Annotated in this window: 89 protein-coding genes, 3 tRNA genes and 1 pseudogene (2 of these 93 only partly in view); 48 read left to right on the forward strand and 45 right to left on the reverse strand. The window is 36.6% G+C overall.

The window, feature by feature from the left end:
* Together carB and rpmH are read right to left on the reverse strand one after the other, a co-directional pair.
* On the reverse strand, positions 1-2,034 hold the 5' portion of the coding sequence (gene carB, locus OLM58_RS03175) for a carbamoyl-phosphate synthase large subunit (protein ID WP_264531176.1). Its footprint begins 822 nt before the window's first position; only the first 2,034 of its 2,856 coding nucleotides appear in the window; it begins with the start codon at positions 2,032-2,034; the stop codon falls past the left edge of the window.
* A gap of 148 nt (positions 2,035-2,182) precedes the next feature.
* Positions 2,183-2,344, reverse strand: a complete 162-nt coding sequence (gene rpmH, locus OLM58_RS03180) for a 50S ribosomal protein L34 (RefSeq protein ID WP_008464848.1) — start codon at positions 2,342-2,344, stop codon at positions 2,183-2,185.
* A 165-nt stretch (positions 2,345-2,509) separates the two neighbouring features.
* Between rpmH and OLM58_RS03185 the strand changes: the two genes are divergently transcribed.
* Positions 2,510-3,025, forward strand: a complete 516-nt coding sequence (locus OLM58_RS03185; RefSeq protein ID WP_202701444.1) for a DUF2892 domain-containing protein — start codon at positions 2,510-2,512, stop codon at positions 3,023-3,025.
* A gap of 202 nt (positions 3,026-3,227) precedes the next feature.
* On the opposite strand, the gene OLM58_RS03190 is transcribed toward OLM58_RS03185, so the two are convergent.
* On the reverse strand, positions 3,228-3,887 hold the full coding sequence (locus OLM58_RS03190) for an alpha/beta hydrolase (RefSeq protein WP_017498816.1): 660 nt from the start codon (positions 3,885-3,887) through the stop codon (positions 3,228-3,230).
* Positions 3,888-4,204: 317 nt separating this feature from the next.
* Here OLM58_RS03190 and OLM58_RS03195 point away from each other — a divergent pair, with 317 nt between their 5' ends.
* Positions 4,205-4,489, forward strand: coding sequence for an N-acetyltransferase (locus tag OLM58_RS03195; RefSeq protein ID WP_413614494.1), 285 nt, complete (start codon positions 4,205-4,207; stop codon positions 4,487-4,489).
* On the opposite strand, the gene OLM58_RS03200 is transcribed toward OLM58_RS03195, so the two are convergent.
* The 3 genes from OLM58_RS03200 to OLM58_RS03210 form a co-directional block, all read right to left on the reverse strand.
* Positions 4,486-5,916: an anion permease gene (locus OLM58_RS03200; RefSeq protein ID WP_264531177.1), complete on the reverse strand. Its 1,431-nt coding sequence runs from the start codon at positions 5,914-5,916 to the stop codon at positions 4,486-4,488. The two genes, OLM58_RS03195 and OLM58_RS03200, sit on opposite strands and share 4 nt — an antisense overlap.
* A 21-nt stretch (positions 5,917-5,937) precedes the next feature.
* Positions 5,938-7,017, reverse strand: a complete 1,080-nt coding sequence (locus tag OLM58_RS03205; RefSeq protein ID WP_264531178.1) for an OprO/OprP family phosphate-selective porin — start codon at positions 7,015-7,017, stop codon at positions 5,938-5,940.
* 98 nt (positions 7,018-7,115) lie between these two features.
* Positions 7,116-8,264: a hypothetical protein gene (locus tag OLM58_RS03210; RefSeq protein ID WP_264531179.1), complete on the reverse strand. Its 1,149-nt coding sequence runs from the start codon at positions 8,262-8,264 to the stop codon at positions 7,116-7,118.
* A gap of 267 nt (positions 8,265-8,531) precedes the next feature.
* Here OLM58_RS03210 and OLM58_RS03215 point away from each other — a divergent pair, with 267 nt between their 5' ends.
* The 3 genes from OLM58_RS03215 to OLM58_RS03225 are packed head-to-tail and all read left to right on the forward strand — an operon-like array spanning position 8,532 to position 12,040.
* Positions 8,532-9,914: a TolC family protein gene (locus OLM58_RS03215; protein ID WP_264531180.1), complete on the forward strand. Its 1,383-nt coding sequence runs from the start codon at positions 8,532-8,534 to the stop codon at positions 9,912-9,914.
* A gap of 12 nt (positions 9,915-9,926) precedes the next feature.
* Positions 9,927-10,880: an HlyD family secretion protein gene (locus OLM58_RS03220; RefSeq protein ID WP_264531181.1), complete on the forward strand. Its 954-nt coding sequence runs from the start codon at positions 9,927-9,929 to the stop codon at positions 10,878-10,880.
* Positions 10,881-10,882: 2 nt separating this feature from the next.
* Positions 10,883-12,040, forward strand: a complete 1,158-nt coding sequence (locus OLM58_RS03225) for an ABC transporter permease (protein ID WP_264531182.1) — start codon at positions 10,883-10,885, stop codon at positions 12,038-12,040.
* A 75-nt stretch (positions 12,041-12,115) separates the two neighbouring features.
* Here OLM58_RS03225 and OLM58_RS03230 read toward each other — a convergent pair whose 3' ends face one another.
* The 3 genes from OLM58_RS03230 to OLM58_RS03240 form a co-directional block, all read right to left on the reverse strand.
* On the reverse strand, positions 12,116-13,750 hold the full coding sequence (locus OLM58_RS03230; RefSeq protein ID WP_264531183.1) for an ABC-F family ATP-binding cassette domain-containing protein: 1,635 nt from the start codon (positions 13,748-13,750) through the stop codon (positions 12,116-12,118).
* 238 nt (positions 13,751-13,988) lie between these two features.
* Positions 13,989-15,164: a GlmU family protein gene (locus tag OLM58_RS03235; protein ID WP_264531184.1), complete on the reverse strand. Its 1,176-nt coding sequence runs from the start codon at positions 15,162-15,164 to the stop codon at positions 13,989-13,991.
* A 295-nt stretch (positions 15,165-15,459) separates the two neighbouring features.
* On the reverse strand, positions 15,460-15,714 hold the full coding sequence (locus tag OLM58_RS03240) for a type B 50S ribosomal protein L31 (protein ID WP_008464817.1): 255 nt from the start codon (positions 15,712-15,714) through the stop codon (positions 15,460-15,462).
* Positions 15,715-15,976: 262 nt separating this feature from the next.
* Here OLM58_RS03240 and OLM58_RS03245 point away from each other — a divergent pair, with 262 nt between their 5' ends.
* From OLM58_RS03245 to OLM58_RS03270, 6 genes are all read left to right on the forward strand, one after another.
* Positions 15,977-16,507 (forward strand): DUF4199 domain-containing protein, encoded by a 531-nt coding sequence (locus OLM58_RS03245; protein ID WP_202701459.1) that lies wholly within the window; start codon positions 15,977-15,979, stop codon positions 16,505-16,507.
* A gap of 9 nt (positions 16,508-16,516) precedes the next feature.
* Positions 16,517-17,473, forward strand: coding sequence for a glycosyltransferase family 2 protein (locus tag OLM58_RS03250; protein WP_070907617.1), 957 nt, complete (start codon positions 16,517-16,519; stop codon positions 17,471-17,473).
* A gap of 129 nt (positions 17,474-17,602) precedes the next feature.
* The gene (locus tag OLM58_RS03255; protein ID WP_264532417.1) at positions 17,603-19,330 is read left to right on the forward strand and encodes a phospho-sugar mutase; all 1,728 of its coding nucleotides are present in this window, start codon (positions 17,603-17,605) and stop codon (positions 19,328-19,330) included.
* Positions 19,331-19,334: 4 nt separating this feature from the next.
* On the forward strand, positions 19,335-20,375 hold the full coding sequence (locus OLM58_RS03260) for a PDDEXK nuclease domain-containing protein (RefSeq protein WP_264531185.1): 1,041 nt from the start codon (positions 19,335-19,337) through the stop codon (positions 20,373-20,375).
* On the forward strand, positions 20,372-22,201 hold the full coding sequence (locus OLM58_RS03265; RefSeq protein ID WP_264531186.1) for an ABC transporter ATP-binding protein: 1,830 nt from the start codon (positions 20,372-20,374) through the stop codon (positions 22,199-22,201). The genes OLM58_RS03260 and OLM58_RS03265 overlap by 4 nt, the downstream gene beginning before the upstream one ends.
* Before the next feature lie 132 nt (positions 22,202-22,333).
* Positions 22,334-23,035: a hypothetical protein gene (locus OLM58_RS03270; RefSeq protein ID WP_264531187.1), complete on the forward strand. Its 702-nt coding sequence runs from the start codon at positions 22,334-22,336 to the stop codon at positions 23,033-23,035.
* Positions 23,036-23,230: 195 nt separating this feature from the next.
* On the opposite strand, the gene OLM58_RS03275 is transcribed toward OLM58_RS03270, so the two are convergent.
* The 4 genes from OLM58_RS03275 to OLM58_RS03290 are packed head-to-tail and all read right to left on the reverse strand — an operon-like array spanning position 23,231 to position 28,791.
* Positions 23,231-23,953 carry a hypothetical protein gene (locus OLM58_RS03275; protein WP_264531188.1) on the reverse strand — a complete coding sequence of 241 codons (723 nt, stop codon included), beginning with the start codon at positions 23,951-23,953 and terminating at the stop codon, positions 23,231-23,233.
* Positions 23,954-23,999: 46 nt separating this feature from the next.
* Positions 24,000-24,629, reverse strand: coding sequence for a hypothetical protein (locus OLM58_RS03280; protein WP_264531189.1), 630 nt, complete (start codon positions 24,627-24,629; stop codon positions 24,000-24,002).
* Positions 24,626-27,043 (reverse strand): TonB-dependent receptor plug domain-containing protein, encoded by a 2,418-nt coding sequence (locus OLM58_RS03285; protein ID WP_264532418.1) that lies wholly within the window; start codon positions 27,041-27,043, stop codon positions 24,626-24,628. The genes OLM58_RS03280 and OLM58_RS03285 overlap by 4 nt, the downstream gene beginning before the upstream one ends.
* 53 nt (positions 27,044-27,096) lie before the next feature.
* Positions 27,097-28,791 (reverse strand): M23 family metallopeptidase, encoded by a 1,695-nt coding sequence (locus tag OLM58_RS03290; RefSeq protein ID WP_264531190.1) that lies wholly within the window; start codon positions 28,789-28,791, stop codon positions 27,097-27,099.
* A gap of 179 nt (positions 28,792-28,970) precedes the next feature.
* Between OLM58_RS03290 and OLM58_RS03295 the strand changes: the two genes are divergently transcribed.
* The 3 genes from OLM58_RS03295 (at position 28,971) to rny (ending at position 31,337) form a co-directional block, all read left to right on the forward strand.
* Positions 28,971-29,261 (forward strand): Mis12-Mtw1 protein family, encoded by a 291-nt coding sequence (locus OLM58_RS03295; protein ID WP_017498113.1) that lies wholly within the window; start codon positions 28,971-28,973, stop codon positions 29,259-29,261.
* A 10-nt stretch (positions 29,262-29,271) separates the two neighbouring features.
* Complete coding sequence (locus tag OLM58_RS03300) at positions 29,272-29,565, forward strand: cell division protein ZapA (protein ID WP_264531191.1); 294 nt, start codon at positions 29,272-29,274, stop codon at positions 29,563-29,565.
* 209 nt (positions 29,566-29,774) lie between these two features.
* Positions 29,775-31,337: a ribonuclease Y gene (gene rny / locus OLM58_RS03305; protein ID WP_017498111.1), complete on the forward strand. Its 1,563-nt coding sequence runs from the start codon at positions 29,775-29,777 to the stop codon at positions 31,335-31,337.
* Between the two features lie 262 nt (positions 31,338-31,599).
* Here rny and OLM58_RS03310 read toward each other — a convergent pair whose 3' ends face one another.
* The 3 genes from OLM58_RS03310 to OLM58_RS03320 all read right to left on the reverse strand — a co-directional run bounded on the left by OLM58_RS03310 (position 31,600) and on the right by OLM58_RS03320 (position 34,831).
* Positions 31,600-33,120 (reverse strand): PAS domain-containing protein, encoded by a 1,521-nt coding sequence (locus tag OLM58_RS03310; protein WP_264531192.1) that lies wholly within the window; start codon positions 33,118-33,120, stop codon positions 31,600-31,602.
* A 153-nt stretch (positions 33,121-33,273) separates the two neighbouring features.
* Entirely contained in the window at positions 33,274-34,170 is an 897-nt protein-coding gene (gene xerD, locus OLM58_RS03315; protein WP_264531193.1) for a site-specific tyrosine recombinase XerD, read from the reverse strand.
* 79 nt (positions 34,171-34,249) lie between these two features.
* Positions 34,250-34,831, reverse strand: a complete 582-nt coding sequence (locus tag OLM58_RS03320; protein WP_264531194.1) for a porin family protein — start codon at positions 34,829-34,831, stop codon at positions 34,250-34,252.
* 404 nt (positions 34,832-35,235) lie between these two features.
* Between OLM58_RS03320 and OLM58_RS03325 the strand changes: the two genes are divergently transcribed.
* The 3 genes from OLM58_RS03325 to OLM58_RS03335 all read left to right on the forward strand — a co-directional run bounded on the left by OLM58_RS03325 (position 35,236) and on the right by OLM58_RS03335 (position 39,165).
* Positions 35,236-35,802 carry a porin family protein gene (locus tag OLM58_RS03325; protein ID WP_264531195.1) on the forward strand — a complete coding sequence of 189 codons (567 nt, stop codon included), beginning with the start codon at positions 35,236-35,238 and terminating at the stop codon, positions 35,800-35,802.
* A gap of 213 nt (positions 35,803-36,015) precedes the next feature.
* On the forward strand, positions 36,016-36,429 hold the full coding sequence (aroQ, locus tag OLM58_RS03330; protein ID WP_202701518.1) for a type II 3-dehydroquinate dehydratase: 414 nt from the start codon (positions 36,016-36,018) through the stop codon (positions 36,427-36,429).
* A gap of 246 nt (positions 36,430-36,675) precedes the next feature.
* A complete protein-coding gene (locus OLM58_RS03335; protein WP_264531196.1) occupies positions 36,676-39,165 on the forward strand; it encodes a DUF5686 and carboxypeptidase regulatory-like domain-containing protein in 2,490 nt (829 codons plus the stop codon).
* A gap of 211 nt (positions 39,166-39,376) precedes the next feature.
* On the opposite strand, the gene OLM58_RS03340 is transcribed toward OLM58_RS03335, so the two are convergent.
* From OLM58_RS03340 to OLM58_RS03355, 4 genes are all read right to left on the reverse strand, one after another.
* On the reverse strand, positions 39,377-40,252 hold the full coding sequence (locus tag OLM58_RS03340; protein ID WP_264531197.1) for a cation diffusion facilitator family transporter: 876 nt from the start codon (positions 40,250-40,252) through the stop codon (positions 39,377-39,379).
* Positions 40,253-40,401: 149 nt separating this feature from the next.
* Positions 40,402-41,715 carry a UDP-N-acetylglucosamine 1-carboxyvinyltransferase gene (gene murA / locus OLM58_RS03345; protein WP_017498103.1) on the reverse strand — a complete coding sequence of 438 codons (1,314 nt, stop codon included), beginning with the start codon at positions 41,713-41,715 and terminating at the stop codon, positions 40,402-40,404.
* Positions 41,716-41,796: 81 nt separating this feature from the next.
* A complete protein-coding gene (locus OLM58_RS03350; RefSeq protein WP_264531198.1) occupies positions 41,797-42,519 on the reverse strand; it encodes a DUF4290 domain-containing protein in 723 nt (240 codons plus the stop codon).
* A 3-nt stretch (positions 42,520-42,522) separates the two neighbouring features.
* Positions 42,523-42,819 carry a DUF493 family protein gene (locus tag OLM58_RS03355; protein WP_017498101.1) on the reverse strand — a complete coding sequence of 99 codons (297 nt, stop codon included), beginning with the start codon at positions 42,817-42,819 and terminating at the stop codon, positions 42,523-42,525.
* A gap of 288 nt (positions 42,820-43,107) precedes the next feature.
* On the opposite strand from OLM58_RS03355, the gene OLM58_RS03360 reads away from it, so the two are divergent.
* The 6 genes from OLM58_RS03360 to OLM58_RS03385 all read left to right on the forward strand — a co-directional run bounded on the left by OLM58_RS03360 (position 43,108) and on the right by OLM58_RS03385 (position 48,953).
* A complete protein-coding gene (locus OLM58_RS03360; protein WP_264531199.1) occupies positions 43,108-44,019 on the forward strand; it encodes a carboxylesterase family protein in 912 nt (303 codons plus the stop codon).
* A gap of 351 nt (positions 44,020-44,370) precedes the next feature.
* Positions 44,371-44,904 (forward strand): ATP-binding protein, encoded by a 534-nt coding sequence (locus OLM58_RS03365; protein WP_264531200.1) that lies wholly within the window; start codon positions 44,371-44,373, stop codon positions 44,902-44,904.
* Between the two features lie 65 nt (positions 44,905-44,969).
* The gene (locus OLM58_RS03370; RefSeq protein WP_264531201.1) at positions 44,970-46,865 is read left to right on the forward strand and encodes an ATP-dependent DNA helicase RecQ; all 1,896 of its coding nucleotides are present in this window, start codon (positions 44,970-44,972) and stop codon (positions 46,863-46,865) included.
* Complete coding sequence (fmt, locus tag OLM58_RS03375; RefSeq protein ID WP_264531202.1) at positions 46,865-47,812, forward strand: methionyl-tRNA formyltransferase; 948 nt, start codon at positions 46,865-46,867, stop codon at positions 47,810-47,812. The genes OLM58_RS03370 and fmt overlap by 1 nt, the downstream gene beginning before the upstream one ends.
* A 179-nt stretch (positions 47,813-47,991) precedes the next feature.
* Entirely contained in the window at positions 47,992-48,264 is a 273-nt protein-coding gene (locus OLM58_RS03380; RefSeq protein ID WP_017498096.1) for an HU family DNA-binding protein, read from the forward strand.
* 128 nt (positions 48,265-48,392) lie between these two features.
* Positions 48,393-48,953, forward strand: a complete 561-nt coding sequence (locus OLM58_RS03385) for a YqgE/AlgH family protein (protein ID WP_026110149.1) — start codon at positions 48,393-48,395, stop codon at positions 48,951-48,953.
* On the opposite strand, the gene OLM58_RS03390 is transcribed toward OLM58_RS03385, so the two are convergent.
* Together OLM58_RS03390 and OLM58_RS03395 are read right to left on the reverse strand one after the other, a co-directional pair.
* On the reverse strand, positions 48,950-49,789 hold the full coding sequence (locus tag OLM58_RS03390) for an aminotransferase class IV (RefSeq protein ID WP_264531203.1): 840 nt from the start codon (positions 49,787-49,789) through the stop codon (positions 48,950-48,952). The genes OLM58_RS03385 and OLM58_RS03390 overlap by 4 nt on opposite strands.
* A gap of 54 nt (positions 49,790-49,843) precedes the next feature.
* On the reverse strand, positions 49,844-50,236 hold the full coding sequence (locus OLM58_RS03395) for an START-like domain-containing protein (RefSeq protein ID WP_017498093.1): 393 nt from the start codon (positions 50,234-50,236) through the stop codon (positions 49,844-49,846).
* Between the two features lie 155 nt (positions 50,237-50,391).
* Between OLM58_RS03395 and OLM58_RS03400 the strand changes: the two genes are divergently transcribed.
* From OLM58_RS03400 to OLM58_RS03425, 6 genes are all read left to right on the forward strand, one after another.
* Positions 50,392-50,465, forward strand: a tRNA-Met gene (locus OLM58_RS03400).
* A gap of 225 nt (positions 50,466-50,690) precedes the next feature.
* Entirely contained in the window at positions 50,691-50,948 is a 258-nt protein-coding gene (locus tag OLM58_RS03405) for a hypothetical protein (protein ID WP_017498092.1), read from the forward strand.
* 450 nt (positions 50,949-51,398) lie between these two features.
* Positions 51,399-51,797, forward strand: coding sequence for a hypothetical protein (locus OLM58_RS03410; RefSeq protein ID WP_264531204.1), 399 nt, complete (start codon positions 51,399-51,401; stop codon positions 51,795-51,797).
* 177 nt (positions 51,798-51,974) lie between these two features.
* Positions 51,975-52,538 carry a DUF6642 family protein gene (locus OLM58_RS03415; protein ID WP_264532419.1) on the forward strand — a complete coding sequence of 188 codons (564 nt, stop codon included), beginning with the start codon at positions 51,975-51,977 and terminating at the stop codon, positions 52,536-52,538.
* A gap of 3 nt (positions 52,539-52,541) precedes the next feature.
* Positions 52,542-53,462 (forward strand): helix-turn-helix domain-containing protein, encoded by a 921-nt coding sequence (locus OLM58_RS03420; protein WP_264531205.1) that lies wholly within the window; start codon positions 52,542-52,544, stop codon positions 53,460-53,462.
* A 70-nt stretch (positions 53,463-53,532) separates the two neighbouring features.
* Positions 53,533-53,733: a hypothetical protein gene (locus tag OLM58_RS03425; RefSeq protein ID WP_264531206.1), complete on the forward strand. Its 201-nt coding sequence runs from the start codon at positions 53,533-53,535 to the stop codon at positions 53,731-53,733.
* Positions 53,734-53,878: 145 nt separating this feature from the next.
* Here OLM58_RS03425 and OLM58_RS03430 read toward each other — a convergent pair whose 3' ends face one another.
* From OLM58_RS03430 to OLM58_RS03445, 4 genes are all read right to left on the reverse strand, one after another.
* Positions 53,879-55,432 (reverse strand): fibronectin type III domain-containing protein, encoded by a 1,554-nt coding sequence (locus OLM58_RS03430; RefSeq protein ID WP_264531207.1) that lies wholly within the window; start codon positions 55,430-55,432, stop codon positions 53,879-53,881.
* Positions 55,433-55,466: 34 nt separating this feature from the next.
* A complete protein-coding gene (locus tag OLM58_RS03435) occupies positions 55,467-57,263 on the reverse strand; it encodes a RagB/SusD family nutrient uptake outer membrane protein (RefSeq protein ID WP_264531208.1) in 1,797 nt (598 codons plus the stop codon).
* 18 nt (positions 57,264-57,281) lie between these two features.
* Entirely contained in the window at positions 57,282-60,512 is a 3,231-nt protein-coding gene (locus OLM58_RS03440) for a SusC/RagA family TonB-linked outer membrane protein (RefSeq protein ID WP_264531209.1), read from the reverse strand.
* 730 nt (positions 60,513-61,242) lie between these two features.
* Positions 61,243-62,409: an MFS transporter gene (locus tag OLM58_RS03445; protein WP_264531210.1), complete on the reverse strand. Its 1,167-nt coding sequence runs from the start codon at positions 62,407-62,409 to the stop codon at positions 61,243-61,245.
* A gap of 102 nt (positions 62,410-62,511) precedes the next feature.
* Between OLM58_RS03445 and OLM58_RS03450 the strand changes: the two genes are divergently transcribed.
* The 6 genes from OLM58_RS03450 (at position 62,512) to OLM58_RS03475 (ending at position 68,141) form a co-directional block, all read left to right on the forward strand.
* A complete protein-coding gene (locus OLM58_RS03450; RefSeq protein WP_264531211.1) occupies positions 62,512-63,345 on the forward strand; it encodes an AraC family transcriptional regulator in 834 nt (277 codons plus the stop codon).
* A 68-nt stretch (positions 63,346-63,413) separates the two neighbouring features.
* Positions 63,414-63,800 (forward strand): hypothetical protein, encoded by a 387-nt coding sequence (locus OLM58_RS03455; RefSeq protein WP_264531212.1) that lies wholly within the window; start codon positions 63,414-63,416, stop codon positions 63,798-63,800.
* A gap of 164 nt (positions 63,801-63,964) precedes the next feature.
* The gene (locus tag OLM58_RS03460) at positions 63,965-64,495 is read left to right on the forward strand and encodes a DUF3347 domain-containing protein (RefSeq protein WP_264531213.1); all 531 of its coding nucleotides are present in this window, start codon (positions 63,965-63,967) and stop codon (positions 64,493-64,495) included.
* A gap of 44 nt (positions 64,496-64,539) precedes the next feature.
* Complete coding sequence (locus OLM58_RS03465) at positions 64,540-65,049, forward strand: helix-turn-helix domain-containing protein (protein ID WP_264531214.1); 510 nt, start codon at positions 64,540-64,542, stop codon at positions 65,047-65,049.
* A gap of 462 nt (positions 65,050-65,511) precedes the next feature.
* On the forward strand, positions 65,512-67,749 hold the full coding sequence (locus OLM58_RS03470; protein WP_264531215.1) for a multicopper oxidase family protein: 2,238 nt from the start codon (positions 65,512-65,514) through the stop codon (positions 67,747-67,749).
* 197 nt (positions 67,750-67,946) lie between these two features.
* Entirely contained in the window at positions 67,947-68,141 is a 195-nt protein-coding gene (locus OLM58_RS03475; protein ID WP_070907754.1) for a hypothetical protein, read from the forward strand.
* A gap of 327 nt (positions 68,142-68,468) precedes the next feature.
* Here OLM58_RS03475 and OLM58_RS03480 read toward each other — a convergent pair whose 3' ends face one another.
* Positions 68,469-68,921 carry a DUF4442 domain-containing protein gene (locus tag OLM58_RS03480; protein WP_264531216.1) on the reverse strand — a complete coding sequence of 151 codons (453 nt, stop codon included), beginning with the start codon at positions 68,919-68,921 and terminating at the stop codon, positions 68,469-68,471.
* Positions 68,922-69,152: 231 nt separating this feature from the next.
* Here OLM58_RS03480 and OLM58_RS03485 point away from each other — a divergent pair, with 231 nt between their 5' ends.
* The 5 genes from OLM58_RS03485 to OLM58_RS03505 all read left to right on the forward strand — a co-directional run bounded on the left by OLM58_RS03485 (position 69,153) and on the right by OLM58_RS03505 (position 73,575).
* Positions 69,153-69,632: a DUF4870 domain-containing protein gene (locus OLM58_RS03485; protein WP_264531217.1), complete on the forward strand. Its 480-nt coding sequence runs from the start codon at positions 69,153-69,155 to the stop codon at positions 69,630-69,632.
* A 181-nt stretch (positions 69,633-69,813) separates the two neighbouring features.
* Positions 69,814-70,146: a PadR family transcriptional regulator gene (locus tag OLM58_RS03490; protein ID WP_017498072.1), complete on the forward strand. Its 333-nt coding sequence runs from the start codon at positions 69,814-69,816 to the stop codon at positions 70,144-70,146.
* A gap of 3 nt (positions 70,147-70,149) precedes the next feature.
* Positions 70,150-71,883, forward strand: coding sequence for a PspC domain-containing protein (locus tag OLM58_RS03495; RefSeq protein WP_264531218.1), 1,734 nt, complete (start codon positions 70,150-70,152; stop codon positions 71,881-71,883).
* Between the two features lie 3 nt (positions 71,884-71,886).
* Positions 71,887-72,621: a head GIN domain-containing protein gene (locus tag OLM58_RS03500; RefSeq protein ID WP_264531219.1), complete on the forward strand. Its 735-nt coding sequence runs from the start codon at positions 71,887-71,889 to the stop codon at positions 72,619-72,621.
* 84 nt (positions 72,622-72,705) lie between these two features.
* Positions 72,706-73,575 (forward strand): DUF2807 domain-containing protein, encoded by an 870-nt coding sequence (locus tag OLM58_RS03505; RefSeq protein ID WP_264531220.1) that lies wholly within the window; start codon positions 72,706-72,708, stop codon positions 73,573-73,575.
* Positions 73,576-74,753: 1,178 nt separating this feature from the next.
* Here OLM58_RS03505 and trxB read toward each other — a convergent pair.
* Positions 74,754-75,701: a thioredoxin-disulfide reductase gene (gene trxB / locus OLM58_RS03510; RefSeq protein ID WP_017494826.1), complete on the reverse strand. Its 948-nt coding sequence runs from the start codon at positions 75,699-75,701 to the stop codon at positions 74,754-74,756.
* Positions 75,702-76,027: 326 nt separating this feature from the next.
* Between trxB and OLM58_RS03515 the strand changes: the two genes are divergently transcribed.
* On the forward strand, positions 76,028-77,917 hold the full coding sequence (locus OLM58_RS03515) for an alpha/beta hydrolase-fold protein (RefSeq protein ID WP_264531221.1): 1,890 nt from the start codon (positions 76,028-76,030) through the stop codon (positions 77,915-77,917).
* A 67-nt stretch (positions 77,918-77,984) separates the two neighbouring features.
* Here the strand turns inward: OLM58_RS03515 and OLM58_RS03520 are convergent, their stop codons facing one another.
* The 7 genes from OLM58_RS03520 to OLM58_RS03550 form a co-directional block, all read right to left on the reverse strand.
* Positions 77,985-78,926 (reverse strand): pentapeptide repeat-containing protein, encoded by a 942-nt coding sequence (locus OLM58_RS03520; protein ID WP_264531222.1) that lies wholly within the window; start codon positions 78,924-78,926, stop codon positions 77,985-77,987.
* Positions 78,927-79,337: 411 nt separating this feature from the next.
* Positions 79,338-80,933 carry a cadherin-like beta sandwich domain-containing protein gene (locus tag OLM58_RS03525; protein WP_264531223.1) on the reverse strand — a complete coding sequence of 532 codons (1,596 nt, stop codon included), beginning with the start codon at positions 80,931-80,933 and terminating at the stop codon, positions 79,338-79,340.
* Between the two features lie 724 nt (positions 80,934-81,657).
* Complete coding sequence (locus tag OLM58_RS03530) at positions 81,658-84,018, reverse strand: cadherin-like beta sandwich domain-containing protein (RefSeq protein ID WP_264531224.1); 2,361 nt, start codon at positions 84,016-84,018, stop codon at positions 81,658-81,660.
* A 639-nt stretch (positions 84,019-84,657) separates the two neighbouring features.
* Positions 84,658-85,695, reverse strand: coding sequence for a cadherin-like beta sandwich domain-containing protein (locus tag OLM58_RS03535; RefSeq protein WP_264531225.1), 1,038 nt, complete (start codon positions 85,693-85,695; stop codon positions 84,658-84,660).
* Positions 85,696-86,333: 638 nt separating this feature from the next.
* Positions 86,334-88,040, reverse strand: a complete 1,707-nt coding sequence (locus OLM58_RS03540; RefSeq protein WP_264531226.1) for a cadherin-like beta sandwich domain-containing protein — start codon at positions 88,038-88,040, stop codon at positions 86,334-86,336.
* Positions 88,041-89,156: 1,116 nt separating this feature from the next.
* A tRNA-Thr gene (locus OLM58_RS03545) sits at positions 89,157-89,228 on the reverse strand.
* Between the two features lie 273 nt (positions 89,229-89,501).
* Positions 89,502-89,576: transfer RNA gene (locus OLM58_RS03550), tRNA-Pro, on the reverse strand.
* A gap of 333 nt (positions 89,577-89,909) precedes the next feature.
* On the opposite strand from OLM58_RS03550, the gene OLM58_RS03555 reads away from it, so the two are divergent.
* The 6 genes and pseudogenes from OLM58_RS03555 (at position 89,910) to OLM58_RS03580 (ending at position 95,214) form a co-directional block, all read left to right on the forward strand.
* The gene (locus OLM58_RS03555) at positions 89,910-90,677 is read left to right on the forward strand and encodes a ParA family protein (protein ID WP_070907761.1); all 768 of its coding nucleotides are present in this window, start codon (positions 89,910-89,912) and stop codon (positions 90,675-90,677) included.
* A 5-nt stretch (positions 90,678-90,682) separates the two neighbouring features.
* Positions 90,683-91,585, forward strand: a complete 903-nt coding sequence (locus OLM58_RS03560; protein ID WP_070907762.1) for a ParB/RepB/Spo0J family partition protein — start codon at positions 90,683-90,685, stop codon at positions 91,583-91,585.
* Positions 91,585-92,145, forward strand: coding sequence for a DUF5683 domain-containing protein (locus tag OLM58_RS03565; RefSeq protein WP_051041425.1), 561 nt, complete (start codon positions 91,585-91,587; stop codon positions 92,143-92,145). Before OLM58_RS03560 ends, OLM58_RS03565 begins: the two co-directional genes overlap by 1 nt.
* A 39-nt stretch (positions 92,146-92,184) precedes the next feature.
* Complete coding sequence (gene dapB, locus OLM58_RS03570; RefSeq protein WP_017494832.1) at positions 92,185-92,886, forward strand: 4-hydroxy-tetrahydrodipicolinate reductase; 702 nt, start codon at positions 92,185-92,187, stop codon at positions 92,884-92,886.
* 67 nt (positions 92,887-92,953) lie between these two features.
* A pseudogene (gene lepB, locus OLM58_RS03575) lies at positions 92,954-94,506 on the forward strand (signal peptidase I).
* Positions 94,507-94,596: 90 nt separating this feature from the next.
* Positions 94,597-95,214: a WbqC family protein gene (locus OLM58_RS03580; RefSeq protein ID WP_264531227.1), complete on the forward strand. Its 618-nt coding sequence runs from the start codon at positions 94,597-94,599 to the stop codon at positions 95,212-95,214.
* A gap of 154 nt (positions 95,215-95,368) precedes the next feature.
* Here OLM58_RS03580 and OLM58_RS03585 read toward each other — a convergent pair whose 3' ends face one another.
* Positions 95,369-96,679 (reverse strand): S28 family serine protease, encoded by a 1,311-nt coding sequence (locus OLM58_RS03585; RefSeq protein WP_264531228.1) that lies wholly within the window; start codon positions 96,677-96,679, stop codon positions 95,369-95,371.
* A 179-nt stretch (positions 96,680-96,858) separates the two neighbouring features.
* Between OLM58_RS03585 and OLM58_RS03590 the strand changes: the two genes are divergently transcribed.
* The gene (locus tag OLM58_RS03590; RefSeq protein ID WP_264531229.1) at positions 96,859-98,079 is read left to right on the forward strand and encodes a M24 family metallopeptidase; all 1,221 of its coding nucleotides are present in this window, start codon (positions 96,859-96,861) and stop codon (positions 98,077-98,079) included.
* Positions 98,080-98,155: 76 nt separating this feature from the next.
* Here OLM58_RS03590 and OLM58_RS03595 read toward each other — a convergent pair whose 3' ends face one another.
* From OLM58_RS03595 to OLM58_RS03635, 9 genes are all read right to left on the reverse strand, one after another.
* The gene (locus OLM58_RS03595; protein ID WP_264531230.1) at positions 98,156-102,004 is read right to left on the reverse strand and encodes a M43 family zinc metalloprotease; all 3,849 of its coding nucleotides are present in this window, start codon (positions 102,002-102,004) and stop codon (positions 98,156-98,158) included.
* A 491-nt stretch (positions 102,005-102,495) separates the two neighbouring features.
* A complete protein-coding gene (locus OLM58_RS03600; protein WP_264531231.1) occupies positions 102,496-103,953 on the reverse strand; it encodes a SusD/RagB family nutrient-binding outer membrane lipoprotein in 1,458 nt (485 codons plus the stop codon).
* 11 nt (positions 103,954-103,964) lie between these two features.
* Entirely contained in the window at positions 103,965-107,171 is a 3,207-nt protein-coding gene (locus tag OLM58_RS03605) for a SusC/RagA family TonB-linked outer membrane protein (RefSeq protein WP_264531232.1), read from the reverse strand.
* Between the two features lie 262 nt (positions 107,172-107,433).
* Positions 107,434-109,596 (reverse strand): S9 family peptidase, encoded by a 2,163-nt coding sequence (locus OLM58_RS03610; protein WP_264531233.1) that lies wholly within the window; start codon positions 109,594-109,596, stop codon positions 107,434-107,436.
* 3 nt (positions 109,597-109,599) lie between these two features.
* On the reverse strand, positions 109,600-110,895 hold the full coding sequence (locus OLM58_RS03615) for an aminopeptidase P family protein (RefSeq protein WP_264531234.1): 1,296 nt from the start codon (positions 110,893-110,895) through the stop codon (positions 109,600-109,602).
* A 4-nt stretch (positions 110,896-110,899) separates the two neighbouring features.
* Complete coding sequence (locus OLM58_RS03620; protein WP_264531235.1) at positions 110,900-112,135, reverse strand: NAD(P)/FAD-dependent oxidoreductase; 1,236 nt, start codon at positions 112,133-112,135, stop codon at positions 110,900-110,902.
* A gap of 72 nt (positions 112,136-112,207) precedes the next feature.
* Positions 112,208-113,218: a 4-hydroxyproline epimerase gene (locus OLM58_RS03625; RefSeq protein WP_264531236.1), complete on the reverse strand. Its 1,011-nt coding sequence runs from the start codon at positions 113,216-113,218 to the stop codon at positions 112,208-112,210.
* Positions 113,219-114,805: an aldehyde dehydrogenase (NADP(+)) gene (locus OLM58_RS03630; RefSeq protein ID WP_264531237.1), complete on the reverse strand. Its 1,587-nt coding sequence runs from the start codon at positions 114,803-114,805 to the stop codon at positions 113,219-113,221. It lies immediately after the preceding gene.
* A gap of 233 nt (positions 114,806-115,038) precedes the next feature.
* Positions 115,039-115,343, reverse strand: the 3' portion of a protein-coding gene (locus OLM58_RS03635) for a dihydrodipicolinate synthase family protein (RefSeq protein ID WP_264531238.1). The gene runs 610 nt beyond the window's last position; 305 of the gene's 915 nt are visible here — the last part of the coding sequence; its start codon lies off the right edge, out of view; it ends in the stop codon at positions 115,039-115,041.

A 115,343-nucleotide genomic window follows, 5' to 3' on the forward strand; every position in this document is an offset into this window, starting at 1 on the left:
AAGTGCATCAAAACTGGTTCCGATGATTTTTACACCGTATTTAGATAATTTTTCTGCCAGTTTCAAAGCGGTCTGCCCGCCTAACTGTACGATAACACCTTCCGGTTTCTCATGCTGAATGATGTCGTAAATATGTTCCCAGAAAACCGGTTCAAAGTATAGTTTATCCGCCGTATCAAAATCAGTCGAAACCGTTTCAGGATTACAGTTGATCATGATGGTTTCGTAGCCACACTCTTTGGCTGCTAAAACTCCGTGTACACAAGAATAATCAAACTCAATTCCCTGTCCAATTCTGTTTGGTCCTGAACCTAAAACGATGATTTTCTTTTTCTCTGTTACAATACTTTCGTTATCTACATAACGCTCCCCGTTTGCTTTTTCAATTTCTGCCTCAAAAGTCGAGTAGTAATATGGTGTTTTAGCTTTAAACTCAGCCGCACAGGTATCTACCAGTTTAAACACACGGTTGATATTTTTGTCCATACGTAAAGTATGCACTTCACTTTCCAGACAATTCATCATGTGTGCAATTTGTCTGTCGGCGAAACCTTTTTGTTTGGCTTCCAATAAAAGCTCTTTTGGAAGAGTCGCTATTTTATAATTTGAAATTTCTTTCTCTAAAGTATAAAGTTCCTCGTATTGTTTCAGGAACCACATATCGATTTTTGTGATTTCATGAATACGGCTCAACGGAATTCCCATTGCGATGGCATCATAAATTACGAAAACACGATCCCAACTTGCAAAAGTCAGTTTTTCGATAATCTGCTCGTAGTTTTTATATCCTTTTCCGTCAGCTCCTAAACCGTTTCTTTTAATTTCTAAAGATTGGGTGGCTTTGTGTAATGCTTCCTGGAACGAACGTCCGATTCCCATTACCTCTCCAACAGATTTCATTTGAAGTCCTAAAGTTCTGTCGGCACCTTCAAATTTATCAAAGTTCCAACGTGGTATTTTTACGATTACATAATCTAAAGTTGGTTCAAAAAGAGCCGAAGTTGATTTTGTAATTTGATTTTGCAATTCGTCTAAGTTGTATCCTAAAGCCAGTTTAGAAGCGATTTTAGCAATCGGGTACCCTGTTGCTTTTGATGCTAAAGCCGATGAACGGGACACACGAGGGTTGATCTCGATCGCTACGATATCTTCTTTTTCATCTGGTGAAACTGCAAACTGTACGTTACAGCCTCCTGCAAAATTTCCGATACTACGCATCATCAGGATTGCATAGTCACGTAATTTTTGGAATGTTGTATCCGATAATGTCATCGCCGGCGCAACTGTAATCGAATCTCCGGTATGGATTCCCATTGGGTCCATATTTTCGATTGAACAGATGATCACAACATTATCATTTTTATCTCTTAAAAGCTCTAACTCGTACTCTTTCCATCCCATTAAAGCTTTATCAATTAAAACTTCATGTATTGGAGAAGCCTCAAGACCTCTGGTTAAAAGTTCATCAAAATCTTCTTTTTTATAAACTACCGCAGCTCCGGTTCCTCCAAGGGTAAAAGAAGGACGAATTACTAACGGAAAACCAAACTCCTGTGCAATTTCTTTACCTTCTAAATAAGAAGTAGCTGTTTTTGCAGGTGCAGTTGGTACATTTATTCTTTCTAAAAGCTGTTTGAACTGCTCTCTGTCTTCTGTAATATTAATTGCGTTGACATCAACTCCAATTAATCTCACTCCGAAATCCTGCCAAATTCCTTTTTCTTCAGCTTCCAAACACAAGTTCAGTGCAGTTTGTCCTCCCATTGTAGGCAAAACGGCATCAATTTGCGGATGTTCTTTCAGAATTTCAATAATCGATTTTGTAGTTAATGGTTTCAAGTAAATATGATCGGCCATACTTGGATCGGTCATAATTGTTGCTGGATTCGAGTTTATCAAGATAACTTCAATCCCTTCTTCACGAATAGAACGTGCAGATTGAGAACCTGCATAGTCAAATTCGCAAGCTTGACCAATAACAATAGGTCCTGACCCTATTATTAAAACTGATTTTATTGATGTGTCTTTAGGCATTTTATTTGTATTGTGTAGTTATTATAAAAGTACTTTAAAAAACATTCGTAGTGTATTCTAAACTAGAACGTTGCAGATTTTTTTACCGACAAGGTATAAAAAAAGGCGATACTAAAAAAGTAACGCCTTATTTATGTTTATAGAAACATTATTTCTTGTGTCTAGGTTCGCTAGAAACAGTTAATTTATGTCTTCCTTTTGCTCTTCTACGCGCCAGAACTTTTCTTCCATTCGCTGAAGCCATTCTGTCCATAAATCCGTGCTTATTTCTTCTTTTTCTTTTCGATGGTTGAAATGTTCTTTTGCTCATTGTTTTGTATCTTTAAAATGGTATCTAATATCTTTTTCTGTTTTTGAATATCATTATTCCAAAACCGAGTGCAAATATACAAAGACTTTTTTTTCTGGCAAGTAGTTTTATAAAAATATTTTTAATTCCTTTTGCTATCTTTGCAATCACAAATTTACAATAATTATGTTTCACAAAAATATTAAACTTATTTTAGCCGGACTTCTTGTAGTCGCTGGTATTTGGCAATTTACAGAGAGTAATATCGGGAATGGTATTTTCCTTATATTATTAACTGCAATTCCTATATTTCTTTACTTCAAAAACGAATTTATCCTTTTAGCCTTCCTTAAATTAAGAAAACAAGACTTTGAAGGAGCTAAAAAATGGCTTGCTTATATCAAAAACCCTGAAGCTGCCTTAGTAAGAAAACAACAAGGATACTTCAATTACCTGCACGGTATCATGTTATCTCAAACCAATATCAATCTGGCTGAGAAACATTTCAAAAAAGCAATCGAGCTTGGATTATCAATGGATATGGATCTTGCAGTTGCAAAATTAAACCTTGCCGGAGTTGCAATGTCACGCAGAAGAAAGCTTGAAGCGACTAATCTATTAAACGAAGCTAAAAAATTAGACAAACAAGGAATGCTAAAAGAGCAAATCTCGATGATGAAAGAGCAAATGAAAAAAATCTAATTTTTCAATTACAATATTTTAAATCCCAAATTCCACAAGAGTTTGGGATTTTTTATTTAGATCTTCTTTCTAATATAAAGATTAACGTTGAATTTGTCATTTCGCTCAATATTGTCATCCCGAGGAATGAGGGATAACAATATTACTCGTAAAAACCTAAAAACTTGAAACTTGAAACTTGAAACTTAAAAAAACTGAAACTTTAGTTTTCCAAGATGATCGAAGGCAGATTTTCATTCAGCCATTTGTATTTATTAAGAATCATAATATGTGTTCCTCCCTTGACTACAATGCAGCTATTAATATACTTTATAGGAAAAACATCATCCTGATCTCCGTGAATATGAATCACTTTAGGATCGATTTCACTTCTGTTCCATAAAATAATCGATTCGACCGCCCATTGCAAATAATTGAGATCCCGTACTGCGAGAAACTTTTCATACAACTTAATACGTTTGTTTACTTTTTCTCCAAAAGAATATTTCGCCAGATTTTCGATATTCAAAATTAACTTCATCGGAATAAGCTTATACGCTTTTGTTGTTTTTCCGATTTTCATTCGCCTTGGAAATTCTTTATTACTTCTTACACTCGAAATAATAATTACTTTTCGGGCATTAATATGTTTTGCTATTTCCTGAACCAAAACACCTCCAAAAGAAACCCCTACCAGGACCGGATTCTCATGTTTAATATTTTTAGAAATTCGAAGAGCATAATCTGATAAAGATTCTTTTGGCTGCGGAATCTCCCATTCCAGCAAACACATTTCAAAAACAGACTCGTCTAAACTGATTCTCTCAAAAATAGCGGGACTAGCCGCAAGACCGGGCATAAAATATACAGGAATTTTACTCATTTGACTGCAAGAGAATTTAAGGTTACCGCTTTTTTTAAGCTAAAATTACTTTTTTTAGCAATATCCAATGCAAATCTTACACCATAAATTACTCCCCGAACGAAACAAAAGCAGTAAACATGCACAATTCAGAACTATTCTAAGGAATAAAAAAATAATTTCATATTGAAAATCAAATGATTAACTTTGCAATCCTGTTAACTTATATTGAAACATTTTTTCCAGAATGTTCTTTATAAAATTACCAAATGTTCTTTTCTATTATTTTTTTTAATTCAATCCCCCAAAACATGACAAATATGGAACACATTGAAACTATGGAAATCAAAGACAATACTTTTGCAAGACAATTTGAAACCATAGTCCCTGAAGGCTTACTTTCTGTGGAGTATTCTTTTCAGGAAAAGAAAATTTTCTTAACCAAAATCAACTCCCCTGAAGGCTTTGATAATCCAGCTACAATTGACACTTTACTAAAAGGCATCATGGAAGTGGTTAGCGAAAAGAAATTCAGAATAATGCCTATCCATCCAAAAATTGTATTGTTTATTAAAAAGAATCCGGAATACAAAGAATTACTTCCTCCGGGAATCCGTATTTAGAAATCCCCAATTAACCGGAGCCACAATCCTCCTATTACCATATAAATAAAGAGCATAACCAGACCGGTTATCAAGCCTTTGACCCACCAGCTTTTCAGATCGACATAACCGCTTCCGAAGAAAACTGGTGCCGGCCCATGTCCGTAATGGGTTAAAGTTCCGTAAATAGAACCTACAAATCCCAACATAAAAGCCAATAGCAAGCCCGGAATTCCAAGTGAAATTCCAACACCCAATAATGCAGCATACATAGCAGCCACGTGAGCTGTTGCACTTGCAAAAAGGTAATGACTAAAAAAGTATACCAATACAATAATAGGAAATGCCATTTGCCAGCTCAAACCTCCTATTTCAGCTTTTACCACGTCGCTAAACCAGCCAATAAATCCAAGTTCATTGAGGGAGCTCGCCATCATAACTAAAACCGAGAACCACACTATGGTGTCCCAGGCTCCTTTTTCGGCTTTTACATCATCCCAGGTTAATACCGAAGTCAATAATAAAATAACCAAACCGATAAAAGCAGTAGTTGTCGCATCAATAGAAAACAGATCGCCAGTCATCCAAAGAAACAACAGAATAAAAAAGGTTAAGAGCATCATCCATTCGTTACGCGTGATCGCCCCCATTTCTTTTAGTTTCTGAGCTGCTATTTGCGGAGCATCTCCTGTTTTTTTCAATTCAGGCGGATAAATCTTGTACAATACCAAAGGAATTACGAAAAAAGCTACCAGACCCGGAACTATCGCAGCTGTCGCCCATGAAATCCAGCTAATTTTAATTCCAAGATTCAACGCAAACTTCTGGCACATTGGGTTACTTGCCGTTCCTGTTAAAAACATTGATGATGCGATCAGATTTGCATTGTAACTGCTCAGGGTAAGATACGATCCTAATTTTCGGTGTGTTTCGGGCTGATCCGGCATCGAACCAAAACTCATCGACATTGATTTCATAATAGGATAAATGATCCCACCTCCTCTTGCCGTATTACTTGGCACCGCAGGGGCCAAAACTAAATCGGCAAGTCCAAGACCATAAGCCAATCCAAGTGAACTTTTCCCAAATATCCTGATAAACAAAAAAGCAATTCTGTTCCCCAAACCTGTTTTGATAAATCCTCTCGCAATAAAAAACGAAATTCCGATAAGCCAAATTACCTTATCACCAAAGCCTTTCAAAGCCAAAGTGATCGATTTTCCCGCATCTCCGGGAGCCAGCACCTGTGTAAAAGCGGTTAATGCGATCGCAATCATACACATAGTACCCATAGGAGCTGCTTTTAAAATGATTCCAAGAATGGTTGCCACAAAAATGGCAAACAAATGCCAGGCTTCTGCAACAACACCATCCGGTGCCGGAATAAACCAAATTGCAAGTCCAGCGGCAAGTGTAATCAGCGTTTGAGGTATTTGTACTTCTTTCATAAAAAAGGAAATTAAATTGTGTTATAGTCGGAGTTGTAACTGAAGCAAAAACAAGTTGTCATTATAAAATGAGGTGTCGGGAATATTTTTGTCAAAACGATCAATTTCAAATCCCAATTCTATTCGTCCCGTATAAGCTTTCCCAAACTCAAGACTCAACATAGGCGTATACGTCTGACGTACATTTGAATTGACTTTGTAATTATTGTCAAATGATTCAAAACGACAAGACAGTTCCAGTGAAGTTAATTTTTTATAATCGACCAAATATCGCAAATTGGGTAAGAAGTAAATTCCCCGCATTTGATAATCGTCAACATTTGACGTTCTGGCATCTGCAGGTAATGAAAAATACAAATTATGATTGGTCCCCTGCTTGTATTCAATCTGCAAATCAAAAGTCAGCCTGTCGGTAAGCTTAAAATCACTGGTAATATCAATCCCTAAAGCGAAAACTTTCTGATTGGATCTTTTCCCGATTCCGCCATTTAGACCCAGATTGATCTTGTGTTCTTTAGACAGACCAAAACCCCATCTGGTCGTGTACAATTTTCCGTTATCGTTATCCATTTCCTGATTTTTCCCATTACCATTTAAAACAGAAACGGCATAGTTAACAGGAATCTTTCCAATATCGAAAGCTCCCGTTGCCGAAGCTCCAATTTGAAAACTTGTCCATCCGTTTTTACCAAATTCATAGTACTGATTGGAAAAATCAAATGACTTTATAATATCAACAGGCACCAGCTCTTCTATACCAAAAGCAGGACGGAACTGCCCTCCTGTCAAGGCTAAATATTTACTAAAAGTATATTTTCCGTAAGCATTTTCAAGAACTTTAGATTTGGGATCAGATTTAAAATCGGCAAGATTTACCAGAATTACGACTTCTGTGGCTTCGCTTAATTTGGTATTGAGTCCAACACGCATTCTTTTAATATCAAAGGAGCTTTGTGTTACTTGACCTGTAGAATGATGAGCTCCCAAAACATCAACATTTTTACCGGTACTTTCCAAATAACGCGCTTGAAAAAGCCCTTTTAACTGAAATTGTGGGTATTTAACATCACTTTCCTTATCAGCGGCTGTTTGCGCATTCATAAAAAATGACATTATAAAGAAAAAAATAATTTTTAGTAGTAGAGTTTTATTCATAAATGCTGTAAATCAGAAATTAGTCTAATATTTATAATTTAACCTTACCTTCTATTGGCACCAGAACCACGATTGGAATTTGGTGGCGCTGCTATACTTCTATTACCTGCCGGTCGGGTCGCAGGACGTGTTACCGGCCGGGTCGTTGATCTTGTAGTTGGATTTGTAGGCCGATTCACTGGCTGAGATGGTCTCGTCACTGGTCGGGTTGATGGATTTGTTGGGGTCACCGGCCGCGTTGTTGGTCTCGTCGTTGAGGGATTTGTCGGACGTGTTACCGGTCTTGTTGACGGATTGACGGGACGGGTGGTAACGGGTCTCGTTGGTCTTGTATTGGTAACCGGAGCAGGTCTCTTATAATCCCTTCCGTTGTAAGTTGTATTGTAACGGCCGCTGCTTCTATAATCTCGAACCACAGCCGATGAATTTCTTCTGGTTGTATAATTATTATAATAGCGCTGGTTTCTTATATTGACAGTTCTTCTATAATAAGGATTTCCATAGTAATGCCTATGATATCCCCAATAATCATGATAATAAACCGGGCGCCACGGACGCCAATAAGGAGGATAATATCCCCAATACCATGGAGATCGGTACACTACATATACTGGAGAAAACAAATACAATACTACCGGCCACACGTTTATGTTTGTTGTCACATAACCCGGATTACCGGCTGTTGTATTATAATTATTGACTGTGTTATTATTTACAATTACAGGAGCATCTCCTTTATATCCGGGATTAGGTGTTCCGGCTGTAGTGTCTGAAGGTTCTACAATATAATTTTTGCCGTACAAATCCTTATCTCCTATGATCTGAACATGTACATTATTCTTTTTATCTTTATCTACCTCAATAACAGCAACGTCCTGCTTCTCTGTGCTGTTTACTGCTACCTGAAGTACAATCACATGTGTATTCCCTTTCTTTTGACTTTCGATTTCGATATAATCAATCTCGCCGTCATTATTCAAGTCCAGATTATTTACCTTACTATCCTGTTCATTTAAGACTTTTTCAAATTCTTCTAAAGTTTTTGATTTCTGAAAAACATCCAAAACAGCGTACAAATTAAGATTATCTCCAGGCAAACCCAGAGCAACCGGTTCGTTATCATTTTGTGAAAACAACGGAAAACTAAATAAATGAGTTACCAAAACTGTCAAAAACAAAAGACCTCTTTTCATGTTAAAAATAAGTTAATTTGAAAACACATTTACTAAGATATGAAAAAACATACAAACTTCGACACAACATAGTAACTTTCTGTTAACCAAACATAAAATACTAAAAAAATTTTAATCACTGTTCACTTTTTAATTCCTTCAACCTTGATAATGTAAGACTTATATTCTTAACTTTGTAATAATCGCTCTCTCGATTCCTCCCCATTTCTTGTACTATCTTACAAAACCTGTTTCATGATTTGTCCAATAACAGAAATAAAAAATGTAATGAAAAAACACTTACTCCCTTTTCTTGTTTTTCTTTCTTTCCACTCTGTACAAAGTCAGATTGCAGTTTCTTCAACTCTGGAAGAAGCCATTCAGAAGGCTATTGAAAAAAGTACTTCTTTAAAAAATAAAGATTTAGATATTGAAAAATTAAATCTTCAGGAGAAAGGCGTCTGGAACAAATACATTCCAACTGTTGAAGCCAGTGCCTTATATTCTTATTTTGATAACAAACTTACAGTCGATCTTCCTACGGCTACCATTCCGATTGTAAACTATCCTTTGTTTGACGGAAAAACCGCTTTTAAAAACTACGGCAACATTTTTACAGGAAGTGTCATGGCTAAAACGGTACTATTCAGCGGCATGCAAATCCCAAACGGAGCGAAAGCCATCAAAGAGAAAACGAAAGGAACGGTATTTTTAAAAGAAACCGAAAAAGATGCCATCACAAAAGAGGTCATCAACACCTTTGACCAACTGGAACTACTAAAAGTAATAGACAAACTTATTAAAGAAAGCGAAAACCGACTGGATACGGAAACCAAACGTGTTACAAAAGCAATTGAACAAGGACTTGCCATTCCGTATGACAGGGATAAGATCAAACTAGCAGCACTGGAACTTTCCTCCAAAAAGATTGAACTGGATGGAAAACGAAAATTAATTTATAAAAAAATTCAATATTTAACCGGTTATTCAATTAGCGAGATAGATCATGTTCAGTATACCTTAACACCTTATCTGATTACTGACGAGAAATTAAGCACACAAAACAAGCAGGAAATAAAAGCTTTAGAATCTTTCAAATCGGCTTATGAATATTTATTAAAGAAGGAAAAAGGAACTTACTTACCCACGCTCGGAGCTTTTGGAGGTGTATCCTATTCAAGTTTATTCAACGCCAATGCTACGACCCCCATCGTTACAGGAATCAATCAGGCCTTATATTTAGGTCTTAATGAACTGACCATAAGTCAGAACTGGATTGTGGGAGCAGCTATGAAATGGGAAGTCTTTTCCGGCTTTGAAAGAAAGCACAAAGTACATGAAGCGAAGATTAATATTGAACAGGTACAAAATCAAATTGATGATACGAAAGAAAAACTTGAGCTTCTTCTTGAAAAAAATCTTGTTGATTATACGGTTCTGACTCAAAAAATAGACATCACTCAGCAACAGGAAAAAGTTGCCAGTAATAATTTGAACCTGGCTATAAAACAATACAAAGAAGGTCTCATCAACATATCGGAACGACTTGAAGCAGAAAACGATTCTTATAAAGCGGCAGTAAATAAAACCACCACTTTAATTGAACAGAGACTTGCCGCTATTGAAACCATAATTGCCACTGGCGATCTGTCGAAAAAACTATCCAAATAAAAGTTTTGTTTTATGAAAAAAGCAATCATTAGCACCGCAATCATTTTTCTTTTCACAGCCTGTCAAAAGACAGAAAAAGGAAATTTAATTCAGGGAAAAATCGAAAAAGAACAAATTGCCGTTGTGAGTAAAATTCCGGGCAAGATTTTAAAAATATGGGTCAAAGAAGGCGATTTGGTTCAAAAAGGAGACACGCTCGCTGTTCTGGATATTCCTGAAGTAGACGCTAAAAAAAGTCAGGCCGAGGGAGCTGTTGTCTCCGCAAAGGCACAATACAAAATGGCTGTAAAAGGAGCCACCGAAAACCAGATCAAGCAATTGGAAGCTAAAAAAACGGGACTGAAAGAACAATACGAATTTGCACAAAAATCAATCAGACGACTGACCAACATGCTTAAAGATTCTCTCATATCTCAGCAAACTTACGATGAAACTTTCGCCAAATATCAAGGCGCACAAGCACAATACAACGCTGTTATTGCAGAATTAGACGACGCTAAAAAAGGAGCCCGAATCGAACAGCAAACTATGGCACTTGGACAACAGGATCGTGCGCTTGGAGCGTTGCAAGAAGTAGAAACCGCCAACAAGGAACGCTACATCATTGCTCCTCAAAATATGAGTATCGAAACCATCACCCTAAATCTTGGCGAACTGGCCCTACCCGGTTATACTTTATTTAATGGTTATATCGACAACAGTATCTATTTTCGCTTTACGATTCCTGAAAATCAATTGGGCGAATTTAAAAAAGGACAGGAAATTACCGTTCATGTTCCCTATAAAAAAGAAAACATTAAGGGAAGAATCTCAACGATAAAACAACTGGGAGCCTACGGAAATATTGCTACGGCCTATCCTGATTATGAAATGCAGGAAAGCTTGTTTGAAATAAAAATAACACCTGTTAATATAGAGCAAACCAAGGATCTGATTACGAAAACAACTGTCACCTTATCTCATTAACTATGCAAAATTTCTTTTCATTGCTTAAACGGGAATTTCAATTGTTCTGGAAAAACAAAGTCCTGAGAATCCTTTTTATCGGTGCACCTATTTTATACGGTGTTTTATTAGGCTACGTTTACGGAAAAGGCAAAGTTACCGACTTACCCATTCTTGTAGTCGATCAGGACCGTTCTGAGCTAAGCTCAAAAGCCATTCAGATGTTTGAGGACAACGAAGTACTATCCGTCTCATCTATTTTATACGACCAGAACAATCTTTCTAAACTTGCCATACAAAAAGATGCCACTTGTGTGGTTATCATTCCGAAAGATTTTGAGAAAATGACTCTCACCAAAAAATATCCTGAAATTACGACTATCGTTAACACCTCTAATGTACTCACTGCTAACTATGCCTCAACAGCCATACAAATTTGTCTGGGCACTTTAAAGGCCGGCGTTCAAATCGAAACCTTAAGAAAACAAGGAGTTCCGGAAAACTTGCTTGCCTCACAATACGAACCCTTCAAAACTACGTTTATCAAAAAGTACAACCGAAGTACTAATTATATGTATTTTCTTTGGCCAGGGGTTTTGGCGACTGTTCTTCAACAGGTTTTACTATTAGGACTGGCGCTTTCATTTGCATCAGAATTTGAAAACGGAACTTTTAAAGACCTCGTAAAAAAATGCCCTTCTCTTCTGAAAATGCTGGCAGTAAAAATAATCCCCTATCTGATCATGAGCTTTGGAATCTGGATCATTTACTGGCTCTTCACGTTGTGGTTCCGACTGCCATTTTACGAAAACTTAGCGCCTCTTACTTTTATTGCCGGTTTTTTTGTACTGGCGGCTTCTTTCATCGGAATTCTGGTCAGCATCGTAGTTCCGAATCAGTTAAAAGCAACCGAGATTTTAATGGTAATAGCCACACCAAGCTTTATCCTAAGCGGTTTTACCTGGCCCTTAAGTCAGATGCCACAGACTGTACAAGCCATTGCCAATGTAATTCCACTCACCCATTTTTTAAAAGCTTTCAGAATATTAATTATAGAGAACGGTACATTTTCACAAACCACAGCCTCTATCCGCAACATGATCATCATTGGACTCGTGTGTGCCATAGCCGCCTACATTGCCTTATACTTTAAAAAGAAAGAAGCACTTAAAGAAATTTAATTCCTTTACTACGAGACATAAAAAAAGCACAGAAATTTAATCTCTGTGCTTTTGTATCTTAAGAGTAAACGAAAATTACTTTTCGATTTCTCGCATAGAATCCATTTTCTTATGTGCCAGGAATCCTGCAACATCTTCAAAGTGTTCTTTTACACGTTTGTTTCCAAATTCAAACACTTTAGTCGCTAAGCCATCTAAGAAATCACGGTCGTGAGAAACCAAAATTAAAGTTCCGTCGAAATCACGTAAGGCATCTTTAATAATATCTTTGGTTTTCATGTCCAGGTGATTCGAAGGCTCATCCAGAATCAATAAGTTTACAGGCTCTAACAATAGTTTTATCATTGCCAAACGAGTTTTTTCTCCTCCTGAAAGCACTTTTACCTTTTTGGTAATATCATCTCCTTGGAACATAAACGCTCCCAGAATATTTTTAATCTGAGTACGAATATCTCCTACTGCAATAGCATCAATCGTTTCAAAAATTGTAGCATTCTCATCTAGTAATGATGCTTGGTTTTGTGCAAAATATCCAATTTGTGCATTATGTCCAATCTCAACACTTCCGGAATCAACGCCAATTTCTTTCATGATCGCTTTGATCATGGTCGATTTTCCTTCTCCATTTTTCCCCACAAAAGCTACTTTCTGACCGCGTTCGATTACAACATTAGCATCTCTAAACACCACATGGTCTCCGTAAGCCTTAGACATTTCTTTTACAATAACAGGGTATTGCCCGGAACGTGCCGCTGGCGGGAATTTCAAACGCAATGCAGAAGTATCTACTTCATCAACCTGAACAATTTCAAGCTTCTCCAGCATTTTTACACGAGACTGAACGGCGTCAGTTTTTGAGAATGTTCCTTTAAAACGATCAATAAAAGCTCTGTTATCAGCAATCATTTTTTGCTGCTCATCGTATGCTTTTTGTTGGTGTATACGACGGTCTTTTCTCAATTCTAAATAATGAGAATATTTTGCTTTGTAATCGTAAATCCTTCCCATGGTTACCTCAATAGTACGATTCGTAATATTATCTACGAATGCTCTATCGTGCGAAATCACAACTACTGCTTTTGCCGAATTAACCAAAAACTCTTCCAACCATTGAATACTTTCAATATCCATGTGATTGGTTGGCTCATCCAATAAAATCAAATCCGGTTTTTGAAGAAGAATTTTAGCCAATTCGATACGCATTCTCCATCCTCCTGAAAATTCAGAAGTCTGACGAGTAAAATCTTCGCGCTCAAAACCTAAACCTGTTAATATTTTTTCAACTTCGGCTTCGTAGTTTACTTCTTCGATCGCATAGTATTTCTCACTTAAATCTGAAACTCTCTCGATTAGTTTCATGTAAGCATCACTTTCATAATCGGTACGAACCGTTAATTGCTCGTTGATTTCATCGATTTCAGCTTTCATTTTAAAAATTTCTCCAAAAGCCTTAGAAGCTTCTTCCATTACAGTCGAACCATCTTTTGTTAACAAATGCTGAGGCAAATAAGCCACAACGGCATCTTTCGGAGTTGAAACACTTCCGGTAGAAGGCTTACTTTGACCGGCAATTATTTTTAAAAGTGTCGATTTTCCCGCACCATTTTTACCCATAAGGGCAATTTTATCATTTTCATTGATAGCAAAAGAAACATCGCTAAATAATGTAGTTCCACCAAACTGAACCGAAATATCGTTAACTGTAATCATTATCTTCTGTGAATTTATTTAATCGGTTAATCGTTTATTTGATAACCCATTTTTTTCGTGGTGCAAAGATAGATTAATTAGATAATTAGGCAATGTGATAATTAGAAAATGAGATAATTAGTCAATTAGATAATTTTTGAAATGCAAATTTTATCTTTAAAAAACGAGAGCCGTTATTTGCTTACGCAAATAACGGCTCTTCAAATTATCTCATTATCTGATTGCCTAATTATCTAATTTAATCTTTCCTCCATTTTTTAGTTTCTTCAAAAATGTGTTCTAAGATTGCAGCTTCTGTTTCGTCAAATTCAATATTTCGACGCCCCATAACTAATTTCGCTGTTTCAAAAGCTTTTTTGGTCACATAAGTTGTAAAACCGGCTGCCCCACCCCAAGAAAAACTTGGAACAAAATTGCGTGGAAAACCGCTTCCGAAGATATTAGCACTTACTCCAACTACTGTTCCGGTGTTGAACATGGTATTGATTCCACATTTACTGTGATCTCCCATCATTAAACCACAAAACTGAAGTCCGGTTTTAGCAAACCCTTCGGTTTCGTAGCTCCATAGTTTCACTTCTTCGTAATTGTTCTTCAGGTTCGAATTGTTGCTGTCGGCACCAATATTACACCATTCACCTAAAACAGAATCCCCTAAAAACCCATCATGGCCTTTGTTTGAATTTGCAAAAAGCACTGAGTTCTTAACTTCTCCGCCAATTCTCGATCCCGGACCTACTGTTGTAGCTCCGTAAACTTTGGCGTTTAGTTTCACCTGTGCATTCTCGCATAAAGCAAAAGGTCCGCGAATTACAGTCCCTTCCATAATCTCTGCATTCTTACCTATATATATTGGCCCATTAGAAGCATTCAGTGTTACGAACTCTAATTTTGCACCTTCTTCCAGAAATATATTTTCAGGAGCAATAACATTTACACTTTTTGGGATCGGCTGCGATTTTCTGTCTTCGGTCAAATACTGAAAATCTTCACGGATCGCGGCATCATTTTTAGAAAAAATATCCCAGGTATGTTCTACGGTCAGACAAGCGTCATTGTATGGAATGATTTCATAGGAATCAAAATCAACTTCTTCCTGATTTTCATTCGTAAAAAAAGCAATTACATCATCCCCTTTAAAAATAGCCTGATTAGCCTTTAAATCTGAAACCATCTCCGCAAGTGTATCATTTGGTAAATACGCTGCATTGATCATTACATTCTCTTCCATTTCTACCATCGGAAATTTTTGCGATAAATAATCTTCGGTAATGGTAGTTATAGTCGAACCTAGACGTGCTTCCCATTTCTGGCGAATCGTCATAATTCCAATTAATATGTCAGCAACAGGTCTTGTAAAAGTAAAAGGTAATAATGCATTCCGGACGGGACCGTCAAAAAGAATGTAATTCATAAATAATTAAATTTGATACTTGTTAAAATCTTGATTTGGTTATCGGGATCAAAGTTACAATTATTTTATTTGTGTCATTTGTACTGTAACAGATATAGTACATTTTTTTTTAACCGCTAAGTGCGCTAAAATTTTACGCAAAGTTCGCCAAGTTTTTTTTGCAGGTATGCCTTTTTAAAGGGATAAAGCTCGCAAAGCTTTGTAAACAGAGGCTTTATATAAAACCTTGTACTTGTTTCTATTAAATAAAAAAAGCCTCCCGAATGGAAGGCTTTTGTATAATTTTAAACCGCTATTATTTTTTAGCGTGTTTTGCATATTTAGTTTTGAATTTATCAATACGTCCTGCAGTATCGATAAGTTTAGATTTACCAGTATAAAATGGGTGAGATGTTCTAGAAATCTCCATTTTTACAACTGGATACTCAACTCCGTCAACTTCAATTGTTTCTTTTGTATCTGCAGTAGATTTAGTGATAAAAACTTCGTCATTTGACATGTCTTTAAATGCAACTAATCTGTAATTTTCTGGGTGAATTCCTTTTTTCATCTTTTTATTTTATTTATTGTTTAGAGCATTTTTATTTTGAAGCTTTTCCATGGTTAGAAAAAGGTGTAAACAACACTACTCTTTTTTTGTTTAAAACTTTTAATTATTTTTAAGTGCGCAAATTTACAACTTTTTTCGAATTAACAAATCTTTTAATCAATATTTTTAACGAGTCGGCGATTTGCATTAAAATTTTTAATATCTATCTGGTGTGTACTCGTAATTACTATATTTGTGGATTAATTTTAAAACATATAGAAATATGATCAATGAAGTTATTAAAAAGAATGGAATTACTTACGGTGTAATGATTGGAATTGCATCTGCATTATTTACTGCTACGATATACGCGATTGATCTGAATCTGTTCACAGCCTGGTGGATGGGCATCATAGGTATTGTAATCAGTCTGACAATCAGCATCGTTTTACTTTCTAAAACTAAGAAAGAATTAAAAGGAGTTTTCCCTTTCAAAGATGCTTTTACCACTTACTTTATAGCTGCTGTAATTGGAGTTCTAATTTCTACTTTATTTAATATTGTTTTATTTAACGTTATTGATCCGGGCGCAAAAGATACTTTAAACGAAATCATGATCAAATATACTGCTAACATGATGCAGAAATTTGGAGCTCCTGCTTCATCAATTAATGAAGCCATTAGCAAAATGAAAGAAAGCAGCCCTTACTCGACTTTTGAATTATTAAAGGGATCTGTTTTTGCAATTGTTATCAGTGCCATTTTTGGATTAATTTTCGCCGCATTTTTTAAAAGCAAAACTACACAAGAATAAAAAAAATAAATGAATTTATCTATACTTATACCGCTTCTTAATGAGGAGGAATCACTAAAAGAACTCTATTCGTGGATTATTAAAGTGATGCAATCTAACAATTACTCTTATGAAATCATTTTTGTGGATGATGGAAGTACAGATGATTCTTGGAATATCATTGAAAGTTTCTCTAACGAAAATCCGAATGTAAAAGGGATTCGTTTTATGAAAAACTTTGGAAAATCGCAGGCTCTGCATGCTGGTTTTGCCAAAGCACAAGGAGATGTTATCATCACTATGGATGCGGATTTACAAGATAGCCCGGACGAAATTCCTGGTTTATATGAAATGATCACAGTTCAGAAATTTGATTTGGTTTCAGGATGGAAAAAGAAACGTTACGATTCTGTAGTAGCAAAAAATCTTCCTTCAAAACTATTTAACTGGGCCGCCAGAAAAACTTCAGGTGTCGAGTTAAACGATTTCAACTGCGGATTGAAAGCTTATAAAAATGCCGTAGTTAAAAACGTTGAAGTTTCGGGCGAAATGCACCGTTACATTCCGGTTTTGGCTAAGAATGCCGGTTTTAATAAAATCGGAGAAAAAGTGGTTATTCATCAGGCCCGTAAATATGGTGAAACTAAATTTGGAATGGAACGTTTTATAAACGGTTTTCTTGATTTAATTACTATTTGGTTCTTATCCCGATTCGGAAAAAGACCTATGCACTTGTTTGGTGCTATTGGATCGTTGATGTTTATCATCGGATTTTTACTGGCTGGTTATATCGGAATTTCAAAATTATACCATATGTATAACGGAATGAAATACAGCCTAATCACCAATAATCCATGGTTTTTCATTGCTTTGACTACCATGATACTGGGAACTCAATTGTTCCTGGCAGGTTTTCTGGGTGAAATTATCCTGAGAACCAAAAACAACGAAGCTCGTTACAAAGTAGCCCGTGAGGTTAATTTTTAACGTAAACCCCTAGCCCCGATAGTAGTGGAAATCCTTTTTCTTTTTCCTTTAAAAAGAAAAAGATTGAAACGGATAGCGGGAATAAGCTCTATAAAAAACTTATTATTTTAATATAAAAAGACACGAATGATGAATATAGCACCGAATATTCTAAATGCAGTAAACGAATGGCTAACCCCTACATTTGACAGCGAAACGCAAGCTGCTGTTAAAGAATTAATGACCACCTCACCAAAGGAACTAGAGGAAAGTTTTTATAAAAATCTGGAATTTGGAACTGGCGGAATGCGTGGTGTGATGGGTGTTGGAAGCAACCGTATTAACAAATACACCCTTGGGAAAAACACTCAGGGTTTATCTGATTATTTACATATTGCGTTCCCAAACCAACCTTTAAAAGTAGTCATTGCGTATGATTGCCGTCACAACAGTAATAGCCTGGCAAAGGTTGTTGCAGATGTTTTTTCGGCAAACGGAATTCACGTGTATTTATTTTCAGATTTGCGACCAACTCCGGAATTATCCTTTGCTCTTAAATATTTAGGCTGCCAATGCGGAATTGTATTAACTGCTTCTCACAATCCACCGGAATATAATGGTTATAAAGTGTACTGGGAAGATGGCGGACAAATTGTTCCTCCACAGGATACTGCAATTATCGACACGATCGAGAATTTAGGTTATGATAAAATTAAATTTAAAGCTAACGAAAGCCTGATCGAGTATATCGATATCGAACTCGACAAAGCTTTTGTAAAATCGTCTATCGAAAACGCAAGCTTCAATACTCCTGCTAAAGCAAAAGACAACCTACATATTGTTTTTACTTCTTTGCACGGAACTTCTATAAAATCTATTCCTGATACTTTATCGCAGGCAGGTTATAAAAATGTACATATCGTACCGGAGCAAGCCATTCCTGATGGGAATTTCCCAACGGTAAAATCTCCAAATCCTGAAGAACCTGAAGCTTTAACTATGGCTCTGGCTTTGGCTGATAAAACGAATTCAGATATAGTAATTGGAACGGATCCTGATTGCGATCGTCTTGGTGTTGCTGTTAGAAACAACGAAGGCAAACTGATTTTACTGAACGGAAATCAGACCATGGTTATGATGACCGCTTTCTTATTGAAACAATGGAAAAAAGCAGGTAAAATTAACGGAAAACAATTCATTGGATCTACCATTGTTTCGACTCCGATGATGATGGAATTAGCCACCAATTATGGTGTTGAATGCAAAGTAGGACTGACAGGTTTTAAATGGATTGCCAAAATGATTAAAGATTTCCCTCAACTTCAATTTATTGGAGGCGGTGAAGAAAGCTTTGGTTTCATGGTTGGAGATGCCGTAAGAGACAAAGATGCCGTTGCCGCAACCTTATTAATCTGCGAAGTTGCCGCTCAGGCAAAAGCAGCAGGAAGCAGTGTTTACAAAGAGCTTCTTCAGCTTTATGTTGAAAACGGTTTTTATAAAGAACATTTGATTTCTTTAACCAAAAAAGGGATGCAGGGTCTGGAAGAAATCAATCAAATGATGATCAGTTTGCGCAACAATCCGTTAAAAGAAATCAGCGGGCAACGTGTGATCATGATGGAAGATTACCAGACATCAATTGCTTTGAATTTATTGACCGGGGAAGAATCGGTAATGGATATTCCAAAATCAAATGTACTGATTTATTATACTGAAGACGGTTCTAAAATTTGCGCCAGACCAAGCGGAACTGAGCCTAAAATTAAATTCTACATTAGTGTTAATGCACAGTTGGATACTGTTGAGGATTTTGATGCGGCAGAAAGCTACCTGGACGAAAAGATACAAAGCATTATTGCAGGTATGCAATTGAAATAAAACAATGAGTGACAAGCCTGACACAAATGACAAACCTGAACTATTAGATTCAATCATTGGACTAATAGATCAGACACGTCATTTTGTTGCCAAAACGGTTAATCAGGAATTAACGCTCTTATACTGGAAGATTGGAAAAACAATCAATGAAGAGATTTTAAAAAATGATCGGGCTGATTATGGAAAAAAAATAATCCCCTCATTAAGCGAAGCTTTAACCAAAAGATATGGAATAGGTTTTAATAAAAGAAATCTACAAAGCTTTATCAAACTAAACTCTGAAATACAAGACTTTGAAATTTTGCACACACTGTGTGCAAAATTGACTTGGTCACATATCAGATCATTAATCTACATTGAAAATGATATAAAACGTGAATTCTACATCCAAATGAGTATTCACGAAAGATGGAGTGTTCGAACTTTACAAGAACGCATGGACAGCATGCTTTTTGAAAGAACAGCTATCAGCAAAAAACCAGAAGAAACAATCATTAATGATTTAGCTTTACTGAAAAACGAAAAACAAATTAGTCCGGACTTAACTTTTCGCGATCCGTATTTCTTAGATTTTTTAGGATTACATGATACTTATTCCGAAAAAGACTTAGAAAGTTCCATCTTAGCTCAATTACAAAACTTCATCACAGAGATGGGCAGTGAATTCGCTTTTCTAGCCCGCCAAAAAAGAATTACTATTGATGATGAAGATTTTTATATTGATTTACTTTTTTACCATAGGGGATTAAAATCTCTGGTCGCTATCGATCTAAAACTAGGAAAATTTAAAGCCGGCTACAAAGGTCAAATGGAATTGTATTTACGCTGGTTAGAGAAAAACGAACAAAAAGAAGGAGAAAACAAACCAATTGGATTAATTTTATGCAGTGAAAAATCACCTGAACAAATCAATTATCTAATGCTGGACAATGACGAACAAATCAAAGTCTCAGCCTATTTAACCCAATTACCTGAAAAAAAATTATTATTAGAAAAGCTAGAAAAAGCAATTGCCATAGCAGAAAATAACATCAAAAATAAATGAGTAATTTCAAAAAAATAGTTCCTTTTATATACCCGTATAAAAGATATGCATTCTTAAATATCTTTTTTAATATTTTGTATGCACTTTTTAGCACCCTTTCTTTCATGGCATTAATTCCGATGCTTCAGGTTTTGTTTGACAAAACGAAGAAGAATCATGTCATGCCAACTTACGAAGGGATTGCGCACATAAAAGAATTCGGAGAAAACTATCTGAGCTATTACATTACAAAAAATACAGATCCTAATAATCCCGGATTTATACTTTCGGTAATGGTCGCATTAATTATTTCGATATTCTTATTGAAAAATTTAGCCGATTATCTTGCTATGTTTTTCATTAATTTTTTACGAAATGGTGTATTGCGAGACATGCGAAATGCATTGTATAAAAAAACACTGGAACTGCCTTTGGCTTTTTATTCTGAAAAAAGAAAAGGAGATGTCATTTCCAGAATCTCTGCTGATGTAAATGAAGTTCAGACTTCCTTTTTAGCCATTTTAGAGCTTATCGTAAAAGAACCTTTAACGATCATTTTCACGATCGGTGCCATGCTAATTATCAGTGCCAAACTTACTCTGTTTGTATTTGTTTTTATTCCTGTTTCGGGATATATTATCTCCTTAATCGGAAAACAATTAAAAAAACAATCGGGCAAAGCTCAACAGGAACAAGGCAGCTTTTTATCGACTATTGAAGAAACGATTGGCGGTTTAAAAGTGGTAAAAGGATACAATGCTGAGAACTATTTTAATACTATCTTTCAAAATTCAACGGAACGTTTTTTCAAACTGTCCAACAGTATAGGGAATCGCCAAAACTTAGCATCGCCAGCCAGTGAGTTTATGGGAATTACTGTAATTGCGATATTACTTTGGTATGGAGGTCAAATGGTTCTGATTGAAAAAACACTCGACGGCCCATCTTTTATTGCCTATATGGGATTAGCTTATAACATTCTAACGCCTGCAAAAGCAATCTCTAAAGCTTCTTACGGAGTAAAAAGAGGAAACGCCGCTGCAGAACGTGTTCTTGAAATTTTAGAACAGGAAAATACTATTACCTCTAAAGACAAAGCTGTTGAAAAAACATCGTTCGACAGTAACATCAGCGTTCAGAATATCAACTTCAAATACGAAGACGAAACGGTTCTGAAAGACTTTTCTCTTGACATCAAAAAAGGACAAACCGTTGCACTTGTTGGACAATCCGGTAGTGGAAAAAGTACGATTGCTAATTTGTTAACCCGTTTTTACGATGTAAACGACGGAACAATTTCAATTGACGGCATCAATATTAAAGACATGAATCTTCAGTCACTTCGTAGTTTGATGGGACTGGTAACTCAGGACAGTATTTTATTCAATGATACCATCAAAGCCAATATCGCCTTAGGAAAACTAGACGCTACAGACGATGAAATTATCGAGGCATTAAAAATTGCAAATGCCTTTGAATTTGTAAAAGAACTTCCTTTAGGCATTTACACCAACATTGGCGACAGTGGAAACAAACTTTCAGGAGGGCAAAAACAACGATTATCAATTGCCAGAGCGGTCTTGAAAAACCCGCCAATTATGATTTTGGATGAAGCAACATCGGCATTGGATACTGAAAGCGAGAAATTTGTTCAGGTGGCTTTAGAGAACATGATGCAAAACAGAACTTCAATTGTAATTGCTCACCGACTTTCAACCATTCAGAAAGCAGATGTTATTGTTGTCATGCAAAAAGGAAAAATCGTAGAACAAGGAACACATGACGAACTGATTGCGCATAACGGAACCTATAACAAACTGGTGACCATGCAGTCTTTCGAGTCCTAAACATAAGCAGACAGGCTTAGCCACAAATTATACAGATTACCACAGATTATTTTTCTCTCAACGAATTAAAATCTTATATTTATCTGTATAATTTGTGGCTTTTTTATTTCGAATAATCTTAAATCAGTAAAAATGTACCTTAATAATTCAAACATAAAACTTCCGGATGATCCGGATACAATTGTCTGGAAGTACTTAGACTTATCTAAATTCCTTGATTTATTAATGTCCAAAAAACTATTCATGTCCCGTTCTGACAAATTTGAGGATCAGTACGAGGGCACTTTTAGCGAGCCAACCTTTGAAGAGATTAAAAAACTGGCCATAGACAATCCGGATTTCTTAAACTACTACAAAACCCATCGCGAACAGGTAGCCATAAGCAGCTGGCACATCAACGAATACGAATCGTTTGCTATGTGGCAGATTTTTACCAAAAACAATGAGGGGCTAGCTATTCAGTCTACCATAGGAAGACTGCAGAATGCTGTAAAACCGGAAAACAATTTCGATCAATACATTGGCGAGGTAAACTATATCGACTACAAAAAAGAGTACATACCGTTTGATGATCTATTCTTCCCCTTTTTATTTAAGCGTAAAAGCTTTCAGTACGAAAGAGAAGTTCGAATTCTTACCGATACTTCAAAAAGTGACATTAAACTAAACGATGGCTTAAAAATCAATGTTGATCTCAAACAACTGATCGAAAAGATCTACATTCATCCAAAATCTGAAAACTGGTACAAAAAACTGGTTATCGATTTAACAGAACGTCTGGGATTTGATCTCGAAATCGAGAAATCGGATCTGGAAAGTGATATTTTGATATAGTTTTTTTTTTAAGGTGCTGAGATGCTAAGATCCTGAGGTGCTGAGTTTTCTCACCACAGATTGCACAGATTAAAAGGATTTTATGCATCATCTAAAAGAAAAAAGCCTTTTAAAAATTAAGTAAATTAATTTTTAAAAGGCTTTTTTCTGGTTCCAAAATCTTAGAACCTCAGAACCTTAGCATCTTAGAACCTTCTAAATAGGCTTATAACTCTTCACTTCCCATTTTTTAGAAGCCAGGTCAATATAATTGTAATGTAAAACATCATTTTTATCAAATTGTCCATTTTGGTTGGTATCTTCAATCGTTCTGAAATACAAACGATTTCTTGATTCGATTAAATTCCAGTCTACCAATTCCTGAAAGTCTTCTGAAATTTTCGTAAAACGCTCACCGCTGATATTACTTAAATACAACGTCTTAATATCACTGGTATCAATTTTACCATCTTTATTGGTATCTGAGTCGGCCAGAGTATAAACCATAATCTGATTCTGTGTTTTATCGGCAACCGTTTTTAAATAAGTAGCCGTCAAAATCAGGGCCGGTTTATCTGTCAGAGGACGTATGGAATCTGAATCAACTTTCTGAAACTTCAGGTTTTGCAAATAACCCGTGATTTCAAATTCTCCTAAATTAGAGATTGTAAAACTTACATCATTTACACTCGAAGAGCCATAACGGGCTTTTGTTCCTTTTTCAAAAACACGCAAGTCTCCAACCGGGTGAATCAAATAACTTGTTCCTTCCATTTGAATAGGCAAATCGGCTATTTCAATCTGTGTAGAATCTGTTTTTGCAACAGTATTCGTTTTACTGGCGGTATCGTAAATTACTTTAGGTTTCTTCACTTCATCTTTACAACTTGTAAGTGTTCCGATGATTGCCAGAGCTATATAGGTTAAGATCTTTTTCATGTATGCTAATTCTATTAGGATATCAAATATAGTATTTTTGATTGTATTATCTATTTTTATTGAATTTTACTAGTGTAAAGATATTGAGAAATACAATCCCAAAATAGCCAAGAAAAAGAAACCAATATCTTTTAAACAATGCTAAAACATATTGAGCCTGTCTTTCTTTTTCTTTATCTAAAAAGTATTCTTTATTTGTCTCCCCATAATAACAACTATACATATGGATACTATTTCTTTTCGGTTTTGGTTTAGCACTCGCTAATACATATATATCATCTCCATACGGAGCCCAGGTTGGAACCTTCTCTACCAATAAAATATCAATAACATCTACAAAAGTATTATAATCTGTTTTTGAACCAAAATGAATTTTCGCTCCATTCACAGTATCATATTTCTTAACTAAATCTCGAACAAAATACCTTAGTTCCTGCAATTTTAGTTCTTGCGTTTTGTCATCATTAAAAATAAAATCTTTGTATTTTCTTAAGTCTTTAATTTTATATTTTTCAAATTCTTCTTTATCCGGAACTAAAGAAATATCCAACACCCCATAAACCTTAAAAGCATCAACTTTATAAAAATGATAAAAACAAAACAAAGGGATTAAGATTAAAGAAATCATTCCCGGAACGTAAAAAATCTTCTTTCGTTTTTCACGTTTTGCAATCATAATCTCGCATTCAACTTCACATTAAAAACCCTCGAGGTCATATAATTTGGAATTGCATACTGATTTTTAGAATACACATCACGGACCCAGGTATTGGTAATCGCATTTTGATTATTGAAAAGATTGAAAATTTCAACTCCAACAGACAATTCTTTAAAGTTCTTCAACCATTTAGCCTTAGCAACTTTCGTGTTTCCATCTACAAAAACTTTCGCAAAACCAACATCAGCTCTACGATAATCATTCAATCTTCTTTGGTACAGATATGGATCTGAATAAGCCGGTGCTCCTCCGGGTAAACCGGTATTATAAACCAGATTCAAATACAACTTTACACTTGGAATACTTGGCATATAATCCTGAAACAGCATCGCAAATTTCAAACGCTGGTCTGTGGGCCTCGCGATATAACCTTTGTTTTCATAATTCTCTTCGGTTTTTAAATATCCAAAGCTAATCCATGATTCTGTTCCGGGTACAAACTCTCCATTCAGTCTAAAATCAACTCCTTGTGCATAGGCTTTTGCATTATTATTGGCAACATATCGAATTCTGACATTATCAATAGAATACACATTTACATCTGAAAGCGATTTATAATAAAGTTCTGTAACCCATTTAAAAGGACGATTCCACATTTTAAAATTATAATCGTTCCCCAAAACGATATGAACGGATTCCTGCGCTTTCACATTTGGATTTACCACACCATTTAAATCCCTAAGTTCTCTATAAAAAGGGGGCTGATGGTACAATCCTCCGGAAAGTCGGAAGAGCATGTCCATATCCCAATCCGGTTTTAAAGCAAATTGGGCACGCGGACTGAAAACGGTTTGAGTCTTACCTTCAACAGCACCTCCTGAAACATTCCAACTCTGAAAACGAGCTCCGAGATTATACCAAACCTGACTGGATCCTATTTCCGATTTTTTATTCCATTGCGCATATCCCGAAAATCGGTTTATGGTATTAAAATTTGTCGCCCGCACCTCCTGATACGGTAATAACGGCCCGGTATAAGACTCATAAGGCTGATTGTTCTTCGGTAAAAAAGCGATTGGTGGATTAATCGAGAATCCGGCCGAATCAATCATCTCCCACTCTACAATTCGATCCCTAATTGATTCACGCGTATATTTCAAACCAAATTCCAGCTGACTGTCATTTTTCCATTCTTTAAAACCTTTGATTTCTACATTGGCGATTAAAGCATCTAAGTCATTTCGGGCATGACTCAATTGCGAACCTATTCCACGAGTGAAATCAACATTTGAGGTGTCTTCATTTTCGACACTACCCAAACGATATTGTGCGAGAATATCAAAATGCTCCTGTTCTATGGTATGAAAAAGCGAACCAATTAGTTTCAAAGTAAAAGTGGGCGAAACTTTGTATGTCGTTTTTAAGGCGCCGAAATAGGTATTGTACTGATCCCTTTCCCTGCCTTCATAATACACGGCAAGTGCCATCGGTTGATCTATGGTCCCAAATTTTGTCTCACGGGTTAAAGGCTGATACAAGTATTTATTTTGAGAGATATTCCCTAAAAAGCTCATTTGCCATTTTGCAGAAATATCATAATTAACATTGGTCTGAATATCTGCAAAAGTTGGGGTATAATTTGTTTGCGTGTCCTGGCTATTCACCAACAAGCTATTATTTCTATAACGAACTCCGGTTACAGCCGACCATTTTTTATTTTTAGAAACAGCATCGGCCGATATACTCCCTCCAAGCAAACTGGCTTCAAGCGAAGCGCCAAACTGCGTTGGTTTTCTGTAAGTGATATCTAAAACAGAGGATAATTTATCTCCAAATTTTGCCTGAAATCCTCCTGCCGAAAAGTCAACATTCTGCACTAAATCGGTATTGGTAAAACTCAATCCTTCCTGTTGTCCGGAACGAATTAAAAATGGGCGATAGACTTCGATCTCGTTCACATAAACCAGATTTTCATCGTAATTTCCACCCCGAACAGCATATTGCGTACTCAGTTCATTATTGGAATTTACACCCGGCAGTGTTTTCAAAATATTCTCGATTCCGGCATTGGCTCCCGGTATTTTCTTAATAGTAGCAACATCGACATTTGCGATACCCTGAATCCTCTTCTTACTTTTAGAAGAAACAAAAACTTCTCCCATTTGTTCTTCGGAACTACTCATTAAGGGATTAAAAACGAAAATCTCATTTGAGGCTAAATGTACAGTCAGACTCATCATTTTTAAAGAAACGTGAGTAAAAATCAACGAAATCTTTTTACCTGACGGCACTACGATTTCATAAAAACCATTTGAATCAGATTGAGAAACATTTCCGGAAGAGCTGATATTTACTCCAGTCACAGGACGTTTCTGCTCATCCAGAATAACACCTTTTACATGAGCCTTCTGAGCATATGAGATACTGGTCATGCATAAAAAAAGAAAAACGGCTATTAACTTAATTTGATTCAAGTGCTTGGGTTTTATTTTTGTTGGCTTCTAAAAAAATGAGTCTCAAAGATAGCAGAATTTCCTACATTATCAATCACTTCAATTTTTAAATCATTTGCTCCTTCAGCAAGAAGAGTATCATCAAAAGTATGCGTTATTTTTCTTGATTTACTTTCATATTCAAACAAAATCCAGTTTCCATTAAGATAACCGTTGTACGATTTGATTCCGGAAGAAGCATCATTAATGGTAAATTCTATCTTTTTAACTCCGGTTATCCACTTGTCCTGAATTGGTTTTACAATTTTAATGGTGGGTGCAATAGTATCCAGAACTAATCCAAATTGCCCTAATATTTTTGATTTGGCAGTAAAAACATCTCCTTTTCTCACTGTTCCGTTATAGCTGGCATTGTTTCCGCTAAATCTTCCAATAAAAAGTTTATCCTTCAAGGTTTCCGGAAACGAACTGTCTTTAATCGTAATGGTAAAATTGGAGTGCACCGGAACGGTATCGTCGTGGATATAAATACGATTATTTTTGACATCAAAGTTTAAATTAAAATCATCATAAAAAGTTCCTGCCGGAAAAAACACAGACATATTGTCTTTTTCAAAATTCGAATCTTTATTGACTTTAATAAAGTATTTTGAAGTTATTGGCTCCTCTTTTACAACTGGCGTTGCCGTGTCGTATTCAACCGGAACAGTAACAGCGCTTAAATTCCCAAAATAATCCGAAACCTCAATTCTGTAAGTGGATGCTAAATTAGGTTCGGCCGAAACAATTCCACGCAAGGAATCGGTCTTAATAATACTCAACGCATAAGGTGTTTTCATAAAGAGTTTCTGAACCCGCTGACCCGATTTTTTATATTTACCATAATCGATAAAAGCGTTTATATATCGCATCTCATCGAAGGAATAGGTATTGAATTGATAATTGTAATTTTGATTTCCGTTCAGAAAAGTAGAAACATTAAAAACACCATTTTTATTAAACGAAACATCATCATAATCTACTGCAGAAATTCCGAAACCAATTCTACCATTAGCTTTTACTTTACTAGCCAGATAAGTCCCGTCTTTTTGCAAGGCGACATTCAGCAACAAAGGCTGTTTGGACTGATTTACCGTCGCATTATCCATAGGATAAACATACACACTCGAAATACTAGGCTTTTTAGTATCTTTTAGATTTTTATCGAAACCAAAAAATATCGGATTAATTACAAATTCTGTTTTAGTATCCCGAATTTCAAAATGAAGATGAGGTCCTTCTGATGAACCTGTATTTCCGGAAAGTCCAATCAGATCACCTCTTGTAACCGGTAGTTCGTTAGGTTTTGGAAACATTTCAATTTCATAGGCCTTTTCCTTATAATGTGTTTTGGTTACATAATCTAAAATTGGTCCCACCGGAGTTTGCAAATGTCCGTACACCGAAGTGTATCCGTTTGGATGTGTAATGTAGATGCATTTACCGTTGCCAAAAGTCGAAATTTTAATTCTCGACACATATCCGTCAGCAATGGCGTAGACCTTTAATCCTTCTCTCTGATTCGTTTTCAAATCAAACCCCGCATGGAAATGATTTGGCCGCAACTCCCCGAAATTACCGGAAAGCTGCATCGGGATATCCAGCGGCGGACGAAAATAATCTTTTGGATATTGCGTCTGCGCAAAAATAAATGGACTAAAAAGCAGGGCAAGTAACGAAAATCTCATAAGTAACATTTTTGCTAAGATAAAAAATTAAGAAGCGAAAACCGAGTATAACGCCACAAAAATACAATCGATTGAATTTCATCCGTTTGTTTATTTTTAATGTAAAAAAATCGATAAAAAATTGCATTAATAAAAAGGAATATTAACTTTGTAGGATTAAGTAATGAATAGGATTTATAATGAGTGTAATTGCCGAAATAATTGATACTCTTGAATATAAAGTCGAAAAGCTTTTTGAGAAATCAAAAGGCTTGGAGCATAATAATCAGGCTTTACAATTAGAATTAGCCAAAGCTGCGCAAATTATCCAGAAACAATCTGAAGAAATTGAAGCTTTGAAAAAGCAACATGAAACACTTAAGATCGCCAATTCGTTACTCGGCAGTGACAACAACAAGAGAGAGACAAAGCTTAAAATAAATTCATTAATTCGCGAAATTGACTACTGTATAGCACAGTTATCCGATTAACAAAGACGACATGGACGGAAAGCTTAAAATTAAAATATCAGTTGCAGACAGGGTTTACCCTTTAACGGTTGAACCTGTTCAGGAAGAAGGACTTAGAAGTGCTTCTAAAAAAATTGATGCTATGATCAAGCAATTCGAAGAAAGTTACGCGGTTCGTGACAAACAGGATGTTCTGGCGATGTGTGCCCTGCAATTTGCATCGCAAGTCGAACAAAAACAAATTGACAATGCGATCGATGGTGAAGAAACTATCGAAAGAATTAAAAGATTAAATGCGCTATTAGATCAATATCTCGAAAATTAAACGTTCTTTTACAACAACTAAGATACTGCCTACATTAGTTCACAATTGGTAAACTCAACACTAACAATTTAGAATGAGCAAATCGTCGCTACTATAGTATGCCATGCTTCGGCTTGGAAACTTGAACAGTGAGTTAGCTCAAAACTTGTCTTTACGAGTTTATTCAAGCAATTAATGTAGGCTTTTTTTATATATAAATTTTAATAAACATGGACATAATAACGATCATTATTTCAGGTGTTATAGGGATTGCTGCAGGTTTTGCAATTGCTAAAATCATCGAAAAAAGCAATATTTCTAACCTCATCAAAAACGCCAAAAAAGAAGCCGCTTCCATTCTAAAAGATGCTAATTTAGAAGCCGAAAATATTAAGAAAGATAAAATCCTTCAGGCAAAAGAACGTTTTATCGAACTAAAATCAGAGCACGAACAAGTTATTCTGGCAAGAGATAAAAAAGTTGCAGAGGTAGAAAAAAGAGTACGTGATAAAGAATCGCAAGTTTCTAATGAACTTTCGAAAGCAAAAAAAGTAAACGACGAGTTTGAATCTAAAACTCAGGAATACAACAACAAAATTGAAGTTTTAGACAAAAAACAAACTGAAGTTGACAAGCTACACAAAAGTCAATTGCAACAGCTTGAAGTAATCTCAGGACTTTCTGCTGAAGAAGCAAAAGAGCAATTAGTAGAAGGTTTAAAAGCCGAAGCTAAAAGCAAAGCGATGTCTCACATTCAGGACACTATCGAAGAGGCAAAACTTACTGCTCAGCAAGAAGCGAAGAAAATTATCATTAATACAATCCAGAGAGTTGGAACTGAGGAAGCAGTTGAAAATTGCGTTTCAGTATTCAACATTGAATCTGACGATGTAAAAGGTAGAATCATTGGACGTGAGGGGCGTAACATTAGAGCTCTTGAAGCTGCAACGGGAGTTGAGATCATTGTTGACGACACACCTGAGGCGATCATCCTTTCTTGTTTCGATCCTGTTCGTAGAGAAATTGCCCGTTTATCTTTGCATAAACTGGTAACAGACGGACGTATTCACCCTGCACGAATTGAAGAAGTAGTTGCTAAAACAGCGAAACAAATTGACGACGAAATTATCGAGGTTGGTAAACGTACTGTTATCGACTTAGGAATTCACGGTTTACATCCCGAATTGATTAAAGTTGTAGGTAGAATGAAATACCGTTCTTCTTACGGTCAAAACTTATTACAGCACTCGAGAGAAGTTTCTAAACTTTGTGGTATCATGGCTGCCGAATTAGGCTTAAACGTAAAATTAGCCAAAAGAGCTGGTTTACTTCACGATATTGGTAAAGTTCCGGATACTGAAAGTGATTTACCTCACGCCTTACTAGGTATGCAGTGGGCAGAGAAATATGGTGAAAAAGAAGAAGTTTGCAACGCTATTGGAGCTCACCACGACGAGATCGAAATGAAATCATTACTTTCTCCGATTGTTCAGGTATGTGATGCTATTTCAGGTGCACGACCAGGAGCGAGACGTCAGGTTTTAGATTCATACATTCAGCGTTTGAAAGACCTTGAAGAAGTCGCTTACGGATTTAGCGGTGTGAAAAATGCATACGCAATCCAGGCCGGTAGAGAACTTCGTGTCATTGTAGAAAGCGAAAAAGTTTCTGATGACAATGCTGCAAATTTATCTTTCGAGATTTCACAAAAAATCCAAACTGAAATGACTTATCCGGGTCAGGTAAAAGTTACCGTAATTAGAGAAACCAGAGCGGTTAATATTGCAAAGTAATCTCTACATATTATTCATAAAAATAAAGGCGATCTAAAACAAGATAGCCTTTATTTTTTATAACACTACGGTCTGGTAATTTACACTTAGCTCATCAGTCTTCGACTTCGCTCAGACCGACACTCACATCTTCGCTCAGACTCACATTTTTGACTTCACTCAGGACGACAAGGGTGATAAACCGTCCTAAATATTGGTACTAACATTATCAATAAAACTACAGCCATGACTACTGTCACTGCGACTGAGACTGCAACACCCCCTAAATATCGTTAAAAATAATTTTAAAGCTCGTTCCTACTCCCACTGTACTTTCTACTGAAATACTTCCTTTCATTGCCTCGATTTGATTTCTGGTAATATAGAGTCCGATTCCCCTTGCCTCCTGATTTTTGTGAAAAGTTTTATACATCCCAAATAACAAATCACCGTACACCGCCAAATCGATTCCCAAACCATTATCCGTGATTTTTAATGACTTGTAACCGTCCGGTTCGATTGAAAAATCAAAAACAATAACAGGATCTCTGTCCGGATGGGCATACTTTATAGCATTTGTTGTAAAATTCAGCAAAACACTTTCCAGATAAGCCGGGTTAAAATTAATTGTCAAATACTTTGGAACATTATTTACAATGGTAACTTTCTTATTCTTGTCGTACCCTTTAATCGTTGAAATCGTTTTCTCAATATATTCTGAAAGCTTTAATGGAGACACAGCAATATTGATATTACTTTGTGTCTTTACAATCTGGGTTAAATTGGCAATCGTATCATTCAGATCATTAGAAACAGTTCGCAAATGTTCTAACATTTCGTTTACAGTTTGTTTATCAACATCCGCATCAATAAAATCCAGGATCGACTTTATATTTCCAGCCTGCGTATTCAGATTATGAGAAACGATATGAGAAAAGTTCACCAATCGGCTATTTTGATCACTGTACAATTTCATCGTTTTAATCAGCTCCAACTCCTTCTCTTTTTGCAAAGAAACATCAGTATGTGTCCCGATCACGCGCAATGGTTTTCCATTTTCATCCCTTTCAATAACCTTTCCACGATCCAGAATCCACTTATAATTACCGCTTGAAGTCATAACGCGATGGTAATTTTCGTAATATGGGATCTTATTATCAAAATGCTCCTGTATATCCGAATAATACTTTGGAAGATCTTCGGGATGCACAATCTTATCCCAACGTTCCGGGTCATCGAAAATATCAGCGGAATCCAATTCCAAAATCTTTAACGACAATGACGAATAGAAAACCCTGTTGGTTACCATATCCCAATCCCAAATTCCGGCAGTAGAAGCCTCAAGAGCAAATTGAAAACGCTCTTCAGAAATACGTAGTTTTTCTTCCTTATCTTTCAATTCCGTAATATCCGAAACATGTCCAAAAAAGCTAACACGCCCGTCGGCGGACTGCTCTGTTTTAGCAGAAACCTTGAACCATCGCATCCCTTTTTTAGGTAAAATAGCTCTAAATTCGACATTCCAGGGCTTTGCTTCTTTACGTGCTTTGACTAAAGACTGAAAAAACAGATCACGATCCTGAGGAAAAATCCGATCGTAAATTACCAATTTAATGTCATTGGTAAACTCTTTTACACTAAGTTCAAAAATATCGTCAGCTGATTTACTGACCAGAGGGAAAGTATACCTGTTTTCGCTGTCAACAACAAACTGAAACAGCAGGTCCGGCATTTCGGCAAGCAATTTTTTATAAAAATTATTTACCTCTAAGCAATTCTCATTTCCATATAAATCAAAAACCATATATCACTTATTTATGTAGATTGAAATATTAAAAACAATGATCCCAATAGTAAAAAACAAAAGCTGAAACTGGCTCTTTTATTTCCTAATTACCACAAAATATTATACAATATATTACTTTTTTGATTTAAAAACGACTTCCGGCTTCAAAAATTACTTCCGTGGATGAAAAGATAACATTACCTCTTTCAAAAAACTCCTGTCTAAATGCACATAAATTTCGGTCGTAGTAATCGATTCGTGCCCTAACATCAACTGAATTGATCTTAAGTCGGCACCATTTTCAAGTAAATGAGTTGCAAAAGAATGCCTTAAGGTATGCGGACTAATACTTTTATGGAGGTTAATTTTTACAGCGAGATCCTTTATAATGGTAAAAATCATGGCGCGTGTAAGCTGATTGCCTCTCCTGTTCAAAAATAAAGTATCTTCACAACCTTTTTTTATTTTAAGATTCACCCGAATCTCCTTCTGATAAATCTGAATGTATTTCTGAGCAAATTTACCCACCGGAACAAAACGTTCTTTATTTCCTTTTCCGGTAATTTTAACAAACCCTTCTTCAAAAAACAAATCTGAAATTTTTAAAGAAACCAATTCCGAAACCCTAAGACCGCAGCCGTACAAAGTTTCCAACATTGCGCGATTCCGTTCCCCTTCATTGGTACTCAGATCAATTGCCGCAATAAGAGAATCTATTTCATCTAAAGACAGCGTATCAGGCAATTTTCGCCCTGTTTTAGGAGTCTCGATCAGTTCCATCGGATTGTCGTTTCTGTAATCTTCAAAAATCAGATAATTAAAAAAACTTTTCAAGCCCGAAATAATTCTCGCCTGTGACCGTGGATTGACTTCTTTAGCTACCGCATAAATAAACTGCTGAACCGTTTCATCATCAATCTTTATGGGAGAGATCTCTATACTGTTTGTCTCCAGAAAAAGGCACAGACGCTCGATGTCAAAACCATAGTTTTCGATTGTATTTTTAGACAAACCTCTCTCTATGCGCAAATACGACTGATAATCTTTTATATAACGGTTCCAATTCATAGCTACAAAGTAAAACATTTTCAGGCATAAAAAAACCTTCCGGATTAGGGAAGGTTACAAAATTTATTGTTGGATAAAATTAGAATTTATACGCTAAAGATAACGCAAGGTTACTGTTTTTAGCACTGTCATAATAATCATCTGAATTATCAATATCTTTATCAGAAAGTGGAGATAAACCAATTGTGTAACGAAGACCTACTGAAAGGTTATCCGTAAAACTGTATCCGGCTCCAAGATTGAACCCTAGATCTGCTGATCTTGTAAAATCTTTAATGTTTCTACCATCATTTTTCGCTGACAACAAAATCCCCAACTGCGGACCAGCTTCAACACTAAATTTTTTGTCAACGATATAATATTTCGCCAATACAGGAATATTTAAATAGTTTAATTTAATATCACTATCATTCCCAAGAGGCAAGTCTACTTTAGTTCCCTGAGTAGAAAACAAAAGCTCAGGCTGAATAAAGAATCTCTGAACCACATGAATTTCTGCAAAACCTCCAACGTGAAAACCTACAAGAGATTTAACATGATCCACATCTCCTCCAACTACTGTTGAAATATTAAGACCTCCTTTTACTCCGAATCTGGTCTTTTGTGCATTAGCAAAACCAAATACCATTACTGCCATAGCAGCCAAAATTATTCTTTTCATTACAATTTGTTTTTTGAGTTATTCATGCCAAATATAAAGATAACCTTATTAAAAAAGAACTTGTATGCTAATTAATAAATTGGTAAATACCGTTTTATATCATTCTCAACAGATCTTTCTTCTTTATTATAGCCCAATATCAAATCTCGAATATCAAAATAAACTTACGAAATAAAAAAGTTTTAAAATATAATTTGAACTATAAATCTTACTAAATAAAAAGTACATCCCAAAAAACCGATCACAAATAAACTTCTTAAATAGAGCCAATTACAGGCCTAAAATCAATAAAAATGGGAAATTTAGTAATTATTTAAACCAAAATATAAAACAATAAATTCCTAATTCTGTAGTTTTGACTAATAAATAACATTTAAAAAAAATCAAATTTTAAAAACACTTTTATGAAAAAGATAATCTTAGCAGCTGTATTGTTTATCGCAACTTCAGCTACAATTCAGGCACAATTAGTACAATTTGGAGTTAAAGCAGGGGTTAACTTTGCAAGCCAACCAGGAGACGCGTCATTACAAGGTGTAGCTTTTGACAAAGATGGTATCACAAGTTATCATGTTGGTGTAGTTGCAGAAGTTAAATTGTTAGAAAAATTCTCAATTCAACCTGAGCTTTTATATTCTACTCAAGGTGCAACGTATAAATTTAAAGATGCTCAACAAGACTTTAAAAACGAGTTAGCATATCTATCTGTTCCTGTAATGGCTAAAATTTATATGACAAAATCATTAAGCTTAGAAGTTGGTCCTCAAGCTTCCTTTTTAGTAAGTCAAAAAAATGATGTAAGATTTAATGATGCTAATACATTTGACTTTGCTCTTAATGCAGGTTTAGGATTAAAAATTACCAAAAGTATTTTTGTACAAGGTCGTTATAGTTTAGGTTTAACTGATGTTTCATCAAGTGCAGATGTTAGAAACTCTGTAGTTCAGCTATCAGCCGGATTCTTGTTCTAAAAAATATATCACATACTTTTACAAAAACCGTTCTATTAATTGGAACGGTTTTTTTATTTTTACAACTGTTCAATGGCGATGGCAAAAATCAATGACAATGGCAATGTCAAAATTCAATGACACTATCAATTGTTTTACATTTTACATTTCACATATTACATTTCACATATTACATTTTACAAATTACATTTCACATATCACACCTTACTATCCATGAAAATCTGCATTATCAACGGACCCAATTTGAATCTTTTAGGAAAAAGAGAACCGGAAGTTTACGGAAGTCAAACTTTTGAAGATTATTTTGCAACGTTGCAGGATAAATTCCCAAACATTGAACTTTCCTATTACCAAAGCAATATTGAAGGCGAATTGATTGGGAAAATTCAGGAATGCGGTTTTACTTTTGACGGAATTATTCTGAATGCAGGAGCTTACACTCATACTTCAATAGGATTAGGCGATGCCATGAAAGCGGTTACAACTCCCGTGATCGAAGTACACATTTCTAACACTTACGCTCGTGAAAGTTTCAGACATCAGTCGTATTTATCCGGAAATGCCAAAGGTGTCATTCTTGGTTTCGGGCTAAAAAGCTACGAACTGGCCATTCAGTCTTTTCTGTGAGGCATAAAACTTCAGATGTGAAATGTCAAATGTAAACTGCAGGATGAGAGCTGCAGGCAACAGGTTAATTTTTACCGATTACTATTTTTTGATTCTTAAATCGTAACCAAATGCAGTGTTCCAGGATTTACAACTTAAACAAATAAAACACTTCAGATCATATCTTACATTTAGCATCTTACATTTAACAAATAATTAATAGCCTCATTTTTAACTTATTCTATTTTTGTGAGAGATACTATTCTCATGAAAAACTATACTTTACTTGCCTTTTTATTCTTTTCAATTTCAAATTTCGCCCAAATTAAGGGAACTGTAACTGATGAAAAAGGGACTCCTTTACCCTTTGTATCCATCTTTGAAGAAAACACCTATAGCGGAACAACTTCTAACGAACAGGGAAAATTTCAGCTTACCGTAAAAGAGCCCGGCAAAAACAAAATCGTTTTTCAATATCTGGGGTATAAAACTCAAAAAATAACCATTTCTGCTAATGCAAAAACGACACTGCCGGATGTAAAAATGGCTGAGGAAAGTTTTGCTTTAAACGAGGTAGTAATTGACCCCAAAAATAATCCTGCCAACGCCATTATTAAAAGTGCTATAGCAGCAAAAAAAGACAACTCCGACAAAATTGCGCGATATACTGCCGATTTTTACTCCAAAGGAATGTTTAAGGTCAAAGATTTACCTAAGAAGATTCTGGGACAAAAAGTAGATCTGGGTGACGATATGGCGTCGAATCTGGATTCTACCGGAACTGGTATTTTATATTTATCCGAAACCATCTCTAAAGTTAGTTTTGAAAAACCCAACAAACTAAAAGAACACATTATTGCTTCGAAAATCTCGGGAAACAATAGAGGATACAGTTATAATACCGCTACACGGTCCACTTATGATTTTTACGAAAATACTGTTGGCTTTGACACCAAACTCATTTCGCCTATTGCCAATAATGCCTTCAGCTATTACAAATACAAACTCGAAGCTTCTTTTTACGATGACAACAAACAGCAGATCTACAAAATCAAAGTAATCCCAAAACGCGATAAAGAGCCTGTTTTTGAAGGTTATATTTACATTGTCGATGACAGCTTTGCCATTTATGCCATCGATTTGGACATCAAAGGTTACCGCATGAAAAACGAATTCACGGAGGTAATGAATCTAAAACAAAATTTCACCTACAACACACAAAATAAAATCTGGATTAAAAATGCGCAAACCTTAAATTTTACAGCCGGTCTTTTTGGGATTAAATTTTCCGGAAAATTCGCTTACGTATATTCCAACTACGAATTTCCAGCTTCATTTGACAAGAAAACGTTTGGAAACGAAATTGTCGCTTTTGAACTTAACGCCAACAAAAAAGACGATGCTTTCTGGAACAGCATTCGCCCAATACCACTAACCATTGAAGAAAGTACCGATTATACTAAAAAAGACAGTCTGCTGGTCATTCGAAAATCTCAAAAATACACCGACTCTATTGACGCCAAAAACAACAAGTTCAAAGCTCTGGACGTCTTAATGGGTTACGATTATAAAAACACCTTCAAAAGACATTCTTTCCACTATAAAGGATTACTGAATCTGACTTCCTTAAATTTTAATACCGTTCAGGGTTTTAATTTAGATTCCGGTTTCTCTTTTAAGAAATGGAGTGAAGACGAAAGCAAAACGACTTCAACCAGTACCACCTTTAATTATGGTTTTTCAGACGAGCGCTTGCGGGTTATTGGAGAATTCAGTCATAAATTCAATACTATAAATTATGCTACGATCAATGCATCAGGAGGGACTAAAGTAGCACAATTCAATAGTGCCGAACCCATAACCAAGTTGGTCAATTCAATAAGTTCTTTATTTTTTAAAGACAATTACATGAAACTGTATAATTTAGAATTTGCACAGATCAACTATTCACAAAACGTGCTGAATGGTGTTAGCCTCAATGCAAAATTGGGTTATGAGCAACGAAAACCACTTTTTAACACCACCGATTATTCTTTCTTTAAAAAAGAGGACTTCTACTCTTCCAATAATACATTAGCTCCAAACGACTTTACGATGCCGGAATTTGACCAGCACCATTTGTTTAAAGCGGCTTTAAGTGCCCGAATTAACTTTGGAAACAAATACATTTCAAGACCGGATGGAAGATATAATTTTAAAGACGACAAATTCCCAACACTTTTCTTAAATGTTGAAAAAGCCTTTGCAGCCAGCGAAAAAAAATATGAATTTGAAAAAATAGGAGCTACTGTACTCTACGATTTATCATTGGGCAATAAAGGTGTTTTAGGGATGAGTTTCAAGGCTGCTAAATTCTTTAATGCGGATAACATTTCGTTCATCGATTATAAACATTTTAACGGAAATCAAACCCATATTGGTACAAGCGATCGCTACCTGAATGTTTTCAACCTGATGCCTTATTATACCAACAGTACCAATGACAGCTATTTTGAAATGCATCTGGAGCACAACGACAAAGGTTTTATCATGAATAAAATCCCACTTTTGAATCTTTTAAAATCAACGATGAACATTGGCTTTCATTCACTGGCCGTACCGGACAGAAAACCATACACCGAGTTTACAGCTGGTTTAGATAATTTAGGATTTGGGAAGTTCAAAATCTTCAGGATAGACTATGTACATTCTTATCAGGGAGGAATCCAACAAAATGGTGTAGTTTTCGGATTGAAAATCCTGAACGCACTAGACTAGGTATAAAGTTGCAAAGGTACAGAGAGGCAAAGATTTTGTGTAACTTTCTCAAAGATTGAAATAAAAAAATCCGTTTAATCTTTAATCAAGAGTAAACGGATTTTTTTTAATATGTATCAGTTCGAATGAAGTCAGGAACTTCGCAAAGCATATCCCTTTGCTCCTCTGAACCTTTGTAACTTTGAACCTTTGTAACTTTAAACCTTTTTCCTCAATGATAATCATCCGGTTCAATGTGAATCAACACGTTGCCCAATTGTGGAATTTTTTCTTTTAAAGTATCCTGTAGTTTGTGTGATAGCTCATGTCCTTCTTTCACCGAAATTTTAGCAGAAACTATGGCGTGAAGGTCTACGTGATATCTCATTCCCGCTTTACGGATAAAACACTTTTCGGTACCCAGAATACCCGGAACCGTTAAAGCCTTTACACGGATTTCTTCTACTAAATCATCGTTCAGATTTTCGTCCATAATTTCACCTAAGGCCGGTCTGAAAATTTTATAACTGTTGTATAAGATAAAAAAAGCAGCAAAAAGTGCCGCCCAATCATCTGCTGATTCATACCCCTGCCCCATAATCAACGCAATCGAAATTCCGGTAAATGCAGCTACCGAAGTGATCGCGTCACTGCGATGGTGCCAGGCATCTGCCGCCAATGATGAGCTGTTGGTTTGTTTGCTTCGTTTCATTACCAGACGAAACGAATATTCCTTCCATATAATAATAGCGCCCAAAACATAAAGTGTCCAGGATTTTGGTAAATCATGCGGAGTCTGGATATTAGCAATACTCTCATATCCGATAATCGTCGCTGAAGTAATCAGAAAACCAACCACCAAAAACGTAATTAAAGGCTCTGCGCGGCCATGACCATAAGGATGGTTCTCGTCTGCCGGTTTATTCGAATACTTAATTCCGAACAAAACCAAAAATGACGAAAATATATCGGTTGTCGATTCGATTGCATCGGCAATCAGGGCATAAGAATTGCCAAAAAAACCTGCCAGCCCTTTTAAGATGGCTAGGCAGGTGTTTCCTATAATACTGAAATAAGTAGCTTTTACAGCTTTTTGTTCATCTGTCATTTAGACTATTTTTTTCGCCACGAATTACACTAATTTCACTAATTTCAGAATTTAAAAATTAAATATCACAAATTTTATTTTAAGAAATTTGTGTAATAAAACACGATCTTAATATTTGTGTAATTCGTGAAATTCGTGGCTAACTTTTTTTACGCTCTCACGATTTTTGCTCCAATTGCTCTTAAACGCTCATCGATACGCTCGTAACCACGGTCAATCTGCTCGATATTTTGGATTGTACTTGTTCCTTTTGCTGAAAGAGCGGCAATCAATAATGAGATTCCTGCACGAATATCAGGAGATGACATGGTTGTTGCTTTCAATTGAGACTCAAAATTATGTCCCATAACCACCGCTCTGTGCGGGTCGCATAACATAATTTTTGCTCCCATATCGATTAATTTATCTACGAAAAACAAACGGCTTTCAAACATTTTCTGATGAATTAAAACATCGCCTTTAGCTTGTGTTGCTACAACCAAAACAATACTCAATAAATCAGGAGTAAATCCTGGCCATGGCGCATCAGCAATAGTTAAAATAGAACCATCAATATCCGTTTTTACTTCGTATCCATCTTTATGAGCAGGAATGTAAATATCGTCATTGCGTTTTTCAATAGTAATTCCCAATTTTCTAAATGTATTTGGAATCAAACCTAAATTTTCCCAGCTTACATTTTTGATCGTAATTTCGCTTTTTGTCATTGCCGCAAGACCAATCCATGAACCAATTTCGATCATATCCGGAAGAATTCTGTGCTCACATCCACCAAGGCTTTCAACACCTTCAATAGTCAATAAGTTTGAACCTACTCCGGTAATTTTAGCTCCCATAGAGTTTAACATTTTACACAACTGCTGTAAGTAAGGCTCACACGCAGCATTGTAAACAGTTGTTGTTCCTTTTGCCAAAACAGCAGCCATGACGATGTTTGCTGTTCCGGTTACTGATGCCTCATCAAGCAGCATATCTGTTCCGGTAAGACCTTCTTCAGGAGATTCTACTCCATAAAAATGATCTTCTCTGTTGTATCTGAATTTTGCTCCAAGATTAATGAAACCTTCGAAGTGTGTATCTAATCTACGACGTCCAATTTTATCTCCTCCAGGTTTTGGAATATATCCTTTACCAAAACGTGCCAAAAGCGGCCCAACAATCATAATAGAACCACGAAGAGCTCCACCTTCTTTTTTGAAAGCTTCAGTTTCCAAATAACCTACATTAACCTCATCTGCCTGAAACGTAATCGAACCCGGCTCATTTCGTTGGATTTTTACACCTAAATTACCCAATAAAGTAATTAATTTATTGATGTCAATAATATCGGGAATATTATTAATTCTCACTTTATCCCCCGTTAAAAGCACGGCGCATAAAATTTGTAACGCTTCATTTTTTGCTCCTTGCGGAGTGATTTCTCCTTTTAAAGGTGTTCCTCCTTCGATTTTAAAAATTCCCATATTTCTTTTTTAGGTTCTAAGGTTCTGAGATTCTCAGGTTCTAAGCTAATATCTTAGCTCCTTAGCATCTTAGCTACTTTTTTACTTCTGATTATTATTTTTCTGAAAAGGTTTTGGTTTTCCCGAACCTTTATTGTTTTTATTACTTTGGATTTTTGGCTGTCCTGCCGGTGTAATCTTATTGGACATACGCTTATTGGTACGCAATAAATCGGTTGTATTTAAAAGTTCCTCCGAACTTTGAAGCAAATTGATTTTACCTCCCGACAACTCATACAGATGCTCAAAAATCACATCGTCTTTAACGGTATCTTTGTTCCAGCTTAAATACGACTTTTTCATGTGATTGGCAATCACCATTACCAAAGCATTTTTCATCTCGCCATCTTCCCATTTATTGGCAACATCGATCATATACTTGATATTGTTTCCATAAAATCTGTATTTTGGAAAATTCTGCGGATACTGCAAAGCATCTGGTTTTAATTGCAAAACATCGCGAGACGGAATTGGGTATGGTGAATCAACATTCAATTTGAAATCAGACATAATAAAAAGCTGATCCCATAATTTATGCTGAAAATCCGGCACATCCCGCAAATGCGGATTCAAACTTCCCATTACCTGAATAATGTATTTAGCAGCTTTGTTGCGTGTTTCGGCATCTTCAATTGCAGTAGCCTGATCGATCAGTTTTTGCAAATGACGACCATACTCCGGAATGATTAACCGTTGTCTTTCAGAATTGTATTCTAAATTAAAAACAACATCATTCGCACTTTCTTTTTTATATTTTTCGTTCATAAGTTATAATGAAACTATACCTTCTATGGTAGAAACTTCTTTGTATTTGCTAATCACCTGGTCAGCACTATGCATGGTAACATCAACCGAAACGCTGGTAAATTTACCGGTTTTAGATTTTGTGGTTTTGATAACCGCTCCCATACTGTCAAAAGCTTTTTCAACTCGCTCAACATTATCATCTACTGAAGGTACTATGAATTTATACAAGTATTCTGCTGGCCAGGTATTTGAATTGTCTAACTCAACTTTTAATCTTTCGTAAAATTCAGCGGTGTTTTTTTCTTTATCGTTCTCCATTCGTAATTAAAAATAAACGCAAATATACGGTTTTGATTTCAGACTTTCGATTTTAGATTTTAGATTTTTCAGAAGGAAATAATGATTGTTTTTTTACCACAAATTCCACTAATTATCACTAAATAAAATAACTGATAAAAACTTTAGTTTTTGCACCATTTTAAAACAAGTCAATACCTAAAAAAATTAGCAAAAATTAGTGGAATTCGTGGCAAACTTTTATATTTGAAAAACTTCACGCCTTTGCTCCCGATAGCTATCAGGATTACGGGATTGAACCACACCACAATGAAAAAAATTATCATCTTACTTTTTACTACTCTCACTTTTCACAACATTCACGCACAGGAAATTAAAACTTTAACCTATTTCCAAAACGACACACTCAAACTGGATTTAGATTTATACCTGCCCAAGAAAAAAGCCAATGAAAAAACGCCATTAATCTTATTTGCATTTGGAGGAGGCTTTTCAGGTGGAGAACGAACCAGTGAAAAAGATTTTGGGCTTTTTATGGCGAAAAACGGCTACGCGGTTGCCAGCATCTCCTACAGCCTATACATGAAAGGAAAAGATTTTGGCTGTAAAGGCGCTTTAACCGAAAAGATAAAAGCAATTCAAATTGGCGTTAGTGATATGTGGCAAGCCACCTCATTTTTAATTAAAAATGCAGCCCAATACAATCTCGACACATCAAAATTCTTTATTTCCGGAATCAGTGCAGGTGCCGAAATTGGTTTTCACGCTTCGTTCTGGGATTACAAACTGATGAATTTGTACCCAAACAATTTATCTCCTGATTTCAAATATGCCGGTTTCATTGGAGGTTCGGGTGCTATTATGGACATTAATCTAATTACCAAAGAAAAAGCCATTCCAATGCTGCTAGCACACGGAAACAATGACGAAACGGTTCCTTACAATGTAGGCTCGCATCGCTCCTGCTTAACAAATGCTTCTGGTTGGTTGATTTTATTTGGATCTTATGCCGTGTACAGTCAAATGAAAGACTTACATAAAAATATAGAATTGATTACTTTTTGCGGAGGCGGGCACGAATTTTCGGGATATTTATTTCATGAAGGACAGCAATATATCCTGGATTTTGTAAATAACGTTTTGAAAGGCAAAAAATTCGAATCGCATCTAATCGTCCCTTCCCAAAAGAAAAGCCACGGGAATTATTTATTTTGCGAATAATCATTTCGCCCCAATGGGGTTCCATAAATATTTCGTCCCGATGGGACTTATCGATATTTTCTAAAGCATATTTGCTTTTCAAACAATTTCTGAAATCTAAATATATACTAAAACGGAGCGGTATATCACTGCTAAAAATCATTTCACCCCGGTAGGGCTCTCTTTCTGCAACCTCTTATTTTATATAAATATATCGCACCCCCGGAGCTTCTTAATATTCAAAAAACAAAAGATTTTTAGTAAACAGCTGAACCTTATATTTATTTTAAATTGCGAAATCGTTCGTTTAAGGCAAAATAATCTTTTTAAATACCAATAAGTTTAGGTAAATTTGCGCTTTATTTTTAGAAAGTGCAAAAACAAATTATAGTTCTCATTGGAGGCCCGGGAACGGGAAAATCTACTCTCATCAACGAATTGGTAGCTCGTGGCTACTGCTGTTACCCAGAAATTTCAAGACAAGTTACACTCGAAGCGCAACAAAGAGGCATCGAACAATTATTTTTAGAACAACCTTTATTGTTCAGCGAAATGTTATTGAATGGCCGAATTAAACAATTTGAAAATGCGATTGAAGAACCTCACAATGTAATTTTTATCGACCGCGGAATTCCCGATGTTGTAGCTTACATGGATTACATTAATGATGATTATCCCGAGAGTTTTGTAAAAGCCTGTGAGGATTATAAATATTCAAAAACTTTCATTTTACCGCCATGGGAAGAAATTTACGAAAGCGACACTGAGCGTTACGAAAATTTTGAGCAGGCCGAAAAAATCCAAAAACATCTTGTTGATACCTATAAAAAATATGGCTACGACTTAATTGAAGTACCTAAAGATACGGTTGAAAACAGAATTCTTTATATCTTAGATAAAATTTAGGCAGGTGTTTAAAGTTGCAAAACTAGAAACTGATTTCTAAATTTTTTAACTTTAAAACACGACCAATGCCACAAGCGCAGGAAATTCTTTCAAAATACTGGAAACACGACAGTTTCAGACCGTTGCAAAAGGAGATTATTGACTCTGTTTTGGACGGTCAGGATACCTTTGCCCTACTACCAACAGGAGGAGGAAAATCGATTTGTTTTCAGGTTCCAAGTATGATGCTGGAAGGCATTTGCTTAGTCATTTCACCTTTGGTTGCTCTTATGAAAGATCAGGTTGCCAACCTGCAGAAACGCAACATAAAAGCGATTGCACTAACAGGAGGTATTCATACCGAAGAAATCATAGACCTTCTTGACAATTGCCAATACGGCAATTACAAATTTTTATATCTTTCTCCTGAAAGACTGCAATCAGACTGGATACTGGAACGCATTAAAAACCTTCCGATTAATTTAATTGCAATCGACGAAGCGCATTGTGTTTCGCAATGGGGACACGATTTTCGCCCTGCTTATCTGAAAATTTCAGAACTTAAAAAATATTTCCCAAAGATTCCGTTTTTAGCTTTAACTGCAACAGCAACACCCAGAGTGATTGAAGACATTAAAACAGAATTGGGATTAAAAGACCCCGTACTTTTTCAGCAATCTTTTGAAAGAAAAAATATTGCCTACATGGTTTTTGAAGTCGAAGACAAGTTGTATCGCACCGAACAAATCTTAAAGAAAAACCCGCAGCCTTCTATTATATATGTACGGAATCGAAAATCGTGCATCAACCTCTCCACTCAATTACAATCATTGGGATTTACTTCAACCTATTACCATGGCGGACTTTCGGTTAAAGAAAAAGACAAAAACATGCAGCTTTGGATGTCGGAACAAGCTCAGGTTATTGTAGCGACTAATGCGTTTGGGATGGGAATCGACAAAGACAATGTGAAAACAGTCATTCATACACAACTACCGGAAAACTTAGAAAACTATTATCAGGAATCCGGAAGAGCGGGACGAAATGGAGAAAAAGCTTTCTCGGTATTGCTTTTTAACAATTCAGATGCCACTCAGACTGAACAGCAGTTTTTAAACATTCTGCCCGATAAAAAGTTTCTGAAAGCGATGTATATAAAACTCTGTAACTATTTTCAAATTGCGTACGGAGAAGGTTTAGACGAATCCTTTTCTTTTAAACTAAATAACTTTTGTAACAAATACAATTTTCCCACTTTAAAAACATATAATGCATTGCAGTTTTTAAACCAGCAGGGAATCATTACTTTGTCGCAGGAGTTCTCAGAAAAAATTACGTTACAATTTATAATCGAATCCAAAGAGGTGATTCGATACATGAGTCTCAACCCAAACGACGAGGAAATTATATTAGCAATTCTAAGAACTTACCCCGGAGTTTATGATATTAAAACTCCTTTTAATCTTTCGCTGATTGCAAAAAAATCACACCACACAGAAGAACAGGTTTTAGCTCTATTAGAAAAATTAAAAGAGAAAGAAATTATCGAATACAAAGCCAAAAACAACGATTCAACTGTATTATTCAATGAAGTGCGCGAAGACGAATTAACCATAAATCGCGTTTCTAAATATCTGGAAAAACAGAATGAACTCAAAAAAGAACAACTTTCTTCCGTCCTCTATTATATAAAAGAAACCAAAACCTGTAAAAACAGATTGATTCTGGATTATTTTGGAGAAGAAACCAACGAAAATTGTGGCGTTTGTTCCTATTGCATTACGCTAAAGGGAAAAATAACTGAAGCCGATTCGATTGCAGATAAAATTCTGTATTTGTTAAAATCAACCGCTTTGACTTCCAGAGAAATTCAGTCTCAAATTAAACTGGATGCCAATGATATTATTTTGGTACTTCAGCAATTATTAGAAAACAATCATATCACCATACTGGCGAACAATAAATACACTTTAAAATCATAATGGAAAAATTGAGAATTATTTTCATGGGGACTCCCGAATTTGCTGTCGGCATTTTGGACACCATTCTTAAAAACAACTACGATGTCGTTGGCGTAATTACCGCAGCAGACAAACCTGCAGGTCGCGGACAAAAAATAAAATACTCTGCAGTAAAAGAATATGCACTGGCAAACAACCTTACGTTACTTCAGCCAACAAACTTAAAAGACGAGAGTTTTTTAGCTGAGCTAAAAGCTCTCAATGCGAATTTACAAATTGTAGTTGCCTTCAGAATGCTTCCAAAAGTAGTCTGGGAAATGCCTGAATTTGGAACATTTAACCTTCACGCTTCCTTATTACCAAATTACCGTGGTGCCGCACCAATTAACTGGGCCATTATTAACGGAGAAACCAAAACCGGAGTCACCACCTTCTTTATAGATGACAAAATAGATACCGGAGCAATGATCCTGAATTCGGAAATTGCAATTGAGCCGGAAGAAAATGCCGGACACTTACACGACCGACTTATGGTATTAGGAAGCGAAACTGTTATTGATACTTTAAAAGTTATTGAAAGCAGAAATGTAAAAACTACCATTCAGGAAGACACCGCCGAAATAAAAACCGCTTACAAATTAAACAAAGAAAACTGCAAAATTGACTGGACCAAATCCGGTGCAGAAATCAACAATCTCATTCACGGTTTAAGTCCGTATCCGGCATCCTGGTGCTTCTTAAAAGACAAAGAAGAAGAACAAACCATCAAAATATACGAGGCAAAACTACTTTCAGAAACACATACTCACGAAGCCGGAAGTCTGATTTGCAGTAAAAAAGAAATCAAAGTTGCAGTTAAAAATGGATACATTCAAATTTTAAGTTTACAGTTGCCCGGAAAAAAAAGAATGCAGGTGGCAGAATTACTAAATGGAATAACTTTTTCTGAAAGCGCCAAAGTCTATTAAGGTCAATAAAACAGGGGTTTCTACCTGATTTTGACCAACTAACGCTCTGCTTTATGAACAAAAAAAGCAAGTTATTAACAATTTTTGCTAAAATTAAAGAAAACACTTGCAAGGAACGGATTTCCTACTAAATTTGTGTATTAACAATTTTTTTTAACCAACAATTAATAACTAATATTATGAACAAATCAGAATTAATCGATGCTATCGCTGCTGATGCAGGAATCACAAAAGCTGCGGCAAAATTAGCTTTAGAGTCATTTTTAGGGAACGTAGGAGCTACTCTAAAGAAAGGTGGGAGAGTTTCATTAGTAGGTTTTGGATCATGGTCTGTATCTGCTAGAGCTGCAAGAGACGGTAGAAACCCGCAAACAGGAAAAACTATTCAAATCGCTGCGAAAAATGTTGTAAAATTCAAAGCTGGTGCTGAATTAGAAGGTGCGGTGAACTAAGTAAGAAAGTTCTCCAAACTAATAATATAATCAAAACCCTTCTTATGAAGGGTTTTTTTTTGCGCTTCAACGATTTTATTTGGGATTTTAGAAATTTTATGATTAAATTTAATAAAAATTGTAGCCGTATGATTTCAGAAAAATTAAAAAAAGGACACCTGCTTATTGCCGAGCCTTCTATAATTGGAGATTTATCATTTAATAGATCGGTAATTTTATTAGCAGACCATAACAAAGAAGGATCAATAGGATTTATCATTAATAAACCTTTAAAGTACACTATTAATGACCTGATTCCTGAGATTGAAGCCTCTTTCAAGATATATAACGGAGGTCCTGTTGAACAGGACAACCTTTATTTTATTCACAATATTCCAGAGTTAATCCCGAATAGTGTTGAGATTTCTAATGGAATTTATTGGGGAGGTGATTTTGAATCGACCAAAGACTTAATAAACAACGGATCTATCAGTAAAAATAACATTCGTTTTTTCTTAGGGTATACCGGTTGGGATGAAAATCAGCTTGAGAATGAAATGCAGGGAAACTCCTGGATCATTGCCGATAATAGTTATAAAAACAAAATTATCGGAAAATCAACCACCCATTTCTGGAAAGAGCAAATCATTGAACTTGGAGGCGACTATCTTATTTGGTCAAATGCACCTGAAAATCCATATCTGAATTAATTTTCAGAAATGGATTCATTCAGCTTTTGTAATAACAGGTGAGCTAAATTACTTGTAAAGTCCTTTTTTCGATATTTCGTGATCGGCTGAATCCCCATGATCACATTAGTCAGAAATAATTCATCTGCTTTTTGAAGATCAAATGGTGAAATTATTTCTTCTATTACTTCTATGCCCTCTACTTTTTTAGCCAAAGCTAAAATCTGCTTGCGCATCACACCGTTAAGACAGCCTTCAGAAATTGGCGGAGTTATAAGTTTTTTACCCACAACCATAAATAAATTCCCCTGTAATACCTCAACTACATTTTTAGTATCGTTAAGTAAAATACAATTGGCCAAACCATTTTCATGAGCAAAAATACTTCCGGTAACGTTTATCATCTTATTAGTAGTTTTGATAGACGATAACAATTGCTTAGTCACATAAAAATCCTTATACAAATCCACTTCGTATTCAGCTGAATTTAAAGCATATAAAACATCTTCAAGTGCTGTTGCGTGAATTAAATAGGAAACCTCATTTGTTTTAGGCAAATAAAGCCCCCCCTCTTTTCTAAAAACAGTAATTCTGGCTCTGGCAGATGCCGAAATTCCTTTTTGCTGAACCAGACTTAAAATCTGCTCTTCAAAATATTCCATGGTAAAATTCATTGGAATTTCCATTCGAACCACACGCATGGAAGCCATTAATCTGAAATAATGATCTTCCAGGAACAAGATTTTATTATTGATAATTTTTACTGTTTCAAAAACACCATCTCCGTATAAAAATGTGCGGTTTTGAGTTAATATATTATCTTCTTCTGCTACTATATTTCCGTTAAAATTAATCATAAAAAAACCCTGAATTTTGTTCAGGGCAAATATAAGGTATAAAATAGAATTTTACTAAACAGATCCGATAAGATGTTTCAGATCTGAGATCTGATTCTCCCACAGTTGTTTAGCTTCTCCTACTTCTTCTTTATCAGCAAAATCTACTACCATTAACGATACGTCTTTGGTAAGTTCATCAACCAGAATGTGCAATTCAAAAAAATACTCGGTGTCTTTACTGCTTTCATCCACCCATTTGAATTTGACTTTTTCACCTGTTTTTTTGGAAGCCAAACGCGCTTTTTCCTGTGAGTCGTTCCATATAAAAGTAAAAAATTCTCCTCTTGAATTTACATTATCAGCAAACCATTCTGATAATCCTGACGGAGTTGATATATATTGATACAATAGTTGCGGCGAAGAATTGATCGGAAACTCGATTTCGTAACGTATTTTTGGATCCATGTGCTACTTTTAATTTTTTTGGAAATATAAGAATATATGTCCAAAAACAACACATTTTTAAAAATATTTTTTTTTCTTCATTTTATGCTTGCAAGCTTTAATATTATTTCTATCTTTGCACCCGCAATGAGGAACACGGTTCTACTTGCAGTCTTGGCGAGGTAGCTCAGTTGGTTAGAGCGCAGGATTCATAACCCTGAGGTCACGGGTTCAACTCCCGTCCTCGCTACAAAAAATAAACCCCTAATCATCAATTGATTAGGGGTTTTTATTTAAATTTACACCCTCTCTAACCAGCTAATTAGAATGAGGAAATTAAAAAAAAGCAACTGAAATTCGAACAATGTAAACAATACGACAGCGGACTTCAGACTTTGTACTTCTTCTTTTTTTATAAGAAAAGTATGCGGGCAGGTCAGAATAGTATTTTATAAGCTAAATCATTTATAAAAACATGGATATAGTTAAATTTAAAATCACGTCAAAAACGATAAAAGTAGAAGTACGTAATTCGAATAACTACGTTTTTAATTTCAACACGGCTTTAGAGATTGAAAAAGAAGACAGAGAGGTTTTATTAAGACTGTACAATGCGTTGGATCTTCTTTTTAAAAAAGAAACTCATCCTGAGATTAAAAACTATATTTCACCTAATCAAACTAACATTTTGGATCAGATTTCTGCTGCTGATAATCTGGAGCAGGAAAAATAAACCATCGTTAGTTTATCATTGAAAATTTATTTTCTAAAAAGAGAAAATCTCCACACCATGAGATTTTCTCTTTTTTTTGTTTTTTTGTTAGATTCTAAACAATTTTAGAACATCCAAATTCTAAGCTCCAGCTTTTGTTCTTCAAAAAACAACTTCTCCAAAACCTTAATCTGAGTCTCACAATGTCTTTTACGATACCAAAATCAAAAACTTACTTCAAAATCAAAACTAAAATCAGGTATTTCTACTTAGTGAATTAATCCATTAAAAAACGATTTTTGTTCCAAATTACGTGAAACCGTAAGTTATTCTCTGAAAACTGATATAACTTAGCGTATTAAAAAGAATAAAATCACAAAAAGAAAACTATAATACTTAACCATAAAATAAAAACCAAAAAAACGAACCATGGAAAAACTTTGGTGTTGGCGTTGCAAAACAGAAGTTCCTATGTTACATCCAGAAGAATATCAAATTGCAACTAAACTCTATCGTAATGGCTTTGAACATGGAAAATGTAATATGACCAGAACAGAGCGATTCAGTGAACTTCTTAATTACTATAAGCAACTAACCGGATTTAAAGAAACCAATCCCAATGCTATTATGCATCATCGAATTGATCTTTACGGTCCGCCTTGCGAATGTTGTTCTAAACCTTACCGAACTCCTCAGGCAAAATTTTGTGCAGCCTGCGGACACAAAAGAACAGCGACAGTTACTAACAGTAATCACACCTTTACAGAAGAGGAACAAAAATGGTGGCAAAAACTACTGGAATCAAACACCTTTAGTCAGCCAGTGCTTGCTGTTAGTGCTTTAATTGCAAAACTGGATTTAAATTTATAAAAATCAAAAAAACGAAATCAATCCTGGAATCCATTTTTAGTTGTACTAAAAGTGGATTTTCTGCTTTCAGGAGTATACCGCTGTTTTTTTAATGTAAAAAATGCGTTAAAATAGCTTTCGGACAACAATTCTTCGACAATTAAAAATACTTTTGTGAGAACGAAAACACACATTGGTATGGATTCCGAAAAATTCATCTTCTGCCTCGAAGGTGTTCCTGACATCGAAAACAATTTTGTCACCCTGGTAGTAAAAAACCTGGAAGAAATTGCTATTGATCAGGGTATCGCCAGTATTTACAAAACTTGCGATACCATTGAAGGCTTAGAAGAAAGCCTGAATGTTTTACTTTATGAAGATCACAATTTTAAAGATTACGAAATTATTTATTTGGTAATGCCAGGCGAACCCAACAACATCTGCCTGCATGATTACTATTATAGTCTGGAAGAAATCGCAGAACTTTTTGAAGGAAAAATGAAAGGAAAAATTATTCATTTTGCCAATTTAAAAGTACTTGATTTAAACGACGAAGAAGCACAGTACTTTTTGGACATTACCGGTGCGCGGGCGATTTCGGGTTACGGCTCTACTTATAATAAGATAGCCAGCTGCAGTACCATCGACAAAGCTTTTTTTAGCCTGTATCAGGAAAATGACAACATTACAGAAGTGGTGGAAGAACTTTATCAGAAACATTATGCTCTTTGCAAATTACTTGATTTTAGACTGTATTATTAAATTATGAAAAGCAATGCCAACGGAGAGATAAAAACCTATGGCGCGAAAGTATTTCGTGAAAAATTTCTGGGACAGGAAAATCCAATGCATTTATTGTTTAAATCCAGCTCTGACCATTTTTTTTGTCTGGAAATGGAAGAAATGATGCAGCTTCGTTACGCTGTTCCTCCTTCAAAACACAGTTGTCACACCATACTTTTTGTAACTTCGGGAGTTCACGTTGCAAAGGTTGGTTTCGAAGAATATCAAACCAATCCAAATGAAATGCTTGTTGTTCCGGCCGGGCAAATTTTCTCTATTGAGCATATTAACACGAAACATATTGGTTTTATTTGCCAGTTTCATCCGGATGTTTTGATCGGTAAATACGGCAACAGTGAAATGCTAAATGATTTCGACTTTCTTAAAATTGGAGGAAATCCAAAAATTATAATCTCTCCGGACAACTTCCATTTTATAGTGAATCTCTTTAAGCGTTTACAGGCTGCTTATCTTGAAACTGAAATCGATAATGCTGATATCGTTCAGTCTTATTTAATGGCTTTGTTCTTTGAGATGAATAAAAATGCTCCCAAAACATCTAAAAGCAATACAGCCGCAGCTGTTATTTTTGCTAAGTTCAAAAAACTCATTTACGCTAATATCAGGACGCATCATCAGGTAAATTATTATGCCTCTTTACTTAATGTTACCCCCAATCATTTAAACAAATCGGTCAAATCGGCAACCGGCAAGTCTGCGGTCAAATGGATTGATGAGACCATTTTAACAGAAGCTAAATACCTATTGTATCAAACTACCTTTTCTGTAAGTGAAATCGCCATGCAGGTAGGACACGAGGATCATTCTTACTTTAGCCGTTTCTTTAAAAAACACGAAGGAATCACTCCTATTCAATATCGAAAATTGATTGATAAATCCTAATTATTGCTTCCTGCATCCTATAAACTTGAAAAACGTTTATTGAAATTTGTTCCGTTAAAAAAAGCAAATTATGATTTACGTTTTCAAAACATCCGTTGACACACCATCAAAGCTGGAATTCGCAAGTACATTACTTGACGAACTGATACCAAATGCGATATGGAATTTTGACCTTGAGGACTGTGATAACATCTTAAGAATTGACAGTGAGGCTGAAATAAATGAAAACATTCTCAAGAATGAGATTTTCGATTGTGTCGAATTGGAATAAATTCAAAAAAAGCATAGTGCACAACACTTGCCTGTTTGTTAGAAAAGCTTGATTTGAACGGTAAGCCATTTTCTCCTCTATACCAAAAAACAGGGATGCAAAACCAATTGCATCCCTGTTTCTTTTTAAACCACTTATAAACTAATTACTGTCTCCACTGTGGATCTCCAACTTTTTTATCAATTAAAACTTGATTTTTAAGAGTAAAATCTCCTGTCGCACTATTCGTAAACTGAGGATCCAACGTTCCGTAAGTTCCCGAAGCATCATATTTTACGGCGGCAACACCAGCTGTATGCAATGCAGTCGAATTAAAATAGTTATTATTCAAGAAAGTAGGTGCTGTCGTTAAGGTCTGATTGGTATACATCGCTAATGGTGTTTCAAAAAGCGTGTTGCGAATTGTTGAACCATTACTGGCAAAACGTACGTACAGAATTCTATTAGAAGCTGTCATCGCTTTATTTGAAATGGTACAGGCATCTACCAATACTGTAGTTGTTAAGCCCGTCCCGGTAATGCCTGGTGCGTTATCGATACGGATAAAATCGCGGCCAGTAGCACAATTGTTAAAAGTACTGTTTTTAAGGGTTAAGGATGCCAAGTGCGAGGTTCTAAAATCGATACAATCACCTTGTACCGTTAATATGTTAGTAACGACACTATTTTCAACCGTTACCGAAGCAATTTTAGTAACACCTGTAAGAGTTTGTGTTATAAACGATTTCACAAAATCATGAACCTTACAACCACTAATTAAAAGCGCGCCATAAGCAGTACTTACTTCATTGTATTTAACAGCATCGCTTTGAGTTTTGTCTCCGTTAATATCCAAATCAATTAAACTAACGGATTTAGCTCCTGCGTTTAGTGTAAACTTATTATGAAGCAAAGGTTTATTATCGCTTCTTAGACCTCTAATTGTAATCGATTTATTCAAAATAATTTCACCAACAAAAACATTGTATTCTCCCGGCATCAATACCAATACTGCATCAGGATCTGCCGCTGCAATTTTTGCATTCAAATCATCCGTAGGTTTAACTAAAGTAGCTGTTCCAATGTCAATTCCTGTTGTAAAAGTAACCACTCCTCTCTTTTTGGTTCCGTTAAATAAAGTGGCAGTATAGGCTGTTTCTCCTGTAAATCCCGTAACTATCGCTGCACCGGCCGTTTTTTCGGCTGCAGTGATCGTGTGCGTAATTCCACCCGGGCCCGCAGTAATTTGGGTAACAGAACTGTTAGGTGTCCATCTTAACGTCACTTGTTTCGCTTCGATATCGGCAGGCTGCACAGGGAAGAAGATTTGCTCCGTTAATGTTGCCGCAGTTGTTACAGACCATTTCGAATCGGCAAGTCCTGAAGCACTAACTGCTTTTACTCTTATCGAGTAAACCGTTTCTCCTTCTAACGCTACTTTTACCGGAAGTTCTTTTTCGGTAACATTAACTGTTTTGAAAATTGTTTTGAAATCCGGATCATCAGCACTGAATTCTACCGTATAATGATCAACATCCTCATTTGTAGTCCAGTTTAATTCCACCGTGGTTTGATTTCTTACTACTGCTTTCAGTTCTATTGGAGAAAATACTCTATTGGCTCCTATATCTTCCAGTACTGCTTCATTGTAACTTTCGCAACCGGCAATTACCAATAAAAATATAGCCAGCAATCCTTTAAATATATATTTTGCGTTCATAATTCTAAAACTATAGTTTATTTGTTAATTGTTTTTAGTTTCCAAAAACCCAGTCATTGGCTAACTGTCCATTACTTCCATCAATAAACGTTTGCCAGATTGGCCAAAATTGTCTTTTATCAGGATTAACTCCGGCTTTGTACAATGTACTTATTTTGTTATCTTCCAGCTTATCCCAGCTTTTTGAGGTATAATCAGTACCCTGTGCCTGCGTTTCTCCACGGTTTAAACCATAAATCTCAAGTGTCGTATTATCTGCTTTGTATTTGTAATAAAGTGTTGAAGGCACATTGGCATATTCATCGCTGCGTGCTTTTAAACGAGTCATTTTTACCTTTGCTTCATCTAATTTTACTTTTAACAAGTTCCAGCGAATCAGCGCAAACTTACGTTCCATTTCTCCGGTAAACTCATATTTATTCTCCTCGACAATACCGTTCAGCATGGCTTGCTTACTTGTCAGACCATCTACATAAGCGTCTACTTTTACTGCTTGGTTTTGCGAGGCAAACGCTCTGCGGCGGATTTCTTTTAAGTAGACTGCGGCAGATCCCGGGCCTTCTAATTCATTTGCCGTTTCAGCAGCCATTAAAAGTACCTCAGCATAACGCATATAAATTTTATTTACCCCATCGTCATTTGGTGCCGAAACGATACGATTCATCCATTCGAAACGATATTTACCAAAATACCAGGTTTGTAAATCTGTAAGTTCCTGTTTGGACTTACCGTTTACCGCAGCTCCCCATTTGTAAGGTACACAGGTAACCTCTCTGCGGCTATCGGCCTGATCGTAGTCATAAAAAACAAATGGCAACGGTCCGTTTACACCGCCTTTATTAGTTCCCATCTGCTGAAACTGATCTGAAGCATCATGACGCACAGCAAAAGTAAACAGGACTCTGCCTCGTGTGGCTGCAAAAGGGATTTCCCAAAGCGATTCTCCTCCGGCTGTTATATTTTCCTGATTGTATTTTCTCCATAAACCTTCAAAAGTCGGTTCTAAATGTGCCGAACCACTGGCAATTACAGAACGGCATTCGTCTAATGCCAGTTTGTACATCGTACCTACTGAAAGCGCAGGATCTGTACTTCTTCTCACTCCGTCCGGATATTGCTGAAAGCCACTGGCCATCAAAGCCAAACGGGCTCTTAATCCTTTTGCAAAAGCCTTGTTGATACGCTCTGTGCTTGTTGTAGCGGCAGTTTCATTAGGCCATGCTACTAACGTTGAAGCTTCGCCTAAATCGGCAATTAACTGTTTGTAAATTTCGTCACGACTTGTTTTAGACACGTAGATTGTCGACGTAGAAACGGGCTCAAAACGGGCTGGAACATCGCCCCAGTTTCTGATCAGATCGGCATAATAAATGGCTCTTAAAGTCAGTGCTTCTCCTAACAACTGCCCCATCTCTGTATTCGGTAATGGATTGCCGTACTTACGCAGACCTCTGATGCACAAATTAGCACGTTCAATTCCTTCATACATCATGGCCCAGGCATTTTTTGGCGAATTCATCTCTGTATTATCCGATTTCGCATCATACACTACCAGATCCGATTTGACATTATCACTTGAAGAAGTCAGAAGCCATTCTGTATCTGTATTTAGTCCTTGGTAAGTCAAAAGTCTTCCTCTGTAAGATTGCTCCTCTCCAAATGAAACTTTTATTCCATCGACAGCACCCTGAGCTAATCCGGCAGTAGAAAAAATAAGTTGTTCGTCTAAGGTTGACTGTGCCGGTGTATCAAAATATTCCTCCCCGAAATCCTGACAAGAAGTCAACAAACCTGAGATTATCAATCCTGCTATTATTACTTTATATTTCATTTTGTGATACGTTTTAAATTAGAAATTAAGGTTTAAACCAAAAACCAACTGCCTGCTGCGCGGATAAGCCGAATAATCTACTCCAGGTGTTAGCGGAGTTTTTCTTCTTGTTGATACTTCAGGATCCGGACCGGAGTAATTTGTAATTACAAACACATTCGTTGCTGTAAAATAGAATCTCAATTTACTTACTCCCAGCTTAGACGTTAAGGCTTGCGGTGTACTGTATCCTAAAGTCAACGTATTCAGTCTGAAGAACGAACCATCTTCCACTGCCCAGTCTGTAAACATGAATTTTTGCATGTAAGGAGACCACATGGTAGTATTGGCATTTAGCGCTTCCAAAGCAGCAGGATCTGTTACCAGTTGTCCCGAAGCAGGATCTAAATTTGTCCATCTTTTGCCATCTGCCATCTCGGTGCTTAAATTCTTGTATTGCCCGTTTCGGTTTGCTGTTGAAAACTCAGCTTTATTGGCATTGTAAATATCATTACCAACACTCCAGTTGAAAGCAGCAGAAAGATCAAAACCGTAAGCATTTGCATTAATAACCAAACCTCCGGTATGTTTAGGATTAGAATTTCCTATTACTTTTTGATCCGATGCTGTCACTTTATTATCAGCAGAACCATCTGTATTTTTCAGCTTCATCATCCCAGGCTGTAAAGCACCTACTACACTGCTTGCATCAACAACCCCGGCTTTTAAGGTGTACTTTCCTCCTGCATAATCAAAATCCGAAACTTCATAGCGTCCGTCGCTTTGATACCCGTACATTAATCCCATTGGAGAACCTACATTTACCACATAATCATTCCCAACATCAGTTGACGCCCAATTGGTATTTGTACCAAAATTATCCATTACCCCAAGGGAGTTGATTCGGTTTTTGTTCATTCCAACGTTCACAGAAAAGCTCAAACCAAAATTTTTCTTTTCGATGGCTATAAAATTCAGGGTTGCTTCAAAACCGGTATTTTGTGTTTCACCCATATTTCTAAACTGGGTTTTGTAACCTGTACCTCCTACTGGAAATTCGATCAGTAAGTCCTTCGTTACATTTTTATACACATCAAAAGTTCCGTTCAGACGATTTTTGAAAAACCCGAAATCAAGACCAATATTTTGCGTTACGGTAGTTTCCCACTTCAATTCCGGATTTGCCAAAACACTCGATGGCGACCAATAGCTATCGAAACCGTTTATGAACCCGTTTGTACTGGACAAATAACTCTGAACGGTTTGCCCAACAGGAATGTTATTGTTACCCGCCTCACCATAACTAAGTCTTAGCTTTAGAAGATTTATCCAGGAAGCATTTTTCAGGAAATTCTCTTCAGAAATTTTCCATGCTGCCGCTGCTGCCGGGAAATACCCCCAACGGTTGTTTCCTAAAAACCTGCTGGAACCATCGGCACGAAAAGAAGCTGTTAACAAATAGCGATCTTTGAAATCATAATTTAAACGTCCGAAAAAGGACAGCAATTTATCATCCGCACTGTAAAAATTGTCTACTGAAAAAGGCGTTCCCTGTGTCGTTAATTTCTTGGCCTGATCTAAATCAAAAAAATCCGGATAATTTAAAATCGTGGTGGTTACGGTGTTTGAGGTTGTCGTAATCATCTCTTCTCCTAAAAGTGCCGTCAAATGATGATTGTCTCCCAGAATATTTTTAAAATCATAGTTTAAAGTATTGGCATTTCTGAAACGTACGTCTTTACGATCGCTCATGACCATACCCGGTTTTCCTGCACCTATCTTGGCTGTACTTGAAAAATAAGTCGAAGACCCGTAAAAACGATAATCAGCATAGTTGGAATTGTCCAATCCTAAATCACTTTGAAATTTTAAATCTTTGGCGAGCTTCCATCCAAAACTTCCCAATAAATTATAATTTTTTCGGAACTGCTGACGGTCATTGTCTGTTATTGCTAAAAATGGATTTACCAGATAACTGTTCACAGACTGATCATCATTATCAGTAGTTAATCCCGGCATTGGAATTGGTGCGTAACCCACACTATGACGCAAACGGCTGTCCAATGATGAAGCCTGATTCTGATCGTTTGCACCACCACCATTTATATCAGTATCAGAGTAACGCACTGTAAATCCAAGGTCAATTTTTTCGCTTGCTTTATTTTTCAAAGCCAATGAGAGGTTATTTCTTTTAAAATTCGAACCTGCCATAATTGCTTTTTCATCGTAATACGCATAGTTGAAGTTGTAACTAAACTTTTCATTCCCTCCACGAATTCCTAAATCACGGCTGTTTACTTCACCACGACGGCCGTAAATCTGCTTTTGCCAATCCGTTCCTTTTAGACCGTTATACAAATCACGATCCTGCCAGCTGCCAAAATACTTGGTATAGGAGCTTGGATTGCTCAAAATCGTTTTATCCGTCTGATCCAATAAAGCGTATTCGTATTGCCATTTTACAAAATCATCAACCGGAAGAACCTCGATTTCTTTGGCCATGGTTTTCATTCCGTAAAACATATTATAGCTCACAGCTATTTTTCCGTCTTTACCGGTTTTAGTTGTAATAATAATAACCCCGTTTGCTCCTCTTGATCCATAGATTGCGGTAGAAGAAGCATCTTTCAGCACAGTCATCGATTCAACATTAGAAGCCGCAATATCATTCATGCTGTTTACCGGAAAACCATCCACAATAATTAATGGGGAAGCATCCTGTGTTAAAGACCCGCCTCCACGTACTCTGATTTTAATATCGGCATCCGGTGAACCTTCGCTTGAAGTAACCTGAACTCCGGCAATTCTGCCCGTTAAAGCTTCGGCGATATTAGAAACCGGAACTTTCTTCAGGTCATTTCCTGAAATGGAAGAAACTGCTCCTGTCAGATCCGATTTTTTAACGGTACCGTAACCTACCACAACCACTTCATTTAAAGCATTTGAATCTTCGATTAAAACAACATCAACTTTCGTTTTTCCGACAGCATTGACTTCTTTGGTTTTAAAACCTATAAACGAATAGGTTACAACTGCTTTAGGATTCGTCAATTTTAATTTGTAACGTCCGTCAAAATCTGAGGAAGTTCCGTTTTTTGTTCCTTTCTCTAATATATTAACACCCGGCAACGTGAGTCCTGCAGCATCTTTAACGGTTCCTTCAAGTGTAATACTTTGCGCATGCATTTGATTGCCGGCCAGTAAACACAATAAGAAAACAACTGCAAAGCAACAATTTGCTCCTTTGTTAAATAAATCTTTAAAATTCATGGTTGATGGTTTAAGTGATTAATTGTTTGTTCTAAATGGTTATTTCGTTTTTATCAGGCTCCCTCTTTTTAAACTGATTATCAAAGCCTCACTTCTAAGACAACAGTTTCTTTTTTGAGTTGTTTTGACCTTGCAAATAAGGTCATTTTTTTATCCTTTAAAAAATTTGTAATCGATTACACAAACATAAATCTTTTTTTGACATAAAAAACTAAAAGTCATAAAAAATTCCCAAAATAAATAACATACCCAAAATAAAACCGCCTTTTTATATCACAAATGCAATTTAAGTTCGAGATAAATAGTAAATATATTTTTATTTTTTTAGCAGATTGCTGTGGTTTTACAAAAAAAATAATCGATTACAAGAAAACTCATTGCGATATTATTAAGTTTTTTTTTCAGCATTTTCAATTTCACTTTTTTTCAAAAAAATCACAAAAAACAGTATTCCTGTCACAAAAAATATCGCTTTCGAAGTCACACCACCGCTGCAAAGACACCATATTCTTACTAAAAAGAAACGCATCATACCACAACGCTGCTTAGGAGGAATCAGAAAACAATAAAAGGCAAAAAAAAGAGTCTTTGAACCCGATAAGTTCAAAGACTCTTTTACAATATAATTTGCAAACCTAAACGTTAGTTAACTTTTTACTGCTTACTTTTCTTTCACATGACACAAATTTGCGCAGTAGCAAATAGGTTCTCAAAAATTACAACAGCATCATCACGCTTTTTGCAACTGCAAATTCCCTTTGTGTTTCTGCATTAAAGCAAAAGTAATTACCATTCCGCTTAACGCCATAACCAAACCGATTAAATTTGGTGAAGCATAACTGTACCCTGCAGACAATGGCAAACCTCCCAAAAAGGCTCCCAACGCATTTCCGATATTAAAACTTCCCTGCAGCGCTGCCGAAGCAATCATTTCGGCATCTTTCGCAGTTTTAATCATTAACATCTGAATTGGAGCAATCACTGAAAAAGAAACAGCCCCCGTTAAAAAAGTCAGAAATAAAGATACATATTGATTGAAGGAGAAAAAGTACACCATAATTAAATCAATCGCCATAACAAAAAGCAGTGCCAGTACAGTATGAGCTGGAGAATATTTATCAGCCAGTTTACCTCCGGCAAAATTGCCCACCAGCATTCCTAAACCAGCTAAAATCAAAATATAGGACACATCCTCAGGCGCAAACTTCGAAACATTTGTCATTAGAGGTGCGATATAACTAATCCATGCAAAAAGACCTCCGAATCCAATTGCTGTAATTCCAATAATGAGCCAGGCTTCTGTTTTCTTAAAAAACAATAACTGGGTTTTCATATTGACAGTTCCGCTCTTTTCCAAATTTGGCATCCATAACGAAATAAATAAAAACGTTAGCAAACCTACAGCGGCAATTAAAACAAAAGTATAACGCCAGATAAAGTTATGTCCTATATAAGTACCAATAGGCACGCCTATTAAATTCGCCAGAGTTAAACCCGAAAACATAATAGCGATAGCCTGAGCCTCTTTACCCTTATCGGCCAAACGGCTCGCAACTACAGCACCAACTCCAAAAAAGGCTCCGTGCGGTAATCCCGAAAGAAATCTTGAAGCGAATAGAAAATTATAGTCAGGTGCAATAATCGAAAGAGCATTAAATACTGTCAGCATCAAAGCCAAAATTAAAAGCATTTTTTTGGGTGCAAAATTTCTTCCCAGAATAACTAATAAAGGCGCACCAATGACAACACCAAGTGCGTAAGCAGAGATTAAATATCCGGCAACCGGAATCGAAACTTTCATATCTGAAGCAATATCAGGCAGCAAACCCATCATGACAAATTCGGTAATTCCGATAGTCAAACCTCCTAATGAGAGTGCAATAAGACTTTTTTTCATTTGTTTGTAATAGAAAGGAATAGAATTTCTATGCTGCAAATTTAACACCGTTAAGCAGAAAATAAATTGTACATTTACGACATAAACTTGTAAATTTAAGTTATGCCTAAATTCAATCAGTTTGAAAAGCTTGTCATTCATGAGTTCGAAGATGACATATTTCCACATGTTCCGCACACTCATACGTATTATGAGATTATTTATATCAAAAAAGGCAACGGAATTCATCATCTTAACCACAACTTGTTGCCTTATAAATCTGGTGATCTCTTTGTGATTTCTCCGGAAGATGAGCATTATTTCGATATTAAAAAAAGAACGCGTTTTGTTTACATCAAGTTTACTGACAACTATTTTGATTCAAACAGGAATCTTTTTTGCGATGATTTACTGCTGAACACTCCGGAGGATTTTATGCGGAACAAGTTGCTGAAGGAAACCATTTTAAAACTAGACGATCCTTGTAAAACCATTTTAAAAAATACGATCGAAAACATTACCGCCTACAATTGTAAGACGGATGTCTCGAGCTCGCCAATTGTTTTTTATCAGATTCTTTCCATTTTTGGGTTGATTAAAGAAACCATCCGCTGCATGAATCTGCAACTGAAATCGACTCCTATTGACAACGAACAAATCGCAACCTATATTCATCAAAACATTTACAACCCCAAATTGGTTCAGATTAAAGTTATTGCTGATCATTTTAATATTGCCCAAACTTATTTCAGTGCTTACTTTAAAAGAACTTTTGCCATAAGCTATCGCGAGTACATTCACAATCTGCGAACCACTTTAATCGAAAAACGAATTCACAACAATCAGCTGCCCATTAAACAAATTGCTCATGAATTTGGTTTTACCGATGAAAGCCACCTTTCCAATTACTTTAAAAAAAGGAAAAACATGAAACCTACCGATTATAAAAAACTGTGAGTATTGAATTTCAAAAAACTCAAGAGTAAAAAAAAAATACCTAAATTTGTAATTCTAAAACATTTTCGTTGACAGGAAAAATTTACATAGTGTTCCTAATCATGACCTTTGGCTTCTTACTGATGCCAAGTGAAGGTTATGCCTGCGGAAAAACGAATGCAAAAAGTTCCTGCGAAAAGAAAGCGGTTTCAAAACATAAGACGGCTGATACTTCTCAAAAAAACTGTTGCCAAAAAGACAACGACTCAAAAAATGATGAACACGGCTGCAATCGAAAATGTGATCATTCAGGCTGTACTCCATCGGGACTTCAATTCAGCTTAATGGCAAAGAATGAATTTGACTTTGAAAAAAATCTATTCAATTTCTCTCTGGAGAAAACAATACCTTACTACAAAAACATCAGTATTTCTGATGGTTTTACTTCTATTTGGTCACCCCCAAAAATAAAATAATTGTATTTCTGACAGCCAAAGTTGCGCTTTGTAACGAAACTTTTATTTTTCATAAAAAAAGTAATACACTGTGCATCAGGTTATTTATAAAGCCGTAATTGGCAATAACAATCTTAAATTATTTAACTTAGAGGGAATTTAACGCTCTAATAAAATCAGATACAATGAAAAAATCAATTTTAACCATAGTAATAGTAATCTTAGTAGCTTTTTCTGCTAATATTATTCTGGCCACTTCCATAAAAAGAGAAACTACTGCCATAGAAGTTGCCGATTCAAGTCAGTTACAAACTGTTTATGATGCTCATTTTACAGTAAAAGATGCCTTAATTAAAAGCGATGCCAAACTCACTTCGGCAAAAGCAAAAGATTTACTGGATGCCATCACAGCTATAAAAATGAACCAATTAAAGGGTGACGAACACAACGCCTGGATGAAAGTCATAAAAAAAATAACCGCTGACGCTAAAAGTATTTCGACTACAACAGATCTTAAAAAACAGCGCGAAACTTTCAAATCGCTCTCCAAAAACACTTACGAACTTATTAAAGTGTCAAAATCAGATCAGGCCGTATACAAACAACACTGCCCAATGGTCGATGCCGACTGGCTGAGCAAAGAAAAGACTATTAAAAATCCTTATTACGGTTCGTCAATGTTAACTTGCGGAAGTGTGGTAGAAACGATCAAGTAAATATGACACTCTGCATCAAAAACATGGTGTGCAGACGATGTATAATGGTTGTGGAGTCTGAGTTTAAAAAACTCGGACTCCATCCAATTTCTGTGGTATTAGGCGAAGTCAAACTAGAGGTCCCTATTTCCAAAAGTCAAAAGGAAGTACTGCTCAAAAGTTTACAGACACTGGGCTTTGATTTTATTGATGACAAAAAAAGCAAGACGGTGGAGAGGATAAAAAAAGGCATCGCTGACCTGGTTCATTCTAAAAACAACGACCACAAAGTCAACTTGTCTGATCACTTAATTAAAAACCTCAGCCAGGATTACAGCACGCTAAGCAATTTATTCTCAGAAATTGAAAACACAACTATTGAAAAATACTTTATCAGCCAAAAAATAGAAAAAGTAAAGGAGCTTCTCCTTTATAATGAACTGTCGTTAAGTCAGATTGCAGATGCTCTAAACTATAGTAATGTAGCACATTTGAGCAATCAATTTAAGAAAATCACAGGCTTTACTCCTACCGGTTTTAAACAATTGAAAGATAAAAACCGCATTGAGATTTAGAATTTGTAATCCATTTTCATTTATTCTAACCCGTAACTAAAAGAATTTGAAAGAATTTGTTTCTCGCAGATTCTGCAGATTGAGCAGATTTACATTTTAAAAATTTACTCCTAAATAATCTGTAAGATCTGTTCAAAATCTTTTAAAATCTGCGACTTAGTTTCTTTGCGAGATCACGACAAAACTTTTAAGTCTTTGCGATAAAAAACAAACACTCAAAATCTTACAAATCATTCTCAAAATTGTACAACCCCCAAATAAGCTTTACTTCGGAAATTTGCATTGTAATACTTAAAACATTGAAAAAATGACATTTACAGCCCGAGGAAAAAATTACGCCAATGGGAACCTAAACCGGAATAGAGATCGAAAGTACCCAAATAACGCACGTAAAAATCAAGTTCGGATTTAGTAATTGTAGATGTTTTACGATTACGAAATCCAAACCTTTAAAAAATCAATATGAAACTACATACTATTATACTCCTCTTTTTAATCACTTTTAGTGCAAAAGCACAAAAAGTGGTTCGTTACGATCTGCATGTTCGGGACACTATTGTGAATTTTTCCGGAAAAGAAAAAAGAGCTCTTACGGTCAACGGACAAATTCCGATGCCAACTCTGACTTTTACGGAAGGAGATATAGCAGAAATTTACGTCCACAACGACTTAAAAAAAGAAAACACCGCACTACACTGGCACGGATTATTCCTTCCGAATAAGGAAGACGGTGTTCCTTATTTAACCCAAATGCCCATAAAACCGGGAACAACGCACAAATACAGTTTTCCTATTATTCAAAATGGAACGTATTGGTACCACAGCCACTCGGGGTTACAGGAACAAATTGGTTTGTATGGTCTTTTTATCATCAATAAAAAGAAAGACGATCCGACCATTAGAAAAGGAATCGATGATTTACCGACAATTCCGGTTATTCTAAGCGAATGGACGGATCTGAAACCGGAAAATGTACAGCGAATGCTGCACAATGCTGACGATTGGTTCGCCATAAAAAAAGGAACGACACAAAGTTATGCTGAAGCCATTAAACAAGGGCACTTTGCAACAAAGGTAACCAACGAATGGAAACGTATGAATGCCATGGACGTTAGTGATATTTATTACGAAAAGTTTCTGATCAACGGTAAAAACGAACAACAGCTTTCACAATTTAAAGCAGGCGATAAAGTAAGACTGAGAATTGCAAACGGAGGGGCTTCTAGTTATTTCTGGCTGACCTACGGCGGTGGAAAAATAACTGTTGTAGCGAGTGATGGAAATGATGTTGAGCCCGTAGAAGTTGACCGTTTGATTATCTCGGTTTCGGAAACTTATGATGTGGTGGTTACTATTCCTGAAGATAAAAAATCCTTTGCATTCCTGGCTACAGCCGAAGACAGAACCGGAGCTGCTTCATTATTTTTAGGAGCAGGAACGAAACAGTCTGTCAACCATCTTCCGAAATTAAAATATTTCGAAGGAATGAAAATGATGAATGATATGATGAAGATGAACGGTGACATGAACGATATGGGCATGCAAATGTCGCTGAACAAAATGGATATGAATGCCGTTATGTATCCTGAGATTACCGGAGGTGGCGAGCCTATGAAAATAGAAGATCATTCCAATCACAACATGGAAGGTATGAACATGGCTACAGACACAACTGAAGTTGCCGGAATTACTACTCTGAATTACGGAATGCTAAAATCGCCAACGGTAACAACACTGCCTAAAGATGCACCGGTAAAAGAACTGCGCTTTGAGTTGTCCGGAAATATGAACCGTTATGTTTGGAGTTTAGACAATAAAGTTATTTCTGAAACCGATAAAATCCTGATCAAAAAAGGCGAAAACGTCCGAATCGTATTGTACAACGGATCAATGATGCGTCACCCCATGCATTTACACGGACATGATTTTAGAATTTTGAACGAACATGGCGATTACTCTCCGCTAAAAAATGTGATTGATATTATGCCGATGGAAACCGATACCATCGAGTTTCAGGCCAATGCCGAAGGAGACTGGTTTTTTCATTGTCATATCCTGTACCACATGATGGCCGGAATGGGACGTATTTTTACTTATGAGAATCAGGCTCCTAATCCGCTAATTCACGATAAAAAAATGGCTGATAAAATGCTAAAGATGGACGATCGTATGTTTCATTTTAGAGCCGAAAATGACTTTGCCTCTAACGGAAATGACGGAGAAGCGCTTTTAAGCAGTACGCGTTGGAGTATTGGTACCGAATGGAGATTAGGTTATAACAACAAAAACGGTTTCGAGACAGAGACCCATATTGGCCGCTACATAGGCAAAATGCAATGGTTTATGCCTTTCATCGGTTTTGACTGGCGTTACAGAAAAATGGGAATTGACGAACAAGAACAAAATATGTTCGGACAAAAGAATACCAAAGACCATCGTTCGGTTTTAAGCGCTGGTATTGAGTACACCTTACCTATGCTGGTAAAGGCACAAGTTGAGGTTTTTACTGATGGAAATGTCCGAATTCAGTTTGAACGAAAAGACATTCCCCTTGCCAGACGTCTGCGTATGAATTTGATGTGGAATACAGATAAGGAGTATATGGCCGGTTTGAAATACATCGTTGGAAGAAACTTTGGAATCACAACGCATTATGACAGTGATATGGGAGTTGGTTTTGGAGTAAATCTGAATTATTAAACAGATCAGCGTATGTAGTTTAACCCAAATTTATAGTATAAAAACGCTATAATAACCTTCTCTTTATGCCCTGTTTTAAAATGAATTATTACAAAAACATTAACTAAACCGTAAGAGTTAACTTTAGAAAGTCTTTCTATATTTGAATTTCTATCTTCAATTAAAAACAAAATCGTAAAACCTTAAATTAAACAAAAATGAAAAACTTATTTGCCGTTTTAGCTGTTGCTTTATTTACAATTGGTGTTCAGGCTCAGGACACTAAACCAGCTCCAAAAAAAGAAAAAGCTAAAAAAGAATCCTGCTGTAAAAAAATGGATAATGCGAAAACAGACACTGCAAAGACAGATACTGCGAAAACAGATAAGAAATCTTGTTGCGCTAAAAAATAAACGAAACTTAATTTCAACAAAAAAGAGGCTGTCATTAGCCTCTTTTTTTGTTCCTGTCATTTCGACTAAGATTTTTTTCAAAACAAATAAAAATATGCCCCAACCAAAGGGAACGCGTAAAGCAATTGTCACAAACTACATTCGACATTCATCATTTGACTTTAAATTGCATACTAATTCATGACCAAATGCCTGTCTCTATTCCCTTGACCAAGCTCTAAATTTCATCAAAGGCCGTCATTGCACATCCCAGATATCTGAACATTTGCAAAAAATAATTTATGAAATCACTTCGTGCGTTCCCTTTGGCGGAATTTGGCGAAAAAACTATTTAACACGAACGCTCCACTCAAAATCCATTTCTGAAACCTGAGTACCACTTTCGTCTGTTCCAATTGATTTCATCCAGAAGGTTTGTCCTTCACCGGTTTTGATTGTCTCTTTTATTGCATCGGCGATTAAGTGTCCGTCATTACAAACAAATGTTATCCTTCCTGTCGCCTTTTTGGTAAAGTTCCCTTTATTATTTGCGACTAACATCGAAATCTTTTTCCCGCTTTGTTGAATCTGAGAGATTACCAATGCTCCTGTAGTTAACTCCGCCGCCATTGCCTGAACAGCAAAATACATTGAATTGAACGGATTTTGATTGATCCATCGGTGCTTAACGCTTACGACACATCTGTCTTTGTCGATTGCCTTTACACGCACACCACAAATGTAAGCCGACGGCAGTTTGAATAATACAAATTTATTGAGTTTGGAAACGGATATTGCCATGATATTTATTTTTTTATGTAAAAATACAAAAAAACTATGCATGCACAATAAATTATAGATACTTTCAAGGACTACCAATAAACTCAAGCACTCCGAATGATTTTCAGCGTTTTATACGCATTCAAATAATTTTAAACTTGTTAAAATTTTGTTAATGTTTGGTACTATGCAAAACAAGATACTGTCTTTTAAATATATATTTGCATAAGAAATTACTATATACTTTTAATCATGGAAACAACAACACCACTCATCATGGAAACTTCATCAGAAAAGAACACTGCAACGTTCACACACTTAAGCACATTAAGTCAGTACATCATTCCATTTGGGAATTACATTTTCCCAATATTAATCTGGACGAGTTACAAAGACAAATCAGAATTTGTAAACCACCACGGAAAACAGACTTTAAATTTTCAACTAAGTCTTTTGCTTTACACTCTGGTTTTGGCTTTAATTGCAATCCCGATCTTCATCACCGTTTTTTTACAAAATATTCCTATGGAAGCAGTATTTAACGACGAAGATTTCATCATCAGAAATTTTGACTTTAATGGAAACATTGCATTATTAAGTATTGGAGCAACGGCAGTTTTACTTTTCGGAGTATTAAAATTTGTTGAATTCTTTTTAGTGATTTACGCTTCAATAAAAGCATCAAACGGAGAATTATACAAGTATCCGATTACGATTCCTTTTATAAAGTAGGCCTCGACTTCGCTCAGCCTAACATAAAAGTTAAAAGTTATAGGTTAAAAAGGGGCTAGTCCCTTAAAAAAATCAATCATCAATCACCCGAGCCGGAAGGGCAAACCGGCATCTCAATCATCAATCAATCATCATCAATCAAAAAACGAATTGTTCAATCAAAAAAAAACAAAATGAAATTATGAACATTGAAAACACAAAAGCACAGATGCGCAAAGGTGTTCTTGAGTTTTGCATCTTATCTGTATTAAAAGAAAAAGATGCTTATACATCAGAAATATTAGACACTTTAAAAAACGCAAAATTACTAGTTGTTGAGGGAACAGTTTATCCACTTTTGACTAGGCTGAAAAACGACGGTTTGCTTAATTATCGATGGGAAGAATCTACCTCAGGACCACCAAGGAAATATTATGGATTAACCGAAATAGGACAGACATTTTTAAACGAACTTAGCGGTACCTGGACAGAATTGTCTGACGCCGTAAAACTAATCACCAATCAAAATCAATAAGTCATGAACAAAACAGTAAATATTAACTTAGGCGGTATGGTTTTTCACATCGATGAAGATGCATATCTAAAACTGACACGCTATTTTGACGCCATAAAACGATCTCTTACCAACTCGTCCGGACAGGATGAAATCATCAAAGATATCGAAATGCGTATCTCAGAATTATTAATTGAGAAACAAAAAAGCGATAAACATGTTGTGGGACTGAAAGATGTTGATGAGGTGATTACCGTTATGGGGCAGCCTGAAGACTATATTCTGGAAGATGAAGAAAAAACAAATCAGTCTTTTAATGATTACGGAACAAGAAAACACAAAAAATTATACCGTGACAAAGAAAAAGGAATGATTGGTGGTGTAGCTACCGGTTTAGGGCATTATTTTGGAATTGACGCTGTTTGGATCAAAATTATCTTCTTAATATTTGTTTTCGCAGGTTTCGGAACCGGAATCTTAGCTTACTTCGTTCTTTGGATCGTTACTCCTGAAGCGATTACCACTTCGGAGAAACTGGAAATGACAGGTGAACCGGTAACGATTTCGAACATTGAGAAAAAAGTTCGTGAAGAAATTGAAAACTTATCTGATAAATTTAAAAATGCAGATTATGACGCAATGGGAAACCAGGTAAAGTCGGGAGCTGAGAGAATAAGTAGTTCATTTGGAGACTTTATCATGACGGTTTTTAAAATATTCGCTAAATTCTTAGGAGTCATTTTAATCATATCCGGAATCAGTACTTTGATTATGCTGTTAATAGGAGTTTTTACTTTAGGAACTAATGTTTTTGTTGATTTTCCATGGCAAAACTTTGTAGATGCCGGAAACTTTACAGATTATCCGCTTTGGTCATTTGGTTTATTAATGTTCTTTGCTGTTGGAATTCCATTTTTCTTTTTGACACTTTTAGGTTTCAAACTGTTATCTCCAAACCTGAAGTCTATTGGAAATATTACCAAGTATACCTTGTTAGCCATTTGGATTATTGCGGTTGCTATCGCGATCAGCATCGGAATCAAACAAGCGACAGAACTTTCATACGACAACAAAATGGTCGAGAAAAAATCAATCAACATTACTCCAAAAGATACTCTTTTCGTAAAATTCAGATACAATGATTATTATGCCAAAGATCTGGATCACCATAGCGATTTTGAATTTGTACAAGACTCTGCCAACAATCAGTTAATCTATTCTAATGATGTTCGCTTACATGTTTTGCATACAGATGAAGCAGCTCCTTACATTCAAATTGAAAAAACAGCCAGAGGAAACTCGTTTATCAATGCGAAACAAAGAGCAGAAAAAATCAACTACAAGTTTCAACTTAATGGAAACCATTTGATTTTAGACAATTATTTCCTGACAGATGTAAAAAACAAATTTAGAGGACAGGAAGTTGATGTATATTTGTATTTACCTGAAGGACAGTTATTCAAGCCGGATTCATCAATACAAGACTATGACGATTCTGACAACGATTTTTTCAACCTGCATTTTAGTGGTAACTACAATTATAAAGTAGCAGGATCAAGAGTTAAATGTTTGAACTGCCCGGCGGAAGAAAACGAATATGGAGATGAGTATGATGACACGACTGAAGAAAGTGTTATGGAGAACGATACCGTAGACGAAGTTTCTATTAAAGTTAATGGAAAAGAAATTTTAAACGGCAAGAAAACCAACGGAAGATTAACCACTGATAAAAACGGAGTTATAATCAAAATTAACTAAGCCATGATAAAAATAATCATTCACATTACAAAATTCATTATTGCAACTGTTACTGCACTACTGTTCGCCTCTTGTAACTTTAATGTAAATACGATTAAAGGAAGTGGTAATGTCACTACTGAAAAGAGAACCGTACAAGGCAATTTTACAAAAGTAGCTGTGAGCAATGCAATTGATCTGGTGATCATCCAATCTGATTCTACCGAGATAGTTGTGGAAGCAGATGACAACATTCAAAAGGAAATCACAACAAAGGTCGAGAATGGAACGCTATACATCAAATGCAAATACAATAGTTTTCAAGATCTTGCCTCTAAAAAAGTAACTGTAAAAATGCCGGTTATTGATAAACTAGAAGCTTCAACTGCAGCAACTATTATGGGGAAAGATTTAATTCAGGGTCAGGATATTGATCTCGAAGCTTCAAGCGCTGCCACTATTTTTGTGAATATAGAATCGGATAACATTACTTGTGATTCAGACAGTGGAAGTTCTATTGGTATGGAAGGAAAAGCGTTAAAAATTCAGGCAGCAGCTTCAAGTGGCGGCAGTGTTAATGCTCATAAACTATTAGCCAATGAAATTCATGCTGAAGCTTCAAGCGGAGGGAGCGTAAACGTTCATCCAATTGTGAGTCTGAAAGCATCAGCCAGCAGTGGTGGAAGCATCAATTATAACGTTACTCCCAAAACAATTGAAAAAACTTCAAGTTCAGGGGGAACCATTAGCCAGGGATAAACCTTTATCTGTTAAAATATAGAAAAATCATTCATCAAAAGTGGATGATTTTTTTATATTTGTCCAAATCAAATCTTAGAATTAATGAAAAAGAATACAGCCCTTCTTCTATTATTATTGGTTACGACCTTAACTTTTGCCCAGCGAAGAGAAAAAATAAAAGGATCTAAAATTGTAACCACTTCGGTAAAAGAAGTTGGTGAATTTGATGGCGTTGAAGCGGATGACAATCTGGAAGTTTACCTGGAACGAGGAGAAAAAAACGAAATTAGAATTGAAGCCGATGACAACCTGCATGACATCATTGGAACGGATTTAAGAGAAAAAGTACTTCGTCTCTATACTGCCAAAGAAAGTACGATCTTCAAAAAATTGGTTGTTCATGTTATCTATACCGGTTCATTAAAAACCGTAATTGCCAAAAATGAGGCTGTAGTCTATGCTATTCAGGAGCTTAAATTAGACGATATCACTTTTCATAGCTTCGATTATTCTAAATTACTGCTCAACGTAAATTCAAAAAAATTCAGTTTGTTTGCAGATGACAGATCCAAAACCGAACTAAACTTAAAATCAGAAGATGCTTCCTTACAGCTAAGTAAAAACGCTTCGATTAAAACATTAGTTTCTGCCGTAAAATTCAAATGTGATTTGTACCAAAAAACAACTGCCGCTATTGAAGGTATTGCCGAAAAAGCAACAATCCGTTTAGACAATAACTCTGTTTTTACAGGAATAAAATTCACTTTAAAAGAGGCTAACGTTACCACTGAAGGCTCTTCTGTCGCTACTATTTTAGCGGAGAACAATTTAGCAATCGCAGCCGGAGATAAGTCAGAGATCTCACTGTTTGGAAGTCCAAAAATCGAACTTACCCGTTTTAGCGAAGAAGCAAAACTCATCAAGAAACCAAGTCCTGAAAAAGCTAAAACAACTACGCCGTTGCAGGGATAGAGTTTGTATGGTTTGAAAAAGTTTCAGGTTTCAGGTTTCAGGTTTCAAGTTTCAAGTTTCAAGTTTCAGGTTTCAGGTTGGAATGAGGGGAATTGATAAAGCGATAATGAACACCTAACCTAATCTCGCAGAAACGCAAAGACGCAAAGTTTTTATTTTTTAAAATATATCGGGCTGATGAACTGATAAACAAAACAAAAAGTCCATTCGCAAAAACGAATGGACTTTTTCTATTTTAAGAGTTCCAACAACTTGAAACTCCTCTTACGCCGTTGCAGGGGTAGAGTTTGTATGGTTTGAAAAAGTTTCAGGTTTCAGGTTTCAAGTTTCAAGTTTCAGGTTGGAATGAGGGGAACTGATAAAGCGATAATGAACACCTAACCTAATCTCGCAAAGACGCAAAGTTTTTACTTTTTAAAATATATCGGGCTGATGAACTGATAAACAAAACAAAAAGTCCATTCGCAAAAACGAATGGACTTTTTCTATTTTAAGAGTTCCAACAACTTGAAACTTGAAACTTTCAGACTTGAAACTCCTCTTACGCCGTTGCAGGGATAGAGTTTGTATGGTTTGAAAAAGTTTCAGGTTTCAGGTTTCAGGTTTCAAGTTTCAAGTTTCAGCTTTCAAGTTTCAGGTTGGAATGAGGAAAATTGATAAAGCGATAATGAACACCTAACCTAATCTCGCAAAGACGCAAAGTTTTTACTTTTTAAAATATATCGGGCTGATGAACTGATAAACAAAACAAAAAGTCCATTCGCAAAAACGAATGGACTTTTTCTATTTTAAGAGTTCCAACAACTTGAAACTTGAAACTTTCAGACTTGAAACTCCTCATACGCCGTTGCAGGGATAGAGTTTGTATGGTTTGAAAAAGTTTCAGGTTTCAAGTTTCAGGTTGGAATGAGGGGAACTGATAAAGCGATAATGAACACCTAACCTAATCTCGCAAAGACGCAAAGTTTTTACTTTTTAAAATATATCGGGCTGATGAACTGATAAACAAAACAAAAAGTCCATTCGCAAAAACGAATGGACTTTTTCTATTTTAAGAGTTCCAACAACTTGAAACTTGAAACTTTCAGACTTGAAACTCTCCTTTGTTCCTTTGCACCTTTGCGCCTTTGCATTTGCAACTTAGAACCTCAGAGCCTTAGCTCCTTAGAACCTTCTCCCTACTCTTTCGCAGCAAGATATCTCTCCGCATCCAGAGCAGCCATACATCCTGTACCTGCAGCAGTAATGGCCTGACGGTATACGTGATCGGCAGCATCTCCGGCTACGAAAACACCTTCTACATTTGTTTTAGAAGTTCCCGGAACATTTACAATATAACCGGTTTCATCAAGTGTGATATAATCTGCAAAAATATCTGTATTTGGTTTGTGACCAATGGCTACGAAAAATCCGGTTGCCGGAATGTCGAAAATTTCACCAGTCGTTTTGTTTTTTGCTTTGATAGCGTGCACCACATTATCATCACCTAAAACTTCAACGGTATCGTGGTTCATTAAAATTTCGATATTTTCAGTTTTACGAACACGCTCTTCCATAATTTTTGAAGCCCTGAATTTCTCACTTCTAACCAACATCGTTACTTTTTTACAAAGTTTAGAAAGGTAATGTGCTTCTTCACAAGCTGAATCTCCAGCCCCTACAATAACCACTTCCTGATTACGGTAGAAGAATCCATCACAAACAGCACAAGCAGAAACTCCTCCACCCATTTGTAAATAATGCTGCTCTGAAGGCAATCCTAAATATTTTGCCGAAGCTCCTGTAGAAATAATAACAGTTTCACAGTGTAATTCGATCGTATCGTTAATCCAAACTTTATGAATATCTCCCGAAAAATCAACTTTGGTAGCCCATCCATCACGAATATCAGCACCAAAACGTTTTGCTTGTTCTTGTAATTGAATCATCATTTCCGGCCCGGTAACTCCGTCCACATAACCCGGGAAATTTTCTACTTCATTAGTTGTAGTCAATTGACCCCCTGGCTGCATTCCCTGATATAAAACCGGATTCATATTTGCTCTGGCAGCATAAATAGCAGCAGTGTAACCCGCCGGACCTGAACCAATAATAAGACATTTAATTTTTTCGATTGTATCTGACATAATATGATTGTATTATTAATTAATGGTCACAAAAATAAGTTTTTATTGTTGGAAAACGGAACAGATTAAATCAGTTTTAACTATTTCTCAATAGAGGTTTTAACCTCTGAAGGTAAATTAAAAACAGAAACGGAATACTCCTGCTTTAAAAAGCCAGCTTCTAATTACAAAAGGCTTTATCCTTTTGACTATATTTGACCATTAATAGTGCTCATTTTCAAAAACTTAACCAATCCATTTCAACACCATAACAAACATCAAACCAATCTATTCTATCTTAAATCCTCATAAAATGTACCGTTAATACGAAATTATACTTTCAGGATATGGAAACAAAAGAAAAACTAATATGTCTGGTGCTGTTTATTTTTCAACTGATGCAGGCACAATCTTCGAAATCAGAAGAGATACGTTTTCTGGATTTCACTCCTGTTATTGACGGAAAGCTGGACGACAAACTAATAAATCTTAAGAAAAAGGAATTCAAACATTTCTTTCCCTTCGATAATCCTGCAGTCACGCCCACTAAAATAAATTATCTGTTGGGATATACCGCAACACATCTTTATTTATATATTGAAGCTAAAACAGATAGTATTACTTATCGCGATAGAGGATTTATCAATGGTGACGGCTTTAAATTACTTCTGGCAAAACGTCAAAATGATTCACTTACAGACGAATACTATGACATTGCTTTCTCCCCTTCTAAAGACAAAAAATACTGGGCCCGAAAACGAATCTGGGACTACAACCGAAACCAGAACCATGGTAAAAAACTAAGTCGTGAAACCCGATATGAAGAAATCTCTTATAAGGGTAAATGCGGTTTTGAGGTATTATTGGCATGGAAAGACGTATACCCTTATCATCCCTGGTTTTCTAAACAATTAGGATATAATCTGTATTTCGCAAAAGCCATACAAAACAACGCTGCAAATGGCTACTCGGTTGTTAAGGATGAAGGAATCTGGGATGAAGAAATTCCGAAAAGGAATTTCATGCCAATCGCTTTTGAAAAACCTAAAAAAGTAAATCAATCCATTATAACAGCTCAACTGGCCAAAAGAAATATTCAGGCTGATGAACCTCTGCAATTAAACCTAATAACAATAGCAAAAACAGCTCTGAATAAAACCATTGACGTTACTATCCAAAATGATTCTTCTAAAATATTTCCTGATAAAAAAATAAAGGTCAGTTTTAAAAACAAACTGCAGCATAAATTAGTACCCTTTGACTCTCACAATCTAAAACCGGGTAATTATAATTTTCTCATTCGCTCAGCCTCTGATACCATTGCACAATACGATTTTGTCATTTTCCCTAAGTTTAGCTTCGACAGCATTCGTTCACAAATTACCAGAAATCCATACCATTTACACCAAGGCACTGTAAATACCCTGTTGTTTAAAACAAACGAAGTCCAACAGCATTTCAACAATTTGAAATCTTACGAAAACGGAAAAAATGTATGGAAAGAATATCTCCAATTTGAAACGGAATTGAATTCCTTTTTAAAAGGCAGTGATCCTTACCTAGGAATTTTAAAACCTTATCGAAGAGCCTTCAAATCAAAATACGATACTACTTTTCAGCCCTACACCCTTAAATTACCAGATGACTATAATCCTGCAAAAAAATATCCTCTACTGGTTTTTCTTCATGGCAGCGGACAAGATGAACAGACCGTATTAAACCAGGCCAGAAGCAGCGGTAATTTTATTGAAATTGCCCCATATGCCAGAGATAGGTATAACTGTTATGATTCTGAAAGTTCGCAAAATGACATTATGGAAGCCATTGAAGATGTGCTGCTATATTTTTCAGGTGATAAAAATAAAATTGTTATTGCCGGATTTTCTATGGGAGGTTATGGCGCCTTGCGAACCTACTATCAACATCCTGAATTCTATAAAGGAGTAGCCGTATTTGCAGGCCATCCCGATTTGGCAAACGAGTGGCTGGGTGCAGGACATCCTAATTTTTTGGAGGATAAATTTCTGGTTCCCTTTTTAAAAACTTCAGTCTTTGTTTATCATGGAAAAAAAGATGGTGCTTTACCGGTATCGGTCGCAGAAAAATTAATAGAAAAACTAAAATCAAATGGAATTCCTGTTATCGGAAGAATAATCGAAGACAAAACCCACGAATATCCTGACGCAGAAACCAATAAAATCTACTTTGAATGGCTGACCAAAATCACAGAAAAGTAGTCATTGAGATGTACATAAAATCCGCACAGTTTAATTTTTAAGCTGTGCGGATTTTAAAATTTTTAAACTAAATCGTTGTTACCTTCGACAAGTCGACTCCAACACCTTTGAGTGCTGCATAAGTTAATTTGTCCATCGCCGCTCCGTCAAAACAGATGGTCTGAAGCGTTTTGTAATACCTGTTTGTCAATGCAAATGTCGGACGGAACGAAACATTTCTGAAGACTGCTCCTTTAAACGAAACTTTATTCAACGCCGCATTAGAAAAGTTCACATCCATAAAAATGTGTCCGTCAAGACAGAGCCCCGATAAATCTGAATATTTAAAATCAACCCCATTAAAGATACAATCTATAAAGGTTATTTTTCGAAGATCAGCTCTGGATAGCTTTACGTCAACCAGTTCTGCATCCATAAACTTTACTCCACTTAATTCTGAAGCACTGAATTCGGTACGCACGAGAGTCGCCTTGATGAAACTGGCATTGGAAAGGTCAAGTGCTGAAAAAATACAATCTGTCAGATTCGCTCCGGTAAAATTAGCTTCACGCACATCACTACCCTTAAAAACACTGCCGGTTAGATCGGCATTCGAAAAGTCACTGTCGCGTAAATCACTTCCAACAAATTTTCTATTGACCAGACTAACTCCCGCTAAGTCTGTTTTTGCTAGGGCACTGCCGCTAAAATTTATCAATAATGGCCGCTCCGGTCTGTCAGAAGCATCCGCTTCTTTAGGTTCTTTTTGTTCCTGCACGTTAGTACCATTAATTGCCTTAGAAATTGGCGTTCTTTCAGAAGATTGAAGATTTTCTGAAAAATAATTAAGATCTACGTTTAAAATTTCTGCAAGTCGGTCTAAAGTAGCAATATCCGGAAGGGATTCTCCTCGTTCCCATTTCCCTACTGCCTGCGGACTGATAAATAAAAGTTGAGCAAGTTGCGCCTGAGACATGTTTTGCTCTTTTCGTGCTTTGGCAATCTTGTTGCCGATTTTGTTAGCTTTCATAAATTCTATCTTTTGTGATACCGCAAAATTAGTTTGACCTATTCTCTGAAGCCTTAAAAATACCGCTCCTTATAGTTGCAATCACACTACTTATAGTTGTATTCCGCAACTGAAAGTAGCCGATAACAAATTTAAAGACTATACCCGCCAAACAAACTGTAATCTCAGAAAAAAATAAGAAGCAATTAAAGAATATTTTTTTGTTCTAATAAAAAGTAGACAAGGCATAATAACGTTTGAATATTTTCCACAATAAAACAAAACGGGTAAAACAAAAAAGTCTCTTCAAAAAATGAAAAGAATTTGTCGGGATTCTAAACCAATTCGTTTTAGTTCCTGAAAGTATACGACCCAATACCGCATTCGACATCGGTTTTCTTTAAAAACAGAACGCAAAAAACAAACTCAATCTTATTCTACAATTAATTTCTCTGTTGCTTCAGCTCCATCCTGATTTACTTTCATGATATAAACTCCTTTCTGCAAGTCTCCAATATTTACTTCCCTGTCTGTTGTCTGAACAGATAAAACCTTTTTTCCTGACACATCAAATATTTTTACATTTTTTGCAACAGTTGATTTAGTTTGTATATATATCTTTCCCTCTAGTACAGGATTGGGATAAACCGCAAAACCTTCAATTTTATTCTCAACTACTCCCAAACTATTTTTTTCGATTGTTACCGTATATGTTTTTACGGTACCATCCTGAGCGGTAACTTCTATCTTAACAACGGTACTGGTACCGATAGCCAAATCAATTTTTTGTGAAGGTTTTCCACTAACCACTGCTACCTCATTTACTTTTATCGTCGCATTAGCATCGGTGGCAACCGGTGTTACTGTTATGCTACTGACTTCGTTAGGTACTCTCGCTTTGTAATCTGTAGTTTCTAATGAAAAAAACAGATCCAGAGTTCCGACACTACTACTCAAATTACTCAAAGTAGCATTATTACTTAGCGTAGTGACTGTTGCGGGATTACCGGTGCTTGTGGTCGTTAAATAGGAAGGATATCCCGGGAAGCCATTAAACTCCATCACGATTGCCTGATAAGTCTTTCCTTTGGTCAAACCGGTTATCTCTATCTTATTATCGGTATTAATCTTACTAATGGCATACCAGCCTGTTGTACCTATCTGATCTCCTAAACCGAAAACTGTATTATCATCAAAATAAATATTATCCGGTACAGGAGCAGAACCGGAATTTGCTCCTTCACGCATAAAAACTATCCTCCCTTTTCCATTACCATTGGTCCAGTTCAAGGTAGTACCTGTTGCTGTTGTATTAGTAAAAATAAGATCTCTAGCCTGAATCGTCGGTTGCGGCAAAAATCTAAAAACACTTATACGATACGTTTTTACAGTACCATCCTGAGCGGTGACTTCTATGCCAATCGTATTGCCTCCCTCGGTCAAATCTATTTTTTGTGAAGGTTTTCCACTAACCACTGCTACCCCATTTACTTTTATCGTCGCATTAGCATTGGTAGCAACCGGTGTTACTGTTATGCTATTGACTTCGTTAGACACTCTCGCTTTATAATCTGTAGTTTCTGATGAAAAAACCGGATCCAGAGTTCCGGCACTACTATTCAAATTGCTTAAAGTAGCCACATTGCTTGGTGTCGTCAATGTGGCAGAATTACCTGTACTTATTGTTTTTAAGTAATATGGAAAAGGATAAACAAAATTATAAGTAAAAACCTGTACCTGATAAGTAGTTCCGGGAGTCAGACCGGTCACCTGCTGTGTCTTCTCACTAGGACCAGCCACACAATACCAGCCTGATGATGTGCCAATTTGACCTCCCTCACCAAAAACAGTATTAACGTAGTAAGTATCATCTTCTGGTATGCCATCGGGGCTGGGATTTGCTCCTTTTCGCATAAATACTTTAGAAAATGTTCCATTCCCATTTTCCCAACTAATAGTCGTTGTTGTTGCTGTGGTATTGGTAAAAGTAAGATTGGAAGCTTGTATAGTAGGTACTGTCTGCGCCATTGTTTGAAAAACCCACAAAAAAGTGATCATATAAACTAAAGATGACCTTTTCAGAAATAAGAAAGTAAAAATACGATTCATGTCAAAATGTTTTTTTTTTAATTTTTAATCTATAATCGAAATTTCCTGCAGTGCCATTTTTAATACTTATAGCACTTTTGACAATGCAACTCCGCTTTTATTTAACAGCTAAATTATTACGCAATAAAACAAAGTAACAAGTAAAAAAAAAGGAAGAGTTCGCAATTCAATAAACACAACCCCAGATGTAATAATTGGGTGATTCATGTAATAAACGGGAAAGTGAGTAATGAAGAAGGCTGAGAGTACGGGCTATCTTGAGAGGCTTATTGGTAAAAAACAAAAAAATGGGAGGAATTTCGATTTTATTAAGGCTTCAATGGTGAATTTATTTTATCAACTTTTCTTTGTCAGATTGTTTTCTGAAATCTCTCCTTCATCTATAATGACAATAGTGAGACTTATAAGTTTTATCAAGAACTTCGTCTGTTTTAAACCGAACAAGGTTTTAAAAACTGGTGTGACTTAATCAACACCTTTGCAGACCTCTTCATAAAGCAAAAAAAAAGTCTCTTCAAAATATGAAAAGACTTTTTTCAGGATTCTAAACCAATTCGTTTTAGTTCCTGAAAATATACGACCTAATACCGAATTCGACACCGGTTTTCTTTACAAAACAGAACGCAAAAAACAGACTCAAATCTTATTCTACAATTAATTTCTCTGTTGCTTCAGCTCCATCCTGATTTACTTTCATAATATAAACTCCTTTCTGCAAGTCTCCAATATTTACTTCCCTGTCTGTTGTCTGAACAGATAAAACCTTTTTTCCTGACACATCAAATATTTTTACATTTTTTGCAACAGTTGATTTAGTTTGTATATATATCTTTCCCTCTTGTACAGGATTGGGATAAACTGTAAAACCTTCAATTTTATTCTCAACTACTCCCAAACTATTTTTTTCGATTGTTACCGTATATGTTTTTACGGTACCATCCTGAGCGGTAACTTCTATCTTAACAACGGTACTGGTACCGATAGCCAAATCAATTTTTTGTGAAGGTTTTCCACTAACCACTACTACCTCATTTACTTTTATCGTCGCATTAGCATCGGTGGCAACCGGTGTTACTGTTATGCTACTGACTTCGTTAGGCACTCTGGCTTTGTAATCTATCATATCTGGTGAAAAAACCGGATCCAGAGTTCCGACACTACTACTCAAATTACTCAAAGTAGCGACATTACTTGTTATCGTAATTGCTGCAGGATTACCGGTGCTTGTGGTCGTTAAATAGGAAGGATTACCCGGGAAGCCATTAAACTCCATCACGATTGCCTGATAAGTCTTTCCGGGAGTCAAACCGGTTATCACTGTCTTCTTATTGGTATTAGTCTTAACAATGGTATACCAGCCTGTTGTACCTATCTGATCTCCTAAACCGAAAACTGTATTATCATCAAAATAAATATTATCCGGTATAGGAGCAGAACCGGAATTTGCCCCTTCACGCATAAAAACTATCCTCCCTGCTCCATTACCATTGGTCCAGTTCAATGTCGTTCCGGTTGATGTGGTATTGGTAAAAGTAAGATCTCTGGCCTGAATCGTCGGTTGCGGCAAAAATCTAAAAACACTTATCTTATATATTTTTACGGTACCATCCTGAGCGGTAACTTCTATCTTAATAGCGGTACTGGCATCGACAGCCAAATCTATTTTTTGTGAAGGTTTTCCACTAACCACTACTACCTCATTTACTTTTATCGTCGCATTAGCATCGGTGGCAACCGGTGTTACTGTTATGCTACGGACTTCGTTAGGTACCCTCGCTTTGTAATCTGTGGTTTCTGATGAAAAAACCGGATCCAGAGTTCCCACACTACTACTCAAATTACTCAAAGTAGCGACATTACTTGTTATCGTAATTGCTGCAGGATTACCGGTGCTTGTGGTCGTTAAATAGGAAGGATTACCCGGGAAGCCATTAAACTCCATCACGATTGCCTGATAAGTCTTTCCGGGAGTCAAACCGGTTATCACTGTCTTCTTATTGGTATTAGTCTTAACAATGGTATACCAGCCTGTTGTACCTATCTGATCTCCTAAACCGAAAACTGTATTATCATCAAAATAAATATTATCCGGTATAGGAGCAGAACCGGAATTTGCCCCTTCACGCATAAAAACTATCCTCCCTGCTCCATTACCATTGGTCCAGTTCAATGTCGTTCCGGTTGATGTGGTATTGGTAAAAGTAAGATCTCTGGCCTGAATCGTCGGTTGCGGCAAAAATCTAAAAACACTTATCTTATATATTTTTACGGTACCATCCTGAGCGGTAACTTCTATCTTAATAGCGGTACTGGCATCGACAGCCAAATCTATTTTTTGTGAAGGTTTTCCACTAACCACTACTACCTCATTTACTTTTATCGTCGCATTAGCATCGGTGGCAACCGGTGTTACTGTTATGCTACGGACTTCGTTAGGTACCCTCGCTTTGTAATCTGTGGTTTCTGATGAAAAAACCGGATCCAGAGTTCCCACACTACTACTCAAATTGCTTAAAGTAGGTACATTGCTTGGTGTCGTCAATGTTATAGAATTACCGGAGTTGATTGTTCTTAAATAAAGTGTATGATTACTACTTTCATAGTAGTTATAAGCGAACACCTGTACCTGATAGGTAGTCTCGGGAGTCAGATCGTATACTGTTGAACTATTCGACCTAGTATCAGCTACACAATACCAGCCAGATGTCCCAATTTCATATCCTGAACCAAAATACCTACTAGGTATATAATAAACATTATCTACTGGAATTGCATTGGGGCTGGTACTTGTTCCTTTACACATAAATACTCTACTATATAGTGCATCCCCAGATTGCCAACTAATAGTCGCTGATGTTCCTGTAGTATTCGTAACAACAAGATTAGAAGATTGTATAGTAGGCGCAGTTTCCTGTGCTACTACTGTTTGGAAAACCAACAAAAAAGTGGTCATATAAACCCAAAAAGGCTTTTTTAGAAAAAAGAAAGTAAAAATAAGATTCATGTCAAAATGTTTTTTTTTAAGTTTTTAATCTATAATCGAAATTTCATGCAGTGCCATTTTTAATACTTTTGGCACTTTTGACAATGCAACTCCGTTTTATTTAATAGTTAAATTATTACAATAAAAAGCAAAGTAACAAGTAAAAAAAAAGGAAGAGTTCGCAATTCAATAAACACAACCCCAGATGTAATAATTGGGTGATTCATGTAATAAACGGGAAAGTGAGTAATGAAGAAGGCTTAGAGTACGGGCTATCTTGAGAGGCTTATTGGTAAAAAACAAAAAAATGGGAGGAATTTCGATTTTATTAAGGCTCCAATAGTGAATTTATTTTATCAACTTTTCTTTGTCAGATTGTTTTCTGAAATCTCTCCTTCATCTATAATGACAATAGTGAGACTTATAAGTTTTATCAAGAACTTCGTCTGTTTTAAACCGAACAAGATTTTAAAAACTGGTGTGACTTAATCAACACCTTTGCAGACCTCTTCATAAAGCAAAAAAAGTCTCTTCAAAAAATGAAAAGACTTTTGTCGGGATTCTAAACCAATTCATTTTAGTTCCTGAAAGTATACGACCCAATACCGAATTCGACACCGGTTTTCTTTACGAAACAGAACGCAAAAAACAGACTCAATCTTATTCTACAATTAATTTCTCTGTTGCTTCAGCTCCATCCTGATTTACTTTCATGATATAAACTCCTTTCTGCAAGTCTCCAATATTTACTTCCCTGTCTGTTGTCTGAACAGATAAAACCTTTTTTCCTGACACATCAAATATTTTTACATTTTTTGCAACAGTTGATTTAGTTTGTATATATATCTTTCCCTCTTGTACAGGATTGGGATAAACCGCAAAACCTTCAATTTTATTATCAACTACTCTCAAACTATTTTTTTCGATTGTTACCGTATATTTTTTTACAGTACCATCCTCAGCGGTGACTTCTATGCCAATCGTATTGTCTCCCTCGGTCAAATCTATTTTATCTGAAGGTTTTCCACTATACTCTGTTACCCCATTTACTTTTATTCTCGCATTAGCATTGGTGGCAACCAGTGTTACTCTTATGCTGCTGACTTCGTTAGACACTCTCGCTTTGTAATCTGTAGTTTCTGATGAAAAAACCGGATCCAGAGTTCCCGCGCTTAGACTTAAATTGCTCAAAGTAGCTACATTGCTTTTTTTTGGTGTCGTCAATGTTACAGAATTACCGGAGTTGATTGTTCTTAAATAAAATGTGTGATTACTACTTTGATAATACTTATTAACGAACACCTGTACCTGATAGGTAGTCTCGGGAGTCAGATCATCTATTGTTAAACTATTCGAACGAGTATTAGCTACACAATACCAGCCAGATGTCCCAATTTGGTCTCCTGAACCAAAATAACTATTAGCGAAATAATAAACATTATCTAGCGGAATTGCATTGGAGCTGGTACTTGTTCCTTTGCGGACAAATACTTTATAAAATGTCTCTTTCCCAGCATCCTCAGGTTCCCGCCAACTAATAGTCGCTGATGTTCCTGTAGTATTCGTAACAACAAGATTAGAACATTGTATAGTAGGCGCGGTCTCCTGTGCTACCATCGTTTGAAAAACCCACAAAAAAGTGATCATATAAACTAAAGATGACCTTTTTAGAAATAAGAAAGTAAAAATACGATTCATGTCAAAATGTTTTTTTTAAGTTTTTAATCTATAATCGAAATTTCATGCAGTGCCATTTTTAATACTTTTGGCGCTTTTGACAATGCAACTCCGTTTTATTTAACAGCTAAATTATTACACAATAAAACAAAGTAACAAGTAAAAAAAAAGGAAGAGTTCGCAATTCAATAAACACAACCCCAGATGTAATAATTGGGTGATTCATGTAATAAACGGGAAAGTGAGTAATGAAGAAGGCTTAGAGTACGGGCTATCTTGAGAGGCTTATTGGTAAAAAACAAAAAAATGGGAGGAATTTCGATTTTATTAAGGCTTCAATAGTGAATTTATTTTATCAACTTTTCTTTGTCAGATTGTTTTCTGAAATCTCTCCTTCATCTATAATGACAATAGTGAGACTTATAAGTTTTATCAAGAACTTCGTCTGTTTTAAACCGAACAAGATTTTAAAAACTGGTGTGACTTAATCAACACCTTTGCAGACCTCTTCATAAAACAAAAAAAGTCTCTTCAAAAAATGAAAAGACTTTTGTCGGGATTCTAAACCAATTCATTTTAGTTTCTGAAAGTATACGACCCAATACCGAATTCGACACCGGTTTTCTTTACGAAACAGAACGCAAAAAACAAACTCAATCTTATTCTACAATTAATTTCTCTGTTGCTTCAGCTCCATCCTGATTTACTTTCATGATATAAACTCCTTTCTGTAAGTCTCCAACATTTACTTCCCTGTCTGTTGTCTGAACAGATAAAACCTTTTTTCCTGACACATCAAATATTTTTACATTTTTTACAACCGTTGATTTAGTTTGTATATATATCTTTCCCTCTTGTACAGGATTGGGATAAACCGCAAAACCTTCAATTTTATTATCAACTACTCCCAAACTATTTTTTTCGATTGTTACCGTATATGTTTTTACGGTACCATCCTGAGCGGTAACTTCTATCTTAATAGTGGTACTGGCTCCGGAGATCAAATCTATTTTTTGTGAAGGTTTTCCACTAACCACTGCTACCCCATTTACTTTTATCGTCGCATTAGCATTGGTAGCAACCGGTGTTACTGTTATACTACTGATTTCGTTAGGTACTCTCGCTTTGTAATCTATCATATCTGGTGAAAAAACCGGATCCAGAGTTCCGACACTACTACTCAAATTACTCAAAGTAGCGACATTACTTGTTATAGTAATTGCTGCAGGATTACCGGTGCTTGTGGTCGTTAAATAGGAAGGATTACCCGGGGTTCCATTAAACTCCATCACGATTGCCTGATAAGTCTTTCCTTTGGTCAAACCGGTTATCTCTATCTTATTATCGGCATTAATCTTACTAATGGCATACCAGCCTGTTGTACCTATCTGATCTCCTAAACCGAAAACTGTATTATCATCAAAATAAATATTATCCGGTACAGGAGCAGAACCGGAATTTGCTCCTTCACGCATAAAAACTATCCTCCCTTTTCCATTACCATTGGTCCAGTTCAAGGTAGTACCTGTTGCTGTTGTATTAGTAAAAATAAGATCTCTGGCCTGAATCGTAGGTTGCGGCAAAAATCTAAAAACACTTATACGATACGTTTTTACAGTACCATCCTCAGCGGTGACTTCTATGCCAATCGTATTGTCTCCCTCGGTCAAATCTATTTTATCTGAAGGTTTTCCACTATACTCTTCTACCTCATTTACTTTTATCGTCGCATTAGCATTGGTGGTAACCGGTGTTACTCTTATGCTACTGACTTCGTTAGACACTCTCGCTTTGTAATCTGTAGTTTCTGATGAAAAAACCGGATCCAGCGTTCCGGCACTACAACTCAAATTGCTCAAAGTAGCCACATTGCTTTTTTTTGGTGTCGTCAATGTTACAGAATTACCGGAGTTGATTGTTCTTAAATAAAATGTATGATCACTACTTTGATAGTACTTACTAGCGAACACCTGTACCTGATAGGTAGTCTCAGGAGTCAGCCTGTTTATTTTTAAACTATTCCAACTATAACCACCTACACAATACCAGCCAGATGTCCCAATTTGGTCTCCTGAACCAAAATAACCACTAGGGTAATAAAAAACATTATCTAGCGGAATTGCATTGGGGCTGGTACTTGTTCCTTTGCGGACAAATACTATATAAAATGTCTCTTCCCCAGCATCCTCAGGTTCCCGCCAACTAATAGTCGCTGATGTTCCTGTAGTATTCGTAACAACAAGATTAGAACATTGTATAGTAGGAGCGGTCTCCTGTGCTACCACTGTTTGAAAAACCCACAAAAAAGGGATCATATAAACTAAAGATGACCTTTTCAGAAATAAGAAAGTAAAAATACGATTCATGTCAAAATGTTTTTTTTAAGTTTTTAATCTATAATCGAAATTTCATGCAGTGCCATTTTTAATACTTATAGCACTTTTGACAATGTAACTTCGTTTTATTTAACAGCTAAATTATTACGCAATAAAGCAAAGTAACAAGTAAAAAAAAAGGAAGAGTTCGCAATTCAATAAACACAACCCCAGATGTAATAATTGGGTGATTCATGTAATAAACGGGAAAGTTAGTAATGAAGAAGGCTTGGAGTACGGGCTATCTTCATATGCTTATTGGTAAAAAACAAAAAAAATGGGAGGAATTTTGTCGGGCTGCCCCGATTCGAACCTGCGGCCTTCCCGATTACAATCGGGACGCGATTACTGTTCTGATATATGATTTAAGTTTAGACCAAAAAAAAAGTCTTTCCAAATATGAAAAGACTTTTGTCGGGCTGCCCCGATTCGAACCTGCGGCCTTCCCGATTACTGTTCTGATGTATGATTTAAGTTTAAAGCAAAAAAAGGCTTTCCAAAATATGAAAAGACTTTTGTCGGGCTGCCCCGATTCGAACCTGCGGACTTCCCGATTCCAATCGGGACGCGATTACTGTTCTGATATATGATTTAAGTTTAGACCAAAAAAAAAAATCTTTCCAAATATGAAAAGACTTTTATCGGGCTGCCCCGATTCGAACCTGCGGCCTTCCCGATTACAATCGGGACGCGATTACTGTTCTGATATATGATTTAAGTTTAAAGCAAAAAAAAGCTTTCCAAAAAATAAAAAGACTTTTATCGGGCTGCCCCGATTCGAACCTGCGGCCTTCCCGATTACAATCGGGACGCGATTACTGTTCTAGCTATACCATTTAAATTTAAAGTAAAAAAAGGCTTTCCAAAATATGAAAAGACTTTTGTCGGGCTGCCCCGATTCGAACCTGCGGCCTTCCCGATTACAACCGGGACGCGATCACTGTTCTGATATATGATTTAAGTTTAGACAAAAAAAGGTTTTCCAAAAAATGAAAAAACTTTTGTCGGGGTACCCCGATTCCAATCGGGACGCGATTACTGTTCTGATGTATGATTTAAGTTTAGACCAAAAAAAAAGTCTTTCCAAATATGAAAAGACTTTTGTCGGGGTGGCAGGATTCGAACCTGCGGCCTTCCCGATTACAATCGGGACGCGATTACTGTTCTAGCTATACCATTTAAATTTAAAGTAAAAAAAGTCTTTCCAAAAAATGAAAAGACTTTTGTCGGGGCGCCCCGATTCGAACCTGTAGTCTTCCCGATTACAATCGGGACGCGATTACTGTTCTAGCTATACCATTTAAATTTAAACCAAAAAAAGGCTTTCCAAATATGAAAAGACTTTTATCGGGCTGCCCCGATTCGAACCTGCGGACTTCCCGATTACTGTTCTGATATATGATTTAAGTTTAGACCAAAAAAAAAGTCTTTCCAAATATGAAAAGACTTTTGTCGGGGTGGCAGGATTCGAACCTGCGGCCTCCTGCTCCCAAAGCAGGCGCGATAACCGGGCTACGCTACACCCCGTAAGCGGGTGCAAAGATAGAACTATTTTTCGCTTATCCAAAAACAATTTGCGAAATATCACAAAAAATATTTCCTGTAAATCCTAATTGAGAGAAAATCAGCGTATATAAACTTAATATTTTTAGAACATTTTTTTTTAAAACTGCGCATTTTGCTGCAGAGCCTACCATAAAAGAGAGCGAAATTTCGCAGTTCTATGGATTTACTTTAACATTTAAATCTGGCAAAACACGCACCATACCACGATTAACCGAAGATTCACAAATGTTAACAAAATAGATTTTCAGAAACCATAAATAATTGTATTTTTACGGTTCAAAATTCAGAAAATAAATGGGCAAAATCATTGCGATTGCTAATCAAAAAGGAGGCGTTGGAAAGACTACTACATCTGTAAATCTTGCAGCCTCATTAGGTGTTTTAGAAAAGAAAGTATTATTGATCGATGCCGATCCACAAGCCAATGCTACATCTGGCCTTGGGATTGATGTAGAATCAGTTGAAGCCGGAACTTATCAAATCCTGGAACACAGTATAACACCAAAAGAAGCTGTTTTAAAATGTACATCTCCAAATGTCGATGTGATACCTGCACACATTGACCTTGTTGCCATCGAAATCGAATTGGTTGACAAAGAAAACAGAGAGTACATGCTTAAAAAAGCATTAGAAAGTGTAAAAGACGAATATGATTTTATCATTATCGACTGTGCTCCTTCTCTGGGTTTATTAACCCTGAATGCTTTAACAGCTGCCGACTCAGTAGTTATTCCTATTCAATGCGAATATTTTGCACTTGAAGGATTAGGAAAATTACTGAACACCATAAAAAGTATTCAAAAAATACACAACCCGGATCTTGATATCGAAGGATTGTTACTAACCATGTACGATTCCAGACTGCGTTTATCGAATCAGGTTGTAGAAGAGGTTCAAAAACACTTTAATGATATGGTTTTTGATACCGTTATTCAACGAAATGTTAAACTGAGCGAGGCACCAAGTTTTGGAGAAAGCATCATTAATTATGACGCAACCAGTAAAGGAGCCGTTAATTACATTAATTTAGCTCAGGAGATTATAAAGAAAAACAGCAAATAGTTTTTATGACAAAAGCAATTAAAAAACAAGCCTTAGGAAGAGGATTATCAGCGTTATTAAAAGATCCGGAAAACGACATTACATCAGTAGAAGACAAAAATGCTGACAAGGTTGTTGGAAATATCATTGAGCTTGAAATAAGTGCTATCGAAATAAATCCGTTTCAGCCCCGAAGCAATTTTAATGAAGAATCGTTACGCGAATTAGCCACCTCTATTAAAGAACTTGGTGTAATTCAACCTATTACTGTTCGTAAATTAGATTTCAACAAATATCAGCTAATTTCGGGAGAGCGACGTTTACGTGCTTCGACCTTAGTAGGCTTAACACATGTTCCTGCCTATATTCGTATTGCCAATGACAACGAATCATTGGTTATGGCCTTGGTTGAAAACATCCAGCGTCACGACTTAGATCCGATTGAGATCGCACTTTCCTACCAACGTCTGATTGACGAAATTCAACTGACACAGGAGCAAATGAGTGAGCGTGTTGGAAAAAAACGCTCTACAATTGCCAATTATTTACGTCTTTTAAAACTGGATCCGATCATTCAAACAGGTATTCGTGACGGTTTTATCAGTATGGGCCACGGTAGAGCAATCATTAATATTGAAGACTTAGACATTCAGACTGATATCTACCAAAAAATAGTAAGTCAGAATTTATCTGTTCGTGAAACGGAGACTCTGGTAAAAAACTATCACGAAAGTTTAAAACCAAAAGCAGAAGGAAAACCAAAAGCAGAGTCTTCTTTTGTGGTTAGAGAAACACAAAAAAACACTTTCAACGATTATTTTGGTTCGAAAGTTGATATAAAAGTCGCCGGCACGGGTAAAGGAAAAATCACCATTCCATTTGATTCTGAAGCCGACTTTAACAGAATAATAAAATTAATAAACGGATAGTGAATAAAATTGTCCCCATAAGTCTATTGTTCTTTCTCATAGGAACCGTTTCTCTTTTTGCCCAGGTAAAAAAAGACACGGTTTTGGTTGTTAAAGACACTAGCAAATTGCAGGAAATCGATCCGCTTACACCTGCAAAAGCAGCATTCTACTCGGCAATTTTACCGGGTTTAGGTCAGGCATACAATAAAAAGTACTGGAAAATCCCTTTGGTCTACGGAGCGATTGGTACGAGTTTATACTTCTATCTTGACAACAACAAAAAATACCACGATTATCGCGAAGCCTACAAACGAAGACTAGAAGGCTACAATGACGATAAATATAAATTCCTGGACGACAGCAGACTTATTGCCGGTCAGAAATTTTATCAGCGAAACAGAGATTTATCCCTATTATTTGTCGTTGGTTTTTATGCCTTAAATATTATTGACGCCAATGTTGACGCTGCACTGATTCAGTTTAACGTAAACGAAAGATTATCACTGCGCCCGGAAATTTACCCTGATGCTGTAACTTTCAAACCAAATGTTGGACTAACTTTTAATTACCACTTTTAAATAACTCCGGTTACTTGAATTTTAAAAAAAATACACGAAATGAAAATTGCGCTTTTAGGATACGGAAAAATGGGTAAAGTAATCGAGCGAATTGCTTTGGAAAGAGGTCATGAAATTGTTTTGAAAAAAGACGAGTTCAGTACTTATGACGGACTTTCAACAGCCGATGTTGCGATCGATTTCAGCGTCCCGACTGCTGCCGTTGACAATATCTCCAATTGCTTTCATGCTAATGTACCTGTTGTTTCAGGAACTACAGGATGGTTAGAACACTATGACGAAATGATATCGCTTTGCAACGAAAAGAAGGGCGCTTTTATTTCGAGCTCTAACTTCAGTTTAGGGGTTAATATTTTTTTCGAACTGAACGAATACTTAGCTAAAATCATGTCTCAACTGGATTCGTATAAAGTTACGATGGAAGAAATTCATCATACACAAAAACTGGATGCTCCGAGCGGTACGGCAATTTCTTTAGCCAAAGGAGTTATCGAAAACAGCCAATACACCAATTGGACTCTGGACGAAGCAAAAAACAACGAAATTCATATTGAAGCTAAAAGAATTGGCGAAGTACCCGGAACCCATACCGTAACTTACGACTCCCCTGTAGACAGCATCGAATTAAAACACACTGCACACAACCGCGAAGGGTTTGCTCTTGGAGCGGTAATCGCAGCAGAGTGGCTTGCCGGAAAAACGGGAATCTATTCTATGAAAGACGTATTAAATTTAAAATAAACAGTTAGGAAGGTGTAGGTAAAATTTCAAATTAAGTCCCGAACCTAAAAACTTTAAATAAAATATTATGACACTATATCTTTGGTTTGTATTTTTCTTAGCCGTTCAGGTTATTCATTTTATCGGAACCTGGAAATTATATCAGGCTGCCGGAAGAAAAAGCTGGGAAGCTGCGATTCCGGTATACAATTCAATCGTTTTAATGAAAATAATCAACCGTCCAACCTGGTGGACTTTGTTACTTTTCATTCCTATCATTAACCTGATTATGTTTCCGGTGGTTTGGGTAGAGACTTTAAGAACGTTTGGTAAAAAAACAACTTTAGATACTCTTTTAGGAATTTTCACTTTAGGTTTCTATATCTATTATGTTAGCTATACGCAAAAATTAGTGTATAACGCTGACAGAAAATTAACTTCTGAAAATAAAGCAGGAGACACCCTAAGTTCTTTACTTTTTGCAGTTATCGTAGCAACATTGGTACATACTTATTTAGTACAGCCTTATACAATTCCTACTTCTTCTTTAGAAAAATCTTTATTGATTGGGGATTTTCTGTTTGTAAGTAAAGTAAATTACGGTCCGAGAGTCCCTATGACTACGGTTGCATTACCGATGGTACATGACTCTATTCCGTTTGTAAAACAAAAATCCTACTTGAAATGGCCACAATTGCCTTATTTCAGATTGCCTGCTTTAGAAAAAATAAAACGAACTGATATTGTCGTTTTCAACTGGCCGGTAGATACGGTTCACTATTTCTACGAACCAAAAGGAAGACCGGGTGTTATCAAACCAATTGATAAAAAATCAAATTACGTAAAAAGATGCGTAGGTATTCCGGGAGACAGCTTATCGATTAAAGACGGATTTGTTTTCATTAACGGAAAAAATTAGTTTTACCGGAAAGAGCAAAACCACAATACTCTTATTCAGTAGCCATAGACCCAAAAATTCCTATTGATTTTGAATCTTTGGTAAGAGAACTTGATATTACAGACGGAGCAGGATTTAAAAGCGAAAAAAGAGACACTCTTTATTTCAGAGCTTTGACCGAAGCTAGTGCAGAACGTCTGAAAAACACTCCTGGTATTACTGCCGTAACAAGAGAAATTGACCACGGAAATGACAACGCTATTTTCCCGCATATCAACAAATGGAATCAAGATAATTTTGGTCCGATTTATATTCCGGAAGCTGGAAAAACAGTTGCTTTAACCAATGAGTCATTGCCATTTTACAAAGACATTATCACCACTTATGAAGGAAACACTTTGCAGCTGGATGGCTCTAAATTCTTAATCAATGGTAAACCTGCTACAACTTATACTTTTAAGCAGAACTACTATTGGATGATGGGAGATAACCGTCACAACTCTGAAGACAGCCGCTACTGGGGTTACGTTCCTGAAAATCACATTGTAGGAAAACCGGTTTTCATCTGGATGAGCTGGGATACCAACGGAAAAGGAATCAATAAAATTCGTTGGAGCAGAGTTTTCACTACCGTTGACGGTGAAGGACAACCTCAATCTTACTTTAAGTATTTCTTGTTTATTCTTGCAGCCTATTTTGTTGGAGAATATTTCTGGAAAAAAAGAAAACAAAACAAAGCATAAATAAAAAAAGTTATTTTTGTGTCAGGTTTCAAGTTTCAGGTTCATTCACAACCTGAAACTTGAAACCTGAAACTTTTAAAGCAATTAAAGATGAACTCTCTATTACTTCCTACTTATTTTCCATCGATCAGCCACTTTGCAGTTATGGCACAATCTGAAAATATTACTTTTGAAATGGAAGATAATTTTCAGAAACAAACCAACAGAAATCGTACTTACATCTATAGTCCGAACGGAATTCAGTTGCTAAATATCCCGGTTAAACATTCGAAATCAGCTCATCAGAAGACAAAAGATGTTTTAATCGAAAATGAATTTGACTGGCAAAAACAGCATTTCAAATCACTGGAAGCTGCTTATAGAAGTTCTCCTTTTTTTGAGTTTTTTGAAGATGATATTCGTCCTGTTTTTGAAAAGCAGCACACTTTTTTAATGGATTTGAATCTGGAAGTTCTGGACATCACCACTAAATGTCTGCGCATGAAATTAGAGTTCAGCAAAACCACAGAGTATTTTCATGAAGCAGAAAACATCTCCGACTTCAGAGTTTTGGCTAACGGAAAAAAAGACCTTAATTCATTTGAAAAGTACACTCAGGTTTTTGACGATAAACATGGTTTTATCAACAATTTAAGTGTATTGGATTTGCTTTTTAATGAGGGTAAATTTGCTATGGATTATTTGAAAACACAAAAACTACTGGTTTAAAGGTTAACCGCAAAGCACGCAAGGTTTTACGCAAAGTTCGCAAAGTTTATTATCATAGCTTTGCGAACTTTATGTTTATATAAAATCTTATAATTAAAAATCCTAGCGCACTTTGCGGTTAAACTATCCAGAGAACCTGAATTCCCTTTCCTTTTTAATTTATTTCAGCCTTATCGTTAAGTGCTTTTAAGTCGAGCCATCTTGATAATGTTTCCATGATTCGCTTCTTATCACTCTCCGGAAAATCTTTCACTCTTGTAGTATGACTCCCCCCAGGAAGAACCATCTTTAATGCATCTAATTTGGAATCAGGTGTTGGAGCACACGAATACCAGGTGTCGTAACCACCGTAGATGTACAAAATTTTGCTTCCTTTATTTTCTACATATTTTCGTACTTCTTTGATGTATTTCGGATTGTATTTTATCACTACTCCTTTAGGCGCAAATCGATCATTGGAAGTACTTTTTACCACTTGAAGCAAATCGGCAACCGGAGAAAAATCAAAACCATAGTACCCCAATTCTTTTAAATGCTGGTAATAAGACGGCAGGTAATGAAAGTACATCTTATCATTATAAGTTCTTACACCTGAAACCTCATCCAAATACGCAAACAGCTCTTTCGGACTTGCCGTTACCGATGGTATAGCCTCACATTTTCCTCCCCATTGCCAAAAAGAAAATGGAAATTCTAAAACTGCATATTCTAATGCTTCAGCGAAAGGAACTTCGGCAAAAGTCATTTTCTTCTCTTCTGCATACTGTTTAAACTCCTTTAAAACAGCCTCCCTATTTTCTAAAACTGCTCTCTGAAAAGCTGTAATTTTAGCCCTGCATTCTGCCGTCCCCACTGTTTTAGTATGCTCTACCGTACGGAGATCTTCCTGAGTATTAATTAACGGAGCAACATAGGGCATGGCCACATCAACATCATCCGGATATTTCGATTTGTAAATCAAAGCTGTTTCTCCGCCTTTACTTATTCCGGTTGAAATCCATTTTCCTGTATACAACTGTTTCAGTTTTGTTACAAGATCATGGTAGTCAGCGATAGCCTGATCATTTGTTAAATATTCCCATGGAAGTGGTTCCGGTCGTGACTTTCCATAAAAGCGGTATTCAACTGCAATCTGATTTGCGTTTAACAATTTACTCACCTCACTTTTAATATTATTGGTATTGTAACCATGAGTTTCAATAACCATAGGATTATTAAAATTCAGATGCGAGAGGTAAACATAATGCTTGAAAGTTCCTTTTTGAGGGTTTTTATGATCTAAAGGTTCGTCTAAAATCAATTGGTATGACTCTGCATAACCTTCTAAATTTTCTATTGTTGTGATTTCGGCTTTGGGGAACAATACCGTGAGCTTCTGGTACAAATCTGACTTATCCTGTGCTGTAGCAAAACACGAACTCAGAACGACGCACAATAGCAATACTAAACGCTGTATACTTTTCATTTTTTAAGTTTTAATTGATCTTTTAAAAATACAGGCATTGCAATCCAAAATCCAATAGTATATTATCCTTAAATTATCCTATTTTATCTACTTTAAGTTAAAATACCACTATCCCAAAATATTGGCTTATTTTTAATCCAGAAAAACAACAAAAAACAATTAACCTTAAAACAAGAAATATGACCATTGGAGTTGGCGGATCTAACGCAATTGCAGAATTAGAAAAAATACAAAACATGACCCTGAATGTAAAGGCCATTCAGCCGGAGGAATATCAAATGCGCATTCAGAAAGCGGTGTCGCTTATGAAAACAGCAGGTTTTAAGTCCTTATTCGTGAACGCAGGAACCAATTTATACTATTTTACAGGAACCAAATGGAATCCCTCTGAAAGAATGGTTGGTGCCTTATTATTTGAAGACGGCAGCCTGGAATATATTGTTCCAAAATTTGAGGAAGGTACTTTTAGAAAATTCATGAAAATTGAAGGCCATTTGAATTGCTGGGAAGAACACGAATCGCCATCTGTTTTACTTGGAAAGGTCCTGGAGACCAAAGGCATAAACAACGGTAAAATTGCACTGGACGAATCTGCCGGATATTTTTTAGTTGATGCTATCGTAAAAGCCAATCCAAATTACGAATTCGAAAATTCCCAACCGGTTACAACTGGCTGTCGTATTCAGAAATCAGCAAATGAAATTGCGATCATCCAACAAGCCAAAGAAATTACGATGGTGGTTCAACGTGCCGCTGCACGTATTTTGTATCCGGGCATAAAAGCCGAAACGGTTGTCGATTTTATCAATCAGGCACATCTTAAAGCGGGAATTACTTCAGGATCTCACTTTTGTATTGTGTTGTTTGCAGATGATTCTCAATATCCGCATGGGGTTACTACACCTCAGGATTTAAAAGAAAACGATGTTGTACTTATTGACACCGGCTGTCGTTTGGAAGGTTATTTATCTGATATTACCCGAACTTATGTGTACGGGACTCCAACGGAAGCACACATCAAAATCTGGAATTTAGAAAAGGCCGCACAAAAAGCCGCTTTTGATGCCGCCCAATTGGGAGCAACTTGTGGTTCTGTCGATGATGCCGCTCGCAAAGTAATTGCAGCAGGCGGTTTAAGTACCGATTATGAATTGCCCGGATTACCTCATCGCGTTGGTCACGGAACAGGATTAGATATTCACGAACATCCATATTTAGTAAGAGGTAATGCCACTATTCTGCAAGAAGGAATGGTAGTAAGTAACGAACCTATGCTTTGCATCCCGGGTCAATTCGGGATTCGTCATGAAGATCATTTTTACATGACCGCTGAAGGCCCAAAATGGTTTACTACTCCAATGCACAGTATTGATAATCCGTTTGGCATTGACATCAATTAAGCTGTATTTTATTTTAAAAAGCATAAAAAAAGGGAAACGATATCGTTTCCCTCTTCTTCTTTACAAACCAAATTATTTATTTAACCAATAACTTTTTAGTATCTGTGAAGCTTCCATCTGTAGCTACCACTATATAAACTCCTTTTCTAAGACGGTTTACCGGATAAGAAACTGTGTTTTTCACAATGTCAATAACATTTCCTGTACTGTCGTAGATCGTGATCTTAGTATCCGCCAGGTTTAAATTAGCGAAGTTGAAATTAACCACATCCGAAGCCGGATTAGGATACATTGTAAATGATTTTGTAAAATCAGTCTGGTCTGCTCCCGCACTTCCGTTTTGTAAATCAATAGTAAGAGGAGTACTCCAATTACTAACGTCAGTTGCATTTTTAGCTCTAACTCTGAACTGATAAACGGTTTGTGTGCCTTGTTTCGGAATCCATAAATAATAGGTTGTTGAAGTTCCGAAAGTCGTCCAGCCTGTAGTAGCATTATTCAACTGCACTTCATAACTTGTTGCATTCGCTACTGTATTCCATGAAGCATAAAATCCGGATGAATATACTCCTGAATTCCCAATATTTGTTGGTGTTGGCAAAGTTGCCGGATTAGGTGCTGTACCTGCAACAACTGTATAGTCTTCCACATCACCATCTCCAATGTTTCCACAAGCCGAAGGGTTCGAATAATATTTCATTACAATACGCATTCTGGTGGTTCCGGTAAACGCAATTGGCGTAAAACTACCTGTAGCTGTTCCGGTAGAAGAAATTCCGTCAATCACTTTTTCGGAAGCATCAAAAACATTGTTTTTATTGTAATCAATCCATACTCCCCAATATTCTAAATAAGATCCTCCGGAGAAACCTGCTGCCAGACTAACATTTGTAGCTGCTCCAGGAGTTACGGTTATGGTTTTAGAAGTAAGATTGGCATAACCGCCTGCATCTTTACCGGATGCATTGGTAAAACTTCCAATAGTTACTGAATTGATGTATTCGTAATTATTATTCCCCTGAGCAGTACAATAAGCTGACCCTGCCGCAAGAGTAGCCGTAACCTCATTAGAATAGGCTGAGTAAATACTATTTGCTTTTGCACGTACTCTGTATTTATAAGTACTTCCTGCTGTCAAACCTGTGTTGGTATAGGTAAGTGCTGTACTTGGCAATGTTGTTATTTCGGCAAAAACATTATCTGCTCCTGCTCTTTCTACTACAATGTTTGTCGCATTAGTTGCGTTGTTTACCCATGTCAATTGTGCTTGTAAACTGGTATTGTTCACTGTAGCTGTCAGACTTGTAGGTGCCAAAACGGTTACAGGTGCCTGAGTTCCGGTCTGAATGGATTCGTTTGGCTTCGTATTGTAAGCATAGTCTAAAACGGAATAACCAACTCCTCCCGCTTCTACTTTAACATGCATCCAGCCATAACAGGTACGCCCTCTGCTTTTATATTCAAAACCGATATAACCTGTTTGATTGTCCCAGGCGGTATAACTTGCCGTTCTTAAATCTAACTGATCCGGATATGCCGCACCAGGGGTTACAAAATTACTTGAGGCACCAATTGTTGTTCCCTCTGTAATTAAACTAATGTTACGTGTACCCGCAGGTCCTACCAGTCTTTTGCCATAAGTTTCTACTTTTAAAGCGGCAGCGGCAAACTGCCATGCTCCATACTCCGTATTATCACCGATTCCTAAATCAAAATATTGCCAGGTTTGGGCTGCCGAAGCTACATAATCAGGATTGTTTACATAGAAAACTCCGTAAGGCGCATCAAATTTCAAATTGATTGTTTTTGATGACATATCAAGAGTCGCAATTCCTCCAGTGATTGCAGCATCTTTAAAGGTAATCGTCACAGCAGCATCATTTGCAGGTAGATGTGCGGTTGCTTTTCCGGTAAAGGAAACCACTACTTTATTATTTCCCTGAAGCGTCAGTACAGTGCTTAATCCTGAAGGAACTCCCGTAATAGTATAATCAGTTCCGGCAGTTAAGGTTCCTGTGCTTTTTGTAAAAGTTCCATTGTTAGTAGATAACGAAATTGTACTGGTCGTGGTAACACCACCGTCATTTGCCTCTGCTTCGTACAGTATACTTTCTGATAGAACAACGGCCGTTTTGTTAGTCACACCGGTATAAATAGGCGCATTGGGTTGTGTATTATAGGCATATTCAGAAATGGTGTAACCGTCTCCATTTGCCGCAACATTTATCTTGAACCAGCCATAGCAAGGTAATCCATCGATTTTGTATTCAAAACCTACATATCCGGATTTTCCATCCCAGGCGGTATAACTCGCTGTTCTTAGATCTAATTGATTTGGGTATGCTCCCGGAGCGGTCATATTACTTGTTGGACCAACTGCGGTATTTTGAGCCAATAAGGTAATGTTTCGGCTGCCACTCTCGCACGTTAATCTTTTGCCGTAAGTTTCAATTTTTAATGCATTGGCTGCATAACGCCAACCTCCGAATGAAGTGTCGTCTCCTTTTGCAATATCAAAAAACTTCCAGACTAAATTTGAGGAGATGTTAATATCCGGCATGTCAACAAAGAAGATTCCGTAAGGATCCGTAAATCTTAAATTGTAAAACAGAGCAGTACAAGACAATCCTGTGGTTCCTCCTGTAAATGCTGCAGGCAAGAATGTGATTCCGGCGGTTGTATTTTGTGCTGCCGCGTGATTTGTTGCTTTTCCTGAAAGCGTTACTGTCACTTGACCATTTGAATTTACAGTAACAACTGGTGTGATTCCGGCTGGAAAAGTATGTGTGAAATGGGTTCCAGCTGACAAAGTTCCTGAACTTAGCGCAAACGTTTTGCCTCCGCTTAAAGTTACCACAGAGGCTGTGTCGAAAGATCCATCATTGATAACAGCTTCTTTAAAAGTAGTTCCGGTTGCTACTAAACTACTTTCAGTAGTGTTCACTCCGGTATCAATTAAGTTTTGCGGCTGCCAGAGTGTAATCCTTGCCGGATGCTGTAAAGCTGCCAGCATTCTGTCAATCTGACCCTGGGTGTACATTTTATAACAGCCTTGCGCGCCATTGTACCCCATATAGTTTTCAATATTTACCTTATCTCCTGTACAATTGGTTCCCGGTGTACAGGCCAGGGTGTGCTGACCGTCTTCCGCCGGAGTGTCGGCAACTTCATCTGTGCCGGAGCAGCCTCCTTCGAAAGTATGAATTAAATTTAAGAAATGTCCAAATTCATGTGTAAGGGTTGCTGAGAATTCTTTGCTGTATGAATTGTCGTAAAGGTAAGCTCCGTTAAAAACGACACGAGCTGTGTTATTGGCTGTCATACCAGAATCAGGATACCAGGCAACTCCTGAGTTGTTAAAAACCCCTTCGTTATACAAATCGTTCTGAATGTAAACGTTCATATATTTTTTATTGTCCCAGGCATCGGCTGCAATCTGGTCGTCATAACCACCACCATTTCCATAACCGTTTTTGGCTGCATGGAAAACAACACCTGTGGTACATCCGCCATTAGGGTCTTTTTTTGCCAGTTTAAATTCGATGTTTAGTGTTCCTCTTCTCGCTTGAAAAAAGGGTTCAACTGTTTGGTAATCGGCATTCCTGCCATTGAAATCGTCATTTAGTTGAGCCAAATGATTGACGATCTTTTCATAGGTAATGGTTTTTCCGCTTTGTACGTCTCCATAAATATGGAAAACCACGGGGATAACATAAGTAGGTGTTGCTGCTGTTTTTGAAGTTTTGCTTTTACGCTGGAGGGTAAATGTTTTGGTAAAGGCATCAAAATCTTTTTTTTCCTGAAGTGATTTGGGGCTATTCCGATACACTTTGGCGTTTTCTTCTGTCGTCCGGCAAGGAAGTCCCTGCGCGCTCATTTTCCCTATCGAAAAAACGAGCATTAATACTAGTAGTTTTGTTTTCATTTTTTTTGGGTTAATTTGTTGCCACCAAATTTACCAGCATAGCTTCTATTTTATTGATACTATGTTATTTAAAAACAATATATAATTAACAACTTTTTAACTTTAAAAAAACACATAATTAAAAAATAAACCAAATAAACCAAGCATTCATAAACAAATTAAGCCATTTTTTAAATAAAACAAAACCAAGACTTCGACTTCGCTCAGTCGGACAATGTAATTCAATAAATAAAACCTGACCTTCACTCAGTCCGACAATGGGATTCAATAAACACTTCGACTTCGCTCAGTCGGACAATGTAATTCAATAAATAAGACCTGAACTTCGCTCAGTCGGACAATGGGATTCAAAATAAAAGCTTCGACTTCGCTCAGTCCAACAATGCAATTCAAAATAAAAACTAGACTTTGTTCCGTCGGACAATGGGATTAAACAAAAAAACCGGAACCTAATTAAAGGCCCCGGTTAAAAACAGGAAAACTAATTCAAATTAAAATTTATCCCAGAAAATTTTTGTAGTCATTAAATCTCCTCCTATGGCAGCAGCAGCAGCCTCATAATTTCCTTTGTTTAAGGTTTTATCAAAAAGAGAGTAAATAGTACGAACCGGTACTTTTCCTTTTGCTGCATCAACTGCAGTTACAGGAGCTACTAATGCAGGGAAATCTAATCTTCTGTATTCTGTCCAGGCTTCAAATCCTCTGTTGTAATAAGCGATCCAAAGCTGGTAGGCGATTTTTTCCTTAGTCGTTCCGGCAGCAGTTGCAAAGTCAACATCTGTTCTGTTTACATAGGTCTGTGCATCAGCATTCGAAACTCCCCAAAAGTTCATGCTTGCCAAAATTCCTTTTTTATAATATTCTTCCGGAGTTCCTCCTACGCTAAATCCTCTGTTTGCGGCATCTGCCAAAAGGAAACAGGTTTCCGTGTAATCAAAAATTACTCCCGGGTTTGTTCTTTCTTTCAATCTTGATCCCATGTTTGAAAAATCGCCATAACTCACTTGTTTGGCATAGGGAGCTCCTTTATAACTGCCGCCTTTTTTAGAGTCCGGATTAAAGAATATATCACGTCTTGGATCATTTTTTCCATTTAATTCATTCACAAAATATTCAGTCGGGATGGTTTGACTTTCGTTTACCAAAGTATCATACAACGGATTCATATCAATAAGTGATGAAAAATACTGGAACAATGCGGTTTCATCTTCACTGGTCATTACTCCTGAATTGTAAGCACTTTCTATTATTGCTTTTGCTTTTGCAGGTTCAACGTCAGCAAGGTGTAATCCCAATTTTAATTTCACACTATTGGCTAATGTTTTCCATTTTGTCACATCGCCTTTGTAAATTAAATCGGCTTTACCAAAACTCTCTTTACTGCCGTCCATAGCCGTGATAGCGGCATCTAATCTGGCAGCCAAATCTAAATAAATGGTTTTGGCATCATCGTATTTAGGATAAGGATATGCATTAATATCCAGAGCTTCACTGTAAGGCACATTTCCAAATAAATCTACAAGTGCCTGATAAGCCATCACAATCTGAACGTCAAGTACTGCGATTTTGTTTTTCTTAATTGCAGTATCAACAGCTCCTAAAGCTTCTTTGCTCTTTATTTCTTTTTGAGCGTTTACTAAATCCTGTAAAACGTCTCTGTATAATAAAGTTGACAGAGAACTTCCTAAATTTCTTCTCTCCATATTGTAGTTTACCTCATCTGTATAAGTTGTGGTAGACCAATATTGAGCATATCCTCTAAAATTGTTACTGTTTACCGAAGCATTAGTCAGGAAGTAGGCATAATTTACCTGTGCATTGGCCATAAGTGCCCCCGGCAAAGCAGTGTTATATGCTTTTTTATCCTTATTTAAATCTTCTAAGTTATCACAAGAGGCTACCGAAAGTAAAATGGCTCCTGCAAAAAATATCGTTTTTACTATTTTCATTTTTTTTGTTTTTAGAATTGAACTTTCATATTAAAGTTGTACTCTTTTGAGGTAGGCAAAACTCCGGTTTGAAAGCCCTGAAGATTTCCTGAAGAAAGTCCCGCTTCCGGATCAGCGTAAGGTAAATTTTTATGAATGATCCATAAGTTGCTTCCATTGACTGACAAAATCATATTGGTGATAAAAGTCTTCGCAAGGAATTTTGACGGCAATCTGTAGCTTAATCCTAACTCACGTAATTTCACATAAGAAGCATCGTAAACATATTGCTGTTCCGGCATGGAGTTGTAAAAAGAATATCCATTTGCTCCTTCTACGCTTACGATTTTGTCGTTTGGAGTTCCGTCTGCCTTAACACCTGCCAACAAAATCCCTCCTCCATTTGCCAGCGGCTCTCTTTGCGGAACACCTAAATGGTTATTGGAAACTGTACTCTCATAAATACCTGTAGTATGTCCGAAACGTTGGTCTAATGAGTAAACATCTCCTCCTTTTTTCACATCAATCAGGAAGTTTAATGAGAAATTTTTATACGTAATTACGTTATTCAAACCACCAATCCAGTCCGGATTTATATCTCCAATTGTGGCTCCTGCAGTTTGCTGATATCTTCCGTTTGAACGAATTACTTTTTCTCCGTTTAAATATGTAAATCCGGAACCAATCAACTGTCCAATTGGTTTTCCAACTTCAGCAACATATCCTACTCCCTGGAAAGATCCTAACGAAATTCTGTCAGCTCCTCCTAATGAAATCACTTCATTTTTATTGGTAGACCAGTTTACTTTTGCTTCCCAGCTAAAATTTGCTGTCTTTACCGGAATTACAGACAAGGTTACCTCATATCCTTTATTCTGAACATCACCTCCGTTTATCCAGGCTCTGGTATAGCCGGTTTGTGTAGGTGTTTCAACAGAAAGAATCTGGTTGGTTGTATTGGTTTTGTAGTAAGAGAAGTCAAGACCTACACGATTATTGAACAATTTAAGTTCAATACCTGCTTCGATACCTTTTGTCAGCTCACTTTTTAAATTAGCATTACTTTTTTCATTTTCTGTAGAAAAACGAATTCCATCAGGTCCAAAATTATCGTTCTTTGAATAGTTTGCTGCAATCACCGAAAATGGTGCATCAACACCTGTATCAGCATAATTCAAACGCAATTTTCCAAATGATAACCAACTTGTTTTAATATGGTTACTAAAAATATAAGTTCCTGTAATCGAAGGGTATGTATAAGTACTATTATCTGTTGGCAATGTCGAAGATTTATCTACACGATAAGTTCCCTCTAAGAAATACGTTTCCATAAAATTGAAACTTGCACTGGCATAAACACTGTTGGTACCAATGGTTACTTCTGACTCACTAGGACTGTTGATTTTATCAATAGAATTACTCAAAGCATAAATTCCAGGTACTACCAGTCCGCCATTTGTCGCTGTAAAAATAGACTTACCCACCGAACGTCTTGAATTGGCTCCAAGCATTCCGTTAAACTTAATTCCATCTGTAATATTGGTTTTAAAATTCATGATCAAATCGAAGTTGATCTCCCTGAATGTTTTATCAAATCTGGTATACTGCCCAAGTGCATTTTGTGTTCTTTTTGACCCCACGGCAATACGCTCTTCCTGTAACTGATTATAGGTATCTACAGCACCTTTACCTGTAACCTCAAACCAATCGGTGATTTGTGTATTCAAAGCAAAGTTTCCGAAAAAACGATCACGATTTAAAGTGTTGTAGTTGTTGTATCTTTGAAAATAAGGATTGTCATGAAACTGCAGTGTTAAATCATTTGGTCCTCCAACACTCCAGGTTGTATTTTCACCTGTAAGATTGTAAGCATCTTTTAAATCCTGAAAATCCACACTTGTAGAATACCATTGCCTGATACTGCTCAGATAGTTATTTCCACCGTCACCATAACCGGTTTCATTCATTCCTTTCGCATCTGCTTTTAAATAATTGGCCGATGCCGAAATTTTAGTTTTAGGCAAAATGTTATAGCTTCCGGAAAAGTTAAAATTGTCTTTACGATTGTTACTGTTTGGCAAAATCCCCTGATTCATGTTATAGTTAGTATAACCAAATCTGAAATCTCCTTTCTCACCTGATCCCGTAAAAGCAATATTATTAATGAACGTTAAACTCTTTTGGTAAAAATCATTTGGATTTTTCTTTACCGCTGTCCATGGAGTAGCTTTTCCGTAACCCGGTAATTCAGGATAGAAAGAACTCCAGTTGTACACTAATAAATTCGGATCAAATTTAGGTCCCCATGAAGCATCATCAGTTGCAGCATACGGATGTACACCACTTCCTAAATCAACTGTTCCGTAGAAGTCACCGTATCCTCCACCGTACTGATTTTGATACTCCGGTAATGTTTTTTTATCGACTACACCCACAGTAACTCCGGAACTAAAACTTACACCTAAACCTCCTTTAGATTTACTTCCTTTTTTTAGCGTTACGAGAATCACCCCATTTGAAGCTCTTGAACCATACAAAGCAGAAGCTGCAGCTCCTTTCAGTACGTTCATCGTTTCGATATCATCAGGATTGATATCCGAAGCGGCATTTCCGTAATCGTATCCTCCCGTGTTACCTCCTCTTTTCTGATCTGCACTATTGGTATTGTCATTATTCAACGGAATACCGTCTACAATCCATAACGCCTGATTATTTCCAGTCAGGGAAGTAGTACCACGAATCACCACATTTGTTGAACCTCCGATATTATTATTACGTCTGATTTGTACACCGGCAATTTTACCCGAAATAGCGTTGGCTACGTTACCATTGTTTACTTTGGTCAGATCCTCTCCTTTAATTTCCTGAGTGGCGTACCCTAAAGATTTCTTTTCTCTTTTAAGCCCCAAAGCGGTAACCACAACCTCTCCAAGCTGCTCTGATGCAGGAGATAAAGCTACATTCGCCGTGTTACCCGTAACGGTTACCTCTACAGCCTTCATCCCGATATAATTAAAGATTAAAACAGCGTTTTGACTTGTCTTTATAGAATATTTACCGTCAAAATCAGTTTGGGCTCCTGTTTTTGTTCCTTTGATCAATACACTCGCACCCGGTAAAGGCAAGCCTGCATTATCTGAAACAATTCCCGATACAACCCGCTCCTGTGCGAGCGCAAATTGTGCTAGCAGTACAAAAAAAAGTACTACCGTTTTTCTTTGAAAAAACTTGAATTTCATAAAATGGTTTTATAATTAGTATTGGCAAATGTTTTGCTTTTTTGATAATTTTTATGATAATATATTATCGCAAAAACCTATTATATTACCCTTTTGTTACATATTTAATATTTTACATGTATTATCTTACCCTTTCAAATTTGCGCAACATACGTAATTATTTTCTTACTTTTTGTGTTTTTTTAATTGATTTTAGACCACAAAAAAAGGGAGAAGTCCTTTTTACAGAAATTCTCCCCTTTTTTATGCTTTTAAAACGATTTTATTTTGCTCCCGGAGGACATTTTTCTTCAATAAATTTTATAAAAGTATCAACTAAATGTTTTTGGGTTCCTTCGCCTTCATGAATACTGTGTGTACGATTTGGGTAGATCATTAAATTAAAAACTTTGTCGTATTTTATCAGTTCATCAATCAAAACTTCAGCATTTTTATAGTGCACATTATCGTCGCCGGTTCCGTGAATGTAAAGCAGATTTCCTTTTAAGTTCTTTGCGTGTGTTACAGGTGAAGCCTGAATGTAGGCGGCTTCATTCTCGTCCGGCAATCCCATATAACGTTCGGTGTAAATATTATCGTAGAAATGCTGATCGGTAACTGCTGCGATCGCTACACCGGTTTTGTATATTTCCGGATACTGAAACATCAGATTTAAAGTTACAGCTCCCCCTCCGCTCCATCCGTGTATGGCCACTCTGTTTGCATCAATAAAGTTCCATTTCAGCACTTCTTTAGCAGCCATTGCCTGATCACGGGTATTGACAATTCCAATATTTTTATAAATTGATTTTCTCCATTTTCTTCCTTTCAAAACCGGAGTTCCTCTGTTATCCATTGCAATCCCAATGTATCCTTTCGGAATTAACTGTTCAATAAATCCATTAAAATAAGGCATGTCATTCGCTACCGAAGCCATTGGCTCTCCGTAAACGTAAAAGAATACCGGGTATTTTTTTGTCGGATCAAAATCAAGAGGTTTTGCCATGATTCCATCGATTTCAACTCCGTCGACAGTGGTGACTTTAAATTTCTCTAATGAAAAGTCACGTGTTGGTTTTACAAAAACATCAGCCTCTTTTGGCAATATTTTTTTATGATCGGAAAGTGAAACTAAGCCAACATTAAAATCGCGATTAATATTAGAATTGATGTGTTTGGCATATGATCCGTCTGTTGAAAACTCATATTCATTGGTCCCTTCAAATACTTCCGGAGTTATTCTTTTGGTTTTAAGCGAATTAATATTCGTCTCATACAGATAACGCTGTGTAGCATCTTTCGGACTTGCGATATAATAAATTGATTTTGTCTTGTCATTATAAGCTTTAAAATAAGCATCGAAATTTCCGGTTGTGATCAGTTCTTTCTTTTTCCCGTCACGGCTGATTTTATAGACATGCATCCAGCCATCGGCATCCGAACTCCATAAAAAAGATTTACCATTGTCTACAAACTGACAAGGAAAACCATCGTACACACCAGAGGAGATATCAAAAACATCAATCCATTCTGCCGACTTTTCCTGATAAATTAAAGTTGCCTTTCCGGATTGCGCATTACAATTATAGATCGAAACCTGATTTTGATTTCGATTTAATTGTACGGCCATTACCTCATCTTTTGCTACCCACTCCATACGAACCAAATAATTATTATCAGGCTCTCCCGGAATAGCAAGCCAGTTGGTTTTTAAAGAAGCAACATCAATAACTCCAATTTTTACAGCAGAAGGTTTTTCTCCAGCTTTAGGATATTCTACCGGAACTACAAATGGGTATAAAGCAGCTGTATTGTTAATCATTAAGTGAAACTTTGTCTCCGAAGCATCTACACGCCAAAAAGCAATACTTTTACCATCGGGACTCCAGCGGAATCCGTCACGCGCAGCCAATTCTTCTTCGTAAACCCAGTCAAAAGTTCCATTGATTACCTTATCAGTTCCATCTGTCGTTAAAGCGGTAATCTTTCCTGATGCCAGATTTTCAAGGTAAATATTGTGCTTTGAAACGTAAGCTACATTTTCGTTATCCGCAGAAAATTTGGCAAACATTAAGGAAGACTCTTCTAAGCCGGCTCCTAATTTTCTTCCTTTTCCGGTCGTTAAGTCAAAAAACCAATAGTCGCCTCTGGTATTGGCTCTCCACACTTTTTTTGAATTGGTGTAAACGAGAACTTTAGTTTTATTCTGGTTCCAGACTAATTCTTCCACTTCCCCGTTAAAACCTGCCGCTGCAAGCTGTTGTTGCGTCAAAACAGTAGTACTCTGATTGAGTTTATCCACATCATACACCAAAATATCCTTTCCTGAATTTACCCAAAATGAATGTGAATTGGGCAGCCACTTTAATTCGTTAATATTAATATCTTTTTGAGCCAAAATGCTCGAGCAAACAAAAAGAAGCAGTAAGAAGTATTTTTTAATCATGGTTTATTTGGTATTTAATAACTGTTCTATTTCTTCAATTTCAATAGGCATATCTTCGGATAAATTGATGTTTCCGTCTTCGGTTAACAAATAATCATTTTCCAGTCGACAGCCGATTCCTTCTTCCCGAATATAAATTCCGGGCTCGCAGGTAAGCACCATTCCTTTTTCAAAAGGTTTGGAATACAAGCCCACATCATGAACATCCAGTCCGACAAAATGAGCCGTTCCATGCATGAAGTATTTTTTGTACACAGGATTTTCGGGGTCTTGCGCTTCAATTTCTTCCAAAGTAATCAAACCTAATTTTACCAGTTCGGCTTCAACCAGACTTGCCATCTGCAATTCATACTCTTTCGATAAAACACCCGGTTTTAAAAATTTTGATCCTTCTTTCAAACAGTGCAAAACCGATTGGTAAACTTCTTTCTGACGAGGAGAAAATTTTCCGTTTACCGGAAGACAGCGTGTAGTGTCGGAATTATAATTACCATAACAAACCCCAAAATCAACCAAAAGCATATCGCCGTCCTGACAAACCGAATCATTGGTATTGTAATGTAAGACACAGGCATTCTTACCCGAAGCGATAATGGGTTTGAAAGCATGACGATTTCCTCCGTTTTTGATGTAATGGTACGCGAGTTCAGCTTCCAGTTCGTATTCTTTTACATTGTGCTTTACCGCTTTTAACAATGCTTTGAATCCTTCGATACTTATTGCCACCGCTTTTCGGATCAAAGCGATCTCTTCATCTGATTTTACGGGACGCAGCTCTCTCGTTATTTTGGCTACACGCTCGTATTGATGCAGCGGATATTTTTGCTTGCACCACTGAATCATTCGATCCTGGCGGGTATTCATTTCCGAAGTTATTCTCTTAATGTGCTCGTTGTGCCCCAGATAAATGGCATCGGCCTCAAAGGCAAACAGCTGTAGGGCTTTTTCAAATTCGTGCAGCCATTTTACATTTTTAATTCCGGAAAGAGCCGTAACTTTCTCTTTGGTCAAGAAATCTCCGTCCCAGATTAATGTATGTTCACTGACTTCTTTTACAAATAAAATAGCTCTGTTTTCTTCTTTAAAAGCATCGGGATAGAGCACCAAAATAGTTTCGTCCTGCTCAATTCCGGACAAATAAAACAAATCATTATTTTGTGCAAAACCCATGACATCATCTGTATTATTGGGCATCACATCGTTTGAAGTAAGAATAGCCAAACTGTTAGTCTGCATTTTTTCGACAAACCTCTTGCGGTTATTTTCGAATAAAGAAGCCGGAATTGAATCGTATCTCATAAATTTATAATTGAAACATTTTAGTATCAACCGAAGTTGTTTTGCCTGAAATAATCTCCGTGATTATTTTTCCGGTTGCCGGTGCAAGGCTTAAACCCATCATCGCATGTCCGGTGGCGAAAGTCAAATTTACAACTTTTTTGGCACGGGTGATAATTGGCATTCCGGAAGGTGTACAGGGTCTGAAACCAAACCACGTATCCTTATTTTCTGGCATCTCCACCTGCATTTCAGGATAAAACGCATTGATACTGTTTATGATTCCCTGTAATCTGTTTTTATTGATTTTGGTATCTCCGGTATGGGTAATCTCCATCGTTCCCCCAAAACGAATATCATTGTTCATAGGGGTTACGGCTACCTTTCCTTCGCATAAAATCGAAGGAATCGAAGGTTTGTGATCTTGATCCTTCAGTGTAAAACTGTATCCTTTTCCCGGTAAAATAGAAACCGAAATCCCGAGTTTTTTTGCCAATGAAGGACTCCAGGAACCGGCTGCCAGCACAACTTCATCTGTGGCGAATATACCCTTGTCAGTTACGACCTTCGTAATTTTATGATGATCGAAAGTAAAATCCTGTACTGTTGTACCGGCGTGAATTTCTACTTTTAAGCGCTTTAATTCTTCTTTGATAAACTGCATGAATTTTTGTGGGTACAAATGGGCATCGCCTTTATAGTGTATCCCTCCTAAAATATCGGTTTTAGTACCGTTCTCTAATTTTGCAACTGCTGCCGCAGAAAGATAATCTACTTTTAGACCCAGTTTTTCGGCTTCTCGTCCTTCATGAAACATTTCATGTGCTACTTTATCGGTTTTATACAACATCAAAAGTCCTTTTTCTTCGTAGAAAAACGAATTGTTTTCTCTGGCAAAATCCTGATACAATTCTTTACTCAACAGTGACAAATCACGCAGTGCCGGCATTGCATTTGCGACGTGTTTCTCATTGGCATGTTTGTAAAACTGCAACCCCCATTTCATCAAATTGGCATCTAATCTCGGTTTTACATAAAACGGACTCTGACTGTCGAACATCCATTTGATTCCCTGAGCAATCATACCGGGCTGTGCCAGCGGAATAATATGCGAAGGAACGATCATTCCGGCATTTCCATAAGAACAACCGTCATCCATAGGAGACTGATCAAAAATTGTTACCTCATATCCTTCTTTAGCCAGATAATATGCAGTACACAAGCCTATTATACCTCCTCCAATTATACTTACTCTTTTCATTTGTACGAAATTAAAAAATTCATTGAAGAAGAATGTCATCCTCCTTCAATGAATCTAAATTTTTAATATTTTTTAAATTACCTGAAAACCATGAGCATACGGATCATTTGCTTCATCGATGATGATGGTGTTGTAACCGTATACTTTTGCCCAGCCCTGAATACTTGGTACAATCGCAGGAATTTCTCCAATTGAAGTTTCCTCTACCACTTTTCCAATAAACTTGCTGCCAATGTAACTTTCGTGAATAAAATCTTCTCCCGGTTTAAGTTTCCCTTTGGCATGCAGCTGTGCAATTCGTGCTGATGTTCCGGTACCGCACGGAGAGCGATCGATGGCTTTGTCTCCGTAGAAAACAGCATTTCGACCTGACGATGTTGGATCTAAAGGCTCTCCCGTCCAAAGCATATGGCTCACATCGCGAATGGTATCATTTTCCGGATGGATAAAATAGTCCGGATATTTGGCATTAATTCTCTTACGGACTTCCTGACTCAGCTGGATAATTTTACCGGCTGAGAAATCCTGAATTCCGGAGAAATTTTCTTGTGGATCCACAATCGCATAATAGTTTCCTCCGTATGCCACATCAAAAGTAATTTCACCCAGTTCAGGACAATCAATAGTTAATCCTTCTGCTGCCAAATACGATTTTACATTGGTCAGACGCACCCAGTCGACTTTGTTTCCGGTTTGCTGGTACTCGATATTCACAAGACCGGCAGGTGCTTCCATTTTTATTTTCCCCGGTATTTTTGGGGTAATCAAACCTTCTTCAATGGCAATGGTAATAGTACCAATGGTTCCGTGACCGCACATCGGCAGACAACCGGAAGTTTCGATAAACAAAATTCCGAAATCATTGGCAGGATCGCTTGGCGGATATAAAATGCTTCCGCTCATCATATCATGTCCGCGAGGTTCAAACATCAGTCCTTTGCGGATCCAGTCAAATTCTTTTAAAAAATGCTGACGTTTTTCGCTCATGTTAGCGCCCGTCAAATTCGGCCCACCGCCTGCCACCACTCTTACAGGATTCCCGCAAGTGTGCGCATCTACACAAAAAAAAGTCTTCTTTACCATTTATGCTATCTGGGATTTTGTTTGAATATTATTTAAGGTTCTTAAAATCTGTAATGGATTCTCGTTTTGCAATTCTGCAGGTAATAATTCATTGGGCCAATTCTGATAACTAAACGGTCGAACCCAGCGATAAACGGCATGAATTCCAACGGCAGTAAATCTCGAATCGGAAGAAGCCGGATAAGGCCCTCCGTGAATCATTGAAGGACATACTTCAACTCCCGTAGGAACACCATTAAAAATCAATCGTCCCACTTTACTCTGCATCGCTGCAATCAGTTCGTCCTGATTTTTCAATTCCTCAGGCTCTCCAATAATGGTACCTGTCAGCTGCCCGTCCAATTGATTGATAATGGCCAGCAATTGTTGTTCATCATCACATTGCACCAGTACCGAAACAGGTCCGAAAACCTCATGACTTAAGATTTTATTCTCTAAAAAAGTTTTCCCGTCTACGGTCAAAACTTTCTGTACTCCGTAATTTGGTGCCGCATCACCTTGGTATTCTGCAATTTTAGTGACTCCATTCTGTGCCAGCATTGTTGCTGATCCTTCTTCAAAACCATTCTTCATTGAGGGGTGCAACATACAAAATGGCTCAATTTTCTCAATAGCCTGTGTCAATTCTTCCGAAAATTTATTCAATTCCACTCCCTTAATACCAAACAGTAATCCGGGATTGGTACAAAACTGACCTGCTCCAAGCGTGATAGATCCCGCATAAGCCGCAGCCCATTTTTGACTGTTTACCTTTACGGCATTGGGCAAAAGTACCACAGGATTTACACTCCCCATCTCAGCAAAAACCGGAATTGGCTCCGGTCGCTGTGCTGCCAGATCAAACAAGGCTCTTCCGGCACGGATACTTCCGGTAAAACCAACTGCTTTTACTAACGGATGTTTCACCAACGCGGTTCCCAGAGTTGTTCCTCCACCAATAAGATTGGAGAAAACACCCTCCGGCATATTTGTTTTTTGTGCTGCTTTTATTATAGCCGAAGCAACCATTTCACCTGTTCCTACATGCATCGAATGACTTTTTACAATCACAGGACAGCCTGCCGCTAATGCTGAAGCGGTATCTCCGCCGGCTGTTGAAAATGCAAACGGAAAATTACTGGACCCAAAAACCACCACCGGGCCAAGGGGTACCAAAATTTTACGCAAATCTTCTTTTGGCGCAGGAACCCTGTCTGTTATTGCCGTATCAATTGCAGCCTGAACCCAGCTCCCTTCAATGAGCATTTGGGCAAACGCGCGTAGCTGACCAACCATTCTGCCTCGCTCCCCCTCTGCTCTGCCCATTGGAAAGCCGGATTCACTGCAATACTGAACTAACAAATCATTTCCTAAAGCTACGATTTCCTCAGCGATAGCATTTAAAAAACCTGCTCTTTCTAAACCGGAACATTTTTTATACGTTCCAAATGCCTGATGAGCCAAAGCAACTGCTTCTTCAATTTCTTCATGAGTTGCTTCTGTAAAAACCCAGGGATTTTCAACATTCTGCTGCGGATTAAATGTTTTAAATGTTTTATTTCCAGCAGCTTTAAGTGTACTTCCCACGTAATTTTTTCCTGTAATCATATTTCTTTTTTGTTGTTTGAATAAATACTTTACAATTCTTAGAGTCTGTTTGAGATTTATTATCAAAGGATTTTCGAGCGAAAAGAGGCAAATTTTAATAGAATAGCAGCGCTATTGTATTAAAATTTAACGACGTTGCAGCCGAAAATCATCATAAGAAAGCCAACAAATAAAATTTAAACAGACTCTTAAAGAAGAAATTTGTAAAACCAATTGTATCCGCTTATATACTGTTACAAGTTTTTATAATCAGGCAAAGTTGGTCTTGATGCTAAGGATTTGGCAATAATATCTAAAACTTTTTCTCTTTCAGCTCCCTGAAGCGGTAATCTTGGTGCGCGAACATATTCTGTCCCAATACCTGTTGCTACCTCTGCAAGCTTAATATTTTGTACTAAAAATGAATTGATGTCTAATTCTAATAAAGGAAGAAACCATCTGTATATTTTCAAAGCTTCATCAATTCTACCCGCTTTGGCTAACTTGTATATCGCAACTGTTTCTTTTGGAAAAGCACATACCAGACCTGAAACCCATC

Source organism: Flavobacterium sp. N502540 (assembly GCF_025947365.1).
Classification (GTDB): Bacteria; Bacteroidota; Bacteroidia; order Flavobacteriales; family Flavobacteriaceae; genus Flavobacterium.

Bases quoted from the DNA above. Each gene is read 5' to 3' on its own strand.
- rpmH (WP_008464848.1), bottom strand. From the start codon at position 2,344: ATGAGCAAAAGAACATTTCAACCATCGAAAAGAAAAAGAAGAAATAAG.
- OLM58_RS03595 (WP_264531230.1), bottom strand. From the start codon at position 102,004: ATGAAAACAAAACTACTAGTATTAATGCTCGTTTTTTCGATAGGGAAA.
- OLM58_RS03285 (WP_264532418.1), bottom strand. From the start codon at position 27,043: ATGACCAGTATCTCATATGCTCAGAAGGCTCATGTAAAAGGTGTTATT.
- OLM58_RS03205 (WP_264531178.1), bottom strand. From the start codon at position 7,017: ATGAATGCGCAAACAGCCGCTGATAAGGAAAGTGATGTTAAATACCCA.
- OLM58_RS03245 (WP_202701459.1), top strand. From the start codon at position 15,977: ATGATCAATGAAGTTATTAAAAAGAATGGAATTACTTACGGTGTAATG.
- OLM58_RS03300 (WP_264531191.1), top strand. From the start codon at position 29,272: ATGGACGGAAAGCTTAAAATTAAAATATCAGTTGCAGACAGGGTTTAC.
- OLM58_RS03355 (WP_017498101.1), bottom strand. From the start codon at position 42,819: ATGGAGAACGATAAAGAAAAAAACACCGCTGAATTTTACGAAAGATTA.
- OLM58_RS03410 (WP_264531204.1), top strand. From the start codon at position 51,399: ATGTTACATCCAGAAGAATATCAAATTGCAACTAAACTCTATCGTAAT.
- OLM58_RS03320 (WP_264531194.1), bottom strand. From the start codon at position 34,831: ATGAAAAGAATAATTTTGGCTGCTATGGCAGTAATGGTATTTGGTTTT.
- OLM58_RS03210 (WP_264531179.1), bottom strand. From the start codon at position 8,264: ATGAAAAGAGGTCTTTTGTTTTTGACAGTTTTGGTAACTCATTTATTT.
- OLM58_RS03350 (WP_264531198.1), bottom strand. From the start codon at position 42,519: ATGAACGAAAAATATAAAAAAGAAAGTGCGAATGATGTTGTTTTTAAT.
- OLM58_RS03435 (WP_264531208.1), bottom strand. From the start codon at position 57,263: ATGAAATATAAAGTAATAATAGCAGGATTGATAATCTCAGGTTTGTTG.
- aroQ (WP_202701518.1), top strand. From the start codon at position 36,016: ATGAAAATCTGCATTATCAACGGACCCAATTTGAATCTTTTAGGAAAA.
- OLM58_RS03535 (WP_264531225.1), bottom strand. From the start codon at position 85,695: ATGAATCGTATTTTTACTTTCTTATTTCTAAAAAGGTCATCTTTAGTT.
- OLM58_RS03420 (WP_264531205.1), top strand. From the start codon at position 52,542: ATGAAAAGCAATGCCAACGGAGAGATAAAAACCTATGGCGCGAAAGTA.
- OLM58_RS03430 (WP_264531207.1), bottom strand. From the start codon at position 55,432: ATGAACGCAAAATATATATTTAAAGGATTGCTGGCTATATTTTTATTG.
- OLM58_RS03405 (WP_017498092.1), top strand. From the start codon at position 50,691: ATGGATATAGTTAAATTTAAAATCACGTCAAAAACGATAAAAGTAGAA.
- OLM58_RS03525 (WP_264531223.1), bottom strand. From the start codon at position 80,933: ATGGCGCAGACAGTACCTACTATACAAGCTTCCAATCTTACTTTTACC.
- OLM58_RS03600 (WP_264531231.1), bottom strand. From the start codon at position 103,953: ATGAAAATAGTAAAAACGATATTTTTTGCAGGAGCCATTTTACTTTCG.
- OLM58_RS03250 (WP_070907617.1), top strand. From the start codon at position 16,517: ATGAATTTATCTATACTTATACCGCTTCTTAATGAGGAGGAATCACTA.
- OLM58_RS03215 (WP_264531180.1), top strand. From the start codon at position 8,532: ATGAAAAAACACTTACTCCCTTTTCTTGTTTTTCTTTCTTTCCACTCT.
- OLM58_RS03360 (WP_264531199.1), top strand. From the start codon at position 43,108: ATGAAAAAAATTATCATCTTACTTTTTACTACTCTCACTTTTCACAAC.
- OLM58_RS03450 (WP_264531211.1), top strand. From the start codon at position 62,512: ATGCCTAAATTCAATCAGTTTGAAAAGCTTGTCATTCATGAGTTCGAA.
- OLM58_RS03280 (WP_264531189.1), bottom strand. From the start codon at position 24,629: ATGATTGCAAAACGTGAAAAACGAAAGAAGATTTTTTACGTTCCGGGA.
- OLM58_RS03465 (WP_264531214.1), top strand. From the start codon at position 64,540: ATGGTTGTGGAGTCTGAGTTTAAAAAACTCGGACTCCATCCAATTTCT.
- OLM58_RS03240 (WP_008464817.1), bottom strand. From the start codon at position 15,714: ATGAAAAAAGGAATTCACCCAGAAAATTACAGATTAGTTGCATTTAAA.
- fmt (WP_264531202.1), top strand. From the start codon at position 46,865: ATGGAAAAATTGAGAATTATTTTCATGGGGACTCCCGAATTTGCTGTC.
- OLM58_RS03505 (WP_264531220.1), top strand. From the start codon at position 72,706: ATGAAAAAGAATACAGCCCTTCTTCTATTATTATTGGTTACGACCTTA.
- OLM58_RS03390 (WP_264531203.1), bottom strand. From the start codon at position 49,789: ATGATTAATTTTAACGGAAATATAGTAGCAGAAGAAGATAATATATTA.
- OLM58_RS03555 (WP_070907761.1), top strand. From the start codon at position 89,910: ATGGGCAAAATCATTGCGATTGCTAATCAAAAAGGAGGCGTTGGAAAG.
- OLM58_RS03580 (WP_264531227.1), top strand. From the start codon at position 94,597: ATGAACTCTCTATTACTTCCTACTTATTTTCCATCGATCAGCCACTTT.
- OLM58_RS03630 (WP_264531237.1), bottom strand. From the start codon at position 114,805: ATGATTACAGGAAAAAATTACGTGGGAAGTACACTTAAAGCTGCTGGA.
- OLM58_RS03190 (WP_017498816.1), bottom strand. From the start codon at position 3,887: ATGAGTAAAATTCCTGTATATTTTATGCCCGGTCTTGCGGCTAGTCCC.
- OLM58_RS03380 (WP_017498096.1), top strand. From the start codon at position 47,992: ATGAACAAATCAGAATTAATCGATGCTATCGCTGCTGATGCAGGAATC.
- xerD (WP_264531193.1), bottom strand. From the start codon at position 34,170: ATGAATTGGAACCGTTATATAAAAGATTATCAGTCGTATTTGCGCATA.
- OLM58_RS03615 (WP_264531234.1), bottom strand. From the start codon at position 110,895: ATGAGATACGATTCAATTCCGGCTTCTTTATTCGAAAATAACCGCAAG.
- OLM58_RS03260 (WP_264531185.1), top strand. From the start codon at position 19,335: ATGAGTGACAAGCCTGACACAAATGACAAACCTGAACTATTAGATTCA.
- OLM58_RS03220 (WP_264531181.1), top strand. From the start codon at position 9,927: ATGAAAAAAGCAATCATTAGCACCGCAATCATTTTTCTTTTCACAGCC.
- OLM58_RS03225 (WP_264531182.1), top strand. From the start codon at position 10,883: ATGCAAAATTTCTTTTCATTGCTTAAACGGGAATTTCAATTGTTCTGG.
- trxB (WP_017494826.1), bottom strand. From the start codon at position 75,701: ATGTCAGATACAATCGAAAAAATTAAATGTCTTATTATTGGTTCAGGT.
- OLM58_RS03620 (WP_264531235.1), bottom strand. From the start codon at position 112,135: ATGAAAAGAGTAAGTATAATTGGAGGAGGTATAATAGGCTTGTGTACT.
- OLM58_RS03295 (WP_017498113.1), top strand. From the start codon at position 28,971: ATGAGTGTAATTGCCGAAATAATTGATACTCTTGAATATAAAGTCGAA.
- OLM58_RS03495 (WP_264531218.1), top strand. From the start codon at position 70,150: ATGAACAAAACAGTAAATATTAACTTAGGCGGTATGGTTTTTCACATC.
- OLM58_RS03480 (WP_264531216.1), bottom strand. From the start codon at position 68,921: ATGGCAATATCCGTTTCCAAACTCAATAAATTTGTATTATTCAAACTG.
- OLM58_RS03590 (WP_264531229.1), top strand. From the start codon at position 96,859: ATGACCATTGGAGTTGGCGGATCTAACGCAATTGCAGAATTAGAAAAA.
- OLM58_RS03485 (WP_264531217.1), top strand. From the start codon at position 69,153: ATGGAAACAACAACACCACTCATCATGGAAACTTCATCAGAAAAGAAC.
- OLM58_RS03585 (WP_264531228.1), bottom strand. From the start codon at position 96,679: ATGAAAAGTATACAGCGTTTAGTATTGCTATTGTGCGTCGTTCTGAGT.
- OLM58_RS03270 (WP_264531187.1), top strand. From the start codon at position 22,334: ATGTACCTTAATAATTCAAACATAAAACTTCCGGATGATCCGGATACA.
- OLM58_RS03460 (WP_264531213.1), top strand. From the start codon at position 63,965: ATGAAAAAATCAATTTTAACCATAGTAATAGTAATCTTAGTAGCTTTT.
- OLM58_RS03425 (WP_264531206.1), top strand. From the start codon at position 53,533: ATGATTTACGTTTTCAAAACATCCGTTGACACACCATCAAAGCTGGAA.
- OLM58_RS03185 (WP_202701444.1), top strand. From the start codon at position 2,510: ATGTTTCACAAAAATATTAAACTTATTTTAGCCGGACTTCTTGTAGTC.
- OLM58_RS03275 (WP_264531188.1), bottom strand. From the start codon at position 23,953: ATGAAAAAGATCTTAACCTATATAGCTCTGGCAATCATCGGAACACTT.
- OLM58_RS03395 (WP_017498093.1), bottom strand. From the start codon at position 50,236: ATGGATCCAAAAATACGTTACGAAATCGAGTTTCCGATCAATTCTTCG.
- OLM58_RS03310 (WP_264531192.1), bottom strand. From the start codon at position 33,120: ATGGTTTTTGATTTATATGGAAATGAGAATTGCTTAGAGGTAAATAAT.
- OLM58_RS03540 (WP_264531226.1), bottom strand. From the start codon at position 88,040: ATGAATCGTATTTTTACTTTCTTATTTCTGAAAAGGTCATCTTTAGTT.
- OLM58_RS03490 (WP_017498072.1), top strand. From the start codon at position 69,814: ATGAACATTGAAAACACAAAAGCACAGATGCGCAAAGGTGTTCTTGAG.
- OLM58_RS03290 (WP_264531190.1), bottom strand. From the start codon at position 28,791: ATGAGATTTTCGTTACTTGCCCTGCTTTTTAGTCCATTTATTTTTGCG.
- OLM58_RS03200 (WP_264531177.1), bottom strand. From the start codon at position 5,916: ATGAAAGAAGTACAAATACCTCAAACGCTGATTACACTTGCCGCTGGA.
- OLM58_RS03385 (WP_026110149.1), top strand. From the start codon at position 48,393: ATGATTTCAGAAAAATTAAAAAAAGGACACCTGCTTATTGCCGAGCCT.
- rny (WP_017498111.1), top strand. From the start codon at position 29,775: ATGGACATAATAACGATCATTATTTCAGGTGTTATAGGGATTGCTGCA.
- OLM58_RS03195 (WP_413614494.1), top strand. From the start codon at position 4,205: ATGGAAATCAAAGACAATACTTTTGCAAGACAATTTGAAACCATAGTC.
- OLM58_RS03610 (WP_264531233.1), bottom strand. From the start codon at position 109,596: ATGATTAAAAAATACTTCTTACTGCTTCTTTTTGTTTGCTCGAGCATT.
- OLM58_RS03235 (WP_264531184.1), bottom strand. From the start codon at position 15,164: ATGAATTACATTCTTTTTGACGGTCCCGTCCGGAATGCATTATTACCT.
- OLM58_RS03325 (WP_264531195.1), top strand. From the start codon at position 35,236: ATGAAAAAGATAATCTTAGCAGCTGTATTGTTTATCGCAACTTCAGCT.
- OLM58_RS03415 (WP_264532419.1), top strand. From the start codon at position 51,975: ATGGATTCCGAAAAATTCATCTTCTGCCTCGAAGGTGTTCCTGACATC.
- OLM58_RS03560 (WP_070907762.1), top strand. From the start codon at position 90,683: ATGACAAAAGCAATTAAAAAACAAGCCTTAGGAAGAGGATTATCAGCG.
- dapB (WP_017494832.1), top strand. From the start codon at position 92,185: ATGAAAATTGCGCTTTTAGGATACGGAAAAATGGGTAAAGTAATCGAG.
- OLM58_RS03335 (WP_264531196.1), top strand. From the start codon at position 36,676: ATGAAAAACTATACTTTACTTGCCTTTTTATTCTTTTCAATTTCAAAT.
- OLM58_RS03265 (WP_264531186.1), top strand. From the start codon at position 20,372: ATGAGTAATTTCAAAAAAATAGTTCCTTTTATATACCCGTATAAAAGA.
- OLM58_RS03625 (WP_264531236.1), bottom strand. From the start codon at position 113,218: ATGGTAAAGAAGACTTTTTTTTGTGTAGATGCGCACACTTGCGGGAAT.
- OLM58_RS03500 (WP_264531219.1), top strand. From the start codon at position 71,887: ATGATAAAAATAATCATTCACATTACAAAATTCATTATTGCAACTGTT.
- murA (WP_017498103.1), bottom strand. From the start codon at position 41,715: ATGGGAATTTTTAAAATCGAAGGAGGAACACCTTTAAAAGGAGAAATC.
- OLM58_RS03255 (WP_264532417.1), top strand. From the start codon at position 17,603: ATGAATATAGCACCGAATATTCTAAATGCAGTAAACGAATGGCTAACC.
- OLM58_RS03440 (WP_264531209.1), bottom strand. From the start codon at position 60,512: ATGAATTTTAAAGATTTATTTAACAAAGGAGCAAATTGTTGCTTTGCA.
- OLM58_RS03445 (WP_264531210.1), bottom strand. From the start codon at position 62,409: ATGAAAAAAAGTCTTATTGCACTCTCATTAGGAGGTTTGACTATCGGA.
- OLM58_RS03530 (WP_264531224.1), bottom strand. From the start codon at position 84,018: ATGAATCTTATTTTTACTTTCTTTTTTCTAAAAAAGCCTTTTTGGGTT.
- OLM58_RS03470 (WP_264531215.1), top strand. From the start codon at position 65,512: ATGAAACTACATACTATTATACTCCTCTTTTTAATCACTTTTAGTGCA.
- OLM58_RS03515 (WP_264531221.1), top strand. From the start codon at position 76,028: ATGGAAACAAAAGAAAAACTAATATGTCTGGTGCTGTTTATTTTTCAA.
- OLM58_RS03230 (WP_264531183.1), bottom strand. From the start codon at position 13,750: ATGATTACAGTTAACGATATTTCGGTTCAGTTTGGTGGAACTACATTA.
- OLM58_RS03370 (WP_264531201.1), top strand. From the start codon at position 44,970: ATGCCACAAGCGCAGGAAATTCTTTCAAAATACTGGAAACACGACAGT.
- OLM58_RS03520 (WP_264531222.1), bottom strand. From the start codon at position 78,926: ATGAAAGCTAACAAAATCGGCAACAAGATTGCCAAAGCACGAAAAGAG.
- OLM58_RS03475 (WP_070907754.1), top strand. From the start codon at position 67,947: ATGAAAAACTTATTTGCCGTTTTAGCTGTTGCTTTATTTACAATTGGT.
- OLM58_RS03340 (WP_264531197.1), bottom strand. From the start codon at position 40,252: ATGACAGATGAACAAAAAGCTGTAAAAGCTACTTATTTCAGTATTATA.
- OLM58_RS03605 (WP_264531232.1), bottom strand. From the start codon at position 107,171: ATGAAATTCAAGTTTTTTCAAAGAAAAACGGTAGTACTTTTTTTTGTA.